This is a genomic window from Nonomuraea sp. NPDC050202 (assembly GCF_040656115.1).
GTDB lineage: Bacteria > Actinomycetota > Actinomycetes > Streptosporangiales > Streptosporangiaceae > Nonomuraea.
On sequence record NZ_JBFALF010000047.1, the window covers coordinates 1 to 81,220 of the forward strand.

Here is an 81,220-nt window from a genome sequence, read left to right on the forward strand (position 1 = left end):
TCTCGCGGCCCCCGCTCGGAGGCGTTCATTTCGTCGTTGTGGTCTTAATTCTTCCAGCCGTTCAAGTCTCTGTCAAATTGACCCGACTTGCTCGATCTGCGGAAATTAATCCCTGCCCCCTTTCGGAGACAACCCCTCTAACTTACCAGCCCTTCGACCGATCTGCGAATCGATCTCCGAAGCGGCGCGCCACAGGGGATTGCCGACAAGAGAGGCACAACACACCAAAGTCACCGGAGTGAAGGAGGAGGGTTGCGCCGCACCGCGTCGGCTCCTAAAGATTAGCAGCGCCTCTCGACAGCTCGGGACGGTTCGCTCGCTTCTCCGGCAACAGAACGATCACGACCGAACATAGACTCCCCACGTGAGCAGCAACACGCCGCCAGTGGCGAAGAAGGTCCCCACGAAGCGCACCCATCACGGCGACACCGTCATCGACGAGTACGCATGGCTGAGCAACAAGGAAGATCCAGACACGACCGCGTATCTGGAGGCGGAGAACGACTTTCTCAAGCAGCAGACCGCCCATCTGGCCGACCTCCAGGAGCAGGTGTTCCAGGAGATCAAGGGCCGCACGCAGGAGACCGACCTGTCCGTGCCCAGCCGCAAGGGCCGGTGGTGGTACTTCACCCGTACCGAGGAGGGCAAGCAGTACGCCGTCTCCTGCCGGGTCCCCGCCGACAGCGACGCTCCCCCGGTGATCACCCCGGGCATCAGGCTGGACCGCGAGCAGGTGATCCTCGACGGCAACGAGCTCGCCGGCGACAGCCCCTTCTTCTCGGTCGGCGCCAGCTCCGTCACCCCCGACGGCACGATGCTGGCGTTCTCGACCGACTACAAGGGTGACGAGCGCTTCACGCTGAGGTTCAAGAACCTCGAGACCGGCGAGCTGCTCCCCGACGAGATCACCGACATCTTCTACGGCGGCGCCTGGTCGGCCGACGGCTCGGCGTTCTTCTACACGCGCGTGGACGACGCCTGGCGCCCGTACCAGGTCTACCGGCACACCCTGGGCACCCAGGAGGACGTGCTGGTCTACGAGGAGAGCGACGAGCGGTACTGGGTGGGCATCGGGCTGACCCGCAGCGAGAAGTACCTCGTACTCGCCGCCGGCAGCAAGATCACCAGTGAGGTGCGCATCCTCGACGCCGCCGACCCCGCCGGCGAGTTCCAGGTCGTGCGGCCCAGGAAGACCGGCGTCGAGTACGGCATCGAGCACGCGGGCGACTTCTTCTACGTCCTCCACAACGAGAACGCCGAGAACTTCGAGCTGGCCACCGCTCCCCTTGACGACCCCGGCACGTGGACGCCGCTGATCGCCCACCGCGAGGACACCCGGCTCCTGGAGATCGACGCGTTCTCCGACCATGCCGTGGTGCACTTCCGCCGCGAGGGCCTGACCGGCCTGCGCGTGCTCCCGTACAGCGGCGCGGGTGACACCTGGCGCGAGCGGGTGGAGGCGTCCGAGCGGAACGCGTACGAGATCGACTTCCCCGAGCCCCTGTACGACGTCGGCCCCGCCGGCAACCCCGAGTTCACGACCACGCGGCTGCGGCTGGCGTACACGAGCATGGTCACCCCGCCCAGCGTGTACGACTACGAGCTCGACTCCCACGAGCTGATCCTGCTCAAGCAGCGCCCGGTGCTCGGCGGCTACGACCGGGCCGACTACGAGCAGTTCCGCGGCTGGGCCACGGCCGAGGACGGCACGAAGATCCCCGTGTCCATCGTCAAGCGCAAGGACGCGGCCAGGCCCGCCCCGACCGTGCTGTACGGGTACGGCAGCTACGAGACCTCCATCGACCCCGGCTTCTCGGTCCCGCGGCTGTCGCTGCTCGACCGGGGGTTCGTCTTCGCGGTCGCGCACGTGCGCGGCGGCGGTGAGATGGGCCGCCGCTGGTACGAGGACGGCAAGCTGACCAGGAAGCGCAACACGTTCACCGACTTCGTGGCCGTGGCCAGGCACCTGAAGGAGTCGGGCTGGAGCGACCGGGTCATCGCCAGGGGCGGCTCCGCGGGCGGCCTGCTGATGGGCGCGGTGGCGAACCTGGCGCCGGAGGTGTTCGCGGGCGTGGTGGCCGAGGTGCCGTTCGTGGACGCGTTGAACACCATCCTCGACCCGTCGCTGCCGCTGACCGTGATCGAGTGGGACGAGTGGGGCGACCCGCTGCACAACGCCGATGTGTACGCGTACATGAAGGGGTACTCGCCGTACGAGAACGTGGACGGCAGGCCGTACCCGCCGATCCTGGCGATCACCAGCCTCAACGACACGCGCGTGCTCTACCACGAGCCGGCGAAGTGGATCGCGAAGCTGCGCGCGACCGCGAAGGGCGGGCCGTTCCTGCTGAAGACGGAGATGGGCGCGGGGCACGGCGGCCGCAGCGGGCGTTACGACGCGTGGCGCGAGGAGGCCTTCGCGCTGTCGTGGATCATCGAGAGGGGCACGTCATGACCTACCAGGCCGACGAGCGGCGCTACGAGCGTCAGCCGTACAACCGGAGCGGGCGCAGCGGGCTGAAGCTGCCGGCGGTCTCGCTGGGCCTGTGGCACAACTTCGGCGACAACCGGCCGATCGAGAACTCCCGGGCGATCCTGCGCCGCGCCTTCGACCTCGGGGTGACCCACTTCGACCTGGCCAACAACTACGGCGTGCCGTACGGCTCGGCGGAGCTGAACTTCGGCCGGATCCTGCGCGAGGACTTCGCCGCCTACCGCGACGAGCTGGTCATCTCCACCAAGGCCGGGTACGACATGTGGCCGGGCCCGTACGGCGAGTGGGGGTCGCGCAAGTACGTGCTGGCCAGCCTCGACCAGTCGCTGCGGCGCATGGGGCTGGAGTACGTGGACATCTTCTACAGCCACCGCCCCGACCCGGAGACGCCGCTGGAGGAGACGATGGGCGCGCTGGACCGGGCGGTGCGCTCGGGCAAGGCGCTGTACGCGGGCATCTCCAACTACTCGCCGGAGCAGACCGCCCAGGCCGCGCGGATCATGCGCGAGCTGGGCACGCCGCTGCTCATCCACCAGCCGTCCTACTCGATGATCAACCGCTGGATCGAGGACGGGCTGCTGGACACGCTGGAGGAGGCGGGGATGGGCTGCATCGTGTTCTCGCCGCTGGCGCAGGGGCTGCTGACGGACCGCTACCTGGAGGGCGTGCCGGACGACTCGCGGGCCGCCACCAGCCGGTTCCTGAGCAGCGACCGGATCGATCGGGACCTGGCGCGCGACCTCGACGAGATCGCGCGGACGCGCGGGCAGACGCTGGCTCAGATGGCGCTGTCGTGGGCGATGCGGGACCCGAGGGTGACGAGCGTGCTGATCGGCGCCAGCAGCGTCAAGCAGCTGGAGGACAACGTGGCGTGCGTGGACGGCCCGGCCTTCACGGAGGACGAGCTGCAGGCCATCGACAAGATCACAGAGCGTCGTTCCGCTGGAGGTAGGTGAAGGCCGCCCAGCCGGGCAGTACCGGCAGCCAGAACGTGAGCAGCCGGTACAGCAGCACCGCCGAGGTGGCCAGCTCGGGTCGCACGCCCGCGACCGTCAGGCCGCCCACGAGCGCGACTTCGACCGCGCCCAGACCACCGGGTGTGGGCGCGGCGGAGCCGATCGCGTTGGCCGTGAGGAAGACGACCGCGACGGCGGTGAAGCTGAGCGTGCCGCCGAACGCGGCCACGCACGCGTCGAGGCAGACGATGAACGCGAGGGTGATCGAGAGGGTGCCGAAGCTGGCCTCGATCATCTTGCGCGGCGACTGGAGCACGTCGAGCAGGCGCGGCAGCACGTTCGAGAAGAGCTTGCGCAGCCGTGAGGTGACCAGCCGGCGCAGCGGCGGCACGCCGAGCACGGCGACGACCAGCACCGCCACTCCGAGCAGCACGAGGACGAGGGTGCGCGACGGGGTGAACGAGGTGGGGGTGGTCGAGCCGGTGATGTAGGCGAACAGCGCCAGCAGCAGGATGTGGAAGACCAGCATGATGAGCTGGGAGGCGCCGACGCTGGCGACCGCGCTGCCCGGGTGGATCCCGCGTTTTTGCAGGTAGCGGGTGTTGATCGCGACGCCGCCCACGGCGGCGGGCGCGACGAGCTTGACGAACGAGCCCGCGAACTGCGCCAGCACCGTACGCCAGAGCGGCAGGTGCTCGGGCACGAAGCCGCGCAGCATGAACGCGGCGGCCACGTAGCTGGCGAACGAGGCCACCAGCGCCAGCCCCGACCAGGCCCAGTTGGCCGTGGTGATGACGTGGTAGACGTCCACCTGGCTGAGCTGGTAGAGCACGATGTACGCGGCGAGCGTGCTGGCGATGATGGTGATCAGGGTGCGGGGGCGGAAGCGTTCGAGGCGTACCTCTTCGACCTTGTTCTGCGGCTTGAGCGCGACGATGTGCTCGCGGATGCCGGGCAGCACGTTCTTGGCCTTGGCCAGCGCGGCGCGGGTCTCCCTGGTGAGGGCGATCTGCTGGAGCAGCGGCATGGCGGCGGCCAGCGCGTCGGGGCCCATGACGTTGGCGGCGGCGCGGACCGAGCGCTCGGGGCCGACGCGCAGCGACAGGTAGGTGAGGAGCTGGGCGACGTCGAGCCGCAGGAGCAGGTCTCCGGCGGCGACCTCGCCGCTGCGCGCGTCGGTGAGCACGACGCGGCCGTCGCGGTCGAGGTGGATGCTGTCGCCGGTGAGCCGCCGGTGCGCCAGGCGCTGGATCTGCAGCAGCTCGACCTGCTCCCAGATCTGGGCGAGCAGCTCGTCGTCGATCTCGGCGTCGGGCACCTCGTCGAGGGGCCGGGTCTCGATGTGCTCGTAGGCGAGCAGCGCGGCCTCGGTGCCGATCTCGCTGGTGCCGAGCAGGCGCGGGGTGCTGGCGCCCGCCGCCTGGGCCGCGTACGCCATGAGGGCCTCGCGTTCGAGCTCGGCGCGCAGCGACCTGATGGCGCGCCGCCTGGTCTCGGAGTTGAGCCTGATGCGCCGCCACAGCCGGTACGGCAGGCCGGCCACCTGCCGGTCGCGGTCGAGCACGGTGACGTCGAGGCTGGAGCCGTCCTTGAGGCCGATGGCGTAGCGGCGGCTGCCCTGGTGGTCGTCCTCGACGCGGCGGGCGGAGACGGGCACGAACGACAGCTTGCGCAGGGCGGCGACCACGGCGTTGCCCGGGGGGCGGGTGTTGGGGCTGCCGACGCCGTACAGGGTGGCGTAGCCGATGGCCATGCCGACCAGGACGGTGACGATGGCGCTGGGGATGGTGATCTGGCGGCCGGAGAAGAGGGCCAGGATGTAGAGCGCGATGGTGGTCCACATCAGCATCCGCCAGGTGGGGCGGCGGGAGATGCGGACGGCGGTGGAGTAGGCGATGACCGAGGTGAGCAGCGTGTTGAGCGGCTCGATGGTGCGGTCGCCGGTGAGCAGCACACGCAGGTCGTCGATGTTGCCGCCGACGAGCCACTGGCCGAGCAGGAACGACCCGGCCATGCCGACGATGGCGGCGATGAGCCCTTCCGCGACGCGCAGCCCGTCGCGGTGGAAGACGCGCTCGACCGCGAAGGCCGTGGGCACGATGAGCACGGCCGCGCCACCGAGGAAGGTGGCGATCCTGCTCAGCAGCGGCACGAGCTCGGCGCCCTCCTTGACGTCGGCCTCGAGCCCGATGAGGGTCTGCTTGGCTACCAGGGCGAGCAGGATGACCGCGCCGAGCACGATGAGCGTGGCGAAGAAGCGCAGCAGGTCGGAGGGGCGGCGCAGGCGCTGGGGCAGCAGCGGCTCCACGACGTAGACGTCGTTCTCCGCGCGCGACTCGGCCACGGCCGGCTCCCCTTCCGCGAGGCCCTCCGTGTCATCTCGTTCCCTGATATCGGCCACCGACAGCGATTCCGCACCTTCCCGTGCCGGACCATACGATCTCTGACTTCCAGTGTGCTCAATCGTCCCCGCAGTGTCGCACGGGGCAGGCTACACGCTGCACTTCCCACTGTTCACCTCTGAATTCCTGGGAGCGGGTGGACGTAGGCTGTGTCCCATGTCGGGTGAATTGAGGGTTTTGGGGGCATGTCCGCTGGACTGCCCGGATACCTGCTCCTGGGTGGTGACCGTCGAGAACGGCAGGGCCGTCAAGATGCGCGGCAACCCCGACCAGCCCTACACCCGGGGCGCGCTCTGCGTGAAGGTCAACCGTTACCTGGAGCACACCCAGGCCCGGGACCGCATCCTGTACCCGCTGCGCCGCACCGGGCCGAAGGGCTCCGGCCAGTTCGAGCGGATCACCTGGGACGAGGCGCTCGACGAGATCTCCGTACGGCTGCGCGGCATCGTCGAGGAGCACGGCGGCGAGGCCATCTGGCCGTACCTGGGCACCGGCACCCTCGGCTACCTGCAAGGCTGCGAGGGCGTGGCGGGCCGGCGGTTCTGGAACCTGCTGGGCGCCTCCAGGCACTGGCTCAACATCTGCTCCGCGGCGGGCAACGCCGGGCTGCGGCGCACGCTCGGCACCGCGGCCGGCATGGACCCGGAGAACTTCGCGCTGTCCAAGCTGATCCTGCTCTGGGGCACCAACACGCTGACCAGCGGCCACCACCTGTGGAAGTTCATCCAGGACGCCCGCGCGGACGGCGCGTACGTCGTCGCCATCGACCCCGTCCGCACCAGGACGGCCGACCAGGCCGACGAGCACCTGGCGATCAGGCCGGGCACGGACGGGGCGCTCGCGCTGGGGCTGCTCAACGTCGTGCTGGCCGAGAACGCCCAGGACGAGGAGTTCCTGGCCGAGCACACCGAGGGCTGGGACGACTTCCGCGAGGAGATCCTGCGCCACCCGGTGGAACGAGTGGCCGAGATCACCGGAATCCCGGCCGAGGCCGTCCACAGGCTGGGGATGCGGCTGGCGCACACCCGCCCGACCGCGCTGCGCGCCACGCACGGCCTGCAGCGGCACGCGGGCGGCGGCGCCGCCCTGCGCGTGATCGCCGCCATCCCCGGCGTCACCGGCGACTGGCGCCACCCCGGCGGCGGCCTCGCCTTCTCCACCAGCGACCACGTCCACCTGAACGTGGACCGCCGCGACGACCTGCTCGCGGCGCCGGTGCGCACGCTGACCATGACCAAGGCGGCCTCGCAGCTCGAATCGGTCAAGTGCTTCTGGGTGTACGCGGCCAACCCCGTCGGCTCCTCCCCCGACTCCAACGCCATCAGGCGGCAGCTCCTGCGCGAGGACCTGTTCACGGTGGTCATGGAGCACTTCCCGACCGACACCGTGGACTACGCCGACATCGTGCTGCCCGCGACCATGCAGACCGAGCACCACGACCTGCACGCCGGCTACGGGCACCTGTACCTGCTGTGGAACGAGCAGGCCGTGGAGCCGCCCGGCGAGTGCCTGTCCACGACGGAGACGTTCCGGCGGCTGGCCGCGCACATGGGGATGACCGAGCCATCGCTGTACGACTCGGACCTGGAGCTGGCCGAGCAGCTGCTGACGAGCGGGCATCCGTCGCTGGAGGGCGTCACGCTGGACAGGCTGCGCAAGGAGGGCTGGGTGCGGATGAACTACCCGCGCCCCTTCACGCCGTTCGCCGAGGGCTTCCCGACGCCTTCCGGGCGGCTGCGCTTCCCGCCGGCGGGCAAGGCGTACGTGCCGTCGTACACGGCTTCCTCCGCCGGGAGTTCGCCGTACCCGCTGACGCTCGTCACGCCCGCCTCGCACACGTTCCTCAACACGACGTTCGGCAACAACCCCGAGCTGCTGCGGCGCGCCAAGGAGCCGACGGTGCTGGTCAACCCGGCCGACGCGGCGGCGCGCGGGCTGGAGGACGGCCGCCGGGTACGCGTGCACAACGACGGCGGCGAGTTCCTGGCGAACGTGGAGATCAGCGACCGGGTGGCGGCCGGGGTGGTGGCCACGCCGAAGGGCCGCTGGCCCAAGCTCAGCCCCGGCGGCGCCAACCCGAACGCCGTCGTGGCCGAGCGGGACGCCGACATGGGCAGGGGGCCCGGCTTCCACGACAACTTCGTGGAGATCAGTCCAGTTTGAGCTTGTAGCCGACGTGGGAGGCGGTGAAGCCGAGGCCGTCGTAGAAGCGGTGTGCGTCCGTACGCGACTTGTCGGAGGTGAGCTGCACCATCGCGCACCCGCGCGTCCGCGCCCTGTCGATCGCCCAGGCGATCATCTTGCGGCCCAGGCCCTGGCCGCGGGTGGAGGCGGCGACCCTGACGGCCTCGATCTGGCACCGCTCGGCGCCCAGCCGTGACAGCCCCGCCAGGTACGTGAGCTGCATCGTGCCCACCACCTTGCCGTCACGCTCGGCCACGATCAGCTCGTCGTGGGGGTCGGCGTCGATCCGGTCGAACGCCGCCAGGTAACGCTCGTCGTTCGGGTCCCCTTCCCTCTTGGCGCCGAGCGGGTCGTCGGCCAGCATCGCCACGATGGCCGGCACGTCCTGCCTGCGCGCCTGCCTGAAGAGCAGGGAGAGCACGTAGTGGGACTCCATCAGGGCCGGGTTGGACGGCAGCGCCATCACCTTGCCGCTGGGCGTGAAGCCCTTACGGGCGTAGAGCGCGCGGGCGGCGTGGTTCCGGTCCACCGCCCACAGGCCGATCTCCTCGGCTCCCGTGGTCCTGGCCCACTCGACGGCCGCGTCCACCAGCCGGGAGCCGACGCCGTCCTTCCTGGCCTCGGGCGCCACCCACATGGACAGCAGGTGGGCCGCGCCTTCCTCCAGGCGCACGCACACCAGCCCCAGGTCCGCGCCGTCGCGCGTGGCCACCCACCAGCGCGCGTCCTGGTCCGCCAGCCGCTCCGCCCACTTCTGCGGCGGGAACTCGATCTCACGGGCGTAGGAGGAGCCGAACGCGTCCGGCGCGTCCTGCAACGCGCGCAGCCGCACCTCCCGCAGCCGCTCGCCTTCGCCCGGACCGAGGTGCACTATCTCCATATCCCGCATGCCCGAATCATGCCAGTTTCCCAGGGACAGCTCAGGGTCGGACCCCGATGCCCCCAGGGGAGGACAAAAGGCAGCATGAAGACATGAGCAACGAAATCAGTCGACGCGATGAGGTATCGCTGTCCGGCGCCGCGCTGCGCGGCGCCCCTTGGAAGACCGCTGCCATCAGCGGCGCCGTCGCGGCCGCCGTCACCTACGGCGTGGGCTGGCTCACCGGCGGCGCCGGCCTGGTCTGGTCGCTGGGCCTGGGCATCAGCCTGTTCGCGCTGGTCGCCGCGATCGGCGCGGTGTCCAAGCCGGAGGAGGGCGACCGGGTGACCCGCCAGGCGCGGATCTGGTCGCTCAAGCACCCGTTCAAGTTCGCGCTGCTGCCGGCCGGCATCGTGGCCGTGCTGAACTACCCGGTGCAGCTCGTCCTCGACGGCGAAGGGGTGTTCGGCTCGGCCTTCGACGCGCTGTGGCGCGGCGCGCTCGTCTACCTGATCGCCGGCGTGCTGACGCTCACGATGCAGGGACGAGCGCGGTCCGGCCGGTGACCCTACTGGGCCTCCCGCTCCGCAGTACTCCTGCACACGCAGAACTCGTTGCCCTCGGGGTCGCGCATGGTGACCCAGCCGGAGCCGTCGGGCTTGCGCAGATCGTCGTAGATGGTCGCGCCGAGCCCGACGAGCCGCTCGACCTCCTGGTCACGGGTCCTGCCCTCGGTGCCGTTGACGTCGAGGTGCACCCGGTTCTTGACGGTCTTGCCCTCGGGGACGCGGATGAACAGCAGGAACGGGTCCTGGTGGGTGCGGAGCATGACCTCGTCGTCGCCCGGTTTGTCTCCTTCGCCCAGGGGCAGTCCGGTGGCCTCGCTCCACCAGCTCGCGATGGCGTACGGGTCGGCGGCGTCGATGGTGACGGCATGAATCTCGATCATGAATCACACAATAGACACCGCCAAAGCTGTTAAGCCAGTGTCTTGAGCCCGATGACCCCGGCCAGGATCAGGGCGATGGAGACGAGCCGCGCCGGCGACACCTCGTCACCCATGGCGATCATGCCGAGCAGCGCGGTGCCGGCCGCGCCGACGCCGGTCCAGACGGCGTACGCGGTGCCGACCTCCAGCGTCTTGAGCGCGTACGAGAGCAGGCCGAAGCTGAGCACGGCCGTGACCAGGAACGACAGCGTCCATCCCAGGTGCGAGAAGCCGCTGCTGAGCTTGAGCGACAGGGCCATGGCGACCTCGAAGAGGCCGGCCAGAACAAGGACGATCCACGCCACGAGATGCACTCCCTGAGAGACGAGACTGACTTGGAGTGCGTCGTCTTGGCGTACCGGGTACGGCGCGTCTCGTCCGGGAGCTCAACCGCTCATGAGGGTGAACGCGCAGGACAGGCCGGTCATTCCCACCAGATCGTGACCCAGCGGTCGCGCGGCACCGGCCACATGCCGAACTCCGCCGCCGTCCGCGCCACCTCCTCCGCCCGCGAGGGGTCGAGACACACCCTGCGCACCGCGCTGGCGGCCAGCTCCTCCAGCGACGTGAATCGTTCCAGCGGGGCTTCCCTCTCCTCCACCCGCACGGTGAAGCCGAGCGCCGCCGCCAGCGCCACGCAGTCCTCCGCGATGGGCCGCACCGGCCGGTCGACGCCGTGGAAGTGCTGCCACAGCGGCGCCATCCAGCTCATCGGGTGGCGGTGCGGCAGCTCCAGGACCACCCGCCCCTGCGTGCGGGCGTCCAGCGCGAGCAGGAAGTCGGCCAGGTCGGGCACGTTGTAGACGACGTGCGCCGCCACGGCCGCGTCGGCCATCGGCACCTGGTCGCAGACGTCGGGCCAGCGGCCCTCGACCGTGGTGACCGGCACGCCCAGCTTCTCCGCCCTGGCCGTCAGCCCTTCCAGCATGGAGGCGGAGGTGTCGACCGCGTAGAGGTGGCCGATGCGGGCGTGCAGCGGCAGGGAGGCCGCGCCGGGACCCGAGCCGACGTCGAGCAGCGTGCCCTTCTCGGGCAGCGCCTCGGACAGGCGGGTCATGGTCGGGCCGTCGTCGGGCTCGGCCAGCGCCCTGTCGGTACGGGTGCCGAACCTCTCGGGCGAATGACTCCACGGATCCGCGGGGGCCTTGGCCAGGATCTCGTCCGGAATCGCCCACGACTCCAGGCGCTCCCGCCACCGGGCGGCGAGTTCTGCGGCGTCCATGGAGACGAGCATGCCACGCATATGACGGGTTACCCGCGGGTAGCATTTCAGAGTAAGGTTACTCACCAGTAGAAATGCCTCGGTTCAAGGAGATCGACGCCCATGGGCCACTACCAGAGCAACGTGCGTGACCTGGAATTCAACCTCTTCGAGGTCTTCGGGAGAGGCGAGATCCTCGGCACCGGGCCCTTCTCGGAAGTGGACGAGGACGTCGCGCGCAGCGTGCTCGACGAGATGAACCGGCTCGCCACCGGAGTGCTCGCCGACTCCTTCGAGGAGGGCGACAGGAACCCGCCGGTGTTCGACGCGGCCACCTCGACCGTCAAGATGCCCGAAGGCTTCAAGAAGTCGTACAAGGCGCTGGTCGACGGCGGCTGGGCGCACCTCGACCTGCCCGCCGACCTGGGCGGCCCCGGCATCCCGCGCACCCTGGCCTGGGCCACCGCCGAGATGGTGCTGGGCGCGAACCCCGCCCTCTACATGTACGCGGCCGGCCCCAACTTCGCCTACACCCTGTGGAAGCTGGGCACGCCGGAGCAGAAGCGCTTCGCCGAGCTGGCCATCGAGCACAGCTGGGGCGCCACCATGGTGCTCACCGAACCCGACGCGGGCTCCGACGTGGGCGCCGGGCGCACGAAGGCGGTCCGCCAGCCCGACGGGACCTGGCACATCGAGGGCGTCAAACGCTTCATCACCAGCGCCGAGCACGACATGTCCGACAACATCTTCCACCTCGTGCTGGCCCGCCCCGAAGGCCACGGCCCCGGCACCAAGGGCCTGTCGATGTTCCTGGTGCCGAAGTTCCACGTGGACCTGGAGACCGGCGAGCTCGGCGAGCGCAACGGCGTCTACGTCACCAACGTCGAGAAGAAGATGGGCCTGAAGGTCTCCACGACCTGCGAGCTGACCTTCGGCGACAAGCACCCCGCGATCGGCTGGCTGGTCGGCGAGGTGCACGAGGGCATCAAGCAGATGTTCATGGTGATCGAGCACGCCCGCATGATGGTCGGCACCAAGGCCATCGCCACGCTCTCCACCGGCTACCTGAACGCCCTTGAGTACGCCAAGGCCCGCGTCCAGGGCGCCGACCTGGCGAAGATGGCCGACAAGGCCTCGCCCCGGGTGACCATCACCCACCACCCCGACGTGCGGCGCGAGCTCATGCTGCAGAAGGCGTACGCCGAGGGCATGCGGGCGCTGGTGCTCTACACGGCCACGTTCCAGGACACCCTGCTCATCGACCCGGACGACCGGCACGCCGCCGCCATGAACGACCTGCTGCTGCCCATCGTCAAGGGCGTCGGCTCCGAGCGGTCGTACGAGCTGCTCTCCCGCTCCCTGCAGACCCTCGGCGGCTCCGGCTACCTGCAGGAGTACCCGATCGAGCAGTACATCCGCGACGCGAAGATCGACTCCCTGTACGAGGGCACGACCGCCATCCAGGGCCAGGACCTGTTCTTCAGGAAGATCCTGCGCAACCAGGGCGCCGCGATCGGCGCGCTGCTGGCCGAGATCAACGAGTTCGCCGGGTCCGAGGCGGGCAACGGGCGGCTCAAGGAGGAGCGCAAGCTGCTCGCCGAGGCCGCGGCCGAGGTCAAGGCCATGGGCGACACCATGGCGGGCTGGGCGCTCGGCTCGCTGGAGGCGCCCGAGGAGGTCTACAAGGTCGGGCTGAACACCACCAGGCTCCTGCTCGCGCTCGGCGACCTGATCATCGGCTGGCTGCTGCTGCGCCAGGCCGAGGTGGCCCTGGCCAGGCTGGCCGAGGGTGAGGACCCGTTCTACCAGGGCAAGGTGGGAGCCGCCTCGTTCTTCGCCAAGACCGTGCTGCCCCGGCTGGCCGCCGAGCGGCGCGTGCTCGCCGCCACCGACCTGGAGCTGATGGAGCTGCCCGAAGAGGCCTTCTGAGCCACACCTCGCCGCCACCCGCGGCAGTCACACCGGCAGGGCGCCCGACCGCGTGCGGGCGCCCTGCCGTTCTGTGCGCGTCCCTCGGCGTCAGCCGCTCGGCCGTCCTGTGCGGCGCCCTGTCCTGAGCCGCTCGGTCGTCTTGTGTACGTTCCTTGGCATGAGCTCCTCCGCGCATGATCATCCCCTGCCGCCGCCGCGCGTCGAAGAGGTGTCCGACGGCGTCTACGCCTACCTGCAGCCGGACGGGAGCTGGTGGATCAACAACACCGGGTTCCTGGCAGGGCGGCGCGGCGTCGTCGTCATCGACGCCTGCTCGACCGAGCGCCGCACGCGCGCCTTCCGCGAGGCCATCGGCAAGGTCACCGGCCGGCCGATCACCACGCTGGTCAACACCCACCACCACGGTGACCACACCTTCGGCAACTGGCTGTTCCCCGAGGCCACGATCGTCGGGCACGAGGGCGTGCGCGAGCAGATCATCGCCGACGGCGTGCCCGCCTACCGCGCCGCCTGGTCGCCCGAGGTGGAGTGGGGCAAGATGGAGCCGACCCCGCCGTTCCTCACCTTCACCGACCGGATCACCCTGCACTCCGACGAGCTGCGCTGCGAGGTACGGCACGTCGGGCACGCCGCCCACACCACCAACGACTCCTACGTGTGGATCCCGGAGCGGCGGCTGCTGTTCGCCGGCGACCTGGTCTTCAACGGCGGCACCCCGTTCGTGCTGATGGGCTCGGTGGCCGGGGCGCTGCAGGCCATCGAGCAGTTGCGGGAGCTCGGCGCGCGGACCATCGTGCCCGGGCACGGCGAGGTGTGCGGGCCCGAGGCGTACGAGCCGGTCGAGGGTTACCTGCGCTTCGTCCAGGAGACCGCCAGGCGGGGCAAGGAGGCGGGCCTGACGCCGCTGGAGGCCGCCAGGGAGACCGACCTCGGCGAGTGGGCGGGGCTGCTCGACGCGGAGCGCATCGTGGGCAACCTGCACCGCGCCTACGCCGAGCTCGACGGGCAGCCCCTGGGCGCGCCGATCGACCTGGTCGCCCCCGTACTCGACATGATCACCTACAACGGCGGCCGGCCCCTGTCGTGCTTGGCGTGAGATGCGACGGGTGTGATCCGCGATAGCCGGGTATGACCGAGGCTGTACTCGCCGTTTGCCTGGAGGTCGTCATGGGTGTCGGGGTAAGCATCTTCTTCCTCACGCTTGGCGCCATCCTGAGGTTCGCGATCGACCCTGACGTGTTCGGGCAGAGCGTCCGCATGGACGTCATCGGCCTCATCTTCATGATCGTCGGCGGCGTGGGCGTGGTGCTGAGCATCGTGCTGGCCCCTCGCCGGGGCCAGACCTCCGACAACAGGCTGATGCACCGCGAGAACAACCCGCCTGATCTCTGAGCGGCCGGGCGTCCAGGCTTCAGCCGTGCTGAACCGACCCTGACCGACCTGGAGGAGCTGCGCCGCCACCTGGAGACGGGGTGGGTCGCCACGTCGATACCGCGCGGGGCGCAGGCCTCGGCCGACCACCTGGCGTCGTGGCGGATGGCCAGGACGTCGATGCACATGACGGCCGAGGGCCTCCTGGGGGAGGTGGCCGACGCCATCGATGAGCTCAACGGCCGCCCCGACTCCTCCGAACGGTGCTGGCTGGCGATCGAACGCTACATGGAGACCAGGTCCGAGGACGACCTGCGCGCGCTGCGGGAGGCCTACCTGGCCGTTCCGGAGCTCGAACGGCAGTACGTCCTGGGCGACATGGGCAGCAAGGACCTTCCGCTCGTGGACCTGATGGCAGAGCCGGGCGAAGCGATGCCGCAGGGGCCCGGCGACCCCTCGACCGTGACCGAGGAGGACCGGGAGGAGGCGATCGCCTACTTCGAGGAGGTGCTGAGCCATCGGAGCGAGCCACGACCACCCTGGCGAGCCGATGACCTCGAGCCGGTCGAAGCAGGCGCGATCACCCTCTACGAGGCCGTCCATCCCCGGGGGCGGCCGGAGGATCCCGGCGTGGCGGCGCTGCGCAACGAGTACCCGGCGGAGATCGAGGTGGGGGGCGTGCGGTACCCGACGGTCGTCCACGCCTACTGGGCGCTGTCCACCGCCGATCCGGCGGCACGGGAGCGGATCGCCGCGGCCGCGCGGCCGTACGACGCGGAGAGCCTCGCCAGGGAGACGGCCCGCGTCGAGAACTGGGCGAACGTGCGGGCCGCCGTCATGGCGCGGCTGCTGCGCGCCAAGTTCGCCCAGCATCCGCGGCTCGCGGAGATCCTGCTCGGTACGGGCACCGCGCGCCTCCACTACAGCGGGGCGGCCTCGGACTACTGGACGACCGCGGGGAGCCGGGGCCGCAACTGGATGGGCCGCCTCCTGGAGCTGGTCAGATCGAGCTCCAGGCCGATCAGGCCACGGAAGGCCGATCAGGCCACGGAAGGCCGATCAGCGACGGGCTAGAGGCTGAGCTGTACGGCGGCGCGGGTCGCGAGGATCGGCTTGATGTAGTCGGCGATCACCTTCTGGTGGTCAGGGTGGTCGCGGTAGGTCAGGTAGCCGTCCACGTCGTCGAAGTCCGCCACCACGGCGTACTCGTGGTTGCCCTGGTTGAGGCCCGCGTCCGCGCCGACCGTGTAGGAGCGCAGCTGCGGGATGAGGCCGGGGAGTTTGCGCAGCTCAGCCGTGACGGCGGCCTTCTGCTCGGCGGTCGCGGTCTCGGTCCAGGTGAACAGCACGATGTGGCGAATCATATTCGCCACCTTATCGAGGTATCTGATGAGGCCCTGGTCGCTCTGACCTCAGTGGGTGCGGGCGTCCCCCGCCGTACGGCGATCGCCGGGAGAGGGGTCCTCCCGGCGGTCGCCGTACTCCATCGGGCCTAGCTCCAGGCGAGCATGCGGAGAGGGTCCTCCAGCATCGCGCCGACGTCCGCGAGGAAGAGCGAGCCCAGCTCGCCGTCGATGATGCGGTGGTCGAAGGAGAGCGACAGGGTCGTCACCTTGCGCACCGCCAGCTCGCCGTCCACGACCCACGGCATGTCCCTGATCTGGCCCACGGCGAGGATGGCGGCCTCACCGGGGTTGAGTATCGGCGTGCCGGTGTCCACCCCGAAGACGCCGACGTTGGAGATGGTGATGGTGCCGCCGGACATCTCCGCCGGTTGGGTGCGTCCCGCTCTGGCCGTCTCCGTGAGCTGGGCCAGGGCGGTGGCCAGGGCGGGGAGCGACAGGTCCTGGGCGTCCTTGATGTTGGGGACCATGAGGCCGCGCGGGGTGGCGGCGGCGATCCCGAGGTTCACGTAGTGCTTGATCACGATCTCCCCGGCCTGCTCGTCCCACGCCGAGTTGATCAGGGGGTGGCGTTTGACCGCCGTCAGGACCGCCTTGGTCACCAGGAGCAGCGGAGAGACCTTGACCTGCGCGAAGTCGGCCATGGTGCGCAGGCGCCGCACCGCCTCCATGGTGCCCGTCATGTCCACCTGGAGGAACTCGGTGACGTGCGGGGCGGTGAAGGCGCTGGTGACCATGGCCTGGGCGGTCGCCTTGCGTACGCCCTTGACGGGGATGCGCTCCTCACGGAGGACCGGGGCCGCCGCGGGCGCCGGTTCCTCGGCCGGGGCCTGGGCCGCCGCGTGCACGTCGTCGCGGGTGATCGAGCCCTGGGGGCCCGTGCCCGTGAGGGACGCCAGGTCCACGCCCAGGTCCTTGGCCAGCTTGCGGACCGGGGGCTTGGCCAGGACGGCTATCCGGCTGGGCGTCGCAGGCGTCGCGCCGGGCTCCGGCGTACCAGGGGCCGCCGGGGACGGGGCCACCGGGGACGGGGCCGTGGAGGGTGGTCCGTCCACCTCCACGCGGGACGGGTTGGCCACCGGGTTGGCGGCGATGCCCGGGGACTGCTGCTTGCGGGGGCGGCGCTTGGTGGCGCCGGTCTTGACGCCGTAGCCGACCAGGACCGCCTGGCGTTCCTCCTTGGGGGCCGGGCTGCCGTGGGCACCGGGTTCCACCGCGCCCTCCGCCGGCGGCTTCGGGACCATGTCGTCGGCCAGGGCGGCGAGGTCGCCCGAGGCCTGGGCCGGTGTCGCGGCTCCGGAAGGCACCCCCGTGCCGGTGGCGCCGGCAGGGGCAGGCGCGCCGCCCTCCTCGGCGGTGTCGACGGCGATGATGGGGACGCCGACGTCGATCGTGTCGCCCTCCTCGGCCATCAGGCCGGCCACCACCCCGTCCCACGGGATGGGCAGCTCGACGATCGACTTGGCCGTCTCGATCTCCACCACGATCTGGTTGACCTTGACCGCGTCACCCGCCTTGACGTGCCAGCGGACGATCTCGGCCTCCGTCAGCCCCTCACCGACGTCAGGAAGCTTGAACTCGCGTCGCATCGCGCAACCCCCTCAGTACCCGAAGGTCCGGTCGACGGCGTCGAGCACCCGGTCCAGGTCCGGCAGGTAGTGCTCCTCCAGCTTGGACGGGGGGTAGGGGGTGGAGAAGCCGCCGGCACGCAGGACGGGCGACTCCAGGTGGTAGAAGCACTGCTCGGTGATCCGGGCGGCGAGCTCGGCGCCGAAGCCGCTGTTGACGGGGGCCTCGTGGACGACCACGACCCGCCCGGTGCGGCGTGCGGAGTCCATCACGACGGGCTCGTCCAGCGGGTTGAGCGAGCGCAGGTCGATGACCTCCAGCGAGCGGCCGTCGTCCTCGGCCGCCGTGGCGGCCTCCAGGCACGTCTTGACCATGGGACCGTAGGCCAGCAGCGTGACGTCGGACCCGGGGCGGACGACCTTGGCGGCGTGCAGTGGGGGCCACCAGTCGGTGGAGGAGGTGTCGATGTCGGCCTTCTCCCAGTAGCGGCGCTTGGGCTCGAAGAAGAGCACCGGGTCGTCGCTGCGGATGGCCTGCTGGATCATGGTGTACGCGTCGGCCGGGTTGGAGCAGGCGACGACGCGCAGGCCGGCCGTGTGGGTGAAGTACGCCTCCGGCGACTCGCTGTGGTGCTCGACCGCGCCGATGCCGCCGCCGCAGGGGATGCGGACGACGACCGGCAGCTTGATCGCGCCCAGCGAGCGCATCGGCATCTTGGCGAGCTGCGTGATGATCTGGTCGGCGGCCGGGAAGACGAACCCGTCGAACTGGATCTCGCACACCGGCCGGTACCCGCGCAGCGCCAGCCCGATCGCGGTGCCGATGATGCCCGACTCGGCCAGCGGCGTGTCGATCACGCGGTCCTCGCCGAAGTCCTTCTGCAGCCCGTCGGTGACGCGGAACACGCCGCCCAGCTTGCCGACGTCCTCACCCATGATGAGGACCTTGGGGTCGTCCTCCATGGCCTTGCGCATGCCCTCGTTCAGGGCCTTGGACAAGCTCAGCACAGTCACTTCTCGAACCCCTCCAAGTACGCGGCGAACTGGGCGCGCTCCCGGTCGATCAGGGCGTGGGGCTCGCGGTAGACGTGGTCGAAGATGTCGAGCGGCTCGGGGTCCGGCATGGCCAGGCAGCGCCTGCGCAGGTCCGCGCCGAGCTGGTCCGCCTCGGCGTCGATGGAGTCGAAGAAGGCCTGGTCGGCGTGCTCGTTCCTGAACAGGTACGCCTTGACCCGCTCGATCGGGTCCTTGAGCTTCCACGCCTCCAGCTCGCTGGCCACGCGGTAGCGCGTGGGGTCGTCGGTGGTGGTGTGGGCGCCCATCCGGTACGTGAACGCCTCGATGAGCGTCGGCCCCTGCCCGGTACGGGCGGCTTCGAGCGCCTTGCGGGTCACCGCGAGGCAGGCGAACACGTCGTTGCCGTCGACCCTGATGCCGGGGAAGCCGAACCCGGAGGCCCGCCGGTAGAGGGGGATGCGGGTCTGCTTCTCCAGCGGCTCGGAGATGGCCCACTGGTTGTTCTGGCAGAAGAACACGATCGGCGCGTTGAACACGCTGGCCCAGATGAACGACTCGTTCACGTCGCCCTGGGAGGTGGCGCCGTCGCCGAAGTAGACGATGGTGGCGGCGCTCGCGTCGTCGCGCTGGATGCCCATCGCGTAGCCGACCGCGTGCAGGGTCTGGCTGCCGATCACGATCGTGTACAGGTGGAAGTTGTGCTCCTTGGGGTCCCATCCCCCGTGGTTGACGCCCCTGAACAGGCCCAGCAGCTTGACCGGGTCGACGTCGCGGCACCACGCCACGCCGTGCTCGCGGTAGGTGGGGAAGGCCATGTCGGTGTCGGTCAGCGCGCGGCCGGAGCCGATCTGGGCCGCCTCCTGGCCCAGCAGCGAGGCCCAGATGCCCAGCTCGCCCTGGCGTTGCAGCGCCACCGCCTCCAGGTCGATGCGCCGGACGAGCACGAGGTCGCGGTAGAGCGACCGGACCTCCTCCGGGGTCAGATCGATGTCGTAGTCGGGATGCTCGACCCGCTCGCCCTCGGGGGTGAGCAGCTGGACGAGCTCAGGAGATGCTCCCGAGGCGTCTATGGTCATGCGCCACTCCTGCTGGTCAGGGGCCGGACTATGGATGGGGTTGCCACCTTAGGCCAGCCTTACCTAACGACGAACCGGTAGGTGGTGGTTCGTACGCGTTCGGGGCCATCGTGGCAGACGTCACAGCCCTGTGCGCAAGCCCCATGTCCTCCCCGTTCCCGTTGTAGTGGCAGCCACACGCGCCGGTAGGCTGTGCTTCCCATCCACCCACCGCTCCCAGGAGGAACGCAGTGGCCCGCGTCATCGTGGACGTCATGTTGAAGCCCGAGATCCTCGATCCGCAGGGCCAGGCCATCGCCAGGGCGCTGCCCAGGCTCGGCTTCTCCGGCGTCTCAGCCGTGCGCCAGGGCAAGCGCTTCGAGGTCGAACTCGACGGCCCGGCCGACGAGGCGGCGCTCGACGAGGTGCGCAAGATGGCGGAAACGTTGCTCGCCAACACGGTCATCGAGGACTACAGCGTCCGCGTCGAGGGCTAAGGCACATTTGCCGCCCCGATTTCCCCTGGGGCGGTTAAAGCCCGGTTGCGACGTGCCACAATGCCACGGGCGTGCCAACACTGAATAACAACAACGTGATTTTGCGGTTAGCCCCGTTTTCTCAGGGAAACCTACTCCAGGTGAGATTCCGGCGCCCGGAGGAGTCCGGTGGATATTGAGTTCTCGTTGGCACTGCCTCGGGATGCGATCGGCATACCGATGGTCAGGCGAGTGCTTGGCGACGCCATGCGTTCACTCAACGTGAGCGAGACGTGCATCGCCGACATGCTGCTCGCCGTGTCCGAGGCGTGCTCCAACGCGGTCCGGCACGGAGGGCCGGCCAACCGCTACGAGGTGACGGCGGCCATCGGCGCCGGCCAGTGCGACGTTCGCGTGGCCGACAACGGTGACGGCGTCCCGACGATGCCTCACTCCTTTCCGCCTCCCGACACCGAGAACGGCCGCGGCCTGCTGATCATGCGCTCGGTCGTCGACGAGATCTCCTTCGGCGTCACCCCCGGCCGGGGCACCACGGTCCACCTGCGCAAGCACCTCGCCTGGGACGACGGCGCCGATGCCCGTCCCCGCGAGCTCGCCGCGGTCTGACCTGCGCCTTCGCTCCACGCCCGAGTCGATGCGGACCACCTGGGAGCACCCGATAACCTGATTACACCGCCGTCCGCCCCGAAGGGACGGTGGTGCGCGCGCGCATTCCTCCGGAGGGGACGACAGTCATGAGCGCTGCCCGTGTGGGCGTAGTCACGTTTCCAGGAACTCTCGACGACCAGGACGCCGCCAGAGCCGTGCGCCTCGTGGGCGCGGAGGCGGTCCCGTTGTGGCACGCCGACCACGACCTGAAGGGGGTCGACGCCGTCTTCCTGCCCGGCGGCTTCTCCTACGGCGACTACCTGCGCTGCGGCGCCATCTCGCGGTTCGCGCCGCTCATGGAGGAGCTGGTCCCCGCCGCCAGGGCGGGGCTGCCCGTGATCGGCACCTGCAACGGGTTCCAGATCCTGTGCGAGGCGCACCTGCTGCCCGGCGCGCTGACCCGTAACGCCTCGCTGCACTACGTCTGCCGCGACCAGCGGCTCAAGGTCGAGCAGACGGCGACCGCGTGGACGAACTCGTTCACGCCCGGCCAGGAGATCGTGCTGCCGATCAAGCACGGCGAGGGCCGCTACGTGGCCTCCGACGACACGCTGGCCGCGCTGGAGGCGGGCGGCCACGTGGTGTTCCGCTACGTCGGCAACCCCAACGGCTCGCTCAACGACATCGCGGGCATCCGCAACGAGGCGGGCAACGTGGTCGGCCTCATGCCGCACCCCGAGCACGCCGTCGAGGACCTGGTCGGCGCCCCGAGCACCGACGGCCTCGGCGTCTTCACCTCCATCCTGAAGAACCTGGTGAACGCATGACAGACAGTGTGAAGCGGGCGGCGGAGACTCCCGACGAGCCGATGCCCTTCGCCGAGCTGGGGATGAAGCAGGACGAGTACGACCGGGTCAAGGAGATCCTGGGCCGCCGTCCCACCGGCTCCGAGCTGGCCATCTACAGCGTCATGTGGTCCGAGCACTGCTCGTACAAGTCGTCCAAGGTGCACCTGAAGCAGTTCGCCACCAAGGCGCCCAAGTCCGAGGCGCTGCTCGTGGGCATGGGCGAGAACGCCGGCGTGGTCGACATCGGCGACGGCTGGGCCGCCACGTTCAAGATCGAATCCCACAACCACCCGTCGTACGTCGAGCCGCACCAGGGCGCCGCCACCGGCGTCGGCGGGATCGTGCGCGACATCATGTCGATGGGCGCGCGCCCGATCGCGGTCATGGACGCGCTGCGCTTCGGCGCCGCCGACGCCGTGGACACCCGCCGCGTGCTGCCCGGCGTGGTGGAGGGCATCAGCAGCTACGGCAACTGCCTGGGCCTGCCGAACATCGGCGGCGAGGTCGTCTTCGACCCCTGCTACATCGGCAACCCGCTGGTCAACGCGCTGTGCGTGGGCCTGCTGCGCAAGGACCAGATCAAGCTGGCCACCGCGCCAGGCCCGGGCAACAAGGTGGTCCTGTTCGGCGCGTCCACCGGCCCTGACGGCATCGGCGGCGCGTCCGTGCTGGCCAGCGCCACGTTCGAGGACGAGTCGCAGGCCAAGCGGCCCGCCGTGCAGGTGGGCGACCCGTTCATGGAGAAGCTGCTCATCGAGTGCTGCCTGGAGCTGTACGCGGCCGACGTGGTCGTCGGCATCCAGGACCTCGGCGCGGCCGGCGTCTCCTGCGCCACCACCGAGCTGGCCGCCAAGGGCACCGGCGGCATGAAGGTGGACCTCAACCTGGTCCCGCTGCGCGACCCCTCGCTCAGGCCCGAGGAGATCCTCATGAGCGAGTCGCAGGAGCGCATGATGGCCGTCGTCCGGCCCGACGACATCCCCGCGTTCATGGCGATCTGCGAGAAGTGGGACGTGCCCGCCACCGTCATCGGCGAGGTCACCGACACCGGCCGCCTCGTCATGACCTGGGACGGCGAGATCATCGTGGACATCCCGCCGGGCACCGCCGCCGACGAGGGCCCCGTCTACGAGCGGCCCTTCCACGAGCCGGCCGGGCAGGCCGCGCTCAACGGCGACACGCCCGACCGGCTGGAGCGGCCCGCCGACCTGCGGGCGACCCTGCTCAAGCTGCTCGGCTCGCCCAACCTGGCCTCCAAGGCATGGGTGACCGACCAGTACGACCGGTACGTGCGCTCCAACACCGTGCTGGCCCAGCCGGCCGACGCGGGCATGCTGCGCATCTCGGAGGCGATCGAGGGCGCGGAGCCGACCACCCGCGGGATCGCGCTGTCCACCGACGGCAACGGGCGCTACGCCAAGCTCGACCCGTACGCGGGGGCGCAGCTCGCGCTCGCCGAGGCGTACCGGAACGTGGCCGTGACCGGCGCCCAGCCGCTGGCCGTCACCAACTGCCTCAACTTCGGCTCCCCCGAGGACCCCGAGGTGATGTGGCAGTTCGCCGAGGCCACCCGCGGGCTGGCCGACGCCTGCAGGGCGCTCGGCGTGCCGGTCACCGGCGGCAACGTCTCCTTCTACAACCAGACCGGCTCGACGGCCATCCACCCGACGCCCGTCGTGGGCGTGCTCGGTGTCATCGAGGACGTCGCCAAGCGGGTGCCGTCCGGGTTCACCGCCGAGGGGCTGCGGGTCGTGCTGCTCGGCGACACCGGCGCGGAGTTCGGCGGCTCGGAGTGGGCCCACGTCGAGCACCGCCACCTGGGCGGGCTGCCGCCGCACGCGGACCTGGAGGCCGAGCGGGCGCTGGGCACCGTGCTGGTGGAGGCGGCCCGGCGGGGGCTGCTGGAAGGCTCGCACGACCTGTCGGACGGCGGGCTGGCCGTCGCGCTGGCCGAGTCGTGCCTGGCGCGGGGCGTCGGGGCGGAGGTCGAGCTGACGGGCGACCCGTTCACCGACCTGTTCAGCGAGTCGGCGGCGCGGGCGCTGGTCGTGGTGCGTCCCGAGGCCTACGACGAGTTCGCCTCTCTGTGCGGGCGGCACGACGTGCCCTGCTACGGGCTCGGGATGACCGGCGGGGCGTCGCTGGTCGTCAAGGACGTGTTCGAGGTCTCCGTGGAGGAGCTGCGGGAAACGCACTCGGCCGCGCTTCCCGCGCTGTTCGGCTGAGGTCTTCCGGGAGGGCCGGTACGGGGTTCCGTGCCGGCCCTCCTGGCGTTACGCCTTCTTCAGGCAGACGACGTAGATGCTGCCGCTGACGCTGGCGCCGTTGTTGCCGCCACCGTGGCCGTAGGTCTGCGCGTCCTTCTCGGCCGGGGCGTTCGTGGGCGTGGCCGTCGGGGCTGCTGCGGCCTGCTTGTCGTAGTCGTTGCCGCCGCCGTTGTCGTCCTTGACGACGGTGACCGTCCAGCTGGAGGCGCCCGAGGGCGCGCTGCTGGTGACGATCGCGTTCTTGAACGTGCTGAACGAGAAGCCGCCGCCCGTCACCACGCCGCTGCCGCAGCTCACGGTCTCGGTGCCGGTCCCGTTGACGAACTCCTTGTTGACGTAGGTCGTGTAGGTGGCGCCGGTGCCGGGGTCACCCTTCGGACCCTGCGGGCCACGCGGGCCGGTGTCGCCCTTCGGGCCCTGGGGGCCGCGGGGGCCGGTCGCGCCGTCCTTGCCCGGCAGGCCGTTCTTGCCGTCGTCGCCCTTCAGCCCCTGCGGCCCCTGAGGGCCGGTGGCGCCCGTCTTGCCGGGCTCGCCCTGCTCACCCTTCGAGCCCTGCTCGCCCTTGGGGCCCTGCGGGCCCGCGACGCCCTGCTTGCCCTGCGGCCCGACAGGCCCGGTCTCGCCCTTGGGCCCCTGGACACCCTGCTTGCCCTGCGGGCCGGCCGGGCCGGGCTCGCCCCGGCGGCCCTGCTCGCCCTGCTGGACGGTGGTCGTCGAGGTGGAGGAGCCGCCGATCAGGATCCGCTCCTCCGTCTTCCTGCACTTCGTCGCCGGGTTGACGATGCGGGCGTAGCGCGTCTTCTTGTGCACGCAGGCGTGCACCTCCGCGGCTGCGGCGGACGAGGCGGTGGCGACGCCACCCACGGTGAGGAGCGAGGCTGCCAGCGCCCCGACAGCGGCGAGCGTGATCGTGCGCCCGCCTCGAACCTTGATGGCCACGGCTTTCCTTCCCAACGGAACGAGTGATGCTCATGTTGTGCATGAGATTCACGCTTCGAACGTTCCAAGGGATGACGCTAACTACATAACGTATCTATCACGAAACAGAGTGTTACTGACCGGATTGACGGATTGTCTCCGACTCGGGTGAGTAAAAGGACGCATTGGAGACACCGATCGCCCGTGGATAATCGGGTCTGTGCCAACGCGCGGTCCCACGCCCTACCTTCCCCCGGCCACCCAGCCCGTACGCGGCGTGGTCTGGTCCATCCACCTGATCCTGCCCCTGCTCGGCCTCTGGCTCCTGCTGGCCCAGCCGCACATCAACATCTTCTGGCAGCACAACGCCAGCCACTTCTGGCTGATCATCCTGGTCGCCGGCGTCAACGTCGCGCTCGGCGCGCTCATCAGCGAGGCCTCCAGGCGCCGGCAGGACGCGCGGCTGTTCCTGGTCTCCATGGTCTTCCTGAGCAGCGCGGGGTTCTTCTTCCTGCACGGGCTGGCCACGCCGAAGGTCATCCTGCCCACCGGCTCCATCGGGTTCGACCTCGGCCAGCAGGTGGGGCTCACGCTCGCCTCGGCGTTCGCGTTCGCCTCCGCGCTGCCGCTGCGGGAGAAGGCCGCCAAGGCCGTGCTCGGGTCGCAGCACTTCATCCGCGGAGCGCTGGCCGGGTTCATGGTCCTCTGGGGTGTCATGTCGCTGGTCCCGGGCCTGACGCCGCTCAGCGAGCCACCCATGGTCTCGCCGATGGGCTGGCTGGCGTGGGCGTCGGTCCCCGGGCTGCTGCTGTACGTGGCGGCGAGCGTGATGATGTTCCTGCTGCACCGGCGGCGGCCGGCGGCCATGCTGATCAGCCTGATCACCGCGTACGCGCTGCTGGCCGAGTCGATGATCGCGGGCATGTCGCAGCTCAACTGGCACCTGTCCTGGTGGGAGTGGCACATCCTGCTCACCCTGGCCTTCGTCTTCGTCGCCTACAGCGCCTACCTGCAGTTCAGGCGCGAGGGGTCGAGCGCGGGCCTGTTCGACTCGGTGGCGCTGGCGGCCACCGTGCGGCGCATCCAGCGCGACTACGACGAGGCGCTGGAGGAGCTGGTCGAGCACGTACGCCGGGGCGAGCCGCTGGCCGCGACCCGGCTGTCGGGCAAGTTCCGGCTCAACGAGGGCCAGGCCGCGGTGCTCGACCGGGCGGGCGAGGCGCTGGCCAACGAGCGGGAGCTGTCGGAGCGGCTGGCCGCGCTGGTGGCGGTGAGCGCGCAGACCAAGGTCGGGCTGCCGGAGAACGAGCTGCTGACGGTGTCGCTGGAGCGGGTGCGGCAGGCGTACGGGGACGTCAAGATCGCCCTGATCTCGGAGGGCAGGACGCAGATCGGCTCGCGCGACTACGCCTTCACCGACGGCAACCCGATCAGGCGCGACCAGCTCCTGGCCTTCCCGCTGACCGTCAAGGGCAACCTGGCGGGCGTGCTGGAGGTGCCGGTAGGGCGCACCAGCCAGGACGAGGCGCTGGCCGCGACGCTGGCCGGGCAGCTGTCGATCTCGCTGGAGAACGCCCGGCTCTACCAGGAGCTGCACACGCTCTTCCACCAGTACATGTCGCCGGACGTGGCGCACGCGCTGCTCGCCGACCCCGCGCAGGCGGAGCTGGGCGGCCAGCTCAAGGAGCTGACCGCGCTCTTCGCCGACCTCAAGGGCTTCACCACGTTCTCGGAGAAGGTCACGCCCGGCGAGATCGTCGAGATGCTGAACCGCTACCACACGGCCGCCGTCCCCTGCATCCTGAACAACGGCGGCACGATCGTGCAGTTCGTCGGCGACGCGCTGCTGGCCCTGTTCAACGCCCCCGCGACGCAGGACGGGCACGCGCGGCAGGCCTGCAAGGCGGCGCTGCAGATGCAGCAGGCCGCCGCCGAGATCGCCGAGGAGATGGCCTGGAAGGTCGACACGGTCGAGTGGCCGACGTTCCGGGTGGGCGTCAACACCGGGCCGGCCCTGGTCGGCAACATCGGCAGCCCGGAGCTGCGCGGCTTCAACGCCATGGGCGACGCCGTGAACGTGGCCGCCCGGCTCCAGACCCTGGCCGAGCCGGGCACGGTGGTGATCGGCGAGACGACGTACAGGCAGCTGGGCGACGGCGCGAGGGTGAGCCCGCTGGGGCCGCTCAACCTCAAGGGCAAGGAGGAACTCGTCACGGCCTACGTTCTGACGGAAATGACATAGTAGGGCGGTGCAGGTACCGACATAATCAGGCGCATGGATTCAGAGCCCGGAGAGTTCCTCACCATGCTGACCGCCGAGGAGGTCGAGGCCCTGCGCTCGGCCGGCCGGGTGCGGCGCTGGGACCGGGGCACGACCATCATGACCGAGGGCGACACGTCCGACTGGGTGCTCGTGCTGATGGAGGGCAGGGTCAAGTGCTCCTCCCACACGAGCGGCGGCACCGAGGTGGTGCTGGCCGTACGCGGGCCCGGTGCGCTGCTCGGCGAGCTGTCGGCCATCGACGGCTCACCCCGCTCGACCACCGTGACCGCGCTGGAGCCGATCGCCGGCCTCGTGGTGCGTGACTTCACCGGCTTCCTGGAGAGCCACGGGCGCATCGCCGTGCAGCTCATGCGGCTCGTCAGCGGGAAGCTGCGCGACTCCGACCGCAAGCGCATCGAGTACGGCGCGTTCGACACCACGGGGAGGGTGGCGACGCGGCTGCTGGAGCTGGCCGAGCGGTACGGCGAGAAGACCAACGGCGGCGTACGCGTGGCGCTGCCCCTGTCGCAGGACGAGCTGGCCGGATGGACCGGCGCCTCCCGCGAGGCCGTCAGCAAGGCGCTGCGCACGCTGCGCGACCGGGGCCTGATCGAGACGGGCAGGCGGCGCGTGGTGATCCACGACCTGGAGGGGTTGCGCAAGCGCGCCAGGTGACCCCGTTGCGCTAGCGCGCCAGGTGACCCCTGGGACACAGCGCCCCCGGACAAAAGGGACGTACGTCGTACGTCATAGTGGAGGGCATGGTCGCGGTCACCCCCCAAGACGACGCCCGCCTGCGCTACGCCTGGCGGGTGTGCGCGGTCACCAGCCTGGGCCTCGTGCTCATCGGCATCGCCGGCAGCACGCTGAACGTGGCGCTGCCGACGGTCGTGCGGCACTTCCGCGCCGACGCGCTGGAGTCGGGCTGGATCCTGCTGTCGTTCCTGCTGGTCAACACGGCGAGCCTGGTGCTGTTCGGCCGGGTGGCCGACCTGCTCGGCAGGCGTGAGGTGTATCTCGCGGGGTTCGCGCTGTTCACGGTGGCCTCGCTGCTGGCCGGGCTGTCGCCGGACGTGTGGTTCCTGATCGCGATGCGCGTCCTTCAGGCGATCGGCGCCGCGATGATCCTCGCGAACGGCACCGTGATCATCACCGATGCCTTCCCGCCCGACCGGCTCAGCCAGGGCATGGGCGTCTACATCGGCACGCTGTCGGTGGCCCAGCTCGCCGGTCCCACGCTCGGCGGCCTGATCGCCGAGGCCGCCGGCTGGCAGTGGATCTTCTGGGTGAACGTGCCCGCCGGGCTCCTGGCGCTCGGCGTGGGCGCGGCGATCTTACGCAAGATGCCCAGGCAGCCGAAGGAGCCGGTGGACGCGCTGGGCAACGTGCTGGTGTTCGCGGCGCTGTCGGCGCTGCTGCTGGCGCTGTCCACGGCGGGGTCGAGCGGGCTGTCCAGCCCCGTGGTGCTGGCGGGGGCGGGCACGTTCGTGGTGCTGCTGCCGCTGATCGTGCTGGCCGAGCGGCGTGCCCCGAACCCGGTGCTGGACCTGCGGCTGTTCGGCGGGCGGCTGCTGACCTACGCGAACCTGGCCTCGTTCTGCAACGCGCTGGCCCGCTCGGCGCTGATCCTGGTGGTGGCGCTGTACTTCCAGGCCGCCCGGGGCGTGGACGCGTTCACGGCGGGGCTGAGCGTGCTGCCCGTGCCGGTCGGGATCGGGCTGGCCTCGCCGATCGTGGGCATGCTCGGGCGGCGGGTGTCGCCGTACGCGCTGTCGATCGGCGGCGCGGTGCTGAGCGCGGCCGGGCTCGGCACGCTGATGCTGACGGCCGATCCGGCGACGCCGTACTGGGTGATCGGGATCGGCCTGTTCGTGGCGGGCTGCGGCAGCGGAACGTTCCTCACGGGCAACACCACGCAGGTCATGCGGGCGCTGCCGGCCGGCAGCCTGGGGGTGGTCAACGGGTTCCGCGTGATGGTGATGAACGTCGGCATCGTGATCAGCGTCGGCCTGTCGCTCAGCGTGCTGACCGCCTCCGTGGGGCCTGGCGTGCGGGCCCAGGTGTACGCCGGAACCCTGTCCACCCTGTCGCCGGTGGCGGTGGGGCAGCTCATGGACGGGTTCCAGCGGGCGTACGCGGTGCTGTTCGGGGTCGCGCTGCTGGGCGCGCTGCTGGCGGCCCTGGCCCGCTCCCCGAAGGCGCCTCAGAGCTCGGCGGCCAGGCGCGCCTCGACGTCGCGGTAGCGGTTCACCGGGACGAGGTGCACGCCGGCGAAGGCGCCCGTGTCGCGCAGGGCGAGGACCTGCTCGCAGGCGGCCTCCACGCCGGCCGTGCGGTCGGCGGCCACCTTCGCGATCAGCTCCTCCGGCAGGGCGATGTCCGGGATCGCGGCGGCCAGGGTGCGCGCGTGCCGCTCGCTGGCCAGGACCATGACGCCGGCGTAGACGGGCACGTCGACCGGGTGCTGCTCACGCCACCGGAGCTGGTCCTCCACCGAGAAGCTGACCTGCGAGAACAGGAAGTCGGCCGTACGCTTCCACGCGGGCAGCGGGCGCAGCCCGGCGGCGGCCCCCACGCGGAGGTCCGGCGAGAACCTGCGCGCCTCCTCGATCATCGAGCGCACGTTCAGGTCGCTCGTCCGGTTGCCGCTCGTGGGCTTGTCGCCGTAGACGAACAGGAACTGGTCCACCCCGTACGCCGCCGCCGTCAGCAGGTCGCGGCGGAAGCCGAGCAGGTTGCGGTCGCGCGAGTTGAGGCAGGCGATGCCGCGCCCGCCCATCGCCTCGACCTCGTGCGCCACGGCCACGCTGGAGACGGTCGCGCGGCCGATGTGGTTGTCGGGGATGAGGAACGCGTGAGCGATCTTGCTCAGGGTGCCGATCTGGTGCCGTACGTGCTTCAGATCGGGCTTGGTGGGCGGTTCGATCTCGCAGATCAGCTCGAAGGGCATGATCTGGACTCTAACGTCTGGCCGCCAGCGCCTCGATGCCGCCCAGCACGAGGTCGACGCCGAAGGTGTCGTACAGGATCGGGTCCGTGCCTGCCACCAGCGGGCGGGCCATCTCCACCAGGTGCGGATACCTGTCCACGGGCAGCGACTGCAGCCCGAAGAGCTTGGCCCTGGCGCGCTCCTCGCGATCGGGCTCGGCCTGCCCGTGGACGGGCGCGTCGGCGATGGCGATGGCGCTCTGCAGCAGGTACTTGGTGATCAGGCAGCTCTCGTCCACGCCGAACCCGGCGGTGCGGGCCAGCCCGAGCGCCTGGTCCCAGACGGCCAGGAAGTTCGGCACCGCGACCGGGTCGATCTGCTCCAGCACGTCCTTGGCGCAGGGGTGGGCGCGCAGCGTCCTGATCAGGCCCTCGGTCAGCTCGCGGAGCTGGGCCTGCCAGGGGCGCTCGTCGGCGGGCCCGGGCGCGAAGCCACCGATCAGGTGGTCGGCCATGCCGACGAGCAGCTGTTCCTTGTTCTTGTAGTGCCAGTAGAGCGCCATCGGGGTCACGCCGAGATCCGTGGCCAGGCGGCGGATGGTCACGGCGTCGATGCCCTCGGTGTCGCCGATCTCCAGAGCCCGCTCCGCGATCACCTGCGCGGTCAGTTTTCCCATCACGGTTGACAACTATACGTCGTACAAGTTCCACTATACGGCGTACAAGTACGCTGTATAGGAAGAGGAGCCGCCATGCGATGGTGGGCATTGGTCGCCGTGACCCTGGGCACGTTCATGACGTATCTGGATAACAACGTGGGAAATGTCGCGTTGCCGACGATCCAGCGGGAGCTGGGGCTGACGATCTCCGGGCTGGAGTGGATCGTGAGCTCCTACATCCTGGTCTTCGCCGGCCTCATGCTGGCCGGCGGCCGGCTCGCGGACGTGCTGGGCGCCCGCAGGGTCTTCCTCGGCGGGCTGGCCGTCTTCACGCTGGCCTCGCTCGTGGCCGGGCTGGCCACCTCCGGCGGGATGCTGATCGCCGCGCGGGCCGTACAGGGTGTCGGCGCCGCGCTGCTGACGCCGACCACGCTGGCGCTGATCAGCCAGATCTTCCCCGACCCCGCGGAGCGCGGCCGGGCGGTGGGCATCTGGAGCGCCTCGGGCGCGCTGTCCATGGCCCTCGGGCCCACCCTGGGCGGGCTCATCAGCGAGAACCTGCACTGGGGCTGGATCTACCTGATCAACGTGCCGATCGGCGTGGTCACGGGCGGGCTCGCGCTCTGGGCCGTGCGGCCCGCCTTCACGCGGGTGCGCCACAGCCTCGACCTGCCGGGCCTGGCCCTGTCGGCGCTGGCCCTGTTCGCGCTGACGTTCGCGCTCATCGAGGGCGAGAGCCTCGGCTGGGCCTCGGCGCCGATCCTGGCCGCGTTCGGCGTGTTCGCGGCGGCGGTCGCGGGGTTCGTCGCGGTGGAGGCACGGGCGTCGGAGCCGATGATCGCGATCTCGCTGTTCAGGTCGCGCGTCTTCACCGGCGGGATGCTGACCAGCGGCATCTGGTCGTTCGGCGTGTTCGGCATCTACTTCTTCAGCGCCCTGTGGCTGCAGAACGTGCTCGGCTTCACCCCCACCCAGGCAGGCGCCTCCTTCGTGCCGATGGCGCTGGTCATGGGCGTGACGGCGATCCTTTCGCAGCAGGTCAGCGCGCGGCTCGGTATCGGGCACACGGTCGCGCTCGGGATGGCGCTCATGGGGACCGCGATCTACCTCATCTCCCGCGTCGGCGCCGACGGCGACTTCACCGACGTGGCGCCCTGGTTCATCCTGTACGGCCTCGGCGGCGGCCTGCTCGTCCCCCTGACCTCCGCCGTCCTGAACGGCATGCCCAGGGAGCGCTCAGGCGTCGCCTCGGGCGTGCTCAACGTCTCCCGCGAGGTCTTCGGCCTGCTCGGCATCACCGTGCTGGGGGCGCTGCTGACCGCCAGGCAGAACGCGAGCGGCCTGCCGCCGCTGCCCGCCTTCCTCGACGGCTACCGGTTCACGCTGGTCGTCGCCGCGGTCGTGGTGCTGGCGTCCATCCCGGTCGCGCTCTACTCGCTGCGCCCCCAGCCGGCTCCGCCCGACGAGCCTCAGGCCGCCGCGACCCCGGAGACCGTCGGGTCCTCGAACTGAGTGCGGTACAGCTCCTCGTAGCGGCCCCCGGCGGCCAGCAGTTCGGCGTGCGTGCCGCGCTCGGCCACCTGGCCGTCCTCGATCACCAGGATCAGGTCGGCCGCGCGGACGGTGGAGAGCCGGTGCGCGATCACCACGGCGGTCCTGCCTTCCAGGGCCTCGCCCAGCGCCGCCTGCACCGCCGCCTCGGAGGTGGAGTCGAGCGCCGCGGTGGCCTCGTCCAGGATCACCACCCGGGGCCTGGCCAGCAGGAGGCGGGCGATCGTCAGCCGCTGGCGCTCCCCGCCCGACAGCCGGTAGCCGCGCTCGCCCACGACCGTGTCGAGCCCGTCCGGCAGCGACCGGATGAGCGTGGCCAGGCGGGCACGGGTGAGCGCGTCCCAGATCTCCTCCTCGCCCGCCTCCGGCCTGGCCAGCAGCAGGTTGGCGCGGATCGTGTCGTGGAAGAGGTGACCGTCCTGGGTGACCATGCCGAGCGTGTCGCGGATCGAGTCGGCGGTCAGGTCACGCACGTCCACGCCGCCGAGCCGGACGGCGCCGGAGTCGACGTCGTACAGCCGGGGCAGGAGCTGCGCGATCGTGGACTTGCCCGCGCCGGACGAGCCGACCAGCGCCACCATCTGCCCGGGCTCGGCCCGGAACGAGACGCCGTGCAGCACCTCGACGCCGCCGCGCGTGTCGAGCGTGGCGACCTCCTCCAGCGAGGCCAGCGAGACCTTGTCGGCCGCGGGGTAGGCGAAGCGCACGTCGTCGAACTCCACCGAGACCGGGCCTTCCGGCACCTCCCGGGCGTCCGGCTTGTCCTGGATGAGCGGCTCCAGGTCGAGCACCTCGAAGACGCGCTCGAAGCTGACGACCGCGCTCATCACGTCCACGCGGGCGCTGGCCAGGGCCGTCAGGGGCGCGTACAGGCGGGTCAGCAGCATGGCCATCGACACCAGCGCGCCGGGGGCGAGCTGCCCGGCCAGGGCGTAGAAGCCGCCGAGGCCGTACACCAGGGCCAGCGCCAGCGCCGAGACCAGCGTCAGCGCGGTGACGAAGGCCGACTGGGTCATGGCCGAGCGCACCCCGATGTCGCGCACGCGGCGGGCCCTGCGGGCGAACTCGGCCGACTCGTGGGCGGGCCGGCCGAACAGCTTGACCAGCGTCGCGCCCGGCGCGGAGAACCGCTCGGTCATCTGGGTGCCCATGGCCGCGTTGTGGTCGGCCGCCTCCCGCCGCAGCCGGGCGATCCTGGTGCCCATCCGCCGGGCCGGCAGCACGAACACGGGCAGGAGCAGCAGCGCCAGCAGCGTGATCTGCCAGGAGATGCCGATCATCGCCACGAGCGTCAGCATGAGCGTCACGATGTTGCCGACCACGCCGGACAGCGTGTCGGTGAAGGCGCGCTGGGCGCCGATCACGTCGTTGTTCAGCCGGCTGACCAGCGCGCCGGTGCGGGTCCGCATGAAGAACGCGATCGGCATGCGCTGGACGTGGTCGAAGACGGCCGTACGCAGGTCGAGGATCAGGTCCTCGCCCAGGCCCGCCGACAGCCACCGGTTCACCAGGCCCAGCCCCGCCTCCGCGATCGCCAGGCCCGCGATCGCCAGCGCCACCGTGACGACCACGCCGACCGGCTCGCCGGTGAAGATGGCGTCCACCACCCGCCCCGCCAGCAGCGGCGCCCCCACCGCCAGGCCCGCCATCACCACGCTGAGCAGCAGGAACAGCGCCAGCCTGCGACGGTGCGGGCGTGCGAAGGCGCCGATACGCCTGAGCGTCGCCCTGGATACAGAGCGACGCTCGGGCCGGTTGTTCATCGAGTAAAGCTGGTGCCAGGCGGTCACTTCCATGCTCATGGCATGGACGCTATGGCCTCAAGTTAAGTTGAGGTCAAGCCCCGATCTTCTTGCCCCTGGCGTGCCAGACCACGGCCACCGACGGGCGGGGCTGGCTGCTGCCGCCGTCGGGCCAGTGGCTGCTCGGGGTCTCCGGGCTGGCGTCGTCCGTCTCACCCGGGTGCTGCACCGCCACGAAGACGCTGCGCTGGTCGTCGGAGACGAGCGGGCCGCAGGTCTCGGCGCCGACCGGCACGGTGAGGAACTGGCGCACGTAGCCGCGCTCCTTGCCCCTGACCGGCATCACGAACAGGCCGTCGTTCTTCTCCAGGGCGTTGCCGTCCGTGGAGATCCACAGGTTGCCGTCCTTGTCGAACGTCACGTTGTCCGGGCAGGAGATCGGCGAGACCTTGGACTTGTCGAAGCCGGCGAAGTAGGTGGCGGGGTCGTTCGGGTCGCCGCAGACCAGCGGCAGCGACCAGGCGAACGTCTTCTCGCCCGCGTCGTTGCGCCGCTCCACGATCTCCAGGACGTGGCCGTGCTTGTTCGACGGGCGCGGGTTGGCCTCGTCCACCTGGGCCGCGGTGCGGTTGCTGTTGTTGGTCAGGGCCACGTAGACGCCGCCGGTGACCGGGTTGCGCTCCACGTCCTCGGGGCGGTCCATCTTCGTCGCGCCGCCGTCCACCTTGTCGGCGGCCGAACGGGTGTAGACCAGGACTTCCTGGGCGGTCATGCCCTTCACGAACGACCTGTCGCCCGAGACCAGCGGGAGCCACTCGCCGTAGCCGTCGAACTGGCCGTCGGAGGGCAGCTTGCCGGAGCCGTCGAGCTCGGCGGCCGGGCTGTCGCCGGTGAACTTGGCCACGTACAGGGTGCCCTCGTCCAGCAGCGCCCGGTTGTGGCGGTCGAAGCCGGGGATGTAGCGGTCCTTGGAGACGAACTTGTAGATGTACTCGAAGCGCGAGTCGTCACCCATGTAGACGACCAGGCGGCCGTCGCGGGCCAGCGTCGTGGTGGCGGCCTCGTGGGCGAAGCGGCCGAGCGCGGTGCGCTTGATCGGCGTCGAGTCGGGGTCGAACGGGTCGATCTCCACGATCCACCCGAACCTGTTGACCTCGTTCGGGTGCTTGGCCAGGTCGAAGCGCTCCTCGACGCGGTCGAACCGGCGGCTGGAGGAGGGGGTGCCGGTGGTGATCGAGTAGCGGGTGATGTAGGGCTTCTGCGCCTCGGGCACCTTGTCGCCGTTGACGAAGTACTGGTTGAAGTTCTCCTCGGCGGTCAGCACCGTCCCCCACGGGGTGGTGCCGCCCGCGCAGTTGTTCAGCATGCCGATGGGCGTGGTGCCCTTCGGGTCGGCGGCCGTCTTGAGCAGGTCGCTGCCGGCGGCGGGGCCGCTGAACCGCATCTTCGTCTGCGCGGTGATGCGGCGGTTGTAGCGGCGGCGGCCCCTGGTGACCAGCTTCCACTCGCCGGTGTTGCCGGCCCGCTCGATCTCCACGACCGAGCCGCCGTGCGCGGCCAGCCCGATCCTGATCTGCTCCTCGGTCGCCGCCGCGCCGCCGGTGTAACCGCGGAACATCAGGCTCTCGTCGGAGTACTCGTGGTTGACCCACATCAGCGCGCGGTCGCGGCCCATCGGGAAGACCGTCACGAAGTCGCAGTTGTAGCCGAACTGCTTGTTCTGGGCGTCGGCGGTCTGGTTCTCGAAGTCGAACTCCGGCGCGTCGGGCAGCACCGGGTCGCCCCAGCGCACGACCACGGAGGACTGGTAGCCGTCCGGGATGGTCAGCGCGTCATCCGTGTTCGGCTGCACGGCGGTGAAGCGGATGTCGCTGCCGCCGCCACCGTTCCAGCCGTGCCCGGCGGCGGCCGCCTCGGGCTCGTCGGCCAGGGCCGGCACCGCGCCCGCCACGCCCGTGCCCACCACGATCGCGCCGAGCGCGCCCGCCCGCAGCACGCCGCGCCGGGACAGCGCGTCCTTCACCACGTCGCCGAAGTAGGCGTTGTCGGCGGTGTTTGCCACGTCATGCGCGCACGCGTTGCCGCAGCGGAACTGACAGGTCAACGCGGAACGGCCACCTTTGTGCGGGGTGGAAAGCAGCGGCAGTAGCCGCGGCCCCGCGTTGGGGTTCGCCACAGGTCCTCCATATATGTGCGCGGTTGTACCGCCGGGAGGCTACGTTCACCGTCGAAACCGGAGGTGAACGATGACCTCCGTCTCGATGAACGCTTCCCGGGAGACAATGGCAGGGTGCCACCACGCAAGATGGACCAGGAAAAGCTGAGAGCGGCCCTCGACGGCCAGCTCGTCGCGCTCGACGAGCCCGCGTACGACGGGCCCGCGTCCGCGCTGCCCGACGCGCTCGTGGCCGCCGTGCTGGCCGCCTACGACCGCGGGCTCCAGCCGGAGCGCGACGCGGCCAGGATGGCGGTGCGCCACCTGCTCGACAGGCTGGCGAGCACGGCGCCCGGCCGGACCGTCGAGGTGCGCGTGCCGCCGTACGCCGCCGTCCAGGCCATCGAGGGGCCCCGGCACACCCGGGGCACGCCGCCGAACGTGGTGGAGATGGACGGGCGGACCTGGATCGAGCTCGCGCTCGGGCGGCTGACCTGGGACGAGGCCATGGCAGAAGGCGCGGTGACGGCCAGCGGCTCCCGAGCCGACCTGTCCGGATATTTGCCGCTTTAGCGGGTGCCGCTCATCCAGGGGAACTTGTCCTCGAAGCACCGGTCGGCGAGCTGGCCCGGCAGATGGGCGCACTCCTGGACCACGTTCCAGAACCAGATGGCCACGATCGCGAACAGGATCAGCGACAGGACGCTGATCACGATGCCGGCGATGGCCCGGCCCTTGCCCGCGCGCTTCACCAGCGCCACCCAGCCGAAGACGATCGACAGGATCGCGGTGATCAGGCCGGTGAAGCAGACGAACACCAGGAAGGGGCTGGCCACGCCGAGGACGAGCGAGGCCGTGGCCAGGCCGCTGCCCGGCCTGGACTGCTCGTACTGCCCGTACGGACCGTATTGGCCGGGCTGGCCGGGCTGGCCGGGCTGGCCGTACTGACCGTATTGACCGGGCTGGCCGTACTGGCCGTACTGGCCGGCCGGGGAGCCGTAGGGGGCTCCCGGAGGCGGGGGCGGAGGGTAGCCGGGCGGGCCGCCGTACGGGCTGGAGGGCGACGTGCCCGGCACCGTCGGGTCCTGGTCGTGCGCGGGCGGGACGGTGTGACCCTGGTCCGGCGCGCCGCCCTCGGGCTGCGTCCCCGCCTGACCGCCCTGGGCCTGCGCCCCGCCCCCGGAGACCGGGATCCCTCCGGGCGGCGTGCTCTCCCAAGGCTCCGGCCCCTCCCCTGACGGGGTGCCCTGCCAGGGGGAGGCGCTCTCCCCTGACGGGGCGCCTGCCTCGGGCGGCGCGAAGTGCGGCTGCTGCGGCTGGTCGTCCTGCTCGTAGCGCGAGGGCTCCTGCCTGGCGGGCCGCTCCTCCTGCGGCGCTCCGCCCCAGCCCGGATAGGACGGGGTGGCGCCGGGGATCGGGTACACCTGGGTCGCCTCGGCGTCGCCGCCCGCGGGCTCCGGAGTCTCGGGCGCGGTGGGCAGGTCGGGATGGGACGGCTCGCCGGCCGGCCTGGGCTCGTGCGTCGGCGGCACGTCGGGACGGGGCACCACGGGCGGAACCGGCGAGATCGGCTCCTCCTCCCCCGGCCCGTGCCCGGGCACACCCTCCGGCTCCCGCTCGGGCGTGGCGCCTGGAGCCGGGCCCTGCTCGGGCGGCCGCTCGTCCTCCGGCAGCGCGCCCTCGCTCCACCACTCGGGCTCGTGCTGGGCAGGCGCGCTCTCTGGCCGGCCCTCCCTCGGGCGGTCCTCGCGCGGGCGCTGCCCCTCGCGGGGCTCGTTCGGGTCCTCAGGTGTGGTCACGTCTGCGTCTCCCGAGGGTCTGCATGCCGGATACTTCACCCTTTCGCGGAAGCCGTCGGCTAAACCATGCGACACGGTAAGAGGCGGCTCATCCTTGGGTCACCATGCGCCAAAGCAGCAGGCGGGAGGCAAGATGAGTGCATGCTGGACGAGACCCTGACGTACGCGCTCATCAAGCTCATGAAGGCCCACCGCAACCAGCTCGCCGCCGCGCTGGTCCCGCTCGGCCTGCACGTGGGCCAGGAGCTGCTGCTCAACCAGCTGTGGCGGGAGGACGGCCTGACGCAGGGCGAGCTGATCGCCAGGCTGGGCGTCGAGCCGCCGACCGTCACCAAGACCCTCCAGCGCCTGGAGCGCGCGGGCATCGTCTACCGCGCCCCCGACCCCGATCGCCCCCGGATCGGCCGCGTGTACCTCACCGACACGGGGAAGGCCCTGCGCGAGCCGGTGGAGGGCATCTGGAAGCAGTTGGACGAGGACCTCCAGCGCGGCTTCACGGCCGAGGAGCGCGAGCTGCTCGCCAGGTTCCTGCGCGCCACGCCCGACTTTCACTGCTAGCGAAACGCCCTTGTACGTCGGGGCGGCGTGCACTTAGCTGGCTAATTAGTCGGCTAATTCAAGGAGCTACCCATGCACGTACTCATCACCGGCGGCTCGTCCGGCATCGGCGCCGCCACCGCGCTCGCGTACGCCAGAACGGGCGCGGACGTCACGATCACCTACAACCAGGGCGAGGAGCGGGCAGCCGAGGTCGTCAAGCGCATCAAGGAGGCCGGCGTCCGGGGCGCGGCCGTCCACCTCGACCTGGAGGACCACGCCACCATCGCGCCCGCCGTCGCGCGGGCGGGCGCGATCGACACCGTGGACGCGCTCGTCGCGAACGCCGTCCGCTGGGGGAACATCCAGCCGGGCAGCATGGCGTTCGAGGACGTGCCCGCCGCCGAGTGGTCCGCCGCCATGCACGCCAACGTGGTCGGCAACGCCCTGCTCGTCCAGGAGGTGCTGCCCGGGATGCGGCGCAGGCGGTGGGGCCGGATCGTGCTCGTCTCGTCCGGCATCGGCGAGGAGGGCGTGCCGGGCCCCGGCCCGTACGGCACCGCGAAGATGGCCCTGCACGGCATGGCCAGGGCCCTGGCCTGGGAGGCGGGCAGGGACGGCATCCTGGTGAACGTGGCCGTCGCGGGCCTCACGGTCACCGGCGTGCGCCCGTTCCCGCAGGACGTCCTCGACCGGCTCGCGGCCCGCACGCCCAGCCGCAGGCTCTCCACCGCCGAGGACATGGCGGCGCTGATCGTCTTCCTCGGCTCGGCGGCCAACCACAACCTCACGGGAGAGATCATCCGAGACGGTTCGAATGCGGGCAGGTCAGCCCACGCCATCTGATCTCGCACCCGGGTGTGCGAGCACGGAAGCGGCCAACCTAAACTGAGGCATGTGCTGAAGGGCGACGGCCGGCTCGGCCATGACCTGGACCCCAACGACCGCGCACCTAAAGACGCCTGCGGTGTCTTCGGCGTCTGGGCTCCGGGCGAGGAAGTTTCCAAACTCACCTACTACGGGCTGTACGCGTTGCAGCACCGCGGCCAGGAGTCCGCGGGCATCGCGGTCAGCGAAGGCAGCCGCATTCTCGTCTACAAGGACATGGGGCTGGTCGCCCAGGTCTTCGACGAGTCGGTGCTCAGCACCCTGCGCGGCCACCTGGCCATCGGCCACTGCCGCTACTCCACGACCGGGTCCAGCGTGTGGGAGAACGCGCAGCCCACGCTGAGCTCCACCGAGGTGGGCGGCCTGGCGCTGGCCCACAACGGCAACCTCATCAACACCCCGGAGCTGGCCCAGCGGCTGGCGCCCGGCTCCATCCGCGCGACCACCGACACCGAGGTCCTGACCACGCTGCTCGCGCAGGACCGCAGCCGCTCGGTCGAGGACGCGGCCGCCGAGCTGCTGCCGCAGGTCAAGGGCGCCTACACGCTGGTCTTCATGGACGAGAAGACGCTGTATGCGGCCCGCGACCCGCAGGGCATCCGCCCGCTGGTCCTAGGCCGGCTGGAGCGCGGCTGGGTGGTGGCCTCGGAGACGGCGGCGCTCGACATCGTGGGCGCCACGTTCGTCCGCGAGGTCGAGCCGGGCGAGCTGCTCACCATCGACGAGCAGGGCGTCAGGTCCCGCCGCTTCGCGCTGCCGGAGCCGAAGGGCTGCCTGTTCGAGTACGTCTACCTCGCCCGCCCCGACACCACCATCGCCGGGCGCGGCGTCCAGGTCACCCGGGTCGAGGTCGGCCGCGTGCTGGCCCGCGAGCACCCGGTGGAGGCCGACCTGGTCATCCCCACGCCGGAGTCGGGCACGCCCGCCGCCGTGGGTTACGCCCAGGAGAGCGGGATCCCGTACGGCCAGGGCCTGGTGAAGAACTCCTACGTGGGCCGCACGTTCATCCAGCCCTCGCAGACCATCCGCCAGCTCGGCATCCGGCTCAAGCTCAACCCGCTGCGCGAGGTCGTGGAGGGCAAGCGCCTGGTGGTCGTGGACGACTCGATCGTGCGCGGCAACACCCAGCGGGCCATCGTCAAGATGTTGCGCGAGGCGGGGGCGCGCGAGGTGCACGTCCGCATCTCGTCCCCGCCCGTGAAGTGGCCGTGCTTCTACGGCATCGACTTCGCCACCAGGGCGGAGCTGATCGCGGGCTCGCTGTCGGTCGAGGAGATCCGCGCCTCGCTCGGCGCCGACACGCTCGGTTACATCTCCCTGGAGGGCCTGACCGAGGCCACCACCATCCCGGCCGACCGGCTCTGCCGGGCGTGCTTCACGGGCGAGTACCCGATCCCGATCGACCAGGACAACGTGGGCAAGTTCGTGTTGGAGAGCAAGGCGTGACAGAGCGCGGCGAACGAACCATCAGACGCAGCAGTACGGTGCTCGCACTGCCGACGAAGGAGGCCGTGTGAGTACGTATGAGGCCGCCGGTGTGGACATCGAGGCGGGCGAGCGTGCCGTCGAGCTGATGAAGGACAAGGTGGCGCGCTCGCGCCGGCCCGAGGTCGTCGACGACGCCAGCGGCTTCGCCGGCCTGTTCGACGCCTCGGCCCTGCTGAAGTACCGGCGCCCGCTGCTGGCGACCTCCACCGACGGCGTGGGCACCAAGGTCATGATCGCCCAGCAGTACGGCAAGCACGACACGATCGGCATCGACCTGGTCGGCATGGTCCTCGACGACCTGGTGGTCTGCGGGGCCGAGCCGCTGTTCATGACCGACTACGTCGCCTGCGGGAAGGTGGTGCCGGAGCGCATCGCCGAGATCGTCGGCGGCGTGGCCGAGGGTTGCCGCCTGGCCGGGGCCGCGCTGGTGGGCGGCGAGACGGCCGAGCACCCCGGCGCGATGGGCCCCGACGAGTACGACCTGGCCGGGGCGGGCACCGGCGTGGTGGAGGCGTCCGCCATGCTCGGGCCCGAGCGGGTGGTGGCCGGTGACGTGGTGCTGGGGATCGCCTCCTCGGGGGTGCACTCCAACGGCTACTCGCTGGTCCGCCACGTGCTGCGGGAAAACTCCCTGTCGCTCGACACCGTGCTGCCCGAGCTGGGCCGGCCGCTGGGCGAGGAGCTGCTGGAGCCCACCCGCATCTACTCGCTGCACTGCCTGGAGCTGGCCAGGACGGTCCAGGTGCACGCCTACGCGCACATCACCGGCGGGGGGATCGAGAGCAACCTCTCGCGTTCGCTGCCGGCGCAGCTCGACGCGCTGCTGGACCGCTCGTCGTGGACGCCGCCGGCGATCTTCGGCGTGCTCGCGTCCTACGGGAAGATCGAGCAGAGCGCCATGGACCGCACGTTCAACCTCGGCGTCGGCATGGCGGCCGTGCTGCCCGCGGACGCGGCGGACGCGGCCATCCGGCTGCTGGCCGGTCGCGGCCTGGACGCCTGGGTGATGGGCGAGGTCGTGCCGGGCAGCGGGCAGGCCCGCTACCGCTGACGCGACGGCGGACGCCGGGCCGGGCGCACGAGCGCCGGCCCGGCGCACGCGGGCAACCCGCGGACGCCCGAGCCCGCGCACGCGGAAGGCTCAGGAACCGCCTGACCCGGCACACGCGGAACAGGACGCATCACAGAGGCGATCGTGGTGCGTCCTGTTGCTGCTTTTCCGACACACGTGACGAAGCCCCACGGTTGCCCGTGGGGCCCGACGAACGTGAGCGAGGATCCCGGCACCTGCGCCGCCGGGCCTCGGCCACATCACTCAGGAGAACGGCTACCGACGGCCGGACGTACGGCCATCGTCGTCGTCTCCGGCGCCATAGTCATCGGCGTAATCGGCATAGCGATCCGCCAGCTCATCGTTGAGGTCGTCGGCGTCGTCATTGCGGCTGGGGTCTCCGACCCCGAGTTCGTCGCGAAGACGGTCAAGATCCGTGCCACCGCTGTTGTACTTCAGCTGGCGAGCAACCTTGACCTGCTTGGCCTTTGCTCGGCCGCGCCCCATTGGCTCGACCCCCTCGTGTGGGGTCGTCCCCGACCCCTCGTCGCTAACGCACCACACACTGACGCCGCCTGACTACGGGCGTCAGCCTATCGTTCGCCTATTACCGTACCTGTTTTGTGCCCAGCTCGGTACGCCGTATGGGCGCGGGGCGTCAGTGGCCTAGCCAAATGGCCCGAATACGCCCGACTTCCGACATTCTGCGCTCGGCCAGCCTATCCGCTGCGACCGCGGGTGGAACGCCCTCATCGGCCGCGATTCCGAAGATCTTCAGAGTCGTGTCGTAGATCTGGGCAGCCTTCGACCTGGCCCGTTCCATGTCGAAGCCCTCGATCTCGTCGGCGACCTGGATCACCCCGCCGGAATTGACCACGTAGTCGGGCGCGTACAGGATGCCGCGCTCGGCGAGTTGCTTCTCCACGCCGGGGTGGGCGAGCTGGTTGTTGGCCGCGCCGCAGACGATTTTCGCGCGCAGCGTAGCCACCGTGTCGTCGTCGAGCGCACCGCCCAGCGCGCACGGGGCGAAGACGTCGATGTCGGCGGTCATCAGCGTGCGCGCGTCGGCCACCACGTCCACCTCCGGGTGACGCACCCGCACCCGCTCGACCGCCTTGGGGTCGACGTCGCAGACCACGACCTCGGCGCCGTCCTCGCGCAGGAGCTCGACCAGGCGGTGGCCCACCTTGCCGACCCCCTCGACGCCCACCCGCCTGCCGTGCAGGGACGGCGTGCCGTAGACCCGCTCGGCCGAGGCCCGCATGCCCTGGAACACGCCGAACGCCGTGAGGATCGAGGAGTCGCCCGCCCCGCCGTGGGCCCGCGTGCGGCCGGTCACGAAGCGGGACTCGCGGGCCACGATGTCCATGTCCTCGCTGTAGGTGCCCACGTCGCAGGCGGTGATGTAGCGGCCGCCGAGCGACTGGACGAACCTGCCGTACGCGCGAAGCAGCGCCTCGCTCTTGTCGCGGGCCGGGTCGCCGATGATCACGGCCTTGCCCCCGCCCAGGTCGAGGCCGGCCAGCGCGTTCTTGTACGCCATGCCCTTGGCCAGGTTGAGCACGTCGGCCAGGGCCGCGGACTCGCTCTCGTAGGGATAGAACCTCGTGCCACCCAGGGCCGGGCCCAGCGCCGTGTTGTGGATGGCGATGATGGCACGCAGGCCGCTCTGCTCGTCGGCGCAGAAGACGACCTGCTCGTGAACGTCTTTGTGAGACGCTCCGAAGACGTCGGTCACGGTAGTGACTCCCTGTCCGGTCCGCCGCACCGTCGCGGCGGAGATCGCTTCACAGAGTAGTAAGCCTCGACGGTGCACGCAGGTTCGCTTCGTGACACGATGCCTCCGTGCTGCCCTATGCCGCCTACCTCCGTGTCTATGAGCCACTGACCGCGTTCGCCGAGTCCGAGCGCAAGGTGTGGGCCGACTATGCCGACTCACGTGACCGCCCGCGACGCGCGAACGCGCTCAATGCGGAGCACGGCGAGTCCGTCATGCGCCTGCTCGGCATGCCCCCTCAACCCGTTCCCGCCCAGGAGAGCCCCAACGCCTATCTCCGGCGCGTTGAGGACCGGCTCTATGTCTGTCCCTGGCAAACCCGTTTGCGCTCGTGGCTGGCGTTCTCACGGCTTCGTGGCACCACTCCCGTGAAACTGATGGATCATCTCGTGCCCAAGGCGATCGCCGAGCAGACGGCCGACGACTTCGACCGCTACAAGCGGCAGGCCGGCTCCGACGCGTTGCGCACGCACATCCGCACCACGGCGTGGCACGTGCCGCCATCGTGGTTCGTGCCGTTTGATGGGAACGAGCGCTGGCTGGTGCTCGGCTCCGCCAACCCGGGACAGGACGTGACCACCACTACGGGGCGTAACCTGATCTACGTCACCTCCATGGCCCAGGCCAGGAGGCGCACGGCACGGGCGCTCAGCGTGCTGCGCAGGCACCTGGGCGACGTCGCGGCCAACTTCGACGTGGAGGACGTCGCGCGGTGGCTGGAGGAGTTCCACCCCCACTCGCTGGTGGAGCTCGACTACGGCGGGCTCGTCCACCTCATGGACGACGACGCGCTGCAGGCGGACCAGTCCGTCGCGGAGCTTTCCGCAGCTCTGACGGGCCTGGACACGGGTCAAGAAGAACTTGCCTACGCCATGTACCAGAGGGTCATCCTGCGGTGGAAGTCAATGCAACTGCTGGAATCTGCCAACTGAGCCCCAATACGGCCGTCTGACCTGCATGAGTAGGTCACGTCTCGCGGCTGCTCTCTTCTGCGAACTGAGTAGTTTGCCGTTTTCACTGCGATACCACGAACCGTGTCGCTAGAATCACCGAGCGTGACATGGCCACGGGGGCGGGCAGTTGGGTCAAAGAAGGGCTCGCCAATCGCTCTGCGTGGCGGTATGGTCACATCGGGTGATGCCGCATATGGCTCAGAAAAGCCGCACGCTCTGCGCCATAGGGGGACATCCGTGACACGCGCAAAGGCAGTCACAGGATCGCTACGCCGGTCCACACGGAGGAGAGGCCGCACAAATGTCAGCTCGTACACCCGAGGCCGAGCCACTGCTCACGCCCGCTGAGGTCGCGACCATGTTCAGGGTCGACCCCAAGACCGTTACGCGGTGGGCCAAGGCGGGCAAGTTGACGTCGATTCGTACCCTCGGCGGTCATCGGCGTTACCGGGAGACCGAGGTTCGCGCGCTGCTCGCGGGGATTCCGCAGCAGCGCTCCGAGTAGCGGGAGGTCGGTAACGACCTCAGGGGGGTTTGAAGGGGGTGGACCAGGTCACCACTTGGCCCGGTCCACCGCTGTGACGATGGGAGGTTGGCGCCGCCCGCGCCGGCGCCACTCTTCCCGGCCGCCCTGCCCTCGCTTCTCCTTACGCCAGCCGCTCCAGCAGCCTGGCGACGTCGCCGTCATGGACGGCGGCGACCCCGAGCAGCGCGACCATGTGCTCCACCAGCATTTTCTCCAGCATCGGCCGTTCGAGGTCGCGATGCTCCAGCCAGTCGAGGCCGGCCGTCTCGACGGAGGCGATCCACGACCGCAGCGTCGTGCGCAGCACCGGGCTCGGCTCCTCGACGCCCATCTGCTTCTGGATCAGGCGGAAGAGCCGCCTGCGCACCCCGTCGACGATCTCGCCGACCTCGCCGGTCCTGTTCGCGGGGCCGCCCCGCAGCAGCGCGGCGAAGCCCGCCGCGTGCTCCTCGACGAAGTCGAAGTACCGTTCCAGCCCGGAGGCCAGCTCGTCGAGCGGCCTGCCGCCCCCCTGGGGCCGCAGCCGGGACTCCAGCTGCTCCGCCGCGCTCCTCAGCGCGGCCACGTAGAGCTCCTGCTTGCCGCCGAAGTAGTGGTAGACCAGGGCCCGCGAAGCCCCCGCCGCCGACGCCACGTCGTCGATCGAGACGTCCTCCGCGTCGCGGGTGCTGAACAACTCCAGCGCCGCCGCCATGAGCTCTTCCCGACGCCGGTCCACGCTGAGCCTGCGCCGCGCCGGCCGTGCCGTCTCGGCTGACTTCCCGGGTGTCACATCTGTACGGTATCCGACGCCGTACCCAATAGCTGACGTGGAAGCTTTCGGTCAATATCCGGCTTTCGCCACTGAGGTTGAGCCAATCCGTAACGAAGGCCGTACCCTGCGGCTAACTCGATCGTTTGGTCAGACAGGTGCCCATATCCGCATCGCGGGGGAGACACATGTCAGGACCGCCCGTCAACACTTCAACCATCCCTGAGCTAAGAGAGGTAGACGCACTGCCTCGGCCCAGACCTACCATCCGTAACGTCGCCGAACGAGCCGGCGTGTCGAAATCGCTGGTCTCACTCGTGCTGCGCGGATCCCCGCACGTGAGCGAGCACCGGCGCCAGGCCGTGCTGCAGGCCGCCCGCGAGCTCGGCTACCGGCCGAACGCGGTGGCGCGGAGCCTGGTCGAAGGCCGCACCCACCTGGTGGGCGCGCTCGTCGCCGACCTGCACAACCCGTTCTACGCGGAGTTCCTCGACGGCCTGCAGGAGAGCCTGCACGGCGACGGGCTGCGCATGCTGATCGGGAACAGCCAGTGGGACCCGGCGTTCGAGGACGAGGCCGTGGAGGCCTTCCTCGAGCTGCGGGTCGACGGGCTGGTCCTGCTCGGCATCCCGCCGACCAGCGAGACGCTGATCGAGGCCACCGCGTACACGCCCACGGTCGTCGTGGGGGAACGTGACATCGAGCTCGACGGCGTCGACATCGTGGTCGACGACGATCAGCTCGGCGCCCGCCTGGCCATCGACCATCTGGTCGAGCTCGGCCACAAGAGAATCGCGCACATCGAGGGCCGGCGATCGTCGCGCTGCGAGGGCTACCTCGTGGCGATGCGCAGGCACTCGCTGGCGCCGTACATCATGGTCGAGGCCGCCGACTCGACCGAAGAGGGCGGCAGGCAGGCGGCGACGGCGCTGCTGACCCGCGACCCCAGGCCCACGGCGATCTTCGCCGCCAACGACGTGGTCGCGCTCGGCGTGCTCTCCGCCGCGAGCGAGCTGGGCCTGCGCGTGCCCCAGGACCTCTCGGTGGTCGGCTACGACAACACGCACCTGTCGGCCTCCCACCACATCTCGCTGACCTCGATCGACCAGGCCCGCCGCAGCATGGGCAGGTCGGCGGCGGCGCTGCTGAGCGACCGGATCGGGGATCCCGCCAAGGTCGCGCGCCTGCGCGAGGTCCGCCCCGAGCTGATCGTGCGACGGAGCACGGGACCTGCCTAAGGAAGCCCCAAGGCTGGGTCAAGCCGTGTGGCGGCGCGGCCACACGGCGGTTTACTCGTCAGGGTCATGCTAAGTGTGGCCGGATTCGGTCCGGCCACGGTCTGATCCGGGGGAACAGTCATGCGTGATCCGGAACTGGTGTCCTGTGCCCAGCGCGCGGCGGCGGAGCTCGAGCGCGCCTGGGGACAGTGGCGGGCGGGCAGGGGGCGGGGCGCCGACGGCGGCGCGGAGTCCGTCGCCAGCTACGTCGCCCACTCACTGGACCATCCGTGGGGCCGCCCCCGCGTCGTCCTCGGGCTCGACGCCGAGGACGCGCGGGAGCTGGCCGCCCTGCTCGAACGGCAGGAGGTCGGCGAGCGCGTCTGGTGACAGCGCTTCTGGTGACTTCGTAGGGACTCGCCACGCTTGGCATAAGGCGGGCTGCAGCTCCCGCTCTGCCGTAAGTTGGACGGCATGCGTGCTCTACCAGCCACCGTCCTCGCCGTTTGCGGCCTGATCGCCTCCGCGTGTGGCGGCACCGGATCCGGTGGCGCCGCGGCAGGTCAGGCCGCCCCCGCGACCACGGCGGCGCAGTCCCCTCCCTCCTCCGCTCCCGCGAAGCAGGCGCCGCCGGACGCCAAGCCGCTCGAAGGCAAGGTCATCGTCATCGACCCCGGCCACAACGGCGCCAACTACCGCCATCCCGCCGAGATCAACCGCAAGGTCAACGTGCTGACCAAGTGGAAGGAATGCGACACCACCGGCACCGCCACGAACAGCGGTTACAGCGAGGCGGCCTTCACCTGGGACGTCTCGCAGCGGATGACGAAGATCCTCGAACGCCGCGGCGCCACCGTGAAGCTGACCAGGACCAGCAACAACGGCGTCGGGCCCTGCATCACCGAGCGAGCCGCCATCGGCAACAAGGCCAGGGCGGACGCCGCGATCTCCGTGCACGCCGACGGCTCCGACAACACGCGTCACCGTGGCTTCCACGTCATCATGCCCGAGAAGATCAACGGGCCGGTGGACAAGGTCGTGGGCGCCTCCAGCAAGCTGGGGATCGCCGTGCGCGACGCGTACAGGAAGGGCACGGGCATCCCCTACTCCAACTACATCGGCAAGAACGCGCTCGACTACCGCAATGACATCGGGGGGCTCAACCTCTCCACGGTGCCGAAGGTCCTGTTCGAGAGCGGCAACATGCGCAATCCGGGCGAGGCGGCGAAGTTCGAGGATCCGAAGTTCCGGCAGAAGATCGCCCTGGCGCTCGCGAACGGGTTGCAGCACTATCTGGAAGCATGATTCCTCGTCCTCGGCTGCTTCGTGATCTTTCCGCCTCCTACACGCTGACCTCGGGCGCCACGGTGTCCGGCGACCTGGTGGACGCCGTACGCACGGCGCTGGCCCGGCTCGACCCGCTGCCTGGCGACTCCGGTGAGATCGACGTGCGGCGGGATCCGGAGCTGGGCGAGGAGGCCTACCGGCTGACGGTCGGCTCCCGGGGCGTGGAGATCGCGGCGGGCGGCCGGGCGGGCGCGTTCTACGCGGCGCAGTCGCTGCACCAGTTGCTGCCCGACGCCTCCTACCGGTTCTCCGGCGGCGGCTCGTGGCCCGTCCCGGGCGTGCGGATCGAGGACGCGCCGCATTTCACGTGGCGGGGGCTGCACCTCGACGTGGCGCGGCACTTCTTCCCCAAGCGGGAGGTCCTGCGCCTGATCGACCTGATGGCGGCGCACAAGCTGAACCGGCTGCACCTGCACCTGGTGGACGACCAGGGCTGGCGGGTGGAGAGCCGGGCCTACCCGCTGCTGCACGAGGTCGCCTCGCACCGGCCGCGCACGGCGACCAACTACTACCGGGAGCCGGAGACCTACGACGACCTGCCGCACGGCGGCTACTACACGCTCGACGACCTGGCCGAGATGGCCGCCTACGCCCGCTCGCGCTGCGTCACGATCGTGCCCGAGATCGACGTGCCCGGGCACGCGTCGGCGATCCTGGCGGCCTACCCGGAGTTCGGGGCCACCAGGGAGCGGCACGACGTGCTCGACCGCTGGGGCATCTCCCCCGCGATCCTGTCGCCGCTGCCGCCGACCGTGGAGTTCCTGACCACGATCTTCGACGAGCTGCTGGGGGCGCTGGGCGAGACCCCGTACGTGCACATCGGCGGCGACGAGGTCGTGCTCGACCACTGGACGCAGTCGGCGGAGATCGTCGCCTACCGCGAGTCGCTGGGGCTGGAGACCGCCAACGACCTGCAGGCGTGGTTCCTGCGGCGGCTGGCCGACGCGCTGGCCGAGCGCGGCGCGCGAGCCGTGGTGTGGGACGAGGCGTTCGTCAGCGGCGGGCTGCGGCAGGACACGATCGTCATGCCGTGGCGCGGCATGAACGTGGGCCGCCGGGCGGCCGCCGCCGGGCACGACGTGGTGGCGACGCCGGTGTTCCCGCTGTACTTCGACTACGCCGAGGCCTCCTCCCCCGACGAGCCGATGGCCATCGGCGACGCGATCACGGTGGCGGACGTGGCGGCGTTCGCGCCGGCGCCCACCGAGTGGTCGCAGCAGGAGCGGGAGCGCGTCCTGGGGGTGCAGGCACAGCTGTGGACCGAGCGGGTGCCCGATGCCCGCACGGTGGACTACCGGCTGTGGCCGCGCGCCTGCGCGCTGGCGGAGGTGGCCTGGTCGGGCGAGGCCTCAGCGGACTTCGACGGGCGCCTGGCCGAGCACCTGGGGCGGCTGGACGCGCTCGGGGTCGAGTACCGCCCGCTGGACGGGCCGCACCCGTGGCAGCGGCGCCGCCCGCACCGGCCCAGCGGCGTACGCGTCACCGAGGTGATGGCCCGCATCGACGCCATGACCCACCACGCGGAGTCGACGCGGCCGAGCATCTAGCCGGGCGTCTAGAAGGCCGGGCGGTCGTTGAGGATGAGCTGGAACAGCCGGTGGTCCTGCCACCGGCCGTCGATCTCCAGGTAGCGCGGGGCGGTGCCGACCAGCTCGAACCCGCACTTGCGCAGCACGCTCTGCGACGCCTCGTTGTGCAGCAGCGTGGCCGCCGCGACCCTGTGCAGGCCGATCTCCTGGTCGGCCATCCCGCACACCTCGCGCACGGCCTTCGTGGTCAGCCCGCGGCCCAGGTACTCGGAGTCGATCCAGTAGCCGAGGTGGGCGTTGAGGAACGGGCCGCGGACGATGTCGTTCAGCGTCATGCGGCCCACGACGCGATCGCCGTCGGCCAGCACCCACGCCACCGCCTGGCCCCTGGCCTGCTGCTCCAGCAGGGCCTTCAGGCGCGTGGCCTGGCCCTCCACGGTGAAGAACTCGTCCGGCCTGCGCGGCTCCCAGGGCGCCAGGTGGTCGCGGTTGCGGACGTAGGCGGACTTCAGGGCCTCGGCGTCCCGCTCGGTCGCGAGGCGGAGCACGACGTCGTCGGCGAGGGAAACTGGTTCGATCACCGTCCCTACGATAGGGGCTTCATGCGGTGCGGCCGATGGCCTCCGTGACCGACTTGAGGCCGTGGCGGCGTACGCGGCGCAGGAGCTGCCGGTGGATGTGCGCGGCCCACAGGGGGCCGCCGTAGATCCAGCCCGTGTAGCCCTGGACCAGGGTGGCGCCGGCCAGGATGCGCTCCCAGACGTCGTCCACGTCCTCCACGCCGCCCGCCGACACCAGGGTGATGCGGTCGCCGACCTTGGCGCGCAGGCGGCGCAGCACCTCCAGGGAGCGGGCCTTGAGCGGGCGGCCCGACAGGCCGCCGGTCTCGCCGCCGTGCTTGATCGTGGTGTTGGTCGCGATGATGCCGTCGAGCCCCAGCTCCAGGGCCAGCTCGGCGACCGCGTCGACGTCCTCGTCCGCCAGGTCGGGGGCGATCTTGACGAGCAGCGGCGTACGGCGCGGCGTGGCGTCGGCCACCTGCTTGACGGCGGTGAGCAGGGGCCGCAGGAGCGAGACGGCCTGGAGGTTGCGCAGCCCCGGCGTGTTGGGCGAGCTGACGTTGACCACGAGGTAGTCGGCCAGCGGGGCGAGCTGCCTGGCGCTGGCCACGTAGTCGGCCGTGGCCTCGGCCTCCGGGACGACCTTGGTCTTGCCGATGTTCACCCCGATCACGACCGGCACGCCGCGCGTGCGGCGCAGCCTCCGGGCGGCGGCCACGGCGCCGGCGTTGTTGAAGCCCATCCGGTTGATCACCGCGTGCTGCCGCACCAGCCGGAACAGGCGGGGGCGCGGGTTGCCGGGCTGGCCGTGGGCGGTGATGGTGCCGACCTCGACGTGGCCGAAGCCGAGCGCGGCGACGGCCTCGGCGCAGGCGGCGTCCTTGTCGAAGCCGGCGGCCAGCCCGAGCGGCCCGGGGAAGTGCACGCCGAAGGCGGTCACGCGCAGGGCCGGGTCGTGCGGCGCGAGCGCCCGGTGCAGCAGCCGCTTGACCAGCGGCAGCCGGGCGAGGAGCGCGAGGGCGCTCACAGTGAAACGGTGCACGGCCTCGGCGTCGAGACGCTGCAAGACCTGCGAGAACACGAGGCGATACATCACGGGTCAGGCTACCAAGCCGGCCTCGTGGGCGATGATCGCGGCCTGTACGCGGTTGCGCACGTCGAGCCGGGTGAGGATGGCGCTCACGTACGCCTTCACCGTGCCCTCCACGATGTGCAGCTCGCGGGCGATCTCGGCGTTGGACAGGCCCGCCCCCAGCAGGGCGAGCACCTCGCGCTCGCGGTCGGTGAGCGCCCCGATGCGGTCGCGGGCCAGCGCGCCCCTGGCCATCCTGCCGCCGGCGAGCTGCGCGATGACGCGCTGGGCGACCTTCGGAGACAGGTAGGCGGCCCCGCCGGCGACGGCGTGGATCCCGGCGATGAGCTCGCGCGGGTCGCCGGACTTGAGCAGGAAGCCGCTGGCCCCGACGTCGAGGGCCTTGGCGATGTAGTCGTCCTCGCCGAACGTGGTCAGCATCACCACGGCCGTGCCCGGCGCGGCCCTGCGCATCTCCGCCGCGGCGGCGAGCCCGTCGAGCCGTGGCATGCGGATGTCGAGGAGCGCGACGTCGGGGTGGTGGCTGATGGCCAGATCGACGGCCTGCCTGCCGTCGCCGGCCTCGGCCACGACCTCCAGCTCGGGATCGGACTGCAGGATCGCCCGGACCCCTGCCCTGATCATGGCCTCGTCGTCGGCCAGGAGTATGCGGATCACGCCCTCTATAGTGGCCTGCATGGCACAGGTGAAGGTCTACGGGCGCAGGGACGTGTGGGCGGGGCGGCAGCGGGAGGTCTCCGATCTCCTCCAGTCGTGCCTCGTGAGCGCGTGGGGATTGCCCGAGGAGAAGCGGTTCCACCGTTTCCTGCTGCTCGACGCGGACGACTTCATCTGCCCGCAGCGGAGTGAGCGGTATCTCATCATCGAGGTGGTGTGCTTCACGGGCCGTACCGACGACGCCAAGCGGGCACTGATCCGGGAGATCTACGAGAAGTCGGGATTCGACCCTGAAGACGTGGAGATCACGATCATCGAGATGCCCAGGACGAACTGGGGAATCCGCGGTGTTCCCGCAGATGAGCTCACTCTGTCGTACAAGGTGGAGGTCTGAGGTCAGGGGCAGAGTCAGGCGAGCGGTATGGTCCGACTCATGAGCACTCACTATGACGTCGTCGTTCTCGGCGCGGGTCCTGGAGGTTACACGGCCGCGGTCCGCGCCGCCCAGCTCGGACTGCGCACCGCGGTCGTCGAGGAGAAGTACTGGGGTGGCGTCTGCCTGAACGTGGGCTGCATCCCGTCCAAGGCGCTGCTGCGCAACGCGGAGCTGGCCCACATCTTCCACAACGAGGCCAAGACCTTCGGCATCAGCGGCGAGGTCACCTTCGACTACGGCGCGGCCTTCCAGCGCAGCCGCAAGGTGGCCGACGGGCGGGTCAAGGGCGTTCATTACCTGATGAAGAAGAACGCCATCACGGAGTACGACGGGCGCGGCACGTTCCTCGACGCCAACACGCTCCAGGTGAACGGCGAGACGATCACGTTCTCCCACTGCATCATCGCGGCCGGCGCGACCACCAGGCTGATCCCCGGCACGCAGCTGTCGGAGCGCGTGGTGACGTACGAGGAGCAGATCCTCACCGAGGAGCTGCCGGGCAGCATCATCATCGCGGGCGCCGGCGCGATCGGCGTGGAGTTCGCGTACGTGCTGCACAACTACGGCGTCAAGGTGACCATCGTCGAGTTCCTCGACCGGGTCGTGCCGCTGGAGGACGAGGAGGTGTCGGCCGAGCTGGCCAAGCGGTACAAGCGGCTCGGCATCGAGGTGCTGACCTCCACCCGCGTCGACTCCATCGAGGACACCGGCTCCGCCGTCAAGGTCACCGTCACGCGCGGCGACCAGACGCAGGTGCTGGAGGCCGACAAGGTGCTGCAGGCCATCGGGTTCCAGCCGCGCGTGGACGGCTACGGGCTGGAGAAGACCGGCGTGGCGCTGACCGAGCGGGGCGCGATCGCGGTCGACGGGCGCGGGCGCACGAACGTGCCGCACATCTACGCCATCGGCGACGTCACGGCCAAGCTCATGCTGGCGCACGCCGCCGAGTCCATGGGCATCATCGCCGCCGAGACGATCGCGGGCGCGGAGACCATGGAGCTCGACTTCGTGATGATCCCGCGGGCCACGTACTGCCAGCCGCAGGTCGCCAGCTTCGGCTACACCGAGGCGCAGGCCCGTGACCTGGGCTATGACGTGAAGGTGGCGAAGTTCCCGTTCACGGCCAACGGCAAGGCCCACGGCCTCGGCGACTCCGCCGGGTTCGTGAAGATCATCAGCGACAACACGCACGGCGAGCTGCTCGGCGCGCACCTGATCGGTCCCGAGGTGACCGAGCTGCTGCCCGAGCTGACGCTGGCCCAGCAGTGGGACCTGACGGTGCACGAGGTGGCCCGCAACGTGCACGCGCACCCGACGCTCGGGGAGGCCGTCAAGGAGGCCGTCCACGGGCTCGCGGGTCACATGATCAACATGTGAAGGGGTTTCGACGTTGATCGGTACGGCCCCGTGGGCGTAGGCCTGGTCGTACCGATCACAGGGTCCGGCCGGCGGCGACGGCCTCGCGCAGGATGCCGGTCAGGGCGTCCGCCTGGGCGTTCAGGGCGCGCATGCCCTCCGTGTCGCCCGTCTGCGCCAGCAGGTCCAGGTACGTGCCGTTGCTCTGCTGCAGCTCGCTCGCCCGTAACGCGGAGTCGGCCGAGCGGACGCGGGAGGCGTACGCCTCCAGCTCCCACACCCGCTCCGTGACCGCCGCGACCGAGCGGCGCAGCGCCTCCTGCTGGGGCCCGAGCACGGCGGTCAGCTCGGGGGTGATCACCTCGGTCAGCGCCAGGGCCTGCTCGGCGCGCAGGTCGGCGTGGATGCGGACCAGGCGGGCGATCTCCCACAGGCGCTCGGGCAGCACGACGTCGTTGGCGATGGCGTCGAGCAGGCCCCGGCGGTGCACGCGGGAGCCGGTCACGTCCAGGACCGCTCTCCTGGCCCTGGCCAGCAGGTCGAGGGCGGGTTCGTCCAGCTCGGCGGGGATGACGTACCGGCCGGCGTACTGGCGGGCCAGGCGCTCTGCCGGGTTCGGCAGGGAGACGCCGACGAACAGGACCCCGGCGAGGAAGGCCATCATGGCGATCAGGCCCGTGCTCCCGCGCCCGGCCTCGACCGCCGTCAGGCCGAGCGCGGCCCCCGACACGGCGGCGCAGAGGCCGCCGAAGCCGAACATGCGCCGCACCCAGCGCGGCGGCTCGGGATCGGTCCGCCCGAGCAGGAGCGCCAGCGCGACGGTCAGACGCCGCGCGTCCCGCCGGGGAACGGCCGGGTCGGTGATCGGCTGGTCGATCCAGTTCTCCACCGGCGGCACCCTCCTCGTGGCACGTCTGCCTCCGAGCACACCGCGCGCGGCCCCCGCACTCCACCAGGCCCGTGTGCGGATGTCGTGCAGATGTCATGCAGCCGTCCCCTCGCGATGCCGCTGCGCCTGACTTCTCACCAGATCTTCAGAATTCGCCCAGATTCCTCTGAGGATGCCTGGAGACGTTTGAGGCGACTTCGGAAGAGACCCTCGCATCGGACGGTGGTCCCGCACATGACCTCAACTCCCCCTCAGACGACCGCGCGGCATTCGCGCCGGCTCGCCGCCCCGGGCACCCCGCTGCTCAGGCTCGGCCTGCTGGCGCTGGTCGCGATCGGCATCGTGGGCGCCGCGCTGGAGCTCGCCTTCGAACGCCACTGGGGAAGCCCCGCGCAGCTCATCCCCTGGGTGGCCCTGGCCTTGCAGGTGGTCGCGCTGGTGCTGCTCCTCCTGCGCGACGCGGGGCCGGTGGTCACCGTCGTGCGCGTGCTCGCGGCGATCGTCCTGCTCGCCTCGGTGTACGGCGTCTTCATGCACGTGTCGGTCAACCACGGCATGGGGGCGATGGATCCGCAGTGGGACTCGTACTCGCCGCTCACCCAGTGGTGGAACGCCCTGACGAAGTCGGTCGGGATGGCGCCGCCGCTCGCCCCCGGCATGCTCGCCCAGAGCGCGCTGCTCCTGCTGCTGGCCAGCCTCACGCCGAAGAGGCGGCAGGCCTGACCCCTGCGCTTCCCGGTGCCGGTGTCCTCGCTCGGGGGCGCGCCGGCACCGGGCCTTTTCTGAACGTCCGCTGAACGATCCGGAACCTTTATCGCCTTCCTCGCGTCTCACCCAGGCAAAAGCACTGTGACAGGTGAGGCTGGTGAGGTTGTGGCATTACGTCGCACAGTCATCGCGGCGGCCGTGATGGTGGCCACCGCGTTCAGCACCGACGGGGCGGCGGCCACGGTCTCGCCGCCCCGCCCGGCGATCCAGAAACCCCAGACGGTGGCCACCGCGGAGCCGGCCCGGGCGGCGGCCGGACCGGCCGCCACGTCCACGGCCGCCGCCGAGCCGGTGTGCGTACGGCTCAAGGGCGCGGAGGCGTGCGTCGGCCCCGACGGGAGCGACCGCCCCGGCATCACGATCGAGGACACGGCCGACGACCACCGCCATCCCGCGGTCGAGTACTACCTGAACGGCTACCTCGGCACCAAGTACGTCATCCACAACCTGGGCCGCAAGGGCGAGGTGCGCGGCAGCCGCGAGATCGGCAAGGTCGTGACGTTCCGCGCCGCCGTGTACGTGGGCGGCCGGCGGGTCAAGTACGGCCGCTGGAAGACCGTCCAAAATATCGCGAAATATCCGGTCAAGCGGGACACCCGCACCACCCCCGCCGGCGCCCGCGCCAAGTCCAGGACATGCACCTCGACGAAGGCCGCCGCGACCATCTGCTTCGCCGAGCGCAGCACGTTCGTCTACGCCTGCGACACCGCCGCCGACGAGTACCAGGCCCGCGCCGAGTACTTCGTGGCCGGAGACCCGACCACCCGCTACGAGATCCACCAGCTCGCCGGCGTCGGCACCTGCGGCAAGGCCGAGCACGGCGACCTGTCCATCAGCATGTACCGGGCCTCGGTGTTCGACCACGGCCGGCGCAAGGCCACGAGGCTGTATCGGTACAACTAGAAGGGAGCGACGATCTCCCGCACCTCCTCGGCGCACTCCCTGGCGTTGTCGTCGTGGGCGATGCTGCTCAGCAGCTCCCGCAGGTGGTAGAAGCGCATGCGCTCCTGCCAGCCGGCCGGCAGGGACGCGGTGGCCGCGTACACCTCGAAGAAACGCCGGGCGGCCGGCGGGCGCGGCGAGCACCACAACATGCTGAGGTCCGCCTCCGCCCAGCTGTAGGAGACGGCCGGGTCGATCAGCGCCGGGCCGCCGGCGGGGCCGGAGAGGACGTTCTCGCGCCACAGGTCGCCGTGCGTGAGCACCGGTGGCGCGGGCGGCAGCAGGTCGGGCAGGGCCGCGCAGAGGCGTTCGAGCGCCAGGCGCTCCTCGCGGTCCAGCGCCGCCTCCACCAGCGGCTCCGGCAGCCAGCGCAGGATCCGGCGCTGGGCGAACCAGGCGTGCCCATCGCCGTCCCAGGTGTTGTCCTGGCGCAGGCGGCCCAGCCAGCCGTCCCGGTGCCAGCCGAACCGCTCGCCCGCCGTGGCGGCGTGCAGGCCGGCGAGCGCGAGCGCCAGCTCCTCCCAGAACCGCTCGTCGTCGTCGCGGCGCGGCGGCAGCGGCTCCAGCACGAGCAGGTCGGGCGTCACGGCCAGCACCTCGGGGGTCGTGACGCCGCCCAGCTCGCGCAGCGCGCGCAGCCCCGCCGCCTCGATCTCGAACAGGTCGGAGGCGGCGGTACGCAGCGTCTTGGCGAACACCTGGGACCCGTCGCGCAGCCGCGCCAGGCCCGCCGAGGCCACCACGCCGCCGGGCGCGACCCGTACGGACTCGGCCTCGAACCCCGCCGCGCGCAGCCGCGCCAGCAGCAGCTCCATCGTCACCTCCGCCGGTAGGCGAGCAGGTAGCGCCAGAAGAGCAGGCGGCGGATCGTGGCCCCGGGCAGCAGGGCGGCCGCCTCCCGCCGGATCTCCGCCAGCGACATCTCCGGACGCTTGACCGGGGCCGGGCTCGGCGTGCCGCGGCCGGCCATCGCGAGCCTGGCGACGGCGTTGACCGGGACGGCGGCCAGGCTCCAGGCGTAGTCGGTGCGGCTCACCTCGGGGTAGCAGCCGAGGATGGCCAGGACGCCGCCGGGGGCCAGCGCGTCCCGCAGCCTGGCGACGGTGCCGAACGGCACGTGGTGGATGCTCGCCAGGCAGGAGATGTAGTCGTAGCGGCCCTCGGGCAGGTCCATCCCGGTGATGTCGGCGTGGTGGTAGCGCACGCCGGGCGCGGGCGGCGCGGCCTCGATCGCCTCGGCGGCCGGGTCCACGGCGTCCACCTGGAGGCCCAGCCCAGCCAGCCGCCGCGCGAACCTGCCGGTGCCGCAGCCCACGTCCAGCGCCGACCTGGCGCCCTCCGGCACCAGGCGCAGGAGCCGGGGGTGGTAGTGGTCGTTGTGGTCGAACGTCATTCATGACCTCCCCCACGGACACTAGCGATCAAGAGTGCCGCGGGCGCGACGTCCTCCCGCCTCCCGGCGTGAAAGTTTCAGCGTCGATTGACGCCCGTGCGGCCACCGCCCATGATCATGGTGCTTCCTGGTCAGGAGGAGGCGTCGAGCTGAATACCCGCAATCCAGCACGAGGTGCGCCGATGCCGAAAGTCCCCCTGCGAGCCGCGTTGGCGGCCCTGCTGACGCTGACCGCCCTGAACGCTCCCGCCGCGTACGCGGACGAACCCGACGCCGTCGAGGTGACGGTGAACGCCCGCGCCGCACTCGCCACCGTCCCCGAGACGGGCCTCGGCACCAACCACGCGATCTGGGACACCAACCTGGGCACGAACGAGACCGCCGACCTGCTCAAGGACGCGGGCATGAAGCTGCTGCGCTACCCCGGCGGCTCCTACTCCGACATCTACCACTGGGCCGACCACACCGCCCCCGGCGGTTACGTGGCCCCGAACACCGACTTCGACACGTTCATGCGCGGCGTACGCCGTACCGGGGCGCAGCCGATGGTCACCGCCAACTACGGCACCGGCACCGCCGAGGAGGCCGCCGCCTGGGTGCGCCACGCCAACATCACCAAGGGGTACGGCGTCAAGTACTGGGAGATCGGCAACGAGAACTACGGCAACGGCCACTACGGCACGGCCTGGGAGGCGGACGACCACGCCGACAAGAGCCCGAACGAGTACGCCCGCCACGTCGTCGCCTACGCCGACGCGATGAAGGCCGTCGATCCCACCATCAAGATCGGTGCCGTGCTGACCACGCCCGCGAACTGGCCCGACGCCATCGTGGCCGAGGGCGACAGCGGCTCCTGGAACCAGGTCGTGCTCTCCGCCGCCGGATCGAAGATCGACTTCGTCATCCTGCACTGGTACCCCGGGGCCCTCGACAGGACCGGCCACATCCCCGACATGATCCAGCTCACCCGCGAGCAGATCGCCAGGTACGCCGGGCCGGGCTCGGAGCGGATCGGCATCGCGATGACCGAGTTCAACACCGGCTCCAGCAGCAACGGCACCAACACCCAGCCGGGCGCGCTGGCCGCCGCCGACGCGTACGCGACGCTGCTGGCCAACGGCGTGTTCACGGTGGACTGGTGGAACGTGCACAACGGCATCGGCGCCGTCACCCAGGTCGAGGGGCACACCGACTACGGCGACTTCGGCCTGCTGTCGAGCGGCGCGTGCACCTCCGACGGCAGCGTCTGCGAACCGGCGCTGAACACCCCCTTCGCGCCGTACTACGCGCTGCAGATGATGAGCAGGTTCGCCCGCCCCGGTGACCGCTTCATCCGCGCCGCGACGGACCAGCCGAAGGTCACCGCGCACGCGGCCCGCCGCCCGAACGGCGACCTGGCCGTCCTGATGATCAACACCTCGTCCGACACTGCGTACCCGGTCGAGCTCGGCTACTCCGGCTTCACCCCCGCCGCCGGCGCGCCCACCGTCCTGTCCCACACGAACGGCGCCACCGGCATCACCACGTCGTCGTCCGGCACCGCCACCACCCAGACGTTGCCGCCCCTCTCCCTGACCACCGTCGTGCTCAAGCCGTCCGCCGTGCAGCCGGGCCGCCCCGGCGCCCCCGGCCAGCCGGCCGTCACCGGCGTCACGGACCGGACCGCCACGATCACCTGGCCCGCCGCCGAGCCCGGCGCCCGCTCGATCGCCAAGTACGAGCTCCACCGCCAGAACGGCGCCATCACCGAGCAGCTCGGCGAGGCCACCGGCACCACGTTCACGGTCCGCAACCTCAAGCCCGGCACCCGCTACACCATCAACGTGATCGCCAGGGACTCCGGCGGTGCCGCCTCCGACCCCTCTCCCCCGCTCACCTTCACCACCGGCACCCCCGCCGCCAGCTCCTGCTCCGTCAAGCTGACCGTCCAGACGGACTGGGCCAGCGGCTACGTCGGCTCCATCGACATCACCAACCACGGGGCGCCGCTCAACGGCTGGACCCTGTCGTTCAGCTGGCCCCGGTCGTGGCAGAGCTTCGGGAGCGGGTGGAGCGCCGTCTGGACGCAGTCCGGCTCGGACGTCAAGGCCGTCAACGAGGCCGCCAACCCGTCGCTCGCCACGGGGGCCACGACCACTGTCGGGTTCGTGGGGAACTACAGCGGCCCCAACGTGCTGCCGTCGGTCTTCACCCTGAACGGCACGGTTTGCACCACTCGGTGACCTTGCACCTTCCGGAGCACGCGGACAAGCTTCGCCGCGTGCTCCGGGCCGGCCGCCGCCTCGCTCCCCCGCCATGACGGCGCACCGTCAGTCGTTCTCCACGGTGAGCAGCCCGCGCCGGAAGGCCGTGGCGACGGCGGCCGCACGGTCGTTGACCCCCAGCTTGGTGTAGATGTGCAGCACGTGACTCTTGACGGTGGCCTCGCTGATGAACAGCCGCGCGGCGGCCTCGCGGTTGGTCGCGCCGTCGGCGATGAGCCGGAGGATCTCCAGCTCCCGGGCGCTCAGCGGGTCGGCGGGGGTGCGGACCTGGCCGAGCAGGCGGGTGGCGACGGACGGGGAGAGCACGGCCTCGCCCCGCGCGGCCGTGCGGACGGCGCGGACGAGCTCGTCCCTGCCGGTGTCCTTGAGGAGGTAGCCGGTGGCGCCGGCCTCGATGGCGGGCATGACGTCGCGGTCGGTGTCGTAGGTGGTCAGGACGAGCACGCGGGCCGCGCTGCCCAGCCTGGCGAGCTCCTTGATGGCCGCGACGCCGTCCATGCCCGGCATGCGCAGGTCCATGAGGATCACGTCGGGGTGCAGCGCCTGCGCGAGCGCGACGGCCTGCGCGCCGTCGGCGGCCTCGCCGAGCACCTCGAAGCCCGGGTCACCGGCGAACATGCCGCGCAGGCCGTCGCGGACGATGGGATGGTCGTCGGCGATGAGCAGCCGGATCCGGGGCTCAGCCACGGGCCACCGCCGGGAGGCTCGCCGAGATCGCGGTGCCCGCGCCGGCCTCGGACTCGATCTCCAGCGTGCCCGCCAGCCGGTCCACTCGCTTGCGCATCGCGGTCAGGCCGAACGCCGTCAGCTTGGGGTCGAAGCCGATGCCGTCGTCGCGTACGTCGAGAGTGACCAGGTCCTCCATGTACGACAGGGTCAGCCCGACCCTGGAGGCGTTCGCGTGCTTGGCGACGTTGGCCAGCGCCTCCTGCGCGGTGCGCAGCAGCGTCTCCTCGACCTCCGGATGCATGGGTCGGACCGTACCAGTGACGGTGAACTCGGCCGGTGTCCCGTGGAGCTCGTTCCACCGGTCGACGACCTCCTTGAGCGCCTCGGGCAGTGGCGCCGCCTCCAGCTGGCCGGGGCCCACCGCGTTCACGGAGCGCCGGGCCTCGGCCAGGCTCTCGCGCGCCAGCCGTACGGCGAGGTCCACGTGACGCCAGTCCTGGCCCTGCTTCGCCGCCTGCAGCTGGGTGATGATGCCCGTCAGTCCCTGGGCGAGGGTGTCGTGGATCTCGGCCGCCATGCGCTGCCGTTCGTCGAGCACGCCTGCCTCGCGGGCCTGGACCAGGAGCTGGGCGTGCAGGCCCGCGTTCTCCCGCATGGTCTGCTCCAGCCGGGTCACCATGCGCTTGCGCTCGGCGCTGCGCTCGGCCGTGATCTCGCCGACGAAGCTGAACAGCCCGACCCCCGCCACGATGGCGCCGGTGAAGAACAGGAAGGTGAGGATCGAGAACGGCGTGGGCTCCGGCAGGCCGCCGCTGTAGGCCGCGCTGCTGATCGCCGCCGTGCCGGTCACTCCGGCGAACCGCCACTTGCCCTTCAGGTACTGCCAGGAGTGGAGGTATCCGGTGAAGCCGAAGAAGCTGGCGAACCACACGCTCTGCGTACAGAGCGCGCCGATCAGTACGACCAGCCCCGCCACGTAGACCGCGCCCCGCGGCACCAGCCACAGCCACGCGGCGGCGAGCACGGCCAGGCCGGCCGTGAGCCACGGCCGGCCTCCGGTGAGCAGGCAGAGGATCGTGGAGATCACCAGCAGCACGTACGGCGCAGCCGCGAGCTGCCGCTCCAGCAGCCGCTCCCATCGGTCGAGGCGACCGACCATCCTTCACTCCCAGCGGAAGAACTTGGTTGCCGCGAGGCTGATGACCAGGGTGTAGGCGGCCATCACGCCCAGCGTCACGAGGCTGGGAGCACTACCCGCCCAGACGTCCCGGAGGCTCTCCACGAAAGCACCCAGAGGGGTGAATGTCCCTACGAGCGCCACCATATCCGGCATCTGATCCACGGGCTGCATGAGCCCGGCGAGGTAGGCCATCGGGAAGTACAACAGGACGCCGAACCCGTTGGCGGCCCTGCCGTTCGGCGCCAGGGCCGCCACCAGCGAGCCGATCGCGAACATGCTCGCCGTACCGAGCAGGAAGGCCAGCACGCCGGAGAACACCAGGGCGGGCAGGTGCGCGCCCAGAACCGTGCCCGCGACGGCCATCAGCAGCCCGCACGCGGCCACCACCAGCACGAGCTGGAGCAGCAACTGCACCACCAGCAGGCTTCCCGGATGCACCGGCGTGATGGACAGCCTGCGCAGGATGCCCCGTTCGCGGTAGGTGGCCAGGGTGGTGGGAAGCAGGTACAGGCCCACCAGCCCCACGGCGATGGCCAGCGCCATCGGCAGCAGCACGGTGTCTCCGGGCTGGATCGAGCTGCCGAACACCACCAGGATGAACAGCGGGATGAGCAGCGAGAACAGCGCCCCCGGTTCGCGGGTGAGCAGCTTGGTCTCCACCAGGGCGAGCTTCAGCATGATCGATCTCCTCAGAAGGACTGGCCGGTCAGGGCGGTGAACGCGTCTTCCAGCGTGCGTTTGTCGATGCGCAGGTCGCTGACCAGCACGTGGTGGCGGGCCAGGTGCGCCGTGACGGCCGTGGCGAAGTCCCCCCTGCCCGTGACGATCACGCGGTTGCCCGTCCTGGACACCCCGGTCACCCCTGGCAGCCCCGCCAGGTCGCCCAGGTCCTGCGCCTGCGCCGTGAACCGCATCTGGTGCTCGCCGCCGACCAGCCCCGACGGCGTGTCCATCGCCACGACCCTGCCGCGGTCGAGCACCGCGACGCGGTCGCACAGCTCCTCCACCTCGTCCATGAAGTGGCTGACCAGCACCACCGTCACCCCGTTCGCCCTGATCCGCTTGATCAGCTCCCAGGTCGTCCGGCGGGCCTGCGGATCCAGCCCCGTGGTCAGCTCGTCCAGGAACGCCACCCTCGGGTTGCCCACGAGCGCCAGCGCGATGAACAGCCGCTGCTTCTGACCGCCGGACAGCTTGCCGAACCTGGCGTTCCGCTTGTCCGCCAGCCCCCATTCCTCCAGCAGCTCCCGCCAGTCACGGGGCCGGGCGTAGAAGGAGGCGTACAGGTCGAGCGCCTCCCACACCTTCAGGTTCTCTGGCAACTGGGTCTGCTGGAGCTGCACCCCGATCAGCTCGTGCACCTCGCGCGCGTCCCTGATCGGGTCGAGGCCGAGCACCTCGATCGTCCCGCTGTCGAGGCGGCGCAGGCCCTCCACGCACTCCACGGTGGTGGTCTTGCCGGTGCCGTTCGGGCCGAGGATGCCGAAGATCTCGCCCTCCTCCACGGAGAACGACACCCCGTCCAGAACCGTCTGGCCCGCGTACGCCTTGCGCAGGTCCGTGACCTCGATGATTGCCATGGCTCAAGCATGCTGTTCAGGCCCCTCTCGCCGAATCGACCTGTCAGCCACAACCGGCGGGGGATGATGCTGACCCGCGAATCCACCGAACGGTGGATGGACACTCACCTCGGGAAGCCGTACTCCTCGGCCAGCGCGGCGACGGGCAGCGTACGCCCCGCGTGCCGCCCCACCTCGGGATCCTCCAGCAGGGCACGCACCGCCCGCCCGGGGAACTCCACGCTGTCGCCCTCCGTGACGTCCCCGCCGAGCTCCGCCAGGATCGCCTCCGTACGCGTGAACCCCGGCGAGACGGCCAGCGCCGTGACCCCGTGCGGGCGCAGGTCGTGGGCCAGCGAGCGGGCCAGGCGGCTGACGCCCGTCATGGCGAGGTCGTAGAAGAGGTGCCCGGCGATCACCTCGGCGTCCGGGTCGGCGTAACCGGTGAGCACGATCAGGCCGCCCCGCTCGATCAGCAGCGGCGCGCCGTACCACGCTGACACGAGATGGCTGCGTACCCCGATGTCGATCATGTTGTGCCAGTGGTCGAGCGGGAGCGTCCAGAACGGGCCGCCGCGAAAGGGCAGGGCGTTGCCGGCGCAGGCGTTCGCGACCAGCAGGTCCAGCCCGCCGTGCTCGGCGCGCACCCGGGCGAACAGCGCCTCCACCGCCCGGTCGTCGGCGTGGTCCACCCGGACGGGCACGCCCGTGCCGCCGCGCTCGCCCACCTGCTCGGCGGTGTCCTCCACCGTGCCGGGCAGCTCGGAGTGGCGCTGCTCGCGGCTCTCGCGGTCGGTGACGTAGACGGTCGCCCCGGCCTCGCCGAGCACCAGGGCGATCCCACGCCCGATCCCGCGCGCCGCTCCGGTGACGACGGCGACCGTACCGGCCATGCGGGCCTCCTCGAGGCAGGCATCCCCTACGCCCGCCACCCCTACCCACCCCGGCACCGCTCCACCTCTTTCAAATCCCTCGCCCCCGTACTTCGACGCGGCCGGCCACATCGTCATGTCACCGCCGAGACCCCGCCTTCACCGAACGGCTCGGCACCGGGGAACGCGGCGCGGTGCGGCGGCTCCCCGACCGGCGGGGCATCACGACGGGAACGCCGGCCCGGCACACCGCGCTCCACCCCGGCCGCACCGCGCGTGACAGCGATCAGTCCAGATCGAACCGGTCGTACATCGCCTCAAGCCTGGCTTGACGCTCCGGGTCGCCGAGCGTGATCCGGATCTGCACCAGGTGTCCGCCGGCGTCGTGGTCGGCGGCGACGGGGTACAGCCCATCGCCCCAGCTCGTCATGAAGCACATCGTCCGGGTGCCACCGACCTCGATCGTCCCTGCCTCGTGCTTCGCGGCTCTGACCTTGGCCATGATCTGCCAGTGGTGGGAGTGCGGCCGGAAGTCGACCGCGATCATCCGTTCCGCGCCGGCCTGCTTCCATTCCTGCAGAGCGACGGCACGATCGGCCGCCTCGCCGGCAGGCAGGTCCGCCCAGCCGTAGACGCCCTCCTCCCCGGCATTCGCCAGGAGCGGGGCGCCGAAGCCGGCAGCGGCCTCCCGCGCCGACCGTCCCCAGAACGCGACGTCGGCCATGCCATCGATCGGCTCCTCATGTCGCCACGATGCCAACCCGTCGGCATCGACAAGGCTGAGCCGGCTCGCGTCCACCCCGACATGGCCCAGCAGCCTGGTCGATGCGGGCCGCGCCTGGCCCACTCTCAACGTGATCGACTCCCATCGCACGCCGATGCGCCCGTAGTCCCGGGAGGTCGCCGTCACGGCGATCTCCCGATCGGTGGGCAGACCACCGACCGCCACGACGGGAACCCCGTTCATGATGAAGTCCGAACCGCCGGCCCGCACCGCGCGTTCGACCCGCTCGCGATGGGCCACCCGAGGCTCCAGACGCTCCAGCCAGGCATCGAAGCCGTGCGCCCGGCAGTGCTCGGCGAACATGCCGGTCAGTTGCTCGACCCCATGTCCGGGAATGTCGTAGAGCCACGTACCCGGCTGGCGGTCGAAGGACCGGGCGGCAGGCTCGGCATCAGGGCCTGCCACGGCCAGGTCAGCCGACGCGCGAATGCTCTCACGCAACGCCGGGTCGTCCACCGGGGAGAGCATGGCCTCGTCCACCACCGGAGGCGCGTCCCCCGACCACCAGTTCAGAAAGCTGGTGTCGGCGACCACCAGCCGCCCGGACGGGCACGTGATCGACCCCAGTAACGTCGGGTCATCCATCCTCATCAGGGAAGTATGCCCGAGCCTTCCCCTCAGCTGATCTCGCTCAGGTCGCCGGCCAGTGTGCCCTGGTGAAAGTAGACGCGCCAGCCCGTCTCCGTGAGGCGCCACAGAGAGCTCCGCCATGCCCGGCGCCCCTGGTTGTCAGCAAAGTACGTCAGGTGAACGATCCCCGGAGCCAGCACGACCCCGGACATCTCGCTGACCTTGACCGGCGACTCGGGAGACACCTCTCCCGCACTCATCACCGTCAGGATCGACTCCGCGTCCCACCAGCGTCCCGAGGCCCCGATTTCGGTGAACTCGGGATCCAGCAGCTCCCGGACAAGGGCCGGGGAAGCACGCACCTCAGGATCGAGCAGCCGCAACTCACCGTCGACGGCTGCTTGCACGGCACGCTCGTTCTCGTCCGTCATGCACGGATCCTACGGACGTACGTCGCCCGGATGCTCCGCGTGGGCAGGAGGAAGGGCCGATCCGTTGGAGCGCCCAGGCCGGCACTCACCTCAACACGACAGTCACATGATGTTCTTCGAGGATCGTCCGGATGATGTCGAAGCGCGCCGGGGCGTCACCTTCCGGAATCCCCCAGAAGGCGCACGCCCAGGATTTCCACCGTCACAGGCTCATCGCTCTCGGCCGGCTCGGCGAAGACGCCCTCGGCATCGAGGCAAGCCCCCAGCACCTGTCCATCTCCATCGATCAGCAAGAACTTCGGCCGACTGGAATCCACGGACTCGATCCTCACCCCTGCATCATGACGTTGCTGTCACTGTTGCTGTCAGCGGAGATCAAAAAGCCCCGAACGATGATCCGTCCGGGGCGTTCTTGTAAGTCAATGCTGGTGGTCAGGGGCAGGGTCGAACTGCCGACCTTCCGCTTTTCAGGCGGACGCTCGTACCAACTGAGCTACCTGACCCAGAGCGGTCCTGACGGGACTTGAACCCGCGACCTCCACCTTGACAGGGTGGCGAGCACTCCAAACTGCTCTACAGGACCTTGTGTCTTGCGTTTCGTTCTGTTTGCGCTCGCTTAGCTTACCAGCTCTTCGGTGGCCTTCGACCATCCGTTTTGCGGGTGCGCTAGGCGCTCGCGGTGCCCCCAACGGGATTCGAACCCGTGCCGCCGCCTTGAAAGGGCGGTGTCCTAGGCCGCTAGACGATGGGGGCTTAGGTTTCCCTGTCGCCTTCCGTCGGGGACCTCTGAAGCATAGGGGACGATTGCCCTTGATGCCAAAGTGGCGGACCGGCGGCCGGCGAGGCGGGGGTGCCAGTGGCCGTTCCCGTTGGCGACGGGGCGGTCGTTGGCTCCGGGGAAATCATACGTTGTGGGTCGGGCTCCACGTGACGCTGGATGTAGACCGACTGCTCCCCCAGGCCGCCCAGCGTGATGTCGTCCCACGCCTGCAGGCGCCTGGTCTCCCTGTCGAAGTACAGGACCGAGGCCTGCACCGGCGTGGGCTGGGCGTGTTCGAGGGCGCGCAGGCCCGCGCCGCCCGTCGAGCCCTGGATGAGCATGCGGGTGCCCGTCGGGAACACGGTCGTGCGGCGCTCGTGGGTGTGGCCGGCCAGGATCATGGGGGCCGCGCCGGAGAAGCCGTTCCCGACCTCCCCGTCGTGCACCGCGATCAGGTCCGCCTTGCCGACCTTGGCCCGGTGGGCGCGGCCGAACTCGGCCAGCGCCGCCGGGTCGGAGTCGACGGTCACGGACTTGTCCGGGGTGAAGCGGGGGTCGCCGAGGCCGTAGATGGTCAGGCCCGCGACCTGCTGGGAGGTGTCGTCCAGGACGACGGCGTTCTTCTGCTTCTCGACGGCCTTCTGGGTGGTCATCGAGTCGTGGTTGCCGCGCACGAACACGTACGGGACCTGGAGGGTGCGGATCTCGTCGACGAACTTGTTCTCCGCCTTCGTGCCGTGGTCGGAGATGTCGCCCGTGTCGACGATCAGGTCCACGGCGAACTGGTCCTTGAGTGAGCGGATGACGTTCCAGGCGATGGGGTTGAGGTGGATGTCGGAGATGTGCAGGACGCGGATGGTCTTGGGGTTGGCCTCGTAGAGCGGCAGGGTCGAGACCGTGTCGTACAGCTTCGAGACGTTCGTCACGAGCTTGGTGAGCTGGGAGCGGTACGACTCGAACCGCGTCACGATCGACTCCGCGCTGCCCACGAGCGACGGCGCGGCGGCGACCAGGCCCGAGTAGCGCGGCTCCACGAGCGAGCTGGGACGGAACGTGAGGGCCGCCAGGGCCCCGGTGGCGGCGAGGGCCACGGAGGCCGCCAGAAGGCCCACGAGAGCCGTTCTCGGGCGGCGGAAGACCATGAGGACCGCGATGAGGGCTCCGGCGCCCGCACAGAGCAGTGAGCGGATGACGAGGGCGCGCACGCCGTCCAGGAGATCCTGCTCGATCACGCCCGGCAGGCGGTCGGCGATGCGCGGGTCCTCCAGGAGGGACTTGGCGCGTTCCTGGTCGATGTTCTCGAGCGTGATGCGCAGCCTGAGCGGGGCGCTGTGGGTCTGGAAGGTGAGGGTGCCGAGCGGGCTGGCGTCCACGACCGTCTCGCCGTCCCAGGCCGGGCGGAGTGACATCCCTGTCTCCACCGGGCCCACCTGGGCGCGTACGGTGCCGCTGAGGAAGATGCCCAGCCAGGCACCCACGGCGGCCACGAGGAGCACAGCCGCGATCCTCGCGCCGCGTGATCGGAGAACTGCCTTTGACCTGTGCGCGAACTTCATACGGTTTCTTGCTTACCTGTCGGGCGAGGCAGAATGGCAGGTGTGATCGAGGTTTCGCGGGAGAAGTTCGAGGAGCTCGTGGCCGAGGCTTTGGACACGATTCCGCCGGACCTCACGCGTGCCATGAGTAATGTCGTCGTCACAGTCGTCGATGACCCGCCGGAGCCCCACCTGCTCGGCCTGTACACCGGTGTCCCCCTCACCGAACGTGGCGACTGGTACTCAGCAGTTCTGCCCGACCGGATCGAGATCTACCGCAATCCCATATGCGAAATTTGCGATACCGAGGAAGACGTGATCGACGAGGTCCGCATCACGGTCGTGCATGAGGTCGGGCATCACTTCGGCATCGACGACGCCCGACTTCACGAATTGGGCTGGTAACCCTTTGCTTTGGGTTGGCTGCTTTCGGTTGCGGTCAGCCCCACCGGTCGGGCACCTTAGGTCACATAGCGAGCACCCTGAGTCAGGCACAGCGGAGTCCAGTGGGGGCCATGCGGGCGCGACGGCCGCCGGGACGGCATCGCCGTGCCGGAGAAGCACGACAAGTCACATATCGGGAAGTCATCGCCGTCAAGGAGTTCCGGGCACTCTGGTACGGCCAGGGCCTGTCGCTCCTCGGCGACCAGCTCGCCCAGGTGGCGCTCGCCGTGCTCGTCTACGACCGCACGGGCTCGCCGCTGGCCACGGCCGCGGTGTACGCGCTGACGTACCTGCCCTCCATCGTCGGCGGGCCGCTGCTGGCCGGGCTGGCCGACCGGTTCGCGCGCAGGGGCGTCATGCTGGCCTGCGACCTGCTCCGGGCCGCGCTGGTGGGCGTGATGGCGGTGCCGGGCGTGCCGTTCTGGGCGCTGTGCGCGCTCGTCTTCTTCGTCGTGCTGCTCAGCGCGCCGTTCTCGGCCGCGCGGGCGGCGCTGCTGCCCGAGGTGCTCGAAGGCGACGCGTACGTCATCGGCTCGGCGCTGCAGAACATGACCAACCAGGCCGTGCAGATGCTCGGTTTCGCCACCGGCGGAGCGCTCATCGCGACCATGGGCCCGTACCGCGCGCTCGCCCTCGACGCCGCCACGTTCCTGGGGTCGGCGCTGATCCTGGCCTCGGGCGTACGCCGTCGGCCCGCCGGCGCGGGCGCGTCGAAGCCGTCCATGTGGTCGATGACCGCGAGCGGCGCCCGGCTCGTGTTCGGCTCGCCGAAGCTGCGCACGCTGGTGCTGTTCGCCTGGCTGTGCGGGTTCTACATCCTGCCCGAGGGCATCGCGGCCCCGTACGCGGCCAGGCTCGCCGACGGCACGCTGCCCGTACCCGTGATCACCGGGCTGCTGATGGCGGCCATGCCCGCCGGGACGGTCGTGGGGGCGTTCCTGTTCAGCAGGTTCGTCTCGCCGCCGCGGCGGCTGCGGCTCATGGGGTGGATGGCCATGCTGAGCTGCGCGCCCCTGATCGTCACCGCGGTGCGCCCGCCGCTGGCCGTGGTGCTGGCGGCGTGGGTGCTGTCGGGGATCGGCGGGGCGTACCAGCTCGCGGCCAACGCCGCCTTCGTCCAGTACGTACCGGCCGAACGTCGCGCGCAGGCGTTCGGCCTCGTGCAGTCGGGGCTGATGGCCGTCCAGGGCATCGGCATCCTGGTAGGCGGGTTCGCGGCGGAGAGACTCGGCCCCGAGCCGGTGGTCGCGCTGGCGGGGATCGCCGGGGTGATCAGCGCGGCCGTGCTGGCCCTGGTCTGGACCGAGTCCCGCGACAAGACCGCCCGGGTGCGTGCCGAGGCCACCGCCTGATCACTGCTGCGGCTTGTGCTCGCCGCTCCAGTCGGTCGAGGTGGCCTTGTTCTGCTGCTTGTTGATGAGGTCCTGGACGATCGAGGTCTCGTGCTCCTCGTCCGGCATGAGGAGCCAGCCGATCGCGTACAGCGCGACACCGGCCCCGCCGAACAGCGTCGCAATCGCCAGCGCGATTCGGACCAGGTTGGCGTCGATCCCCACGTACGCGCCGACACCCGAGCAGACACCCGCGATGATCCGGCCCTTGTGCGTCCGACGCAGCTTCTTGACGTTGTATTCGCTCATGCCTCAAGACTGCCCGGCGGCCCGGTGTTCGCACATCAGGATTGCCCCTGGTAGAACCCTGGTAGTCCCCCTTGCACGAGAGGACCCGCCATGGACGACCTGCTGCGCCTGGACGACAAGCTCAACCCTGACCAGCGGCTCATCCGCGACACGGTCAGGTCCTTCGTCGCCGACCGCGTCCTCCCCCACGTAGGGGACTGGTTCGAACAGGCGGTCTTCCCCGCCCGCGAGCTCGCGCCCGAGCTCGGCTCCCTCGGCCTGCTGGGGATGCACCTGCAGGGGTACGGCTGCGCCGGCACGGACGCGGTGTCGTACGGGGTGGCCTGCCGCGAGCTGGAGGCCGGCGATTCGGGCCTGCGCTCCTTCGTGTCCGTGCAGGGCTCGCTGGCCATGTTCCCCATCTGGAAGTACGGCTCCGACGAGCAGAAGGCGGAATGGCTGCCCCGGATGGCCGCCGGCGAGGCCATCGGCTGCTTCGGCCTCACCGAGCCCGACCACGGCTCGGACCCCGCGGGCATGCGGACGTACGCCAAGAAGGACGGCTCCGACTGGATCCTGAACGGCTCCAAGATGTGGATCACCAACGGCTCGATCGCCGACGTCGCCGTCGTCTGGGCGCAGACCGACGACGGCATCCGCGGCTTCGTCGTCCCCACCTCCACCCCCGGCTTCTCCGCCCCTGAGATCCACAAGAAGCTCTCCCTGAGGGCGTCGGTCACCTCCTCCCTGTACTTCGACGACGTCCGCCTGCCCGCCTCCGCCGCCCTCCCCGGCGTCACCGGCCTGCGCGGCCCCCTCTCCTGCCTCTCCGAGGCCCGCTTCGGCATCGTCTGGGGCGTCGTCGGCGCCGCCCGCGCCTGCCTGGAGGCGGCCGTCGAGTACGCCAAGACCCGCGTCCAGTTCGACAAGCCGATCGGCGCGTACCAGCTCACGCAGGAGAAGCTCGCCTGGATGTACGTCGGCACGGCCCAGGCCGGCCTCACGGCCCTGCACCTCGGCGAGCTGAAGGACGCGGGACGGCTGGAGCCCCGGCAGATCAGCTTCGGCAAGCTGGCCAACGTGCGGGCCGCCCTGGACATCGCCCGCCAGGCTCGCACCATCTTGGGCGGGAACGGGATCACGCTGGAGTACCCTGTGATCAGGCACATGAACAACCTGGAGAGCGTCCTGACGTACGAGGGGACGCAGGAGATCCACACGCTGGTGCTGGGGGAGGCGCTCACGGGGATGGCGGCTTACCGGTGATGGAGGCGTCGCGGACAGGGCGGTAATCTCTGTACCCTTGCTGGTGCGAGGGGCGTTAGCTCAATTGGCAGAGCTGCGGACTTTTAATCCGTAGGTTCCGGGTTCGAGCCCCGGGCGCCCTACCACTCCACACCCTATCTGACCTGCGCTTTCTCGATTCTCGGCCGCCTTCCGCGAGGCGCGGACGGCTGAGTTCGTGCTCGTCACATGCTCTTCGGCACATCGGCGGGCCGACAGCGAAGTCGAAATGAGCCGGTTTGCGCTGCCAGGCATCGGGCGCCTGAGACCGGATCGTAAAGCCAGACCTGAGCGACATCCAACAGAAGGGCTTGGCGGAAGAGATGGCGGCCAGGACACGCCCGGCTTGACCGCAGACCCGTCCAAACAGTGGTCAAGCCGCCTCCGACCAACTTCCACGTGCCTCACGGCGGCGGCCTCGGTTCGGCGGGCCGCCCGCAGGAGCCATGGGGAAGAAGGCGAATCGGCCCCTCGTGCTCGTGGCGACAACGCGCAGCCCCGCAAGACGGCTCCCAGCATCAAGCTACAATTCGGCCACAGCTGCGCCATGATTCACCGACGTCGGCGAGCGGCCCGGTCGGATTTTCCCACACGCGCCGCGCCCTGAAGGGGCCTAGAAGTCTATAAAGGTGACGTTACTGATGTAGACATTCTGAGCCTGGATCCACGGCGTGAATTCTTGTGATCATTCTTGGGTCCCATTCCTCCACGAGGACTGTTTTCCACAGGTTGAGGCCATGTTTTCGGGCATGGGAGGCTTGCCGTACCCGGGTAACGGCTTGTCCGGGTGACGCGGGTTGGGGCGGGGGTGTGCGCCGCAGGCGCGTGGCGACTGTCGCGGTCGTCGGCCTTGAGGGGCGGTGACCAGGGATTCGGGCCAGGTCAGGCCGGCTGGGCGGGCGGCGGGTCGTGGACGGTGTCGAAGGCGGTCATCCACGCGTGTTGCCAGCGCCAATGTCGCGCAGGTGCATGGTGAGGTGGCCGCGGCCGTGCCGGCGAGGCGGGCGGGCACGGTGATGAGTTGACGGCGCAGCGTGGCACCGCGCGCCCGGGCGTGGAAGGCACTGGCCAGGCAGCCGAAGGCGCATAGCAGGTTGTACATGATGGCCGCGCAGGTGAGCCAGGCGGCGTTGGCGGTGAAGACCGCGGAAGGCAGATGCGCGAGCGGCCCGTCGATCAAATCGGCGTTGACCTGCTCCATCATCGCGTGATCACGATGGTGTTCTTCGGCCTACATCAGCCTGTAGGGGCTGTCGGTGAAGATCGCATGGTAGCGGTAGGTGGCGAACAGTTCGTCCTGGCCGCGCCCGGCTTGGCCGTTGAGCCGCTTAACCCCGCGCACGATCAGCCGGGCGGTGACGGCTTGGCTCTTCTTGCTGGTGAACGCGGTGTAGCCGACCTCGGCGATCTCCGCATCGGAGATTCACCCGCCCACTTGGTCGTCGAAGACGGCGTTCGGGTACTTGATCGGCGTCCATGCGGCCTCATCGATGACCGCGATCGCTGCCTTGATCTTGGGGTCCATCTTCGCGGTGACGGAGAACCGCACGTCATCCTGGCGGCAGGCGCGATGACGCCGGCGCTATAGAAAGCCGAGTCGCCGCGCATCACCAGGGTGGCTCCGGCGCCGATCTGCCGGGCGGTGCCGATGCTTTCGCGCACGAAGGAGGCGGCGCCGCGGGCGGAGTTGGCCTTGCCGCCGCGCAGCCGGGTGCCGCAGATGAGCGGGGCGGCCAGCGGCGTGGAGATCGTGGCGACCAGCACGTTCAGCCCGCACACCATGACGCTCTTGCCACCGATCTTGGTGTGGCCGAACCCCGATCCCTGCTTGGCGTAGCCGTAGGTGCGCCGCTGCACGGAGTCGATATCCAGGAAGGCCAGGACGTCCGCGCCGGGCAGCAGCGGCGTGTGAACGGCCAGCCGGGCAAGCAGTTGCCGGGCCGTCTTCTCCAGCTGGCGGACGGTCCCAGATGAAAGCGCGCAGGAAGGAGCCAAGGGTGGACGGTGCGCGGATGCCGTCGAAGAGTTTGTCCATGCCGCCGTGCCGCAGCGCGTCCAAGTCGTCGATGCTATCGGCGCCGCACATCATGCCGGCCACGATCGAGGTGACCTTGCTGGCGCGTTCACCCCGTCCGCAGCCGAGATTCCGACGTGCTCGCCGACCAGCCCGCCCGGGGCGCAGCGCTCGGCCAGCCGCATCGCCCAGGTCAGCCCGCCGTACGCGATCACATGCTCATCATCGAAGATCGCATGAGTCTTGCCGACAGCATGAGAAACTTGCACGTGCGAGGTGTCCTCTCGGGCTGGCTGCTGGAAGCGCGAAGAACTCCCATCATCCCAGGTCGGAGGGCACCTCTCCTTATTTCAATGGATTCGCATCAGATTCGGCCCGTGGGTCCAGGCTGAGAGGTGCACCCGATAAAGGTCGCCCGGCCAGGAACAACGCCATTCCAGCGAGAATCGCTGAATATGCACTCCATATACATTGTTGGCCTCCTTCCGTTCCCAAGGAACTCGACAACTATGACATAGTACTCGATCTCCCACTTCTTCTCTTTGCATGCGCGACCGCTCGGAGCACTACAAGCCAATAGTTGATCTTTAATTGCGGACCAAGCGAGAGGGCTCAGCAAAGCGAGACGATCTGCGCCGAGGCGTAGATGGATGTGGGGCACTCAACCAATTCGAGTCCGTGACATCGCAGCGCAACAGCGAACGCAAATACACCGAGAGGGATTCCGGTCCTGATCTGCCAAGCGTTCAGCGCGCTTGCAGTGCCGCGACTGCCTGGCTCGCTACTTCGGCGTTCGAATCCTGAGCCAGGATATGGAGGATGGATGTCGGGGTGTCCGGCCACGTCGCGAGCCACCATCGAACATTGACGGAGCGGTCGACCGCCAACAAGCGGAGATCTTCTTCCTCGAGTTCAACAAACTTGAGCAAATTTGCCCGGACCAGGGCTGATCGGTCGCGGGCAAGAACATGCCGCTGTTCGCTTGTGGTGAGCCTGTTTTGAGCGGCCCCGGCTCGAACTTCCTCGCTCTGCTCCTGCAGCAGCACACCCAGGATATCTGGATATGTTGTATGCGCCGCCAAGGCCGCACGCACCGTGGCCGAGGTGTCGGACAGCAGCACTAGAGCCGTTTCGTGGTCCAGATCTGCCTGCTCCGCCTGGAGTCGCCGCAGGTCGTCATCCGATGATTGGCATATTGCTTGACGGACAACCGAGTTCACCTCGGGGTGGGACGGCAGTGACCACCGGACTGACCAGTGTGGATCATTCACCAACTTGAGGAGTATTTCTGCAGGACAGGCTGGATTAGCGACCAGGGCTTGGCGAGTCTTCAAGTCCGAGTCGTGCGCAAGCAGTTGCAACGTAGCTCGCGTACGAAGATCGTCACGAGCGGCGAGGACACGTCTTACGGCCGGAGAGGAATCATTTACCAGATGTGCGAGAACGGCCTCGGGCGCGTCGATGGTCTGGGCCGCGATCACGCGCTGCTTGACTCTCTTGTCTCGAGCGAGAGTCCAGAGGTCGTTGTCGTTGAGCGATGGCATACGTGATACACCCTCCCTGTATTGCACACAGATCGCCGTGTTCTGTCAAGTATACGAGAGCGGTCCGGCATCGCGTTTGCGCCGATCAAACATGTAATTCTGGGACAGAATTCAAACGGTGCAGCGCAGCGCGGCCGCAGGAGCGGTTACTTCAAGTCTCTCTCCTGCAGCCGCACTGGATAGTTGGCTATTCCATAGTCCGCAGCACTCCTTTTCCTATCTGCCTAACTGCAGCTCTCGTACTGACCGTCAGGACATTCTCCCCATTTCAGAACGTATGCCCAAATGAGCGATGCCTCCAGCGTCCGAGCGGCGTAATATCCGGTCACATTCCTGTGGAGCGTCACCACTGAGCATCTGCCAGGGATTCCTAGGGAATTATAGTAGCGTGAGCAGCCGGTGACCTGACGGTTGGCTCTCGTGAGTCCGGCTTGCCGGCTGATCCCATACTTATAGGTGCCGCCATACGGGCTTTTGATTTCGTAGACGATATATTTAGAGTTTGCATGCTTCTTTGCCGTGACTGAATCCTTCTTCGGAAATGGCACCGTAACAGTTTTCCCGGACGCCATTTCGGCAATGCACTTGGTTATGTGGCACTCATACGCCAGAATCGCTGCTGCGACCACGATCGTGGCGCCGACCACGGCAGTAATTAGACCCTCGAGGCTGATCGCGACGAGCGGCAGAAGGAGAGGGATGGCGGCGGCGTGGCATCGGCAGGCTCCGACGGCAGAAGTATTCACGATTCCCTGCCAAAGTGCCTCCTCCTCCTGAACCCCAGCAGCATCCTTGGCCGCCTGCCAAAGAGACTTCTCGTCCTGATCCGGGTCCATTGGGTCATAGATTTCACTGAAGATACGCCGAGCTTCTTGGGCTGCTTCGGAGTTACTCGCCCAGAAATCGTCGTCCGGGGTATCACGTCCGGCGCCCAACCCTTCGGCGACGACGTTTACTCGACGAGCTTCTTCTTCGGAGAACCCTGGGTTCCATTCAACCTGGTTCAGCCAGTTCGGATCGATGACCTCTACCGGCATGCCGCAGAAGCCCATGCGGACGCATGTGTCGTCGACGGCACTGCCGCCGCCGTAGCAGCTTCCGATGCAAGTGCCTCCACTGTTGCCACTGCTGCTTCCTGCGAGGATCCCGTATTCGGCATAGACGCCTGCGGCTGTCTGGTTGTCGGTTCCTGGTGTGTACGAATTGCCAGGGCCCGCTATGGCGCCGCTTCCAATGACCGTGTAGTGACCGGTGGGGTCGGTGCCGGTGAGGGGTGAGGCGTTGGCGTATGTGTAGCGGTTGGCCTGCACCGACGGATTGGGCGCAAGGGTCGCGGTGTCGCGGCTGGTGAAGGTGCCGGTGCCTGGTTGGTACCAGCGGGCGTGCATGTTGACCTTGCCGGTGTCCGGGTCGGTGTATTCGCCCTGGTAGCCCAAGCTGCCCTTGGCGCCGGTCTGAGCAGTGACCGCGCCGAACGGGTCGTAGGCGGTGGAGCTCGTGATCGCGGTAGCGCTGTGCGTGGCGACGAGGTCGCCGTGAAAGTCGCTCAGCGTGGCGGTTGCAGGGTCGGTGCCTTCGCGGAGGCCGAGGAGGGCGCCGAAGGGGTCGCGGGCGTATGTGGCCTGGACACTGCCGCCGGCGCTGATGGCGGCCAGGTCGTTACCGGGGCCGGAGTAGTGGTGGGTTTGTTTGGTGGTGCCGCTGATGCGGGAGGTGACGCGGTCGAAGGCGTCGTAGGCGTAGAGGCTGTCACCGTCGGCGATGAGCCGGTCGAAGGCGTCGAAGGTGAGCTGGGTGGTGGTGCCGTTCTTGGTCTGGGTGGCGAGGGTGCCACGCGGCGTGTAGGTGTAGGTGGTGTCGTCACCGCTGGTCAGCCGGTTGCGTTCGTCGTAGGTGTAGGTTTTGTCGCCGGCTTTGGTGCGGTTGCCCGCGGCGTCCCACTCGTAGGCGGTGGTGGCGCCGCCGGGTGCGGTCCAGGAGGTGAGCCGGTTGGCGTGGTCGTAGGTGTAGGTGTTGGTGCCGGCTCCAGCCAGGCCGGTGGTGGTTTTGGTGGTGAGGTTGTCGTCGAGGTCCCACCCGTAGGTGATCTTTGCCAGCTCGGTGCCAGTGCTGCTCTTTAGGACCTGGGAGGTGGCGCGGCCGAGGTCGTCGTAGCCGATGGTCTGGGTGCTGGCTGGGTTAGCGGCGGTGAGGCTGGTGACGCGGTTGGCCTTGTCGTAGCCGTAGGTGAGGGTGCGGCCGGTGACCGGGTCGGTGGCGGTACCGAGGCGGTTGGCGTTGTCCCAGGTGAAGTTGGCCGTGCCAGCGGCGTCGATGCGCTGGGTAAGGTTGCCACCCTCGTCGTAGGCCATGGTGGTGGGCTGGCCGGTGGGCTGAGCAAGCTTGGTGAGCAGGCCGCGGTCGTTGTATTCGAGGGTGTAGTCGCCAGCGGTGGTGAGTTGTCCGGCCGGGTCGTAGCCGAAGGTGCGCTGGGCGGTGGCCGCGCCGCCGCCGCCGTCCTCCTGCTTCAGGCGGTTGAGGTGGTCGTAGGCGCGGGTGATCTGCACGCCGCCGGGCTGGAGGATGGCAGTGTTGTTACCGGCCCTGTCGTAGGCGTAGGTCCAGGTGCGGTCAGCCTCGTTGGGGTGCTGGGTGGTGGCCGGTTCGATGACCTTTTCGACCAGCCCGAGGCTGTTGTAGGTGGTCCAGGTGGTGTTGCCACGGCCGTCGGTCAGCTTGGTGCGGGCGCCGCTGGCGTCGTAGCCGAACCGGGTGACGATCTCCTCGCTCGCGGAGACGGGCTCGATGAGACTGACAGGCCGGTTCAGGGCATCGAAGCTCTGCTTGTGATGTGCTGTTCGGCCGAGGTCTGACTGATCGGGTTGCTGGCCAGGTCGTAGCCGTAGGTCGTGGAGCGAAGGGCGGTGCCGGAGCCGTTGAGATCCTTGACCTCGATCGGGCGACCGGCCAGGTCGTAGCTGGTCTCGGTGGCGTTGGTCGTGGCGTCGGTGACACGTAGCGGGCGACCGGCCAGGTCATAGGTCGCGGTGGTCTTGTTCTGCGCGGGGTCGGTAGTGCTGGTGACCTCACCGGCCGCGTTCGGCACGTACGTAGTGGCGTTGCCGCGCGGATCGACCGTCGAGGTGAGCATGCCTGCAGCGTTGTAGGCGAGCTTCGTCGTGTGGGCTGCGATGCTGGGCTTGCGTTCGATCACCGTTTCGGTGACCTTACGGCCAAGGTCGTCGTAGGTCGCCTCGGTTCGGGCACCGTTCGGGTCCACACTGGCCAACTGCTCACCGACCAGGTCGTACTCGGCGATCCAGACGCCGCCCGGGCCGGTCGGACCGGGATCCACCGTGCGGACAGGCCGGCCGAGCGCGTCGTAGTCGGTCCTGGTGATGTTGCCGTGCGGGTCAGTGACGCTGGTGCGGCGACCAGTCGCGTCATAGCCGTGCGTAACGCTGGGGGTGACCGCCGTGCCGCCGGGCGGGGTGTAGGTGGGCATGGTGAGCTTCACCGCCCTGCCCGCCTTGTCGTAGGCCGTGGTGACGGTGTTGCCGTTGGCGTCGACGGTTTGCGTCTGGTTGCCGAAGGTGTCGTAGCCAGCCCGAATCGTCGGCCGGCTGGCGGCTGGCTCCGCGCCCACCTTGTCTACCTGCACACTGGGGGCCTTGGTCTCGATGAGCTGGCCGAGCGCATCGTAGGTGTAGGTGGTAGTGAACTCCGCAGCGGTTGCGCCGTCGGCGTTACCGCGAGGGTCCGTGATCGCGGTAGTCAGACCGCGGTCATCGACCGTCCGCGTGATGGTGATGTCCTGGTCGCCGTTCTCGATTGTCTGGCTGGTATTGATGCCAGCGGCGTTGAAGGTGTAGCTGGTGCTCTCCTGGCGGCTGCTGCCCGTCCCGGTGCGGGTTTTCTTCGCGATCCGACCGTTGGCGTCGTAGGCGAAGACCGTCTTGCGGTTGAGCCCGTTCGGATCGAGCGCAGTGGAGGTGAGCCGACCGGCGGCATCGTAGACGGAACTGCTCGTGGTGACGATGCCGGAGACGGTGCCATCCGAGTTGAGAACGCCGCCGCTGTCCTTGCGGGTCAGATTGCCCGCAGCGTCGTAGGTGTTCTGCTCCAGCACCACGTTCTTAGCGGGCTCGACAGGTGCGTTGAGCTTGACGTTTTCACCGATCACCCGTGACAGCAGATTGTCGCCGAAGTACTTGTAGGACGTCTTGCGGAGCATCGCATCGACCTTGGCGGACAGGCGCCCACCATCGTCGTAGGAGTACTGCTCCAGCACCATCTCCGCGGCCGGCTGGGGGTTGACCGGGCTGCCGGTCCAGTTCTTCAGCGTCTTGCTGGCCAGGTCGCCGCGCTTGGTGTAGGTGTACCCGAACACCGAGCCCAACTGGTCGGTGACGGTGTCCTGGAGGCCGCGCGTGTTCCACGTGGTACGGACGACACCGCCTTCGGGATCGGTGACCGTCTCCTGGTGGCCGTAAGTGTCATAGGTGGAGCTGGTCGTCCGCTCCGCATCACCGCCGGTGAGGTCCTTGATCGTCGCGGTGAGGGTCCTGCCGTCCTCGTCGTAGGTGTAACTGGTCTGCGCGGTGTGCGTGACACCGGTGATCTCGTTCTTCACACCGGGCGCGGTATGCGTCGCGGGCCGTCCCGCAGCGTCGTAGGTGATGGTGGTCCTCACTCCGCCGGGATGGGCGTCGGAGACCTGCGTTTCTGCGATCACCCGGCCGAGCGCGTCGTGCTCGTACTGCGTGACAAGTCCAGTCGGGTCGGCCTGTTCGGCCAGATCTCCGGCTGCGTTGTAGCCGAACGTGGTGGTGTTCTGCTCGGCGTCGACGTGCGTCTCGACCAGCCCGGCGGGCGTGGTGCCCCCGCCGACGGCGGACTCGGTCCCGTCGGTGTAGGTGAGCATGAGCGAGCGGCCGTTGGGGAAGTCGGGGGTGGCCGGGGTGGTCTGCTTGGTCTGCTCGCCGTAGCTGTTGTACTCGTAGGCGGTGAGGTAGGTATTGTCGGTGGCGCTGGCCGAGCGGGCGTCGCGGACCTTAGTCACGCGGTCGTTGCGCGCGTCGAACTGGTCGCTACCGTTGACGTAGTAATCGGCGCGGACGGTCTGGCAGTTGCCGGACGCGCGGCAGGTCCGCTGGGTGAGCGGGTTGCCGCGTTTGTCGTTGGTGAACTCGGCGGTGTTGCCGTTCGGATCGGTGACCTTGCTGAGGTAGCCGCCGGTGTCGTAGCTGTAGGTGGTCGGCTTCTTGGTTTCGCCCGCCGGTTTGGCGTTCTGCACCTGGTCGGTGGAGGAGATCGGCCGGTAGCCGCGCCAGGAGTCGTAGACAGTGGTGATCACGCCGTTGTTCGGGTCGGTCACCGTGACGGTGGCATGGCCGGTGCTGCGGTTGATCGCCTGGTCGCTGATCTGCCAGGTGCCGCCGTGCCGGTCGGTGTGGCTCTTGAGCCGGTCCGTGGTCGGCTCGTACACGTTGGCCGCCCAGACCCGCCCGGACGGCAGGGTGACCTTGGTGAGCTTGTGCGGCGCGGTGGCGCGGGCGGCAAAGTGCCGTTGCACCTCGTGCGCGGTCAGCGGCCGGTCGTAGATGGCGACCTCGTCCACCAAGCCGGCGATCCCGCCAATCGTGGTGGTGTACCGGTTCTCGGTGCCGATGATGGTCTGGGTGAGCGCGCCGACAACCGCGCCATCCAGGTACAGGGTCTGCAGGTTGTCGGCGACGGCTGTCCCCGCGCGAGCCAACCGAGCTGACCGCGCCGGCGTCGGCGAGCCGGTCGGTGTAGCGGAGGGACAGATATTGCTTGGGTTCAACCTGTCGTTGCAACACCGGTTTGTTGGATCGAGCGTAGCTGCTCGTCGAACACCTCGGCGGGGGTGCGCCAGCCGAGGATCT

72 protein-coding genes, 4 tRNA genes, 2 pseudogenes and 1 riboswitch are annotated in these 81,220 nt (G+C 69.8%); of the genes and pseudogenes, 36 read left to right on the forward strand and 42 right to left on the reverse strand.

Annotated features, from left to right (window positions below):
- Window positions 1-364 precede the first annotated feature (364 nt).
- Window positions 365-2,455 carry a S9 family peptidase gene (locus tag AB0I79_RS55385; RefSeq protein ID WP_357892736.1) on the forward strand — a complete coding sequence of 697 codons (2,091 nt, stop codon included), beginning with the start codon at window positions 365-367 and terminating at the stop codon, window positions 2,453-2,455.
- Complete coding sequence (gene mgrA, locus AB0I79_RS55390; RefSeq protein WP_357892857.1) at window positions 2,452-3,450, forward strand: L-glyceraldehyde 3-phosphate reductase; 999 nt, start codon at window positions 2,452-2,454, stop codon at window positions 3,448-3,450. The genes AB0I79_RS55385 and mgrA overlap by 4 nt, the downstream gene beginning before the upstream one ends.
- Here mgrA and AB0I79_RS55395 read toward each other — a convergent pair.
- Window positions 3,419-5,794, reverse strand: coding sequence for a lysylphosphatidylglycerol synthase transmembrane domain-containing protein (locus AB0I79_RS55395; RefSeq protein WP_357892738.1), 2,376 nt, complete (start codon window positions 5,792-5,794; stop codon window positions 3,419-3,421). The two genes, mgrA and AB0I79_RS55395, sit on opposite strands and share 32 nt — an antisense overlap.
- A 214-nt stretch (window positions 5,795-6,008) precedes the next feature.
- On the opposite strand from AB0I79_RS55395, the gene AB0I79_RS55400 reads away from it, so the two are divergent.
- Window positions 6,009-8,015, forward strand: a complete 2,007-nt coding sequence (locus tag AB0I79_RS55400) for a molybdopterin oxidoreductase family protein (RefSeq protein WP_357892740.1) — start codon at window positions 6,009-6,011, stop codon at window positions 8,013-8,015.
- On the opposite strand, the gene AB0I79_RS55405 is transcribed toward AB0I79_RS55400, so the two are convergent.
- Window positions 8,002-8,472 (reverse strand): GNAT family N-acetyltransferase, encoded by a 471-nt coding sequence (locus AB0I79_RS55405; protein WP_357892859.1) that lies wholly within the window; start codon window positions 8,470-8,472, stop codon window positions 8,002-8,004. The genes AB0I79_RS55400 and AB0I79_RS55405 overlap by 14 nt on opposite strands.
- 42 nt (window positions 8,473-8,514) lie before the next feature.
- A pseudogene (locus tag AB0I79_RS55410) lies at window positions 8,515-8,925 on the reverse strand (GNAT family N-acetyltransferase); the annotation flags it as partial.
- 83 nt (window positions 8,926-9,008) lie between these two features.
- Between AB0I79_RS55410 and AB0I79_RS55415 the strand changes: the two are divergent.
- On the forward strand, window positions 9,009-9,461 hold the full coding sequence (locus AB0I79_RS55415) for a hypothetical protein (RefSeq protein WP_357892742.1): 453 nt from the start codon (window positions 9,009-9,011) through the stop codon (window positions 9,459-9,461).
- A gap of 2 nt (window positions 9,462-9,463) precedes the next feature.
- On the opposite strand, the gene AB0I79_RS55420 is transcribed toward AB0I79_RS55415, so the two are convergent.
- From AB0I79_RS55420 to AB0I79_RS55430, 3 genes are all read right to left on the reverse strand, one after another.
- Window positions 9,464-9,844, reverse strand: coding sequence for a VOC family protein (locus tag AB0I79_RS55420; RefSeq protein ID WP_357892744.1), 381 nt, complete (start codon window positions 9,842-9,844; stop codon window positions 9,464-9,466).
- 29 nt (window positions 9,845-9,873) lie between these two features.
- Window positions 9,874-10,188 (reverse strand): multidrug efflux SMR transporter, encoded by a 315-nt coding sequence (locus tag AB0I79_RS55425; RefSeq protein ID WP_357892746.1) that lies wholly within the window; start codon window positions 10,186-10,188, stop codon window positions 9,874-9,876.
- Between the two features lie 34 nt (window positions 10,189-10,222).
- Window positions 10,223-10,289, reverse strand: a riboswitch (guanidine-III (ykkC-III) riboswitch).
- Window positions 10,290-10,307: 18 nt separating this feature from the next.
- On the reverse strand, window positions 10,308-11,105 hold the full coding sequence (locus AB0I79_RS55430; RefSeq protein ID WP_357892748.1) for a methyltransferase domain-containing protein: 798 nt from the start codon (window positions 11,103-11,105) through the stop codon (window positions 10,308-10,310).
- 102 nt (window positions 11,106-11,207) lie between these two features.
- Between AB0I79_RS55430 and AB0I79_RS55435 the strand changes: the two genes are divergently transcribed.
- The 4 genes from AB0I79_RS55435 (at window position 11,208) to AB0I79_RS55450 (ending at window position 15,461) form a co-directional block, all read left to right on the forward strand.
- Window positions 11,208-13,013: an acyl-CoA dehydrogenase gene (locus AB0I79_RS55435; RefSeq protein WP_357892750.1), complete on the forward strand. Its 1,806-nt coding sequence runs from the start codon at window positions 11,208-11,210 to the stop codon at window positions 13,011-13,013.
- A 160-nt stretch (window positions 13,014-13,173) separates the two neighbouring features.
- Window positions 13,174-14,112 carry an MBL fold metallo-hydrolase gene (locus AB0I79_RS55440; RefSeq protein ID WP_357892752.1) on the forward strand — a complete coding sequence of 313 codons (939 nt, stop codon included), beginning with the start codon at window positions 13,174-13,176 and terminating at the stop codon, window positions 14,110-14,112.
- Between the two features lie 71 nt (window positions 14,113-14,183).
- A complete protein-coding gene (locus AB0I79_RS55445) occupies window positions 14,184-14,408 on the forward strand; it encodes a hypothetical protein (protein WP_357892754.1) in 225 nt (74 codons plus the stop codon).
- A 144-nt stretch (window positions 14,409-14,552) separates the two neighbouring features.
- Window positions 14,553-15,461 carry an NADAR family protein gene (locus AB0I79_RS55450; protein WP_357892755.1) on the forward strand — a complete coding sequence of 303 codons (909 nt, stop codon included), beginning with the start codon at window positions 14,553-14,555 and terminating at the stop codon, window positions 15,459-15,461.
- Here the strand turns inward: AB0I79_RS55450 and AB0I79_RS55455 are convergent.
- The 4 genes from AB0I79_RS55455 to pdhA form a co-directional block, all read right to left on the reverse strand.
- Window positions 15,458-15,751, reverse strand: coding sequence for a Dabb family protein (locus AB0I79_RS55455; protein ID WP_357892757.1), 294 nt, complete (start codon window positions 15,749-15,751; stop codon window positions 15,458-15,460). The two genes, AB0I79_RS55450 and AB0I79_RS55455, sit on opposite strands and share 4 nt — an antisense overlap.
- 128 nt (window positions 15,752-15,879) lie before the next feature.
- Window positions 15,880-17,379, reverse strand: a complete 1,500-nt coding sequence (locus tag AB0I79_RS55460; protein ID WP_357892759.1) for a 2-oxo acid dehydrogenase subunit E2 — start codon at window positions 17,377-17,379, stop codon at window positions 15,880-15,882.
- Between the two features lie 12 nt (window positions 17,380-17,391).
- On the reverse strand, window positions 17,392-18,372 hold the full coding sequence (locus AB0I79_RS55465) for an alpha-ketoacid dehydrogenase subunit beta (protein WP_357892761.1): 981 nt from the start codon (window positions 18,370-18,372) through the stop codon (window positions 17,392-17,394).
- Window positions 18,369-19,451 (reverse strand): pyruvate dehydrogenase (acetyl-transferring) E1 component subunit alpha, encoded by a 1,083-nt coding sequence (gene pdhA / locus AB0I79_RS55470; protein WP_357892763.1) that lies wholly within the window; start codon window positions 19,449-19,451, stop codon window positions 18,369-18,371. The genes AB0I79_RS55465 and pdhA overlap by 4 nt, the downstream gene beginning before the upstream one ends.
- A 230-nt stretch (window positions 19,452-19,681) precedes the next feature.
- On the opposite strand from pdhA, the gene purS reads away from it, so the two are divergent.
- The 4 genes from purS to purL all read left to right on the forward strand — a co-directional run bounded on the left by purS (window position 19,682) and on the right by purL (window position 23,588).
- Window positions 19,682-19,927 (forward strand): phosphoribosylformylglycinamidine synthase subunit PurS, encoded by a 246-nt coding sequence (gene purS / locus AB0I79_RS55475; RefSeq protein WP_185100354.1) that lies wholly within the window; start codon window positions 19,682-19,684, stop codon window positions 19,925-19,927.
- Between the two features lie 219 nt (window positions 19,928-20,146).
- On the forward strand, window positions 20,147-20,533 hold the full coding sequence (locus AB0I79_RS55480; RefSeq protein ID WP_185100353.1) for an ATP-binding protein: 387 nt from the start codon (window positions 20,147-20,149) through the stop codon (window positions 20,531-20,533).
- A gap of 128 nt (window positions 20,534-20,661) precedes the next feature.
- The gene (purQ, locus tag AB0I79_RS55485; RefSeq protein WP_357892765.1) at window positions 20,662-21,342 is read left to right on the forward strand and encodes a phosphoribosylformylglycinamidine synthase subunit PurQ; all 681 of its coding nucleotides are present in this window, start codon (window positions 20,662-20,664) and stop codon (window positions 21,340-21,342) included.
- Window positions 21,339-23,588, forward strand: a complete 2,250-nt coding sequence (gene purL, locus AB0I79_RS55490; RefSeq protein WP_357892767.1) for a phosphoribosylformylglycinamidine synthase subunit PurL — start codon at window positions 21,339-21,341, stop codon at window positions 23,586-23,588. Before purQ ends, purL begins: the two co-directional genes overlap by 4 nt.
- A gap of 48 nt (window positions 23,589-23,636) precedes the next feature.
- Here the strand turns inward: purL and AB0I79_RS55495 are convergent, their stop codons facing one another.
- Window positions 23,637-24,569 (reverse strand): hypothetical protein, encoded by a 933-nt coding sequence (locus AB0I79_RS55495; RefSeq protein WP_357892769.1) that lies wholly within the window; start codon window positions 24,567-24,569, stop codon window positions 23,637-23,639.
- Window positions 24,570-24,768: 199 nt separating this feature from the next.
- On the opposite strand from AB0I79_RS55495, the gene AB0I79_RS55500 reads away from it, so the two are divergent.
- The 3 genes from AB0I79_RS55500 to AB0I79_RS55510 all read left to right on the forward strand — a co-directional run bounded on the left by AB0I79_RS55500 (window position 24,769) and on the right by AB0I79_RS55510 (window position 29,054).
- Window positions 24,769-26,790 carry an adenylate/guanylate cyclase domain-containing protein gene (locus tag AB0I79_RS55500; RefSeq protein WP_357892771.1) on the forward strand — a complete coding sequence of 674 codons (2,022 nt, stop codon included), beginning with the start codon at window positions 24,769-24,771 and terminating at the stop codon, window positions 26,788-26,790.
- Between the two features lie 33 nt (window positions 26,791-26,823).
- The gene (locus AB0I79_RS55505) at window positions 26,824-27,486 is read left to right on the forward strand and encodes a Crp/Fnr family transcriptional regulator (RefSeq protein WP_357892773.1); all 663 of its coding nucleotides are present in this window, start codon (window positions 26,824-26,826) and stop codon (window positions 27,484-27,486) included.
- Between the two features lie 86 nt (window positions 27,487-27,572).
- A complete protein-coding gene (locus tag AB0I79_RS55510) occupies window positions 27,573-29,054 on the forward strand; it encodes an MFS transporter (protein ID WP_357892774.1) in 1,482 nt (493 codons plus the stop codon).
- On the opposite strand, the gene AB0I79_RS55515 is transcribed toward AB0I79_RS55510, so the two are convergent.
- Both AB0I79_RS55515 and AB0I79_RS55520 read right to left on the reverse strand, forming a co-directional pair.
- Window positions 29,015-29,761: a methylenetetrahydrofolate reductase gene (locus AB0I79_RS55515; RefSeq protein ID WP_357892776.1), complete on the reverse strand. Its 747-nt coding sequence runs from the start codon at window positions 29,759-29,761 to the stop codon at window positions 29,015-29,017. The genes AB0I79_RS55510 and AB0I79_RS55515 overlap by 40 nt on opposite strands.
- A gap of 10 nt (window positions 29,762-29,771) precedes the next feature.
- The gene (locus tag AB0I79_RS55520; RefSeq protein WP_357892861.1) at window positions 29,772-30,416 is read right to left on the reverse strand and encodes a TetR family transcriptional regulator; all 645 of its coding nucleotides are present in this window, start codon (window positions 30,414-30,416) and stop codon (window positions 29,772-29,774) included.
- Window positions 30,417-30,491: 75 nt separating this feature from the next.
- Here AB0I79_RS55520 and AB0I79_RS55525 point away from each other — a divergent pair, with 75 nt between their 5' ends.
- Window positions 30,492-31,910, forward strand: coding sequence for an MFS transporter (locus AB0I79_RS55525; RefSeq protein ID WP_357892778.1), 1,419 nt, complete (start codon window positions 30,492-30,494; stop codon window positions 31,908-31,910).
- Here AB0I79_RS55525 and AB0I79_RS55530 read toward each other — a convergent pair.
- Together AB0I79_RS55530 and AB0I79_RS55535 are read right to left on the reverse strand one after the other, a co-directional pair.
- Window positions 31,868-33,751 (reverse strand): ABC transporter ATP-binding protein, encoded by a 1,884-nt coding sequence (locus AB0I79_RS55530; RefSeq protein ID WP_357892780.1) that lies wholly within the window; start codon window positions 33,749-33,751, stop codon window positions 31,868-31,870. The genes AB0I79_RS55525 and AB0I79_RS55530 overlap by 43 nt on opposite strands.
- A gap of 34 nt (window positions 33,752-33,785) precedes the next feature.
- Window positions 33,786-35,867, reverse strand: coding sequence for a PhoX family phosphatase (locus tag AB0I79_RS55535; protein WP_357892782.1), 2,082 nt, complete (start codon window positions 35,865-35,867; stop codon window positions 33,786-33,788).
- A 129-nt stretch (window positions 35,868-35,996) separates the two neighbouring features.
- Here AB0I79_RS55535 and AB0I79_RS55540 point away from each other — a divergent pair, with 129 nt between their 5' ends.
- The gene (locus AB0I79_RS55540; RefSeq protein ID WP_357892863.1) at window positions 35,997-36,419 is read left to right on the forward strand and encodes a sterol carrier family protein; all 423 of its coding nucleotides are present in this window, start codon (window positions 35,997-35,999) and stop codon (window positions 36,417-36,419) included.
- Here AB0I79_RS55540 and AB0I79_RS55545 read toward each other — a convergent pair.
- The gene (locus tag AB0I79_RS55545) at window positions 36,416-37,645 is read right to left on the reverse strand and encodes a hypothetical protein (RefSeq protein WP_357892784.1); all 1,230 of its coding nucleotides are present in this window, start codon (window positions 37,643-37,645) and stop codon (window positions 36,416-36,418) included. The genes AB0I79_RS55540 and AB0I79_RS55545 overlap by 4 nt on opposite strands.
- A 141-nt stretch (window positions 37,646-37,786) precedes the next feature.
- Here AB0I79_RS55545 and AB0I79_RS55550 point away from each other — a divergent pair, with 141 nt between their 5' ends.
- The 4 genes from AB0I79_RS55550 to purM all read left to right on the forward strand — a co-directional run bounded on the left by AB0I79_RS55550 (window position 37,787) and on the right by purM (window position 41,609).
- On the forward strand, window positions 37,787-38,203 hold the full coding sequence (locus AB0I79_RS55550; protein ID WP_357892786.1) for a MarR family transcriptional regulator: 417 nt from the start codon (window positions 37,787-37,789) through the stop codon (window positions 38,201-38,203).
- Window positions 38,204-38,275: 72 nt separating this feature from the next.
- Window positions 38,276-39,028 carry an SDR family oxidoreductase gene (locus tag AB0I79_RS55555; RefSeq protein ID WP_357892788.1) on the forward strand — a complete coding sequence of 251 codons (753 nt, stop codon included), beginning with the start codon at window positions 38,276-38,278 and terminating at the stop codon, window positions 39,026-39,028.
- 51 nt (window positions 39,029-39,079) lie between these two features.
- Window positions 39,080-40,516, forward strand: a complete 1,437-nt coding sequence (gene purF, locus AB0I79_RS55560; RefSeq protein ID WP_357892790.1) for an amidophosphoribosyltransferase — start codon at window positions 39,080-39,082, stop codon at window positions 40,514-40,516.
- Window positions 40,517-40,583: 67 nt separating this feature from the next.
- Entirely contained in the window at window positions 40,584-41,609 is a 1,026-nt protein-coding gene (gene purM, locus AB0I79_RS55565; RefSeq protein WP_357892792.1) for a phosphoribosylformylglycinamidine cyclo-ligase, read from the forward strand.
- 276 nt (window positions 41,610-41,885) lie between these two features.
- Here the strand turns inward: purM and AB0I79_RS55570 are convergent, their stop codons facing one another.
- Both AB0I79_RS55570 and AB0I79_RS55575 read right to left on the reverse strand, forming a co-directional pair.
- Window positions 41,886-42,116, reverse strand: a complete 231-nt coding sequence (locus AB0I79_RS55570; RefSeq protein ID WP_357892794.1) for a DUF3073 domain-containing protein — start codon at window positions 42,114-42,116, stop codon at window positions 41,886-41,888.
- Between the two features lie 151 nt (window positions 42,117-42,267).
- Window positions 42,268-43,347 (reverse strand): Glu/Leu/Phe/Val dehydrogenase dimerization domain-containing protein, encoded by a 1,080-nt coding sequence (locus AB0I79_RS55575; protein WP_357892796.1) that lies wholly within the window; start codon window positions 43,345-43,347, stop codon window positions 42,268-42,270.
- A 107-nt stretch (window positions 43,348-43,454) separates the two neighbouring features.
- On the opposite strand from AB0I79_RS55575, the gene AB0I79_RS55580 reads away from it, so the two are divergent.
- Window positions 43,455-44,318: a hypothetical protein gene (locus AB0I79_RS55580; RefSeq protein WP_253755787.1), complete on the forward strand. Its 864-nt coding sequence runs from the start codon at window positions 43,455-43,457 to the stop codon at window positions 44,316-44,318.
- A 322-nt stretch (window positions 44,319-44,640) separates the two neighbouring features.
- Complete coding sequence (gene bldC / locus AB0I79_RS55585) at window positions 44,641-44,844, forward strand: developmental transcriptional regulator BldC (RefSeq protein ID WP_013133571.1); 204 nt, start codon at window positions 44,641-44,643, stop codon at window positions 44,842-44,844.
- A 142-nt stretch (window positions 44,845-44,986) separates the two neighbouring features.
- Here the strand turns inward: bldC and AB0I79_RS55590 are convergent, their stop codons facing one another.
- Complete coding sequence (locus tag AB0I79_RS55590; protein ID WP_357892799.1) at window positions 44,987-45,637, reverse strand: TetR/AcrR family transcriptional regulator; 651 nt, start codon at window positions 45,635-45,637, stop codon at window positions 44,987-44,989.
- A 245-nt stretch (window positions 45,638-45,882) separates the two neighbouring features.
- Here AB0I79_RS55590 and AB0I79_RS55595 point away from each other — a divergent pair, with 245 nt between their 5' ends.
- The 4 genes from AB0I79_RS55595 (at window position 45,883) to AB0I79_RS55610 (ending at window position 49,727) form a co-directional block, all read left to right on the forward strand.
- Window positions 45,883-46,854 (forward strand): LacI family DNA-binding transcriptional regulator, encoded by a 972-nt coding sequence (locus AB0I79_RS55595; RefSeq protein WP_357892865.1) that lies wholly within the window; start codon window positions 45,883-45,885, stop codon window positions 46,852-46,854.
- A gap of 120 nt (window positions 46,855-46,974) precedes the next feature.
- Window positions 46,975-47,223, forward strand: coding sequence for a hypothetical protein (locus tag AB0I79_RS55600; RefSeq protein WP_253755782.1), 249 nt, complete (start codon window positions 46,975-46,977; stop codon window positions 47,221-47,223).
- A gap of 84 nt (window positions 47,224-47,307) precedes the next feature.
- Window positions 47,308-48,138: an N-acetylmuramoyl-L-alanine amidase gene (locus tag AB0I79_RS55605; protein ID WP_357892801.1), complete on the forward strand. Its 831-nt coding sequence runs from the start codon at window positions 47,308-47,310 to the stop codon at window positions 48,136-48,138.
- A complete protein-coding gene (locus AB0I79_RS55610; RefSeq protein WP_357892803.1) occupies window positions 48,135-49,727 on the forward strand; it encodes a beta-N-acetylhexosaminidase in 1,593 nt (530 codons plus the stop codon). The genes AB0I79_RS55605 and AB0I79_RS55610 overlap by 4 nt, the downstream gene beginning before the upstream one ends.
- Window positions 49,728-49,735: 8 nt before the next feature.
- Here the strand turns inward: AB0I79_RS55610 and AB0I79_RS55615 are convergent, their stop codons facing one another.
- From AB0I79_RS55615 to AB0I79_RS55625, 3 genes are read right to left on the reverse strand one after another with little or no spacing between them, the layout of a single operon-like run.
- Window positions 49,736-50,290 (reverse strand): GNAT family N-acetyltransferase, encoded by a 555-nt coding sequence (locus AB0I79_RS55615; protein ID WP_357892805.1) that lies wholly within the window; start codon window positions 50,288-50,290, stop codon window positions 49,736-49,738.
- 19 nt (window positions 50,291-50,309) lie between these two features.
- Window positions 50,310-51,362 carry a quinone-dependent dihydroorotate dehydrogenase gene (locus AB0I79_RS55620; RefSeq protein WP_357892807.1) on the reverse strand — a complete coding sequence of 351 codons (1,053 nt, stop codon included), beginning with the start codon at window positions 51,360-51,362 and terminating at the stop codon, window positions 50,310-50,312.
- A 6-nt stretch (window positions 51,363-51,368) separates the two neighbouring features.
- Window positions 51,369-52,019, reverse strand: coding sequence for a response regulator transcription factor (locus tag AB0I79_RS55625; protein WP_357892809.1), 651 nt, complete (start codon window positions 52,017-52,019; stop codon window positions 51,369-51,371).
- Window positions 52,020-52,038: 19 nt separating this feature from the next.
- Between AB0I79_RS55625 and AB0I79_RS55630 the strand changes: the two genes are divergently transcribed.
- Window positions 52,039-52,413, forward strand: coding sequence for a tautomerase family protein (locus tag AB0I79_RS55630; RefSeq protein ID WP_357892811.1), 375 nt, complete (start codon window positions 52,039-52,041; stop codon window positions 52,411-52,413).
- A 39-nt stretch (window positions 52,414-52,452) separates the two neighbouring features.
- Complete coding sequence (lpdA, locus tag AB0I79_RS55635) at window positions 52,453-53,832, forward strand: dihydrolipoyl dehydrogenase (RefSeq protein ID WP_357892813.1); 1,380 nt, start codon at window positions 52,453-52,455, stop codon at window positions 53,830-53,832.
- 55 nt (window positions 53,833-53,887) lie between these two features.
- Here lpdA and AB0I79_RS55640 read toward each other — a convergent pair whose 3' ends face one another.
- Window positions 53,888-54,700, reverse strand: coding sequence for a hypothetical protein (locus AB0I79_RS55640; protein WP_357892815.1), 813 nt, complete (start codon window positions 54,698-54,700; stop codon window positions 53,888-53,890).
- 234 nt (window positions 54,701-54,934) lie between these two features.
- Between AB0I79_RS55640 and AB0I79_RS55645 the strand changes: the two genes are divergently transcribed.
- The gene (locus AB0I79_RS55645; protein ID WP_357892817.1) at window positions 54,935-55,423 is read left to right on the forward strand and encodes a hypothetical protein; all 489 of its coding nucleotides are present in this window, start codon (window positions 54,935-54,937) and stop codon (window positions 55,421-55,423) included.
- Window positions 55,424-55,573: 150 nt separating this feature from the next.
- Entirely contained in the window at window positions 55,574-56,371 is a 798-nt protein-coding gene (locus tag AB0I79_RS55650) for a hypothetical protein (protein WP_357892819.1), read from the forward strand.
- Here the strand turns inward: AB0I79_RS55650 and AB0I79_RS55655 are convergent.
- The gene (locus AB0I79_RS55655) at window positions 56,368-57,225 is read right to left on the reverse strand and encodes a fructosamine kinase family protein (protein ID WP_357892821.1); all 858 of its coding nucleotides are present in this window, start codon (window positions 57,223-57,225) and stop codon (window positions 56,368-56,370) included. The two genes, AB0I79_RS55650 and AB0I79_RS55655, sit on opposite strands and share 4 nt — an antisense overlap.
- Before the next feature lie 2 nt (window positions 57,226-57,227).
- Window positions 57,228-57,803 (reverse strand): class I SAM-dependent methyltransferase, encoded by a 576-nt coding sequence (locus AB0I79_RS55660; RefSeq protein ID WP_357892823.1) that lies wholly within the window; start codon window positions 57,801-57,803, stop codon window positions 57,228-57,230.
- A gap of 182 nt (window positions 57,804-57,985) precedes the next feature.
- On the opposite strand from AB0I79_RS55660, the gene AB0I79_RS55665 reads away from it, so the two are divergent.
- Window positions 57,986-60,025: a cellulose binding domain-containing protein gene (locus tag AB0I79_RS55665; RefSeq protein WP_357892825.1), complete on the forward strand. Its 2,040-nt coding sequence runs from the start codon at window positions 57,986-57,988 to the stop codon at window positions 60,023-60,025.
- 87 nt (window positions 60,026-60,112) lie between these two features.
- Here AB0I79_RS55665 and AB0I79_RS55670 read toward each other — a convergent pair whose 3' ends face one another.
- From AB0I79_RS55670 to AB0I79_RS55725, 12 genes are all read right to left on the reverse strand, one after another.
- Window positions 60,113-60,754, reverse strand: coding sequence for a response regulator transcription factor (locus tag AB0I79_RS55670; RefSeq protein WP_357892827.1), 642 nt, complete (start codon window positions 60,752-60,754; stop codon window positions 60,113-60,115).
- Window positions 60,747-61,895, reverse strand: coding sequence for a sensor histidine kinase (locus tag AB0I79_RS55675; protein ID WP_357892829.1), 1,149 nt, complete (start codon window positions 61,893-61,895; stop codon window positions 60,747-60,749). The genes AB0I79_RS55670 and AB0I79_RS55675 overlap by 8 nt, the downstream gene beginning before the upstream one ends.
- Before the next feature lie 3 nt (window positions 61,896-61,898).
- Window positions 61,899-62,594 carry an ABC transporter permease gene (locus tag AB0I79_RS55680; protein WP_357892831.1) on the reverse strand — a complete coding sequence of 232 codons (696 nt, stop codon included), beginning with the start codon at window positions 62,592-62,594 and terminating at the stop codon, window positions 61,899-61,901.
- 11 nt (window positions 62,595-62,605) lie between these two features.
- Window positions 62,606-63,496, reverse strand: a complete 891-nt coding sequence (locus AB0I79_RS55685; RefSeq protein ID WP_357892833.1) for an ABC transporter ATP-binding protein — start codon at window positions 63,494-63,496, stop codon at window positions 62,606-62,608.
- Window positions 63,497-63,600: 104 nt separating this feature from the next.
- Complete coding sequence (locus AB0I79_RS55690) at window positions 63,601-64,368, reverse strand: SDR family oxidoreductase (RefSeq protein ID WP_357892835.1); 768 nt, start codon at window positions 64,366-64,368, stop codon at window positions 63,601-63,603.
- Between the two features lie 265 nt (window positions 64,369-64,633).
- Entirely contained in the window at window positions 64,634-65,722 is a 1,089-nt protein-coding gene (locus AB0I79_RS55695) for a hypothetical protein (protein WP_357892837.1), read from the reverse strand.
- 26 nt (window positions 65,723-65,748) lie between these two features.
- Complete coding sequence (locus tag AB0I79_RS55700; protein ID WP_357892839.1) at window positions 65,749-66,132, reverse strand: DUF4440 domain-containing protein; 384 nt, start codon at window positions 66,130-66,132, stop codon at window positions 65,749-65,751.
- Between the two features lie 155 nt (window positions 66,133-66,287).
- Window positions 66,288-66,464: a hypothetical protein gene (locus AB0I79_RS55705; protein ID WP_357892841.1), complete on the reverse strand. Its 177-nt coding sequence runs from the start codon at window positions 66,462-66,464 to the stop codon at window positions 66,288-66,290.
- A gap of 94 nt (window positions 66,465-66,558) precedes the next feature.
- Window positions 66,559-66,635 (reverse strand) — tRNA-Phe (locus tag AB0I79_RS55710).
- A gap of 5 nt (window positions 66,636-66,640) precedes the next feature.
- Window positions 66,641-66,715 (reverse strand) — tRNA-Asp (locus AB0I79_RS55715).
- Window positions 66,716-66,812: 97 nt separating this feature from the next.
- A tRNA-Glu gene (locus tag AB0I79_RS55720) sits at window positions 66,813-66,885 on the reverse strand.
- Window positions 66,886-68,388 carry a metallophosphoesterase gene (locus AB0I79_RS55725; protein ID WP_357892843.1) on the reverse strand — a complete coding sequence of 501 codons (1,503 nt, stop codon included), beginning with the start codon at window positions 68,386-68,388 and terminating at the stop codon, window positions 66,886-66,888.
- Between the two features lie 102 nt (window positions 68,389-68,490).
- Between AB0I79_RS55725 and AB0I79_RS55730 the strand changes: the two genes are divergently transcribed.
- Both AB0I79_RS55730 and AB0I79_RS55735 read left to right on the forward strand, forming a co-directional pair.
- Window positions 68,491-68,832 (forward strand): metallopeptidase family protein, encoded by a 342-nt coding sequence (locus tag AB0I79_RS55730; RefSeq protein ID WP_148441259.1) that lies wholly within the window; start codon window positions 68,491-68,493, stop codon window positions 68,830-68,832.
- A gap of 110 nt (window positions 68,833-68,942) precedes the next feature.
- Complete coding sequence (locus tag AB0I79_RS55735) at window positions 68,943-70,223, forward strand: MFS transporter (RefSeq protein WP_357892845.1); 1,281 nt, start codon at window positions 68,943-68,945, stop codon at window positions 70,221-70,223.
- Here AB0I79_RS55735 and AB0I79_RS55740 read toward each other — a convergent pair whose 3' ends face one another.
- Window positions 70,224-70,511, reverse strand: coding sequence for a PspC domain-containing protein (locus tag AB0I79_RS55740; protein ID WP_357892847.1), 288 nt, complete (start codon window positions 70,509-70,511; stop codon window positions 70,224-70,226).
- 90 nt (window positions 70,512-70,601) lie between these two features.
- Between AB0I79_RS55740 and AB0I79_RS55745 the strand changes: the two genes are divergently transcribed.
- Entirely contained in the window at window positions 70,602-71,756 is a 1,155-nt protein-coding gene (locus tag AB0I79_RS55745) for an acyl-CoA dehydrogenase family protein (RefSeq protein ID WP_357892849.1), read from the forward strand.
- Between the two features lie 49 nt (window positions 71,757-71,805).
- A tRNA-Lys gene (locus AB0I79_RS55750) sits at window positions 71,806-71,881 on the forward strand.
- Between the two features lie 775 nt (window positions 71,882-72,656).
- Here AB0I79_RS55750 and AB0I79_RS55755 read toward each other — a convergent pair.
- The 4 genes and pseudogenes from AB0I79_RS55755 to AB0I79_RS55770 all read right to left on the reverse strand — a co-directional run bounded on the left by AB0I79_RS55755 (window position 72,657) and on the right by AB0I79_RS55770 (window position 81,069).
- Window positions 72,657-74,057 (reverse strand): annotated as a pseudogene (locus AB0I79_RS55755) (IS1380 family transposase).
- Window positions 74,058-74,534: 477 nt separating this feature from the next.
- Window positions 74,535-75,332, reverse strand: a complete 798-nt coding sequence (locus tag AB0I79_RS55760; RefSeq protein WP_357892851.1) for a hypothetical protein — start codon at window positions 75,330-75,332, stop codon at window positions 74,535-74,537.
- A gap of 224 nt (window positions 75,333-75,556) precedes the next feature.
- Window positions 75,557-77,878: an RHS repeat-associated core domain-containing protein gene (locus AB0I79_RS55765; protein WP_357892853.1), complete on the reverse strand. Its 2,322-nt coding sequence runs from the start codon at window positions 77,876-77,878 to the stop codon at window positions 75,557-75,559.
- A 257-nt stretch (window positions 77,879-78,135) separates the two neighbouring features.
- The gene (locus AB0I79_RS55770) at window positions 78,136-81,069 is read right to left on the reverse strand and encodes a hypothetical protein (protein ID WP_357892855.1); all 2,934 of its coding nucleotides are present in this window, start codon (window positions 81,067-81,069) and stop codon (window positions 78,136-78,138) included.
- Window positions 81,070-81,220 lie beyond the last annotated feature (151 nt).

Bases quoted from the DNA above. Each gene is read 5' to 3' on its own strand.
- mgrA (WP_357892857.1), top strand. From the start codon at position 2,452: ATGACCTACCAGGCCGACGAGCGGCGCTACGAGCGTCAGCCGTACAAC.
- AB0I79_RS55400 (WP_357892740.1), top strand. From the start codon at position 6,009: ATGTCGGGTGAATTGAGGGTTTTGGGGGCATGTCCGCTGGACTGCCCG.
- AB0I79_RS55405 (WP_357892859.1), bottom strand. From the start codon at position 8,472: ATGGAGTCCCACTACGTGCTCTCCCTGCTCTTCAGGCAGGCGCGCAGG.
- AB0I79_RS55415 (WP_357892742.1), top strand. From the start codon at position 9,009: ATGAGCAACGAAATCAGTCGACGCGATGAGGTATCGCTGTCCGGCGCC.
- AB0I79_RS55420 (WP_357892744.1), bottom strand. From the start codon at position 9,844: ATGATCGAGATTCATGCCGTCACCATCGACGCCGCCGACCCGTACGCC.
- AB0I79_RS55430 (WP_357892748.1), bottom strand. From the start codon at position 11,105: ATGGACGCCGCAGAACTCGCCGCCCGGTGGCGGGAGCGCCTGGAGTCG.
- AB0I79_RS55435 (WP_357892750.1), top strand. From the start codon at position 11,208: ATGGGCCACTACCAGAGCAACGTGCGTGACCTGGAATTCAACCTCTTC.
- AB0I79_RS55440 (WP_357892752.1), top strand. From the start codon at position 13,174: ATGAGCTCCTCCGCGCATGATCATCCCCTGCCGCCGCCGCGCGTCGAA.
- AB0I79_RS55445 (WP_357892754.1), top strand. From the start codon at position 14,184: ATGGGTGTCGGGGTAAGCATCTTCTTCCTCACGCTTGGCGCCATCCTG.
- AB0I79_RS55450 (WP_357892755.1), top strand. From the start codon at position 14,553: ATGGCCAGGACGTCGATGCACATGACGGCCGAGGGCCTCCTGGGGGAG.
- AB0I79_RS55455 (WP_357892757.1), bottom strand. From the start codon at position 15,751: ATGATTCGCCACATCGTGCTGTTCACCTGGACCGAGACCGCGACCGCC.
- AB0I79_RS55460 (WP_357892759.1), bottom strand. From the start codon at position 17,379: ATGCGACGCGAGTTCAAGCTTCCTGACGTCGGTGAGGGGCTGACGGAG.
- pdhA (WP_357892763.1), bottom strand. From the start codon at position 19,451: ATGACCATAGACGCCTCGGGAGCATCTCCTGAGCTCGTCCAGCTGCTC.
- AB0I79_RS55480 (WP_185100353.1), top strand. From the start codon at position 20,147: ATGGTCAGGCGAGTGCTTGGCGACGCCATGCGTTCACTCAACGTGAGC.
- purQ (WP_357892765.1), top strand. From the start codon at position 20,662: ATGAGCGCTGCCCGTGTGGGCGTAGTCACGTTTCCAGGAACTCTCGAC.
- purL (WP_357892767.1), top strand. From the start codon at position 21,339: ATGACAGACAGTGTGAAGCGGGCGGCGGAGACTCCCGACGAGCCGATG.
- AB0I79_RS55505 (WP_357892773.1), top strand. From the start codon at position 26,824: ATGGATTCAGAGCCCGGAGAGTTCCTCACCATGCTGACCGCCGAGGAG.
- AB0I79_RS55510 (WP_357892774.1), top strand. From the start codon at position 27,573: ATGGTCGCGGTCACCCCCCAAGACGACGCCCGCCTGCGCTACGCCTGG.
- AB0I79_RS55515 (WP_357892776.1), bottom strand. From the start codon at position 29,761: ATGCCCTTCGAGCTGATCTGCGAGATCGAACCGCCCACCAAGCCCGAT.
- AB0I79_RS55520 (WP_357892861.1), bottom strand. From the start codon at position 30,416: ATGGGAAAACTGACCGCGCAGGTGATCGCGGAGCGGGCTCTGGAGATC.
- AB0I79_RS55525 (WP_357892778.1), top strand. From the start codon at position 30,492: ATGCGATGGTGGGCATTGGTCGCCGTGACCCTGGGCACGTTCATGACG.
- AB0I79_RS55530 (WP_357892780.1), bottom strand. From the start codon at position 33,751: ATGAGCATGGAAGTGACCGCCTGGCACCAGCTTTACTCGATGAACAAC.
- AB0I79_RS55540 (WP_357892863.1), top strand. From the start codon at position 35,997: ATGGACCAGGAAAAGCTGAGAGCGGCCCTCGACGGCCAGCTCGTCGCG.
- AB0I79_RS55550 (WP_357892786.1), top strand. From the start codon at position 37,787: ATGCTGGACGAGACCCTGACGTACGCGCTCATCAAGCTCATGAAGGCC.
- AB0I79_RS55555 (WP_357892788.1), top strand. From the start codon at position 38,276: ATGCACGTACTCATCACCGGCGGCTCGTCCGGCATCGGCGCCGCCACC.
- AB0I79_RS55570 (WP_357892794.1), bottom strand. From the start codon at position 42,116: ATGGGGCGCGGCCGAGCAAAGGCCAAGCAGGTCAAGGTTGCTCGCCAG.
- bldC (WP_013133571.1), top strand. From the start codon at position 44,641: ATGTCAGCTCGTACACCCGAGGCCGAGCCACTGCTCACGCCCGCTGAG.
- AB0I79_RS55600 (WP_253755782.1), top strand. From the start codon at position 46,975: ATGCGTGATCCGGAACTGGTGTCCTGTGCCCAGCGCGCGGCGGCGGAG.
- AB0I79_RS55605 (WP_357892801.1), top strand. From the start codon at position 47,308: ATGCGTGCTCTACCAGCCACCGTCCTCGCCGTTTGCGGCCTGATCGCC.
- AB0I79_RS55610 (WP_357892803.1), top strand. From the start codon at position 48,135: ATGATTCCTCGTCCTCGGCTGCTTCGTGATCTTTCCGCCTCCTACACG.
- AB0I79_RS55620 (WP_357892807.1), bottom strand. From the start codon at position 51,362: ATGTATCGCCTCGTGTTCTCGCAGGTCTTGCAGCGTCTCGACGCCGAG.
- AB0I79_RS55630 (WP_357892811.1), top strand. From the start codon at position 52,039: ATGGCACAGGTGAAGGTCTACGGGCGCAGGGACGTGTGGGCGGGGCGG.
- lpdA (WP_357892813.1), top strand. From the start codon at position 52,453: ATGAGCACTCACTATGACGTCGTCGTTCTCGGCGCGGGTCCTGGAGGT.
- AB0I79_RS55645 (WP_357892817.1), top strand. From the start codon at position 54,935: ATGACCTCAACTCCCCCTCAGACGACCGCGCGGCATTCGCGCCGGCTC.
- AB0I79_RS55655 (WP_357892821.1), bottom strand. From the start codon at position 57,225: ATGGAGCTGCTGCTGGCGCGGCTGCGCGCGGCGGGGTTCGAGGCCGAG.
- AB0I79_RS55660 (WP_357892823.1), bottom strand. From the start codon at position 57,803: ATGACGTTCGACCACAACGACCACTACCACCCCCGGCTCCTGCGCCTG.
- AB0I79_RS55665 (WP_357892825.1), top strand. From the start codon at position 57,986: ATGCCGAAAGTCCCCCTGCGAGCCGCGTTGGCGGCCCTGCTGACGCTG.
- AB0I79_RS55675 (WP_357892829.1), bottom strand. From the start codon at position 61,895: ATGGTCGGTCGCCTCGACCGATGGGAGCGGCTGCTGGAGCGGCAGCTC.
- AB0I79_RS55680 (WP_357892831.1), bottom strand. From the start codon at position 62,594: ATGCTGAAGCTCGCCCTGGTGGAGACCAAGCTGCTCACCCGCGAACCG.
- AB0I79_RS55685 (WP_357892833.1), bottom strand. From the start codon at position 63,496: ATGGCAATCATCGAGGTCACGGACCTGCGCAAGGCGTACGCGGGCCAG.
- AB0I79_RS55690 (WP_357892835.1), bottom strand. From the start codon at position 64,368: ATGGCCGGTACGGTCGCCGTCGTCACCGGAGCGGCGCGCGGGATCGGG.
- AB0I79_RS55695 (WP_357892837.1), bottom strand. From the start codon at position 65,722: ATGAGGATGGATGACCCGACGTTACTGGGGTCGATCACGTGCCCGTCC.
- AB0I79_RS55700 (WP_357892839.1), bottom strand. From the start codon at position 66,132: ATGACGGACGAGAACGAGCGTGCCGTGCAAGCAGCCGTCGACGGTGAG.
- AB0I79_RS55735 (WP_357892845.1), top strand. From the start codon at position 68,943: ATGCGGGCGCGACGGCCGCCGGGACGGCATCGCCGTGCCGGAGAAGCA.
- AB0I79_RS55740 (WP_357892847.1), bottom strand. From the start codon at position 70,511: ATGAGCGAATACAACGTCAAGAAGCTGCGTCGGACGCACAAGGGCCGG.
- AB0I79_RS55745 (WP_357892849.1), top strand. From the start codon at position 70,602: ATGGACGACCTGCTGCGCCTGGACGACAAGCTCAACCCTGACCAGCGG.
- AB0I79_RS55760 (WP_357892851.1), bottom strand. From the start codon at position 75,332: ATGCCATCGCTCAACGACAACGACCTCTGGACTCTCGCTCGAGACAAG.